The organism is Rhizobacter sp. Root1238 (genome assembly GCF_001425825.1).
Lineage (GTDB): Bacteria > Pseudomonadota > Gammaproteobacteria > Burkholderiales > Burkholderiaceae_C > Rhizobacter.
This window is the reverse complement of sequence record NZ_LMDM01000005.1, coordinates 112,073-221,624: the sequence shown is the minus strand read 5'-3', so window position 1 is coordinate 221,624 and position 109,552 is coordinate 112,073. Positions and strand designations below refer to the sequence as shown.

Sequence of the window (109,552 nt, the reverse complement as noted above, 5' to 3'; positions counted from 1 at the left end):
CATCAGCTCCTTGATGTTCCGGCCGTTGAACATCTCCCGCACGCGCTCATCGCGCGCCGACTTGTCCGCCGCGGGCACATAGACATCGTCGCCACCAAACCGCGCGCGCATGCCCTGCACGATCTCGTGTGCGATGGCACTCGCCCACGGCTCCTGGAACGCCAGGTCATCGCGCAGGATCTCGGTCATGTCGAACACCCACTGCGTGGCCGCATCTGCCTTGATCTCGTGGGCATCGGGACGGGGTTGCTGCTGGGGCTGGAAGGTCGATTGGCTCACAGGCGGCTGCTCCAAGAATCGCTGACGATGAAAGAGTTCGGGACGATGGGACGGACGGCGGGTGGTCGAGCCGCAGGTGGTGGAGCTGGTGAAGGCGGCGCCGCGGCCACTGCGCTCGGTTGTGCAGACGTCTGCACTGGCGCCGGATCGCTCTCCGCATTCGGCACGGGCACCCCGCCGCCCGCGAACAGGTCCGGCTCCAAGCCGGCTTCGAGCCGCGCCCAAAGCTTGTCGCTGAGCGTGTGCAGCCCGAGCATCTGCACGCAGAACAGCGCGTACACCGTGCAGTCCAATTTCTCGTTGCGCTTGCCCGCCGGCTTCAGCCAGCGGTGCTCCTCGCCGCGGCCGGTCTTCACCAGCATCCGGCTCTCGGCCGTCAGCTGGTCGTAGAACTCCGCCGTGAGCTCGCGCGCGAAGTGCACGTAGCCCGGCCCGGGCTGGCTGACCTGCAGGCGGCCGTAGAGCAAGTCCTTCGCCGTGTCGGTGCCCACGTGCCACAGCCGCACGCCCTTGCGGATCGTCTTGCCGCGCTCGTTCACGTCGACCAGCACGCTCGCGCTCTTGATCGGCCGGCCCAGCCGCGTCTCGCCCTTCACCGCGTACAGGTTCTGGTTCGGCCGGTTGCGCACGAAGACGTAGCACTGGTGGGTGAAGTGGCCGCCCGTGTCGATCGCGACCGCGTCGGCCGACATCTCGACGCCGCACACGTGCCGATAGGTCGCCTTGATCGCCGGATCCACCGGCGCCGAGGTGTCGCTCAAGCACCCTCTTCCCGGCAACATCGATCTGCGAACGATCGCGCACCACCTCAGCCTCCTCAATCGCTTCACCGGCGCCACCTGCAGGCCCTACAGCCTGGCCGAGCACTCGCTGCTCATCTGCAGGATCGCCGAGCGCGAACTCGACCTCGATGTGCACGGCCAGTTCGCGGCCCTCATGCTGGCCGCACACAAGGCCTACGTCGGCGACCTGTCCGCCGCCGCTGAGGACGAGATCGGCGCCCCCTGGATCACCCTGGAGAACCGATTCGTCCGCTTGATCCGCAACAGCTTCGCGCTGAACGTTGCTCACGCCGCGCACGCCCAAGGGCTGCTCAAGGCGGCACTGATCGCGGAGGCCACCGCACGTGCACAGCTCCTGCCGAACCCCGGCACAACGCCTCCTCCTCTCCCCGCCGTCAAGCCGGTGACCTGGGTAAACCTGATGTCGCCCGCTTGCCGAGACACCACGTGGTCCGGCTGGCGCAATGCGTTCATCGAGCGCGCCGACTCGCTCGATTTCCAACGCCAGCAGTTCGCAAGCCGCTTGGTCCACTGAACGCAACCTCGGACGAACCATGGAAACCATCCGCGAGATCACTCTCGACCAGTTGCACGAGAGCCCCTTCAATCCCCGGCGCACCTTCACCGGCATCGATGAGCTGGCGACGAATATCGTTGCTGAGGGCCGCATCCACCAGCCGATCCTGGTTCGCCCTCGATCCGGCGGCGCCGGCTTCGAGATCGTCTTCGGGCACAGACGCGTCCGGGCCGCTCGCTTCGTCAACCTCGCCAGTGCGCCGTGCATGGTGCGAGACATGACCGACGCCCAGTCCCGCAGCGCCCAGGTGGCGGAGAACCTGCAGCGCACGGACGTGCACCCGCTCGAAGAGGCCGAAGGGTTCATGTCGATGATGCAGGACGATGGCTTGTCCATCGAAGATCTTGTCTCGAGGTTCGGCAAGAGCCGCACCTACTTCTACAACCGGTTCAAGCTGCTCGACGCATGCCCGGCGCTGCGTGAGGCGTACCTCGCCAACGAACTCGGCACCGAGGCGACGCAGCGCATCGCGCGCCTGCCGTCGGCCGCACTTCAGGAGAAGGCGCTGGAGTGCATCAGGCAAGACGCCCACGCTCGGCTCGCGGCGGGCGGCAATGCAAGCTACCGCAGCATCCAGGCCCTGCTCGCCGAGAAGTTCTCGCTGGAGCTGCGCGAGGCCATCTTCGATATCGCCGATGCGGACCTGCTGCCAGACGTGGGCAGCTGCACCGACTGCTGGAAACGCTCGGGCAACGCGCCCGACTTCGCGGACATGACCGAAGCCGACAGCCGCAAATCGGATTCGGCGCGGGGCAGTGCAGACGTCTGCACTGATCCGGACTGCTTCGCGGAGAAGAAGAAAGTCCACCTGCTGCGCGTCGCGCCGCGTGCGGCCGAACGCGCTGCTGCGGCCACGCCGCACCCCATCGAACACGAACCGGCCGCTCAGCATGCCGAGCCAACCGCCCCAACCGGCGACGCATCAGACAACGATGCGCAGGACGCGGCGGCACCGAATGTGGCTTCGGCGCCCAGCAACATGGACGCAGACCAGACGGAACCGGCTGGGGTGCCACCGGCAAAGCCCGTCCGTGTGCAAAGGCGAAAGGCGATCGACGAGGACGCCACTCCGTCCACCCTCGCCTGCCGCAGCCGACTCGACCTGCTCAAGCGCGTTCGCGAGCGCGCCATTGCCAACGAGCGCAGCGCATTCGACCTGCGACTCGTTGCCAAGTTCGTCTGCGAATCCATCGCATGGCGCCACCGCGCGACCCTCGAAGGTCTGTACGAATGCGGCATCGGAAATCTGGCGTTGCGTATCGACACGCTGCATCCCTCCGAGGTTGCGCTCTTCCTTCTCGACTGCGCGCTCGCGGCCAACGTGATGGTCGGGGAGGACGACGAAGGCACTCAGCCGTCATACCTCATCGCGGCTGCGGAGCACTATCAAGTCGGATCACCTCCGCTCCAGTCCAGCATCACCCAAAAGACACACATCCGGGCAATCAAGGAGGTCGACTGAAGTGGAGGGCAGCATCGAACAAATCACGGACATTCTCAAGCGCCTCATGGATGTGCGAACACTGGACGCGCGCCTTTGGGACACGGCGGACGTAGCCACCTATTTGAAGTTGAACGTCGCACACGTCCGGCGCTCGCTCCTCACGCGTTCCGACTTTCCTCGTGCCGTAGATCTACCGGGAGCAGGCAACGAGCCCATCCGACGATTTAGACCAGACGACGTCCGCGACTGGGCAGAGAAATTCCGGAGGTAGACAGCAACATTGCATAGCCATCTTCAAAGGCGACTACTTAAATAATGCGATCGCTCAATCCGCCGGCGCCAGCTTTTACACGCGCAAGCCCCGACAACACCACTGACACAGACAATGATCCACGAGAAAATCACCGGCCTTATTGGAAACGCAGAATTCTTCGACGAAAGGGCACACCAAGTATCTCCCGGCTGCATGGAGGCCTTCGGCATCACGATCAGTAGTCGCTATGGTCGGTTTGATGAACTCATCGAGCTGCTGCTCTTTGCTCAGGCAGCCGCAGAAGCAGCGGTTGCGCACTACGTCAAGGAAGCCTTCTATGACTCGCAGTCGTGCACATGCAGCTTTGAACTCGATAGGACTGTAATTCTCGGTTCCGAGATCGAAATGACACTCCGCTCATGTGCACACAATACCGTGAGCCAGTTTGTGTGGTTCGATCAGTGCTGCGGAGTAGCCATTGAGGAAGACGGCTGAGCACCTTATGGAACAAAGTATTGACAAGCTTTCGGTGGCATCGGATGTCAGCTCTGCAGCGGTTGCGGTCGGTCGCTTCGAGCTATCGATCGGCCGCTTGCTGCCTCAATGCGGACGCTGCAGCGCTCCGGAGGTGGCCGAACGATCGGCCAAGCGACGCGGCACCCACGGACGCTCGTCAACGCGCCGCACCGCCAGCGGACCGCGGTGGGTTGAACGTCCGCTGTGCGCCGGCGCTAACTGGAGCTATCGACCCGTTGCTGTCACTCGCCACCCCGGAAAGCTGACGTCAAGACAACGCAGTTCATGATGACCAGGATCGCTGAATGCGGTTACGCCGAGACATCGAACTGACGACGGAAGTCGCCCGGCGTGCATCCTTCGATGCCGCGAAAGAACTTGGTGAAGTTGGTCGCCTCGTCGAAGCCGAGCCGGTGCGCGATGGCGGAAATCGGCATCTCCGTGTGCACGAGCAGGCGCTTGGCTTCCAGCGCAAGGCGCGTGGCGATGAAGGCCTTCGCACCGACGCCGGCCACCCCACTGCAGATGCGAGTGAGGGTCTTCTCGGAACATCCCATGGCCTGTGCGTAGCGCGACACGTGATGCCACTGATGCACCTTCGCGTCCAGAAGCCGTTTGAAAAGACGAAAGCGCTCCGGCGCGTCGGACGATGTTCCGGCGGACGGCTGTTGCGCCGCGTGAAAGATGTGCAGCCGCGTCACGAGCGTTGCCAGTTCACTCTGGAGCAGCCAGTTCAGCAGCGGTTGCCGGGCCTCGAGCGCGCACGCCTCCTCCAGCCGCGCGAGCGTGTCGGCCAAGAACCGACCCGTCGACCGGTCGAGGCGCAGATGGCCAGGAAGCGCGTCGACCAGTTCAGGCATCTGAAGGCGCTCCACGTCTTGCGAAGCCTGCAGCAGCTCGGGTCGGAACAGCAGGAGGTTTGCGTCCCAACGGCTTCCCGGGCCGAAGCGGTGAACCTGTCCAGGCCGAATGGTCAGCAGCGATCCGGCGCCACACTCGATGTGACTGAAGTCCACCACGGCGCGGCACATTCCGCGTCTGACGTGCACGAGCAAGTGAAAGTCGTAGCGGTGGTGACGCTCCAGGTGGGCTCGGGGCACCCTTCGTCTCAGGTCCGACATCGAGAAGACCTCGAGATCCAGCGCGCGCTCGGCCGAGGGCCGATAGGGGACCTGCTCGATATCGATCGGTCTCGTTGCGCGCGGCATCGATCCATTGTCCGATATTCATCATTTGGCAACCGACTTTGATCGTGTCGAACACGCAGACAGATCGAACAATCGGGGATCGCGGGCACCGGGCGGCCACCATGCCCGGGCCCCATCCTGATACACAGTCCAAGGCGACCGATGCAAAACACCCGACGCGTGCTCTTCTTGTCAGCGGCCACGGCTGCCGCCTTTCTCTTCGGCTGTGCCGTGCCTGGCAGGGAAGCGTCTTCGGCCAGCGCAAACCGACAGTTCATGGCTCGCTTCGTGGAGTTCATCAACACGGCCGACCCGCGGCTCGCCACGGAGTTGGTTTCTCCGGCCGCCGTGTTTCACGTTCCGGGACGCGCCGAGCCCGTGCACGGGCCACAGGGCTACCTGGAGATCATCGGAATGATGCGCGGCGGATTCCCCGACATTCGGTGGACTCTTGAAGAAACCGTCATCGAAGGCGATGTCATCGCGGCGCGATTCACCATGCGTGGGACGCACCGCGGACCCTTCTTCGGCGTGCCCCCCACCGGCAAGACGATTGCCGTGCAAGCGCTGAACATCTATCGCCTGTCGACCGGGAAGATCGTCTCCGAAGTGGGGCAACCGGACCTGCTCGGACTGATGCAGCAGATCGGCGCGTTGCCGCGCTCCTGAGGTACCCATGCAAGCGACCTGGTACGAAAAGCAGGGACCGGCACACGATGTACTCGTTGTCGGCACGATGGCCGACCCCGAGCCTGGCTTAGGCGAAGTACGAATTCGAGTTCATGCGTCCGGTATCAACCCGGGCGACGTGAAGAAGCGCCAGGATGCCTTCGGGGTCGGGATGCCGTTTCCCCGCGTCATCCCGCACAGCGATGGCGCTGGAGTCGTCGATCGCGTTGGCCCCGGGGTCCCGTCGTCTCGGATGGGGCAATCGGTGTGGTGCTATGGCGCGCAGAGCTACCGGCCTTTCGGCACGGCGGCAGAGTTCACCGTGGTTCCGCAAGGCCAGGCCGTCTCGTTGCCGGAGGGCGTGTCGTTCGAGCAGGGGGCGTGTGTCGGCATTCCCGGGATCACGGCTCACCGTGCGGTTCACGCCGGCGGCCCGGTCGCAAATCGCACGGTGCTCGTGCAGGGCGGTGCAGGTGCGGTGGGGTTGTGTGCGGTGGGGTTGGCGCGGCTGGCCGGGGCTGGCGTCATTGCCACCGTCCGGTCACAAGATGACGTGGCTGCAGTGACAGCAGCGGGTGCCCACGACGTTCTGTGCACCGACGGCCTGTCCGCGCAGGACATCGTCGCGGCATTGCGCAAGGTGGCGGGGCATGGCATCGACCATATCGTCGAGGTTGCATTCGACGCCAATGTTGGCATCGATGTCGAGGTCCTGTCTTCGGGCGGTTCGATCGGAACCTATGCCACCGGCCGCTCGACACCGAGCATTCCATTTTGGCCACTCCTGTTTCAGAACACCCGCGTTTACTTTCTCGGCAGTGACGATTTCCCGAGCGAGGCGAAGGCGGCTGCCGCGCGCGATATCAACGCACTCCTCGGCTCGGGATGGCCAGGCTTCCTCATCGACCGCGCGTTCACACTCGCGGAGATCGCCGAAGCCCATGTGCAAGTCGAATCCAGGGGGAGGCGTGGTCGGGTGGTTGTGCTCGTGCCGCGGTAGTTCGTCTGCGGCATTGCGCACCGCGCGGCTACAGAACGGGTCGGACGGCGTGCCGGTCCGAGCGACTGCTTGCCGGTGAGCCTCGGTCAGTTCCTGGCCGACAGTAGGCGTACGTTTTCCGACACCGTCGAGCGAGGCCGATCCCAAGCCGTTCGTCAGCGAGTCAAGGCGAGCGAACGAAATCTGGCACTCGACCAACGCTAGCGCTCAACGCTGCCCGCAACGGCCCGAACGCCCTTTCCCAGCACGGTGCTCAAGTGCGCCGCAACAATCGACGCCTGAACTTCGTCTGCTGTCCTGCCGATCCGCAGCCGACGTCCGCTGAGAAGGTGAAGGCTGACAACCCACCATTCGGGCCTCTTGCCGTTGCGGCAGTGCTGTACCTCAATGGATTGAATGGCCTCGAAGCTCGCAACTGTTCGCCCAGCTGCAGAGACAAGGCGACTGACCTTGTCGGCAATCACATGACGTGTATTCACGCTCAGGACGAGGCGATCCTGCTTCTCCTCGACGATTTCGATCCAAGAGTAGGCCGCGAACAACTGCCCGAGCGCTGCGATGAGCGCTTGCCAGATTTGTTTGAGGATACTCATTCACGGATTCTCCAACACGTCCATGACTTCACCGAAAGCGGGCATAGGCGAGCTGCAGCTCCTGGCCGACCGTGCATGTTCACCGCGTTGCTCGAAAGCAGTCGGTCGCAGGTGGCTGCTGGACGACCGCTTGCAGGCCGACGGACGAAGAAGCACAGTCGGCCAGGAGCCGTCCTCGGACAACGTCAGCTTTCCGGCTTCATAGAATTCGCCCCGTGCCACTCTTCACCTACATCGTCAGCTACGCCGGCGCCAACCATGTCGCGCAGGGCACTCACAGCAACTTCACCGGATTTGCCATGACCTGGGCTTCAAACATCCCAACGACCGCGTTGCCGTCGCTCACCCCAGTCTTGCGCAAGGAGCTCCTTCAGAAGGCGTACCGAGGTGCGTTCTTGGAGGTATCTGGCGTGAAGCACGTCTGGCGAAATTCTCTCGAGCTGGGCGGGCGCGAGTTGACAGTCCTCGCCGTGCAGACTGAACGGTAGGTTGGCCGCTCGACTGGCAACAGTCGGCCAGAAGCAGTCCTTCGTAGGTGTCCGCTTTCCGGTAGGCTGGGTTCACATCGTCAGGTGATGATTCAACCATGCAAGCATTGTTCGTCCACGGCCTCGGCCGAACGCCGTTTTCGGGCCTCCCGTTGATGGCACGTCTGCGGCGTGCGGGTATCCGCGCCCAAGGATTTGGCTACTTGGCGGCCTGTGAGGATGTCGAGACCATCTGCGCACGGCTCACGCGCCGGTTGATCGGGATGGCGCAATCGTCCGAGACAACGTCGGGCTATGCGGTGGTCGGGCATTCGTTGGGCGGCGTGCTGCTTCGCGATGCGCTGGCCGCACTCCCTGACGGCGTGCTGCGGCCTCGCCACGTCTTCCTGCTGGGGTCGCCACAGAAGGCCTCGCGGCTCGCGCAGGCGTTGCGCGAGCGCTGGATCTTTCGCATCTGGTCCGGCGACTGCGGTCGTCTGCTTGGATCGTCACGGCGCATGGCAGGGATTGCCGCGCTGTCCGAGCGCACGACCGCTATCGTCGGTACGGGCAGCCTGCCCGTGTTGAGGCGCTGGTTCGGGGACGAGGCCAATGACGGTGTGGTGTCGGAATCTGAGGTCAGCGCCGCGTGGATCTCCGATTGGGTTCGGTTGCCGCAGACCCACACCTGGCTGCCATCGAGCCGAGAGGTGAGTCAGGTGATACTCGATCGCCTCCGTCGAACGGCAGCGTGACAAGCGGGCATGGCGTGCGGCTTCCAGAAGGGCTGCAGCCGGCCAGAAGCGGAGATCCGCGCAAGTTCGCTTCACGATCACGAGCTTGAGGTCAACCATGCAAGAACCGGCGGAGTCCAACAGCTTGAATGCACTTGCCATGCGCCTGCGCCGATTGACGTCGGTGCCGCCACTGATGTGCGTTGAGTTCCTCCGGCCGCTGTCGGAGCACGAGCGCATTCGATACGTGGAGTACGCCGAAAGCTCTGGCTTGTCGCTGTTCATCGATCCGATTGAGCTCGATCCTGAAATCATGCCCGTTGTGGCGGCAGTGCGCGAACGCGCGGGCCGTCTCCGTGATGACGGGCAGTTTGGCCGGGGCATGGGCACTGGGGGGCGCTTGCACGCATGGATGAAAGGTGAGTTGGCGCAACAACACGGAATCCAGTGGCGCACGCCCCCAGAAATGAACCCTGGTGTTGCTTTCGATTGAAGCACCCAGATTCATGGCGAACGTCGACTGTCCGATAGCTAAAGCGCGGACGCAACCGGCCGCTTCCAGCCTACGGTCAACGGCGTCGGCGGACGAACGCCCACAGACGGCCACTTGCTGACGGCCGCGAGCGGCGGCTTTCGGCCAGGCTCCCCGCACGAATTCGGAACCCCAAAGAGCGCTGGACGGCGGTCAACGACAAATTTCGCGTGCGTTGGCAGGCGAGCGAAGCTGAACTCACGGGGCGAATGACGGGTGGTAGGCTTCGTCAGCATCGGAGCCCATCATGACCTTCCACCGAGCTGCCGGCGAGCACTCGATGAGTACGACGAAGCGGAGCATCTTTACGCTCGTCCGCGGCGTCATCCAGCGAAATCCGCTCCTGCTTCTGCTCGCCTTCGTCGCGACCTTGTCCATCGTGCTGATCGGCGAGAGTTCGTACTGGCAATCGACGGGTGTGTTGGAACAGCTCAGTGCGCTGCGATCGGGCAAGACGACCTTGCAAGAATTGCGAGCGACGGCACCAGATAGCCAGTCAAACATTCATCGCACGCTGCTGGTCAATCGCCTTGGCGCGGGGGCTTTAAGCGCTGCCGGGCTCGTGGTGCTGTTCCTGTACCTGCGCCAGGGCTTGGCACTTGAGCAAAAGAAGGAAGATGTCAAGGAAGAGCTTGAGCGCGTGGTGCAGATCGAGCGCGAGCGTCTGGAGGTTGAGGTGGCATCGCGCACCGCGCAGCTCGTCAAGCTGACGCACCACATCGAAACGGCGCGGGAAGAAGAACGCGCCCGGTTGGCGCGTGACCTGCATGACGAGCTGGGCGCTTTGCTCATCTCGGCCAAGCTTGATGCCGCCCGGATCAAGGCCCGTGTGACCGAGGGTGCGCCCGAGGTGGTGGAGCGCTTGGCACACCTGGTCGACATGCTCAACAAGGGCATCGCGCTCAAACACAACATCATCGAAAACCTGCGTCCATCGACCCTTGACAGCTTGGGACTAGCCATCACGCTCGAGATCCTCTCGCGCGAGTTCGCTGAGCGTTCCGGCGTCAAGGTGAACTGTGCGCTCTCGGTTGTGATGCTGGAGCCGACTGCGGAACTGGTGGTGTACCGAGTAGTTCAGGAAGCCGTCACGAACATCAGCAAGTACGCCAAGGCTACGACCCTCTGGCTCGACTTGGTGTCCAGCGATGGGGTGGCGGAATTGACGGTGCGAGACGACGGTGTTGGATTCGACACCAGTTCGCCGTCGACCTCGGCCTACGGCCTACTCGGCATGAGGTTTCGTGTGGAAGCCGAGCACGGAACGCTTGTCGTCACGGCCGCACCGGGTCAGGGGACGACGATCCAGGTGCGGCTGCCGGAGCGCATTGTCGAGGGCTGATCCTTCGGCGAGCTTCACGTCGATCGGGTGTCTCGGGCCGTTCCGGGTGGCACGGCCCGCCGCGTCTGGTTGCTCTGGGTCGTAGTGCCGTACCGCCCGCCGGCGCTGCCTCCAAGCGAACGGGAGAATTCAATGCTTTGGCCAGGGGCATCGCTCGACTACGTGCGGCAACGTACAGAGAGACGCTTGTTCTGGAGGCATCATCACATCATGGCTACCACAACCATGATCACGCGCCTCGCCTAGGGGAGGCGCGAACCGCTTGGCTGAACGCCATCAATGCGCTGGCGAAGTATGCGTATAGGGTCGCCGAGGGCGCAGAGGATGACCCGAGCGTTTTGCTCTATCTAAAGTCGAAGACAGAGCGTGCGCGCCTGCAGTACGAGGCTGCTGCCTCCCGAGACGGTTACCTCGGTGCCTCCTGCGAGCGAACGGAAGCAATGGCCGATGGCGCAAGGCGCAACGCACCGCCGTGGCCAATCAAGTAGCAATCCGTTGACATGTAGCGGCGAGCGACTGCTTTGGGGCTTCGAATTCGACTCGTGCGAAGACAGCTTTGGGCCGATAGCTCTGATTCGCGGCTCGCAGTAGCAGCCGTTCGACCTGGTCAGCGCCGGCGTGCAGCCCCGTCCATTCGGGCGTGACCGAGCAAACCCAACGCGTTGCGCGACGAAGGACTCCTCTCCGTCAGAGCGGTCGCTCGAGCGACGGGCTCTGACCGACCGCAACCAGTCTGAAGCCGACAGACGGCGCCAGAGACGAAGGCACTGCAGGCGCTCTAGTCGAGCTTCGCCGCAATGTCTGCAGCGGTTGCGTTGAAGTATCGAAGGGCCATCTTCATGTCGGTCCAGCCAAACATTCGGCAAAGCTCGAAGGGCGTCAGCTTTCCGGAGCTGCCGAGCCGAGTCGCTGCCGTGTGCCGCGACGCATGAAATGTGATGTCCGCAAGTTCCTTGGGACGGTATTTCCGATACAGCGCATCCGCGCTGCTCGCCGAGGGACCGAACGCCAGATCACCGCCGGCCGACAGTTCTAGGATCTCGATTGCCCGACGACTCAGTGGAACGTTGCGTGCCTGACCATTCTTCGTCAACGGGAGGTGTGCGACCCGATTCTTGGAGTCAACGTTGCTCGCGCGCAGACCGAAGATCTCGCCGGCACGCATACCAGTCTCCAACGCAAAGAGCAGCCCCAGCGCCACACGCTGTGATTGCGTCGTCGGCGTGCCATCGGTATACCCAAGCGCCGCACACAAGGCCTTCACCTCCTTCGGCGACATCACGCGCTCCTTGCCCGGCGGCGGCGTAGGACTCTTGACGCGGGTCAACACGTTGACCTTGAGCCAGCTCCATTCGTCGAGCGCGATGCGGCACATCGCCCGGATCACGTTGAAGTCACGCGCGATCGAACCTGGCGCGAGAGGCTTGCGATCGACACTTCCTGCCGCGAGCGAATCGCGCCAGGTCGACCAGTCGTCCGACGTGATTTCCGTGAGCGGCTTGTCGATGAACGGGATCGTCGCCTTGAACTTCGCGATCCGAATGCTTTCGGCACGCCACCCGCGCTTCTTGCTGGTCTCGGTTTCCTCGTAGCGTTCGAAGGCCTCGCGCAAGGTCTTGCGCGGCACTTTGCCGACGCGACCGTCTTCGATGTCGGCCTCTCTCTCGGCCATCCAGCGAACGGCCTCAGCCTTCGTCCTGAACATCTCCGAGTCGTACACGCCGCGCCGCCGCACCTCTGCTCGCCAGCGATCGCCGGCCTTGCGAACTGCCCCCATGACTCCCTCCACATCAGCGTAAATTCAGCGTAATGCGGCGTAATTCAGGCTGCTTTCTGATCTCGTTCGATCCAGCCCTAGGCACCCGCACCGCGAGGTTTGACGCGGATTATCGGGGAGTTCAGCGTATTTTCGCGTAGGCGAAAATGGGGTGGTGGTGCCTCGGGTCGGAATCGAACCGACACTCCTTGCGGAACGGGATTTTGAGTCCCGCGCGTCTACCAATTTCGCCACCGAGGCCGGTGCAGGGGGTGAGAGTTTGCCACAGCCTTTGGGGACAAGCCCAAACCGGGTACGCTTGGCGCCCCTTCCCTTGTAGCGGACCTTGCATGCCTTCGTTGCCTCCCGTCACCCAGGCCCTGCTGCTGATCAACGTGGGCATGTTCTGCCTGCAGTACGTGCTCGGCTTCATCGTCGACCGCTTCCTGGCCCTGTGGCCGATCGGCGCCGGGTTCCTGCCCTGGCAGATCGTGACCTACGGCTTCCTGCACGGCAGCTTCAACCACCTGCTGTTCAACATGCTCGGCTTGTGGATGTTCGGCGCCGAACTCGAACGCCTGTGGGGCGCGAAGCGCTTTCTGCAGTTCTTCATGGCCAGCGTGGTCGCAGCGGCCGGCTTCCAGCTGATCGTCTGCGCGCTGATGGGCGCCACCTTCCCGACCGTCGGTGCCTCCGGTGGCCTGTTCGGGCTGCTGCTCGGCTTCGCGATGATGTTCCCGAACCGCACCATCGTGCCGCTGATCCCGCCGATCCCGATGAAGGCCAAGACCTTCGTCGCGATCTATGGCGGCCTGGAGCTGCTGTTCGGCGTCACCGGCACGATGGCCGGCGTGGCCCACTTCGCCCACCTCGGCGGCATCTTCGGCGGCTGGCTGATGATCCGCTACTGGCGCGGCCAGCCGCCGTTCGGCCGGCGCTGATCTGCTGACGCGGCGCTGATTTCACGCCGCGGAAAGCCCCCGCCTCGCCAAGGGCGCGCCGAAGCGCTCATGCTCGTCCGCACGACTGGTCTCGTACGGAGGGCCTCATGAACGTCATCGACGCACGGCTTCATGCGATGCGCGGTGCCATGCACCGATGGACCGTGGGTTGCCTGCTTGCAGCCTGCGGCGCGGCCCTCGCGGCCACACCCTCCGATGACGCCGAGGCCACGCTGAAGGAACAGGGCGAGCTGCTGGCCCGCGCCGCGGCCGCCGTGGTCGGCGTGCAGGTGCAGGCGCTCGGCCACGCCACGTCGGCCGAGACCCTCGGCAAGCTGCGCCTCGGCTCCGGTGTCGTGATCGGCACCGACGGGCTGGTGCTGACCATCGGCTACCTGATCCTCGAGGCCGACCAGGTCGACCTGCAACTCGATTCGGCACGCGTCGTGCCGGCGCGCGTCGTGGCCTATGACCAGGCGACCGGCTTCGGGTTGCTGCAACCCGTCACGCCGCTGCGCCTGCCGCCGGTACCGCTCGGCGACACCAGCCAGCTCGCGCCCGACGAGCCGGTGATGATCGTCAGCGGCGGCACGCCGGTCGCCCAGGGCGAGCTGAGCCTCGCGCGCGTGGTGTCGCGGCGCCCGTTCTCCGGCTACTGGGAATATCACATCGATGGCGCGCTGTTCACCGCGCCGCCGCGGGCCGACCACAGCGGCGCGGCGCTCTTCAATGCCAACGGCGAGTTGCTCGGCATCGGTTCGCTGATCGTCGCCGACGCCGGCGGCGACGACGCGCCGCGCCTGCCCGGCAACATGTTCGTGCCGATCGACCTGCTGAAGCCGATCCTGAAGGAGATGCGCGACAGCGGCAGCACCGCGCTGAGCCATCGGCCGTGGCTGGGGCTGAACTGCGTCGAATCCGGCGGGCAGGTGCGCGTCGTCAAGGTCAGCCGCGGCAGCCCGGCCGAGGCTGCCGGGCTGCAGGCCGGCGACCTGATCCTGCGCATCGACGGCGTCGCGGTCGCCGGGCTGGAGCGCTTCTACAAGACGCTGTGGGGCGGCGGCGCGGCGGAGCGCGAGGTGACGCTGGAGGTGAAGCGCGGCGACGAGACGCAGACGTTGAAGGCGCGTGCGACGGATCGAATGAAGACCTTGACCCAGTCCCTCGGCGTGTAGCCTACAGCCCGTCGCGCACCGTGGGGTAGCGCAGCCGCACGCGCAGCTCTTCGCGCAGCCGGCGGTTGTCGAGGCGCCGCGATTCCGACAGGAACGACATCTGCATCGCCGGCAGCTGCTGCCGGGCTTCGTCGCGCGTGATGCGCGGCGGGCGCGGCAGCCCGCACAGGTCGGCCGCCAGGTCGAAGTAGTCGCCCATCTTCAGCTCGGTGTCGTCGCTCGCATGCACGATGCGCTGCGGCAGCCCGCGGTGCAGCGCCGCGATGCAGGCACGCGCCAGGTCGTCGGCATGGATGTGGTTGGTGTACACGTCGTCCTCCGCGCGCAGCACCGGCGTGCCGCGCGCGACGCGTTCGCGTGGGTGCCCGCCCGGCCGGTCGGGTGCGTAGATGCCGGGGATGCGAAGGATCGTCACCGCGACGCCGAAGCGCCTGCCGTGCAGCCGCAGTCGCGCCTCGGCATCGACGCGCCGCCGCGCGCGGTCGCTGGCCGGCGCGGCAGCACGCGTCTCGTCGAAGCGCGCACCGCCGGCATCGCCGTACACGCCGCTGGTGCTGCCGTAGACGATGCGCCGCACACGCGGCGAGCGGGCCAGCGCCGCCAGCAGCGCCGCGGTGCGCGGATCGTCGGCGCCCTGGCCGGGCGGCGGTGCCAGGTGCAGCACCGCATCGGCCAGGCCGGCCAGCCGGCCGAGCGTCGAGGCATCGTCGAGGTTGCCCACCAGCGGCCGCACGCCGAGCGCGCGCAGCACCGGCACGCGCGCCGATGACGACGTGAGGGCCAGCACCCGCCAGCGCCCTTGCAACAGCCGCACGACACGCTCGCCCACATCGCCGCAGCCGACGATCAACACGGTGGGGCGCTTGAAGCGGGTCGGCAGGTCGGGGTGGAAGGGCATTGGATCGCGGGCAGAATCGAGGGCTGGTTTCCAGGGCCTGTTGACAGGTTACCCCATGACTTTCACCGCGACCGTGCAGCCCAGCGGCACGAGTTTCCAGGTCGATCGCGACGAGCCGATCCTCGCAGCGGCGATCCGCCAGGGCGTCGGCCTGCCGTATGGCTGCAAGGACGGCGCCTGCGGCTCCTGCAAGTGCCGGCTCCTCGAAGGCCGCGTGATCCACGGCGCGCACCAGGCCAAGGCGCTGAGCGACGCCGAAGAAGAGGCCGGCTTCGTGCTGACCTGCTGCGCCGCGCCGCAGACCGACGTGGTGCTGGAAGCCCGCACCGTCGCCGGCGCCGGCGAGTTCCCGGTGCGCAAGATGCCGTGTCGCGTCAACCGCATCGAGCGGCCGGCCGGCGACGTGGCCGTGCTGCATCTGCAGCTGCCGGCCAACGACCGCCTGCGCTACCACGCCGGCCAGTACGTCGAATTCGTGCTGCGCGACGGCAGCCGCCGCAGCTACAGCATGGCCAACGCGCCGCACACGCAGGAGCAGCACCCCGGCATCGAGCTGCACATCCGCCACATGCCGGGCGGCAAGTTCACCGATCATGTGTTCGGTGCGATGAAGGAGAAAGAGATCCTGCGCCTCGAAGGCCCGTTCGGCAGCTTCTTCCTGCGCGAGGATTCGGCCAAGCCGATGGTGCTGCTGGCCAGCGGCACCGGCTTCGCGCCGATCAAGGCGATCGTCGAGCACCTGCGCTTCAAGGACAATGCGCGTCCCGCCGTCGTCTACTGGGGCTGCCGCAGCCGCGCCGACCTGTACCTGCACGACTGGATGCTGCAGGCCGCGAGCGAACTGCCGTGGCTGCGCTACGTGCCGGTGCTGTCCGAGCCGAAGCCCGACGACGACTGGACCGGCCGCGCCGGCTTCGTCCATCTCGAATTGATGGCCGACCTGCCCGACCTGTCCGGCCACCAGGTGTATGCCTGCGGCGCGCCGGTGATGGTGGAATCGGCGCAGCGCGACCTGGTCGCCCGCTGCGCCCTGCCCGCCGACGAGTTCTACGCCGATTCATTCACGTCCGAAGCCGACAAGCACCCTGCCTGAGACCCCCTTCGATGCAACGCAGACACCTCCTCTCCCTGGCCGGCGCCGCCGCGCTGCCCGCTCTCTCGACCCTGGCTTCGGCCCAGGGCAGCAAGCCGATCCGGCTGGTCGTCCCCTACTCGCCCGGCGGCCCGCTGGACGTGATCGCCCGCGCGCTGGCCGACAAGGTCAAGGACAGCCTCGGCCTGGTGATCGTCGACAACAAGGCCGGTGCCGGCGGCAACATCGGCGCCGATGCGGTCGCCAAGTCGGCCCCCGACGGCCTGACGATCGTGATGGGCGCGGTCGCGACGCATGCGATCAACCCGTGGCTGTACGCCCGCATCCCGTACGACCCGATCCGCGACTTCACGCCGATCACCGGCGTCGCGCAGGTCCCCAACGTGCTGGTGATGAACACCGAGACCGCCGCTCGGCTCGGCATCCGCAACGTGGCCGACCTGGTCGCGTACGCGAAGAAGAACCCCGGCAAGCTGAACTACGGCTCGGGCGGCAACGGCAGTGCCGGCCACCTGGCCGGCGAGATGTTCAAGGCGCAGGCCGGCGTGTTCATGGTCCACATCCCGTACTCGGGCGGCAACCCGGCGCAGCTGGCGCTGCTGTCCGGTCAGGTCGACCTGAACTTCGACAACCTGGCGACCGCGTCGACCAACATCAAGGCCGGCAAGCTGCGCGCGCTGGCCGTCACGACCACGACGCGTTCGAGCGCGATGCCCGAGGTGCCGACCATCGCCGAAGCCGGCGGCGGGCTCGCACGCTTCGACGTCAACACCTGGTTCGGCCTGTTCGGCCCGGCCGGCCTGTCGGCCGACGTGACGCGCAAGCTGAACAAGGCGTTCACCGACGCGCTCGCGACGCCCGACATCAAGGCACGCTTCGCGACGCTGATGGCCGAGCCGATCCCGAGCACGCCGGAGCAGTTCGCCGCGTTCGTCAAGCGCGAACGCGCGAAGTACGAAACGGTGGTGAAGCAGTCCGGCGCGAAGGTGGACTAGGGCCGAGCGCCGGGCCGCCAAGGGCCACGAAGAGGGCCACTTCGTGGCCCAAGCCGGCCCGCATCCCCTCGGGGGATCGGTCGACGTACTCGTCGACCGAGGGGTCGACATTACTTTTTCTTGGCCGGCGCCTGCGGCTGAGACGCCGGCGTCGTGCCGCCGTCGACACCCAGGCGGCCGCCGGTGCCCAGGCCGCCCTTGACGGTCTGCGCCTTGTAGTTGCGCAGCGACTTCACCATCTGGTTGAACGAGTCGGCGAACGCGGTGACGACCACCTTGCCCTGCGGCGTGTTGGCATAGCCGCCGCCGCCGCCGACCAGCCCGCCGGTGAAGGCGGCGCCGAACATGCCGAAGTCGAAGTTCTTCGCGGTGCCTTCGGCGGCCGAGATCTGCACGCCCGAGCGGTTGTCGATCAACAGCAGCGTCGTCGACGCTTCATTGCGGCTGACGTTGCCGGCCACCGCGCCCAGCAGGCCCAGCCCGCCGCCGCCGAGGAAGCCGCCACCGCCGCCGGTCTTGCCCGAGAACTGGATCGCCGGGCTCATCGTGTAGTCGGCCGAGACCATCTGGCCCTTGCCGAAGTTGCTGTTGGCGCGCATCTCGCCGCTCTGCTCGAGCGAACGCTCCTTCATCATGTTGTTCATCGCGCCGCCGCGCTCGACGATCACGAAGCAGTTGCTCTGCTGCACCATCAGGCGCAGCACCGGGATGGTCGAGCCGAGCTGGTGCTGGCGCAGCTGGTAGTACCAGGGCGCGGTGGTGTCTTCCTGCACCGCCAGCGTGCCCAGCGACTCGCTGCATTTCTCGAGCTGGCTGTTGTTGTTCTCGGCGGTGCTGCCACCGGCGGCGCCCGACACGGTGCCCTTGTTGTCGCCCATCGTCGGCATGGTGGAACCGCAGGCGGCGAGCAGCACGGCAGAGGCGATGACGGCCAGGCTCAGGCCCGACGTGCGCAGGGAAGCATTCATGGGAACTCCTAGGGGTTGTTCGTCGCGGCCCTGTGTTGAGCCGTCTTCGCGAAGCAGTATAGGAACGCCCCCTGGCGCGCGAAACCACCCAGGCGGGTGGTTTGGCGTGAAAGACGACCCGGATTGGCATCCGGGCTCCAGGTTGCAGCCCGGATGGAGCGCAGCGCCATCCGGGAGCCGCCGAGCCTCACTCGCCGAGATAGGCGGCGCGCACTTTCGGATCGTCCAGCAGCGCCTTGGCGTCGCCGTCCATCGTGACCTCGCCGGACTCCATCACGTAGCCGCGGTTGGCCAGCTGCAGCGCGCGGCTCGCGTTCTGCTCGACCAGCAGCACCGTGGTGCCGCGGCTGTGGATGTCGGCGACGACCTCGAAGATCTTGTCGACCATGATCGGCGACAGCCCCATCGACGGCTCGTCGAGCAGCAGCACCTTGGGCTTGGCCATCAGCGCGCGGCCCATCGCGAGCATCTGCTGCTCGCCGCCCGACATCGTGCCGGCGAGCTGGTTGCGGCGCTCCTTCAGGCGCGGAAAGATCGCGAACACCTTCTCGATGTCGGCATCGATCTCCTTGTCGTTGCGCACGAAGGCGCCCATCTGCAGGTTCTCGGTGATCGTCATCCGCGTGAACGTGCCGCGGCCCTCGGGCACCATCACCAGCCCCTGCTTGACCAGGTCCCACGGCCCCTGCCCCTTGATCGGCTTGCCGAGGAACTCGATCTCGCCGGCGGCCACCGGCTGCAGGCCGGTCACGGCCTTCAGCGTGGTGGTCTTGCCCGCGCCGTTGGCACCGATCAGGCTGACCAGCTCGCCTTCGTGCACTTCGAACGACACGCCCTTCACGGCCTGGATGCCGCCATACGCGACCCGCAGGCCGCCGACCTTCAACAACGTTGCTGCCATGTGGGGCGTCCTCAGTGAGTCTTGTGTCCGGCGCCGAGGTAGGCCTCGATCACCTTTTCGTTGCGTTGCACGTCGGCCGGCGTGCCTTCGGCGATCTGCTTGCCGTAGTCGAGCACGGTGACGCGGTCGCACAGGCCCATCACCAGCTTCACGTCGTGCTCGATCAGCAGGATCGTGCGGCCGTCGTTGCGGATGCGGTCGATCAGCTCGCGCAGCACGACCTTCTCGGTCGCGTTCATGCCGGCGGCCGGCTCGTCGAGCGCGATCAGCTTCGGGTCGGTGGCGAGCGCGCGCGCGATCTCCAGCCGGCGCTGGTCGCCGTAGCTCAGCGTGCGGGCCTTGAACTCGGCGTACTTGCCGATGCCGACGTAGTCGAGCAGCTCCTGCGCGCGCTTCGCGATCGCGGCCTCCTCGGCCTTGAAGCCGCTGGTGCGGAACACCGCGCCGATCAGGCCCGAGCCGGTGCGCACGTGGCGGCCCACCATCACGTTCTCGAGCGCCGTCATCTCGGCGAACAGCCGGATGTTCTGGAAGGTGCGCGCGATGCCGGCCTTGGCCACCTCGTGCACCGCGGTCGGCTGGTAGGGCTTGCCGCCCAGTTCGAAGCTGCCGGCGTCGGGCGTGTACAGCCCGGTCAGCACGTTGAAGAAGGTCGTCTTGCCGGCGCCGTTCGGGCCGATCAGGCCATACACCTGGCCGGCCTCGATCGCGATGCCGACATCGGAGAGGGCTTGCAGGCCGCCGAAGCGCTTGGAGACGCCACTGACCTTGAGAACAGTTTCTGCCATGCGGGGCTCCTTGTTGTTATTTGGTCGGGATGGGAGCCGCCTTGCCGTGCTCCGGCGAAGGCCAGAGGCCCCGCGGGCGCGACAACATGATGGCGATCATCGCCAGCGCGATCAGCAGCTGGCGCAGGATGGCGGCGTCGAGCCGGCCATCGGTCATGTTCTGCAGCGGGCCGGCCACGTAGCGCAGCACCTCGGGCAGGGCCGACAGCAGCAGCGCGCCGAGGATCACGCCGGGGATGTGGCCGATGCCGCCCAGCACCACCATCGCGACGATCATCACCGACTCCTGCAGGCTGAACGATTCCGGCGAGATGAAGCCCTGGAAGGTCGAGAACAGCACGCCCGACACGCCGCCGAAGGTGGCACCCATGCCGAAGGCCAGCAGCTTCAGGTTGCGGGTGTTGATGCCCATCGCCTTGGCCGCGATCTCGTCCTCGCGGATCGCCATCCACGCGCGGCCGATGCGCGAGCGCTCGAGCCGGTAGCAGATCAGCACGCTGAGGACCACCAGCGCCAGGAAGAAGAAGTAGTAGCTGGTGACCGGCGGCAGGTCGATGATGCCGAACAGGCTGTGGCGCTTGCCGAGGTCGTAGCCGAGGAAGTTGAACGAATCGATCTGCGCGAGGCCCTTCGGGCCGTTGGTGATGTTGACCGGCGCATCCAGGTTGTTCATGAACACCCGGATGATTTCACCGAAGCCAAGCGTGACGATCGCGAGGTAGTCGCCGCGCAGCTTCAGCGTCGGCGCGCCGAGCACCACGCCGAAGATGCCGGCCACCAGCGCGCCGATCGGGATCGCGAGCCACCACGGCGTGTGCAGGCCGCCCGGGAACATCTCGGCGATGCGCGGAAAGGTCTCGGCCAGCTGCGGCGACGCCAGCAGGCCGAACAGGTAGGCGCCGACGGCATAGAACGCGACGTAGCCCAGGTCGAGCAGGCCGGCGTAGCCGACCACGATGTTCAGGCCGAGCGCGAGCAGCACGTACAGCAGCGCGATGTCGAGGATGCGCACCCAGGCGTTGCCGAAGTACTGCGCGATGAAGGGCACGATCGCCAGCACGATGGCCGCGGCGATCCAGGTCCCGATCTTGTTGTCTCTGAGGTTCATGGTGGGTTCCCTTGTGCGTCAGGCGCGGTCTGCGACACGCTCGCCCAGCAGGCCCTTCGGGCGCAGCGTCAGCACGAGGATCAGCACGATGAAGGCGAAGATGTCCTGGTAGTGGCTGCCGAGCACGTCGCCGGTCAGGTCGCCGATGTAGCCGGCGCCGAGCGACTCGATCACGCCGAGCGCCACGCCGCCGACCATCGCGCCGGCCAGGTTGCCGATGCCGCCGAACACCGCGGCGGTAAAGGCCTTCAGCCCCGGCAGGAAGCCCATCGAGTGCTGCACCGAGCCGTAGTTGGCGGCATACATCACGCCGGCCAGCGCCGCGAGCGCCGCGCCGATGATGAAGGTGGCCGAGATCACCGTGTCGGGCTTGACGCCCATCAGGCTCGCCACGCGCGGGTTCTCGGCGGTGGCGCGCATCGCGCGGCCCAGCTTGGTGCGGTTCACCAGGTACATCAGCCCCGCCAGCGTGATCGCGGTGACGACCAGGATCAGGATCTGCACGGTGTTGATGACCGCGCCGCCGATGAAGAAGGGCTCGCTCGGCAGCAGGATCGGGTACGACTTGTAGTTCGGCTTCCAGATGATCATCGCGAGCGTCTGCAGCAGCAGCGACATGCCCATCGCGGTGATCAGCGGCGCGAGCCGCGGCGCCGTGCGCAGCGGCCGGTAGGCGATCTTCTCGATCGTGTAGTTGAGGGCCGAGCACACCACGATCGCGGCGATCAGCGAGATCAGCATCAGCAGCCAGCCCGGCAGGCCGGTGCCGGCGAGCGCGGTGACGACCGTCCAACTGGTGAGCGCACCCACCATCAGCACCTCACCGTGCGCGAAATTGATCAGGTTGATGATGCCGTAGACCATCGTGTAGCCCAGTGCGACCAGCGCATACACGCTGCCCAGCACCAGACCGTTGATGATCTGCTGGATGAAGGTATCCATGTGAAAAGTCTCCTGCGGAAATCCAAGGCGGCAGCCTTGTCGAATCAAGGAACAGCTGCCGCGCGAAGCCAGCCACCGTTCCTGTAGCAAAAAGCCCGCCGTCGTTATCTGGCGGGCTGCGCTGCACCCTGCTGCACCCAAATGAGGCGGTGGGGGCGGATTCTAGAGGGCGGCCACCGCGAAAACAGGCCTCGGTTACCCGGGCGGAACAGAACAAGTCTCGGCGTTTACCCGGATCGTCAGCGTTTCCTGCTGGACTCCTCGTTCAGCCGACGCAGTTCCTGCAGGCGCTCGCCGATACGCAGTTCCAGCCCGCGCGGCACGGGCTGGTAGAAGCGAGGCGTTTCCATATCGTCGGGCCAGTAGCGCTCGCCGGCCGCGAAACCGCCCTCTTCGTCGTGGGCGTAGCGGTACTCGCGGCCGTAGTCGAGGTCCTTCATGAGCTTTGTCGGTGCGTTGCGCAGGTGCAGCGGCACCGGGCGGGTGCCGTCCTGCTGGATGAAGCTGCGCACCGCCTTGTACGCGCTGTAGACGGCGTTCGACTTCGGCGCCATCGCGAGGAACACCACCGCCTGCGCCAGCGCCAGCTCGCCTTCGGGCGAGCCCAGGCGCTCGTAGGTCTCGGCGGCGTCGAGCGTCATGCGCAGCGCGCGCGGGTCGGCCAGGCCGATGTCCTCGCTGGCCATGCGCACCAGGCGGCGTGCCGCATAGCGCGGGTCGACGCCGCCGTCGAGCATGCGCACGAACCAGTAGAGCGCTGCATCGGGATCGCTGCCGCGCACGGACTTGTGCAGCGCCGAGATCGTGTCGTAGAACTGCTCGCCGCCCTTGTCGTAGCGGCGCAGCTGCTCGCCGAGCGATTTCTCGAGCTGCGCCTCGTCGATCTCGGCCGCGCTGCCGACCATGCGCACCAGGTTCTCGTAGGCGTTCAGCAGGCGCCGGGCATCGCCGTCGGCATAGCCGATCAGGCGCTTCGCGGCCGGCTCGCTCATCGGCGGCGCGGCCAGCAGCGCGCGGGCCCGCTCCAGCAGCGTCGTCATGTCGGCATCGTCCAGGCTCTTCAGCACGTGCACCGTCGCGCGCGACAGCAGCGCCGAGTTGACCTCGAACGACGGGTTCTCGGTGGTCGCGCCGATGAAGGTGAACAGGCCCGATTCGACGTGCGGCAGGAAGGCGTCCTGCTGCGCCTTGTTGAAGCGGTGCACCTCGTCGACGAACACGACGGTCTTGCGCCCGGAGGTGCGGGCCGCGTTGGCGCGTTCGACCGCCTCGCGGATGTCCTTCACGCCGCCGAGCACCGCCGAGATCGCGATGAACTGCGCGTCGAACGCATCGGACATCAGCCGCGCCAGCGTCGTCTTGCCGACGCCCGGCGGGCCCCACAGGATCATCGAATGCAGCCGGCCCGATTCGAACGCAACGCGCAGCGGCTTGCCCTCGCCCAACAGCTGCTGCTGGCCGATCACCTCGTTCAGCGTGCGCGGGCGAAGCCGCTCGGCGAGCGGCGCCTGGCGGTCGACCTCGGCTTCATCGAAGAAGGGAAGTTGCTGATCGGCCATCGTGAATGATCACTGCTCGATCAGGTCCGCGCCCTTCGGCACCGTGAACACGAAGCTGTCCGGCGCGATCGCCGCGTTCGCCGCAAAGCCGCTGAACAGCAGCAGCGAGCGCTGGCCGAAGCCGTCGGTGATCTCGATGGCCGCCAGCTCCTTCGCCTTGAAGCCGACGCGCACCGCCTGGAACGCGCTGTCCTTGGCCTTCGGCGTCGCCTGCACCCACGACAGGCCGTCCTTGTCGGGCAGCGGTGCGAGTTCGAAATCCTTCTCGAGCGATCCGCCGGCCAGCAGCGCAGCCGGCGTCGCGCCGAGCGCCTGCGTCAGCTTGCGCGAGCTGGCCTGGTTCAGGTCGGCGTCGTAGATCCAGACCTTCTGGCCGTCGGCGACGATCAGCTGGTTGACCGGCTTCGCGTAGGCGAAGCGGAAGCGGTTCGGCCGGGAGAACTCGAAGGTGCCGCTGGAGTTCTTCTTCTTGACGCCGTCGGGGGCCGTGACGGTCTGCGTGAACGCGGCCTTGCCGCTCTTCACGTCGCGCACGAACTCGCGCAGCGTGTCGACCGCATCGGCGTGGGCCGCGGCGCCGCAGAACAGCAGCAGCGCTGCAAGCCATCGGGATATTTTCATGCGGTGGATCCGGTCATTCATCGCGGTTCGGCACGACGATGTCGCGGTTGCCGTTGGTGGACATGGCTGTTACGAGCCCGGATTTCTCCATTTGTTCCAGCAGACGGGCCGCGCGGTTGTAGCCGATGCGCAGGTGGCGCTGCACCAGCGAGATCGACGCGCGCCGGTGCTGCAGCACGATGCCCACGGCCTGGTCGTACATCGGGTCGGCCTCGCCGCCGCCCTCGCCCGCGGCACCCGGTGCGGCATCGCCGCCTTCGGTGTCGAGCGTGCCGCCCTCGAGGATGCCCTCGATGTAGTTCGGCTCGCCCTGCTCCTTCAGGTACTTGACGACGCGGTGCACCTCTTCGTCGCTGACGTAGGCGCCGTGCACGCGGATCGGCAGCCCGGTGCCGGAGGGCATGTACAGCATGTCGCCCATGCCCAGCAATGCTTCGGCGCCCATCTGGTCGAGGATGGTGCGGCTGTCGATCTTGCTGCTGACCTGGAACGACAGGCGGGTCGGGATGTTGGCCTTGATCAGGCCGGTGATCACGTCGACGCTCGGCCGCTGCGTTGCGAGGATCAGGTGGATGCCGGCCGCGCGCGCCTTCTGCGCCAGGCGGGCGATCAGTTCCTCGATCTTCTTGCCGACCACCATCATCAGGTCGGCCAGCTCGTCGATCACGACGACGACGAAGGGCAGGCGCTCCAGCGGCTCGGGCTGCTCAGGCGTCAGGCTGAACGGGTTGCCGAGGATCTCGCCGCGCTCGGCGGCATCGGCGATCTTCTTGTTGTAGCCGCTCAGGTTGCGCACGCCGAGCTTGCTCATCAGCTTGTAGCGCCGCTCCATCTCGCCGACGCACCAGTTCAATGCGTTGGCCGCGTGCTTCATGTCGGTGACGACCGGCGCCAGCAGGTGCGGGATGCCTTCGTAGACGCTCATTTCGAGCATCTTCGGATCGATCAGGATCAGCCGCACGTCGCGCGCCTCGGCCTTGTACAGCAGGCTCAGGATCATCGCGTTGATGCCGACCGACTTGCCCGAGCCGGTGGTGCCGGCGACGAGGCAGTGCGGCATCTTCGCGAGGTCGGCCACCACCGGGCCGCCGACGATGTCCTTGCCCAGGCCCATCGTCAGCTGCGACGACGCGTCGTTGTAGACCTGCGAGCCGAGGATCTCCGACAGCCGGATCGTCTGCCGCTTCGCGTTCGGCAGCTCGAGCGCCATGTAGTTCTTGCCGGGGATCGTCTCGACGACCCGGATGCTGACGAGGCTCAGCGAGCGCGCCAGGTCCTTCGCGAGGTTGACGACCTGCGAGCCCTTCACGCCGGTGGCCGGTTCGATCTCGTAGCGCGTGATCACCGGTCCCGGCGACGCGGCCACCACGCGCACCTCGACGCCGAAGTCCTTCAGCTTCTTCTCGATCAGCCGCGAGGTCATCTCCAGCGTCTCGGGCGTCACCGTCTCCATGCGGCCGGGCGCGGCGTCGAGCAGGTCGACCTGCGGCAGCTTCGTGTCGGTGAGCTCGGTGAAGAGCGGCTTCTGGCGCTCCTTGACGATCCGCTCCGACTTCGGCACCTCGACCACCGGCGTCTCGATGACGATCGGCGCATGGTCCTCGGCCAGTTGGTGCTCGACCTCGACGACATGCTCGCGCTCGCGCAGCGCCTGTTCGCCCAGGCGGTGGTCTTCGGCGCGCTCGATGCGCTCGACGCGGCGCTCGCGCAGCGAATCGACCCAGGCGCCGATGCGCTCGGCCAGGCGCACCCAAGAGAAACCAAATGCAAGTGCGCTGCCGGCCACCAGCATCGCGATCCACAGCACGCCGGAGCCGGCGAAGCCGAGCAGTTTCATGCTGGCCGGACCGAGCAGGTAGCCGATCACGCCGCCGGCATGGCCGCCGGCGACGAAGCTTTCCCATTGGTAGAGCCGCGTCCATTCGAGCGCGGTGCTCGCCACCATCAGCAGCAGCACGCCGACCCAGAAGGCCCACAGCGGGCGGCGCTTGTCGCGCGGGCCTGCATGCTCTTCGCCATGGCGCAGCAGCCGGGCAAGCGCCGAGAGCCAGGCGCGCGCGGCGATCGCCACCAGCCACCAGGCCGAGTAGCCGAACACGACGAACGCGATGTCGGAGAACCAGGCCCCCAGCGTGCCGGCCTTGTTCAACGCGGTCGCGGCGGATCCGGAGGTGGAGAACGCGCTGTCGGCGGCCTGGTGCGTGGCCAGCGCCAGCACCGCCAGCAGCCACAGCACACCGCCGATCAGCACCGCGAGCTGCGTGCGCAGGCCGGCGCGGTCGACGTCGGCGTCACCGCCGCCGGTGGCGGAGCGGGTGTAGGTGCCGCCGGCGTGGGCTGGGGCGGCATGGTTCGGTGCGGCAGCGCCGCCGTCGGCACGAAGCGATCCGAGCGGAAAAGTCATCGGCCGATTGTGGCCGATCGCGCCGGAGTCACCCAGCGGCCGCCGCGGAACCGGCTCCGCCGGGCCGCTGGCGGCGCCCCTTGAGGGGAAGGCGCGCAGCGCCCTCGGGGTGGTCCATCAACCACTCGTCAGGCGCTCCTTGATGATCACCGAGCCGTTCTCCTGCGTCTCGACGATGCCGCGGTCTTCGAGGTCCTTCATCACGCGGCTGACCATCTCGCGCGAGGCGCCGACGATCTTCGCCAGGTCCTGGCGCGACACCTTGTTTCGGATGATCTTCACCTCGCCGTCCATCTCGGACATGTCGAGCAGCGAGCGCGCGACGCGGCCGTAGACGTCGAGCAGCGCGAGCGATTCGATCTGGCGGTCGGCGCTGCGCAGCCGCGACACCAGGCCGCGCATGATCGCGTACGACAGGCTCGAATTCTCAGGCAGGCAACGCGCGAACTCGGCGCGACCGAGGATCAGCATGTCGGTCTGCACCTCGGCGCGGACGGTGGCCGAATGCGGCTCGTTGTCGATCAGGCTCATCTCGCCGACATAGTCGCCCGGCTGCAGCACCGCGAGGATGACCTCGCGGCCGCGCGAATCGGAGGTCAGCACGCGGGCCCGGCCGGTCAGCAGGATGAAAAGGGCATTCGACTTCTTGCCATGCTCCACGACGATTTCACCGCGACGGAAGCGGCGCTTGACCACGCTGTCGGCGATCGCCGTCGCCTGCTCGTTGGTGAGCATCGAGAACAGCGGTACGCGCCGAATGAGGTCAAGATTGGACAACATGGCCATCGAACTTCCTCCTGTTTGGGGTGGTTGCCGGCAAACGTGAAAAACTCACAGTTCCTACAATTTCGCTATTGTCACCATTACGCAGATTGACACCAGCCGGAGTCAACCCCATGTCAGACTCGGCGGCGTTTTTCTCTGTCGATCGCCGCATTTCGCTGCCTTTGCGCCACGCGCGCCCACCAGAATCCGTCGAGCTTCTTCATGAACAGCACCCCCAAGCATGCCCAGGTCCTCATCCTCGGATCCGGCCCGGCCGGCTACACGGCCGCCATCTACGCGGCCCGCGCCAACCTGAAGCCGATGCTGGTGACCGGCATCGCGCAGGGCGGGCAGCTGATGACGACGACCGAGGTCGACAACTGGCCGGCCGACGTGATGGGCGTGCAGGGACCGGAGCTGATGCAGCGCTTCCTGGAACATGCCCAGCGGTTCAACACCGAGATCGTGTTCGACCACATCAACCAGGTCGACTTCTCGAAGCGCCCGTTCACGCTGAAGGGCGACTCCAACACCTACACCTGTGACGCGCTGATCATCTGCACCGGCGCGTCGGCCAAGTACATCGGCCTGCCGTCGGAAGAGGCCTTCATGGGCCGCGGCGTCAGCGGCTGCGCCACCTGCGACGGCTTCTTCTACCGCGACCAGGACGTGTGCGTGGTCGGCGGCGGCAACACCGCGGTCGAGGAAGCGCTGTACCTGTCGAACATCGCCCGCAAGGTCCACCTGATCCACCGTCGCGACAAGTTCCGCGCCGAGGCGATCCTGATCGACAAGGTGGCCGAGAAGGTCAAGGCCGGCAAGATGGAACTGCACCTGTGGCAGACGCTCGATGAAGTGCTGGGCGACGCGTCCGGCGTGACCGGCGTGCGGCTGAAGAGCACGCAGGACGGCGCTACCCACGACCTGACGCTGAAGGGCTGCTTCATCGCGATCGGCCACCAACCCAACACCGACATCTTCAAGGGCCAGGTCGAGATGAAGGACGGCTACATCGTGACGCGCAGCGGCCTGGGCGGCTTCGCGACGATGACCACCGTGCCGGGCGTGTTTGCCGCCGGCGACGTGCAGGACCACGTGTACCGCCAAGCCATCACCAGCGCCGGCACCGGCTGCATGGCGGCCCTGGATGCGCAGCGCTTCCTGGAGCAAGGCATCGCCTGAATTGGCGCCGGCCCGAAAAGCTGGCTATAATCGCGGTCTTTGCCGAAAGCGGCAGGTGTCTCATGGAGGCATCTGGCCTGAGCTTTCGAAGAGGCGCCCACCAAGCCCCGAAGATCGCGCTGACTGACCCCATCGGCCAGTCAGCCGACCCGAAGCCTGCTCTGGGTGCCACTCCTGAAACGAGATTCAAGTGGAGAAGCGTCATGGCACGCGTCTGTCAAGTAACGGGTAAGGGCCCGATGGTGGGAAACAATGTCTCCCACGCCAACAACCGGACCAAGCGTCGTTTCCTGCCGAACCTGCAGTACCGTCGCTTCTGGCTGGAAACCGAAAACCGCTGGGTCCGCCTGCGCATCACGAACGCAGCACTGCGTCTGATCGACAAGGTCGGCATCGAGCAAGTGGTCGCGGACCTGCGCGCCCGCAACGCACTCTGATTTAGGAGCCGATCATGGCAAAAGGTGGACGCGAAAAGATCAAGCTGGAATCGTCAGCCGGCACCGGTCACTTCTACACGACCGACAAGAACAAGAAGACGACGCCCGAGAAGATCGAGATCATGAAGTTCGATCCGAAGGCTCGCAAGCACGTGATGTACAAGGAAACGAAGCTGAAGTAATTCGGCTGCGCTTCACCAGAAACCCGCCCGGCGCATCGCCCGGCGGGTTTTTTGTTGCCCGAAGTCGGTCGAGCCAGGCTCGTGGCGCGGATCCCGATCCGGGACACCTCTGACCGAAGCCACCCTGCCCGACCCGCACCCCCGACCAGACGCCGCCCGACAGGCGTAAAAAAGCCCGCTCGAAGCGGGCCTTCCGACGAGAGGCAGAGGCCTCAGGCGTGTGCAGCGCGGAGCTTGACGGCAAACTCCTGCAGCGCGGCGATCCCGCTCTCTTCAGCCTTCTTGCACCAGGCCTGCAGATCCACCACCAACTGCTCGGCCGACACGTTGGTGCGGGTCCAGAGCTGGCGCAGTTCTTCGCGCATCGTCACCAGCTTCGACAGCGCCGGGCTGTCGGCACAGACGCTCACCACCTGGGCCTTCACGTGCGCCGGGATCTTGTCTTCGTCGCGGTGCAGCCAGCGGCGCGCCAGGCGCATGTTGGCCAGCTTGGCGTTGCCGGCGGCGACGCCTTCAGCCTTCAGGCGCTTGACCTCGGCGCGGCATGTGTCGCGCAGCCCACCGGCGTACTTGGCCATCACTTCGTAGCGGTTGGCGATGATCGCCTCGAGCGTCTTCGAATCGGCCACCGGCTTCACGTCACCCAGGCGCAGCATCGGCGGCGTCTTGCGGACCTTGGCCAAGCCGAGCATCTCCAGGCCGCGGATGTAGGCCCAGCCGATGTCGAACTCGTATTTCTTGACCGACAGCTTGGCCGAGGTCGGGTAGGTGTGGTGGTTGTTGTGCAACTCCTCGCCGCCGATGATGATGCCCCACGGCGAGATGTTGGTGCTGGCGTCGACCGCCTCGAAATTGCGGTAACCCCACCAGTGGCCCAGGCCGTTGATGATGCCGGCAGCGGTGATCGGGATCCACGCCATCTGGATCGCCCAGATGGTGGCGCCGATCGCACCGAACAGCGTCAGGTTGATGATCAGCATCACGCCGACGCCCTGCCAGCTGTAGCGGGTGTAGAGGTTGCGCTCGATCCAGTCGTCCGGCGTGTTGTGGCCGTACTTGGAAAGCGTCTCCTGGTTCTTGGCTTCAGCACGGTAGAGCTCGCTGCCGGTGAACAGCACGGTCTTGATGCCGTGCGCGACCGGGCTGTGCGGGTCTTCCTGCGTTTCGCACTTCGCATGGTGCTTGCGGTGGATCGCGACCCACTCCTTGGTCACCATGCCGGTCGTCAGCCACAGCCACAGCCGGAAGAAATGCGACGGCACCGCGTGCAGGTCGAGCGAGCGGTGCGCTTGCGAGCGGTGAAGAAAGATCGTGACCGATGCAATCGTGATGTGGGTCAGAACCAGCGCAATGATGACAATTTGCCACCACGTGGTTTCGACCAGGCCGTTCGCCAGCCAGTTCACCAGAGCATCCCAGACCGTCATCAACAGGTTCATCAATTCGCCTTTGCACCGTCACACAAGAAACGGGTCCCGCATTGTAGGGGACCCCCTCTACGAACAACCCGCTGAAAGAGCGGGGTTTGCACCATTCAGTTCCGTAGATCGCGCTGTACTGATCGAAATCAAGCGCCTTATGTTTGCACTCACTGACAAATTCACGTCAGACAACTCAGCGGCGCTCCCAGACAGCGGCGAAGAATCCGTCGGTCGCATGCCGGTTCGGCCAGAGACGGACGAAACCGTTGGTGACGAGTTCGGCCGGCGTGCCGGCATGGGCCTTCTCCAGCGCTGCCGCGGCGTCCAGCGGGGCGAACTCCCGGGCGTGCGATTCGGTGAACGCCTGGGCGATGTCCTCGTTCTCGGCCGCCAGCAGGCTGCAGGTCGCGTAGACGAGCCGGCCGCCGGGCTTCAGCAGCCGTGCGGCGCTGTCGAGGATCGCCGTCTGCTTGACCCGCAGCTCCTCGACCGATTCCGGCGACTGGCGCCATTTCAGGTCGGGATTGCGGCGCAGCGTGCCCAGGCCGGAACAGGGCGCGTCGACCAGCACGCGGTCGATCTTGCCGGCCAGCCGCTTGATGCGGTCGTCGCGCTCGTGCGCGATCTGCACCGGGTAGACGTTCGACAACCCGCTGCGCGCCAGCCGCGGCTTCAACGCCGCCAGTCGGTGCCCCGAGGTGTCGAAGGCGTAGAGCCGCCCGGTGTTGCGCATCGAGGCGCCGAGCGCCAGCGTCTTGCCGCCCGCGCCGGCGCAGAAGTCCACCACCATCTCGCCGCGCTTCGCATCGGTGATCAGCGCGAGCAACTGGCTGCCCTCGTCCTGCACCTCCACGTCGCCCGCGGTGAAGACCTCGAGCTTGTTGACCGCCGGCTTGCCCTGGGCGCGCAACCCCCACGGCGAGAACGGCGTCGGCTGCGCGTCGATGCCCTTGGCGGCCAGCGCGGCCTGCACGTCCTCGCGCTTGGCCTTGAAGGTGTTGACGCGCAGATCGAGCGGCGCGCCCTCGTTCAGGCTGTTCACCAGCGGCCAGAATTCCTCGCCGAGCGCGGCCTGCAGCCGCTCGGCCAGCCAGTCGGGCAGGTTGTGGCGCAGCTTGTCGGGCAGTGCCGCGGTGTCGACCGCCTGCACCTTGGGCAGCCAGTGCTGCTCGAAATCGTTCATCGCGGCGCGCAGGAAGCCGTCGTTGCCCTGCCAGCCCAGCAGCGCCAGCCGCCGTTCCATCTCGCCCTTGCCCGACTGGGCCAGATGCTGGAACAGCAGCCGCTTGCGCAGCACGGTGTAGGTGGTCTCGGCCAGCGAGTGGCGCTCGCGGGCACCGAGTTCGCGGTGCTCCTTGAAGAAGGCCGATACGACGCTGTCGGCAGGGGTATCGAATCGAAGCACGCGGTGCAACAGTTCGGTGGCGTGTTCGAGCAAGGCGTTGGGGTGCATCCCCCGATTATCCTTGCCGCCATGACCGAGCCCGACCTGCCGCCCCTTCCCACCGTGCCCACCGGCCTCTACCGCCACTACAAGGGCGGCGAGTACGAGGTGATCGGCGTCGCGCGGCACAGCGAATCGCTGGCGCCGGTGGTGGTCTACCGCCCGCTGTACAACGACACCGGCTGGTGGGTGCGGCCGTTCGAGATGTTCGTCGGCACGGTCGAGATCGACGGCATCGTCCGCCCCCGCTTCGAGCGCTTGCCCGTGCGATGAGGACGCTGCTCGCGCAGATGCGCGCCCGCCCGCACCTGCTGCTGTCGGCCGGCGCCGGCGCGATCGTCGCGTGGCTCGCCCCGCTGCCCGCCCAGGCGCCGCCCTCGCTGCTGCTTGGCTGGAACGTCGCCGTGTGGCTGTACCTCGCGCAGGCGTTCTGGATCATGTCGCGCGCCGACCACCACCACCTGCGGCGCACCGCGGTCGCGCAGGCCGAAGGGCACGGCGTGGTGCTGCTGGCGGTGATCGCGGCCGCGGTGGCGAGCCTCGCGGCGATCGGCGTCGAACTGTCGAGCGCCAAGGGCGCCGCACCGCAGCAGGCGCTGCCGCGCATCGCATTCGCGCTCGTCACGGTGATCGGCGCCTGGCTGCTGCTGCCCACGCTGTTCGCACTGAGCTATGCCAGCACCTATTTCGCGCGCGACGCCGGGCCGGCCGACTGCGGGCTGGTGTTCCCCGGCGACCCGAAGGCGCCGCGCCGCTACTGGGATTTCCTGTACTTCTCGTTCACGATCGCGGTCGCATCGCAGACCGCCGACGTCGCGATCACGCACAGCACGATGCGCCGCACGGTGCTGATTCAATCGCTGCTGTCGTTCGCGTTCAACACCGCGATCCTCGCGCTGACGATCAACATCGCCGCCGGCCTGATCTGACGCCGCATCTCGAAGCGCGGCCTACAGCAGCTGCGACTCGCCCGCCGTGTGCGTGACGACATCGCCGTCGACCCGCAGCAGGCCCTGCACCAGCCAGCGCACCGCGCGCGGGTACATCACGTGTTCGCGCGCCAGCACGCGGGCCGACAGGCTGGCCTCGGTGTCGCCCGGCAGCACCGGCACGGCCGCCTGCGCGATGATCGGCCCGTGGTCCAGCGCCGGCGTCACGAAATGCACCGTCGCACCGGCCAGCTTGCAGCCCGCTTCGATGGCACGGCGATGCGTGTGCAGCCCCGGGAATGCCGGCAGCAGCGACGGGTGCACGTTGATCATCCGGCCGGCGAAGCGCGCGACGAAGCCGTCGCCGAGGATGCGCATGAAGCCGGCCAGCACCAGCACGTCGGGCGCGAAACCGTCGATCGCCGCGGCCAGCTCGGCATCGAAGGCCTCGCGGTCGTCGAAGCGCTTGTGGTCCACCGCCACCGCGGCGATGCCGCGCTCGCGCGCGAACGCGAGCCCCGCCGCATCGGGCCGGTTGCTGATCACCGCCGCCACCTGCGCCGGCCAGCCTTCGGCGGCGCAGGCCTGCACGATGGCTTCCATGTTGGAGCCCCGGCCGGAGATCAGGATCACGATGCGTTTCATCGGCCGGCAGTGTAGTGCCCACCTACAATGCGCCCCACCATGACGCAACGCGTGCTCACCGGCATCACGACGACCGGCACCCCCCACCTCGGCAACTACGTCGGCGCGATCCGCCCCGCGATCGCGGCCAGCCGCGAACCCGGCGTCGAGAGTTTCTTCTTCCTGGCCGACTACCACGCGCTGATCAAGTGCGACGAGCCCGACCGCATCGAGCGCTCGCGCCTGGAGATCGCCGCCACCTGGCTGGCCGCCGGGCTCGACCCCGAGCGCGTCACGTTCTACCGCCAGAGCGACATCCCCGAGACGCCCGAGCTCACCTGGCTGCTCACCTGCGTGACCGCCAAGGGCCAGATGAACCGCGCCCACGCCTACAAGGCCGCAACCGATGCCAATGAGGCACAGGGCAGGGACGCCGATGACGGCATCACGATGGGCCTGTTCAGCTACCCGATCCTGATGGCCGCCGACATCCTGCTGTTCAACGCCCACCGCGTACCGGTCGGGCGCGACCAGGTGCAGCACATCGAGATGGCGCGCGACGTCGCGCAGCGCTTCAACCACCTGTTCGGCAAGGGGCGCGAGCTGTTCGTGCTGCCGCAGGCGCAGGTCGACGAAGCCGTCGCGACGCTTCCGGGCCTCGACGGCCGCAAGATGTCGAAGAGCTACGACAACGCGATCCCGCTGTTCGAAGGCGGCCCGAAGGCGCTGAAAGAGGCGATCGCGCTGATCGTCACCGACTCGAAGCTGCCTGGCGAACCGAAGGACCCGGACTCCTCGCACCTGGTGACCATCCACGATGCCTTCGCCTCCACGGAGCAGCGCGCCACCTTCCGCGCCGAGCTGCGCGACGGCCTGGGCTGGGGCGATGCCAAGCAGCGGCTGTTCGAACGGATCGAGGCCCACGTCGGGCCGATGCGCGCGCACTACGCCGACCTGATGGCGCACCCCGAGCGCATCGAAGAGGCGTTGCTGGTCGGCGCCCGCAAGGCGCGCGCGGTGGCAACGCCGTTCCTGCAGGAGCTGCGCGGCGCGGTCGGGCTGCGGTCGATGAAGGCGGTCGCGCGCACCGGCGCGCCGACAGTCGCCGTCGAAGCGCCGAAGCTGGCCGTCTTCAAGCAATACCGCGAGGCCGACGGCCAGTTCTATTTCAAGCTCACCGCATCCGACAACCTCGTGCTGCTGCAAAGCCGCGGCTTCGCCGAAGGCCGCGAGGCCGGCGGCTGGGTCAAGCGGCTGAAGACCGAGGGCGCAGCTGCATTGACCGATGCGCCGGTCGAGCTGGGCGCCGAGCGCCAGGTGGTCGAACAGGCGCTCGCCCTGCTCGCCGCAGCGCAGGAATAACCCGCGCTGCCGGGGTCTTCGGCGCGCGCTATGCTCTGCCCCCCGCAGGGTTTCCGCATGGCCGCCATCCACATCACCGACATCGAATCCGCCATCAACTGGTGGCGCGATCGCAGCCCGTCGCCGGACGGCATCACCGCCTGCCCGCAGGTGCTGGCGCTGGCCGAGGTGTATGCGCTGCTCGTCTACTACCACGAGAGCGAGTGCGACGAGGCCTCGATGCCGGACAAGGCCCGCGACGCCTGGCTGCAGTGGTACGCCAGCACGCCCGATGCGCCGTGCATCGCGATCTGCTCGACCAGCCAGGGCGACGACGTCTGCAAGGGCTGCGGTCGCACCTTCGACGAAGTGCAGCTGTGGACCGAGATGACGCCGGCCGAGAAGCGCGTCACCTGGCGGCGCATCACGATGGAAGGCACCGCCTGGCGTTTCAACCGCTACGCCGAACGCGCGCAACCCTCCGGCGAAAGCCCGGCCGCGTGACGGCGGCGGCCCTCACGAGCGAGCACGGCCTGCTCGACAGCGCGCGCCGCATCGCGCGCCTGGCCTGGCCGGTGTTCATCGGCCAGCTCGCGGTGCTCGCGTTCAGCACCGCCGACACCGTGATGGTGGCGCGCCACACCGCGCTCGACCTGGCCGCGCTCGCGATCGGCGCCGCCACCTACATCACGATCTTCGTCGGGCTGATGGGCGTCGTGCTCGCGATCGGCCCGATCGCCGGCCAGCTGTTCGGCGCCCGCGACCTGCCCGGCGCCGGCCGGCAGTTCCAGCAGTCGGTGTGGCTCGCGCTGCTGCTGGCGGTGCCGGGCTGCGCGCTGCTGCTGATGCCGCAGCCCTTCCTCGCGCTCGCGCAGGCCTCGCCCGAGGTCGCCGAGCGCGTGCGCGGCTACCTCGGCGCGCTCGCGTTCGCGTTGCCGCCGGCGCTGGTGTTCACCGCGTTCCGCGGCTTCAACACCGCGGTGTCTCGTCCGACCACCGTGATGCTGCTGCAGCTGGGCGCACTGGCGCTGAAGGTGCCGCTGAACGCGGTGCTGGTGTTCGGCGCCACGCTCGGCCCGCTGCAGATCCCCGCGCTCGGCGCCGCGGGCTGCGGGGTGGCCACCGCCATCGTGATGTGGCTGCAGCTCGCGCTCGCGTGGCAGGTGCTGCGGCGCGACAGCTTCTACAACGCGTTCGGCCTGCGCGGCCATCCGTTCCCGAAACCCGATCGCGCGAGCCTCGCGGCACTGCTGCGGCTGGGCGTGCCGATGGGCGGCTCGATCTTGATCGAGGTGACCGGCTTCACCTTCATGGCGTTCTTCATCTCGCGCATCGGCAGCACCGCGGTGGCCGGGCACCAGCTCGCCGCCAACCTGATCTCGCTGATGTTCATGCTGCCGCTGGCGCTGGCCAACGCGAGCGGCACGCTGGTGGCGCAGAGCATCGGTGCCCACGACGCGGCCGATGCGCGGCGCATCGGCCGGCACAGCCTCCTGATCGGCACCGCACTGGCGGCGGTGCTCGGCTCGGCGGTGTACCTCGCGCGCGAGACGGTGCTGGGCGCCTACACGCGCGACGCGACCATCGTCGCCGCCGCGATGCCGCTGCTGGCCTGGGTCGCGGTGTTCCACATCGCCGATTCGGTGCAGACGATCGCGTCGTTCGTGCTGCGCGCCTACCGGCTCGCGACGGTGCCGATGCTCATCTACGCGTTCGCGATCTGGGGCGTCGGGCTCGGCGGCGGCTACATGGTGGCGTTCGACACCACCGGGCGCATGCCGGCCGTGCTGCAGGGCGCGGTGGGCTTCTGGTCGGCGTGTACCGCCGGCCTGGTGTCGGCGGCGCTCGGGCTCGGCGGTTTCCTGGTCTGGCTGTGGCGCCAGAAGTCGATCGACTGAAGGCCGTCGCCTGATCAGGCCAGCGGCAGGCTCAGCTCGAAACAGCTGCCGCCACCATCGCGCGACTCGCAGCGCACGCTGCCGCCATGCCGTTCGGCGATCTGCTTGACCAGGCTCAGCCCCAGCCCGACGCCGCCGGCCTGCTCGGCATGGCCGGGCAACCGGTAGAACGGCTCGAAGATCCGCTCGCGCAGCGTCTCGGGCACACCCGGCCCGCGGTCGCAGACCTGCACCAGCGCGCGGCCCGAACCGTTGCGCACCTCGATCGTGATGTCGCCGCCGCCGTAGCGACGGGCGTTCTCGAGCAGGTTGCGCAGCGCGCGGCGGATCAGCCGCTCGTCGCCCTGCACGGTGGCCGTGCTGCCATCGGCGTCGGCGCCGACGCGCGAGCCTTCTTCGGCGGCCAGCGCCAGCAGCTCGACCGGCTCGTGGTGGTCGACATGCTGCAGCGCGTCGAGGCGGCTCGCGAGCAGCACCTCTTCGACCAGCGCATCGAGCTCGCCGACATTGGTGTCGATCTCGCGGCGCAGCCGATGGCGCTGCTCGGGCGTCGCGTCTTCCATCATCGACACCGCCATGCGCAGCCGCGCGAGCGGCGAGCGCAACTCGTGGCTGGCGTTCGCGAGCAGCGACTGGTGCGAGCGCACCAGCGCCTCGATGCGCTCGGCCGCGAAGTTGAAGCTGGCCGCCACCGCCGCGACCTCGTCGCGCCCCGACACCTCGACGCGGTGGTGCAGTTCACCGGCGCCGAACTGCTCGACGCCGCGCTTCAGCGCCTGCAGCCGCCGCGTCAACCGCCGCACCACCGGCCACGCGCCGGCGGCCACCGCGACGAACAGCAGCACCAGCACGACGATCGTGCCGACGCCGCGCTGCCAGGTGGGCGGCACGAACGGCAGGTTGGGCGGCAACGGACCGAACTCGCCTCGGCCTTCGGGCGGCGGGCGCCGCAGGCCGGGCCGCAGCACCCACAGCGTGCGGCCGTCCTCGAGGTGGATCTGGAAGCTGCGCGTCTGGCCTTCGCCCTGGCGCAGCACGAACGAATCGGACGCCGAGATGCGGTCGCCGTTCGGATCGTCGAGCGCGAGCGGCAGCCGCAGCCGCTGCGACCACTCGCGCAGCGCCTGGGCCTGGTCCTCGTGCGGCGCTTCGGCGCCCGGCAGCGAGCGCTGGATCAGGTCGCCCCACGCGGCCATGCGTTCGGACAGCACGGAGTCGGCGCGGATGCGTTCGTCTTCCATGTGGCGCTGGAACAGCCAGGCCGAACCGGACGCGAACAGCAGCAGCACCGCCACGACGGTGAGGTAGATCCGAAGGGTCAGCGTGCGCATCGCGGCCTCAGCGCGCGGAGATCGTCGGCATCATCAGTCGGCACCCTCCGCGTCCTGCTTCTTCGCGAACACGTAGCCGGCGCCCCGCACCGTGAGCACGCGGCGCGGGTTTTTCGGGTCGTCCTCGATCACCGCGCGGATGCGCGAGATGTGCACGTCGATCGAGCGGTCGAAGGCCTCGAGCGGATGGCCCTTCAGCAGGTCCATGATCTGGTCGCGCGACAGCACGCGGCCGGAACTCTGCGCCAGCACGACCAGCAGGTCGAACTGGTGGCTGGTGAGGTCGCAGGCCACGCCGCCGAGGCGGGCGACGCGCTCGCCGAGGTCGATCTCGAGGCGGCCGAAGCGCAGCACCTCGTCGGGCGAGGTTGGCGGGGTCGCGCGGCGCAGCAGCGCCTTCACGCGCGCCAGCAGCTCGCGCGGCTCGAAGGGCTTGGGCAGGTAGTCGTCGGCACCGAGTTCGAGGCCGACGATGCGGTCCATCGGCTCGCCGCGGGCGGTCAGCATCAGCAGCGGCAACTGGCGGGTGCGCGGGTTGGCGCGCAGCTCGCGGCACAGGTCGAGCCCGTCGCCGTCGGGCAGCATCAGGTCGAGCACCAGCGCGTCGTAGCCGGCACCGGCCAGGCGCTCGCGGCCGGCGGCCAGCGAGCCGGCGGTTTCCACCTCGAAGCCGGAGCCGCGCAGGTAGTCGCCCACCATCGCGGACAGGCGGGCATCGTCATCGATCAGCAACACGCGGGATGTCATGGGTCGGTCAGCCTCCAAGGCCGAAAGGCCCGCGGCATCGGGCCGCGGGCCACTGGAAGTGGCAGGTCGCAATGAGATCACAACTTGCGGCTCGTGATGGCCCGGAGAATCACTTCGGGGGCTGTGCGGGCTTGTCGCGCTGCGCGCGCTGCATGCGGTCGCGCATCTGGTCTTCGCGCATCTTCATGCGCTGGGCCAGCTTGGTCCGCTGCTCGGGCGTCAGCACCTTGGCCACGTCGACCAGGCCTTGCGTGACGCGGCGGCTGGCCTGGTCATGCTGGGCTTCGGCCTGCTGGCGCAGCGACTCGACGGCGGCGGTGTCGATGGTCGGCGCGGCGAGCAACTGCAGGCCCTTGTCGTGCAGCCCCCTGGCGGCATCGTGCTGGGTCTTCAGGTCGGCGGCCGCGGCCTGCACGATCTGCTTGATCTGGGCGCGCTGAGCATCGCTGGCGCCGACGCCGTCGAGCATCCGGTCGACCATGCGGTTCAGTTGCTCGGGCCGGCCCATGAACATGCCGGGGCCGCCCATGCCGGTGTGGTGCATGCGGGGGCCATGGCCGAAGCCGGGAGCCGGCGGTTCGTTCTGGGCCCAGGCCGAGAGGGCCAGCGTGCCGGCCACGGCCAGCAGCATGCCGCCCAGCAGGCGCTTGATGCCGCGCGGTTTGTCGTGCGGCAGCGCGTCGAAAGTGCTCACGTCGCTCATCGTCTTTCTCCAACAAGACCCGGGGAGGCGGGTCGATGGATGAATGCTCGCGGGCAGCAGTGAAGCGGGATTGGCTGGGGGGTAAAGATCTGTGAATGGCAGGGGCTGTTTTTTTATACAGTATGATGGCGCAGCAGTTGCCACTGCCAACTTGATCTCGCCAGCGGTCCCCTCCAGGGCCGCTGGCTTTTTTTTGGTCAGCTGGCTGCGGACTTCGAGGCCACCAGCACCGGCTCGGCACGCCAGGCCTGCGGGAACAGGCGCTTCAGGTCGTCGAGCTTGGGCAGGTCGTTGAAGACGATGTAGGGCTGCCGCGGGTTGCGGGCGAGGTAATCCTGGTGGTAGGCCTCGGCCGGGAAGAAACGGCGACCGGTTTCGATGCGGGTGGCGATCGGCGACTTGAAGGCATGCGCCTTGTCGAGCTGCTCCACGTAGGCGCGCGCGATGCGGGCTTGCTCGTCATCGGCCGGGAAGATCGCCGAGCGGTACTGCGTGCCGGTGTCCGGCCCCTGGCGGTTGAGCTGCGTCGGGTCGTGCGCGACCGAGAAATGGATCTGCAGCAGTTGCGCATAGCTCACTTGCCGGGGGTCGTAGGTGACCTGCACCGCTTCGGCATGGCCGGTGGAGCCGCTGCCGACCGATTCGTAGACCGCAGTGGCGGCCTCGCCGCCCGCGTAGCCGGAGACGGCGTTGGTGACGCCCTTGACGTGCTGGAAGACGGCCTGCACGCCCCAGAAGCAACCGCCGGCGAAGACAGCCGTTTCAGTGGTGGCGGTGGGGCTGGGCCGGGCGGCGCCTGCGGTGAATGCCGGGACCACGCGCGCCTCGCTGCCCATGCCGCCGGCCATCGCGGAAAGGGTCATCACCGCGCCGGTGCCGACCAGCAAGGCGGCCGCGGCGAGCAGGCGGCGGCGGGGTGAGCGGGTGGGGGTGATCATCGAAACGCTCCTGAGGGTCGTGTCGGCCTCTGTCGCATCGAGCCGGGCGGACCTTACACGCGGGTTGCGCCGGGATGGCGGCGGACCGGCTTCGGCGGGAATCGCCACCAGACGGCCACCACCGCCAGACCGAACGCAGAGTACGCCACGGTGAACACCCATGGCGGCGCATCCCAGAACAGCGCGGACTGCAGCCAGTGCTCAATGAAGCCGCCGGAATAAGTCGAAACCTGGGCGCGGGCGCGAAGCCACATCTCGAGCGTCGTCAACGGGCACTCGATGCCGAGCCAGGCTTCCGCGACGACGATGCCGATCGTGGCGAGGTGCAGCAGCCGGAACCAGAGCGAATTCACCGTGCGCCAGCCACGCAGGTTGCCGACGACGATCAGCACCAGTCCGCCGACCACGAACAGCACGATGGCGATGTGCAGGATCAGGACGGCGTTGGCGAGCAGTTGATAGGGCAGATCGAGCATCACTGCCAGTTTGCCCTCAAGGCGCCAGGCCGCTCAAGTGCGCAAGCCGCGTTCGTCACGAAGAGCGGGTGGTGAGCAGGTCTGCCTCGCCCGACCTTCGCCGCAGACCGATCAGCCCCGCCCCCAGCAGCATGGCCATCCAGACCGACGGCTCCGGAACAGCGGAGATCGGCAGGCTGCTGATGCTGCTGCCGATGTCGAAGCTGCCGAACAGGACCTTGCTGGAGTGGTTGAAGATCGTCATCGACAGATGCCCGAAGGAATCGACGCTGTACGCGATGTCGTTTGCCGTGAACTGCCCGCCGTGCCCGCGCGTGCCGTTGCGTGGGTCGTCATAGTGGATGGTGCCGAGCAGATCGAAGTCGAACATGCTGTGGTTGTCACCCGGCGTTTCGTCGGTCTCTCGCCGGTCGAAGTGCAGCGATGCGACGCCCAGCTCGTTGCCCCACATCACCGGAGTGAGGTGGCTTTCGTAGCGGGCTTCCAGTGGTCCCCCACTGTAGGTGTAGCTCAGGGTACCGGCGAGCGTCACCGACGAATGCGGATTGAGAGCGAAGGAGCGCCCCCAGTTCAGGCTGGCGAGGCTCAGGTCGCTGGTGGATACCCCCTGCCACGACATGCCGAGACTGCCTTCGTGGAAGTGCGAGCCCGCGGACATCTCCAGGTCTGGCGCCCATGCAAGCCGGCCCTGGGCCTCACCGAACGGGGCGCCGGCCAGGCCCGCGGCGCCGGCGTCCGTCGATTGGTAGGACGCGACGAGCGCGGGCGCCGAACCTTGCCAGTCGCGGATCAGGGCCATCCTGCTGGAATAGCGGTTGTCGGTGATCCAGTAGCCAGCGGCACCCGAGGCGTCGGCTGCGGCGGCATCGCTTGCGAGCGACGGAAGACCATCGAGCGTGAATTCGACCGATCCGGTGGCCGCGTGCGCAGTCCCGTGAACGGCCACCGCGGCCAGCATTGCGAGAGTTGCGAGCCAGCGCTTCATGTCGTTCATCGTCGCTCCCTTCGGACCTCCGTGGCCCGTCGGGTATTCAAGCGCAACGGCCTGCGCCGCGCAATGAAAGGGCCCTGCCGCGTTGCGGTCTCGCGGCACCGTCACGCTGGCAGTGCTCCGCACGACGTGATCGCCCGCGGACCCGGCAGCGACGCCGGCAATCCGAACCACGGCAACACGCTGCCGTCGAACCGGCTCATCGCGCTGATGCGTTCGCCGTGGAGCGTGAGCACCACCAATCCCACCCCGGGGAACGGACCGTCGCTCGTGCGCAGGTAGGCGCCAAAAGCCGGCTGGCCATTGGCGCGCGTGGGCACCAGCGCGAAGCGGCGGTTCGCACGGAAGACCAGCAGGAAGAAGCGCGCGACGATCTCGCGGCCGCGGTATTCGAGTGGCATCGGCGGCATCGACATGAAGACGTCGTCGGTGAGCAGCGCGACCAGCGCATCGAGGTCGCCGGCCCCATACGCCTCGGCGAACTTCGCGACGATGGCGGCCTCGGCGCGTGATACCTCGCCGACAGGCGCCGCGTGCTCCGCATTCGGCACCCACCGCCGCTGCAAACCGGCACGCGCCCGCTTCAATGCGCTGTTGGCCGATTCGACAGTCGACTCCAGCATGCTCGCCACTTCACTCGCATGGAAGCCGAGCACGTCGCGCAGGATCAATACCGCGAGCTGGCGCGGCGGCAACACCTGCAGCGCCGCGACGAAGGCCAGCGAGATCGACTGCGCCTGCTCGTAGCGCGCCTCGGGGCCGATCGGCACGGCGATGGCCGCATCGAGCATCGCATCGGGATAGGGCTCCAGCCAGGCGACCTCGTCCAGCTGCGTCGGCTCGGGGAGGTGGCGGACATGGCCACACTGATGGCGTCTGACCGCGCCAGCGGCATGACGGGCACCACCGTGAACCTGACGATGGGCAGCCTGGACGACTAGCCGGCGGTGCGGCGGGCGCCGCTGCTGCGCCAGCGCCTGGCATACGGCAGCGCGAACATGTAGAGGCCGCTGAACAGCAGCAGGAACAGCGGGAGCAGCGGCGAGTAGGTCAGCCACGCGGGGGGCTCGCCACGAGCTCGCACGACGAAGTTGGCGACGACGGTCAGCGTGAAGACCATCGACAGCCAGCGGTGCGACTGGCGGATCCAGTGGCTCCACCTTGAAGCGAGCTCTGCACGGCGATTCGTGAGTTCGATACCTTGGCACATGGGATCTCCTTGGGTTGGGATCCGCCTTTGTATCGTTCACCGTCAGCCGGCGCTTCTCCGAAACTGCGGAAGGGGCTCACTCCGGCAAGCCCCAGTCGAACCGATACGAGTGCGCCCCGCCCTCGCCGATCACGACCTCCATGCGCCCCGTGAGCCCGGCCAGCGCACCGGTGCCCGAACCCGGCACGACGGTGATGGACTGCTGCGGCACGCCGGCGGCCATCGTCGAGCTGTGCTGCAGCACGAAGCTGCCCTCGCGGCCGGCGAGTGTGCCGCGCACGAGTTCCAGCGCGACGTAGCCGCCCGAGGTCTTGGCGGCGTCGCGCCATGAAAGCATCTCTCCCTGGCTCATGGCCTCCAGCTCGCCATGGAATCGCTTGTCGAGCGACATGCGGCCGAGGCCCGCAGGCGCGGCCACGTCGCTGAGCGGCTGCGGTGCGAGGGCCACGTCGAAGGGGCCGGTGGAATGGCGTGAACTCATGGTGATCTCCTGTCGATGGGGGCGAAGACGCGTTGGAGGGACATGGCATCATCGTCCGCACTTGGCGATACCCGCATTGGAATGCCCTCTCCCGCGCTGCCGATTGGAAAAACGCGACGACCGGTCGCGCCGCAGGCGCGCGGCGTGCTGCACCGTGTCGCCGAAGGCGCCTTCACGCACGAGCGGGCCGCGCCGTCGCCGGGGCTCGCAGACACCATCGAGCACTTCTGGCGCGTGCGCTGGCGCCTGGCCGGCCGGCCTGCGCAGGTGCAGGAGACACTGCCGCACCCCAACGTGCACATCGTCATCGAGCCCGGCCGCATGGCCGCGCACGGCGTTCACACCGGGCGCTGGTCGACCTCGATGGAGGGCGACTCGCAAGCCTTCGGCATCAAGTTCCGACCCGGCGCGTTTCGCGGCATCCTGCGCCGCCCGGTGTCCGAGCTCGCCGACCGCCACCTGCCGCTCGCGGAGCTGTTCGGCGACGCTGCGCGGATGCTGGTCGACGTGCTCGGGCACGAGGACATGGGCGACGCCATCGAGGTGGCGGAGCGCTTCCTCGCACCGCGCGTGCCTGCGCCCGATCCGCAGGCGCTGCTGGCGGCACGGATCGTCGACTCGATCGTCGACGACCGCGAGCTCGTCGCGGCAGCCGAGCTCGCCAGACGGCACGGCCTGACGTTGCGCGCGCTGCAGCGGCTGTTCGCCGAGTATGTGGGGGTCGGCCCCAAATGGGTGATCCAGCGCTACCGGTTGCACGAGGCCGTTGCCCGGGTGCAGGCCGGCGAGCCGGTCTCGTGGGCCGCGCTGGCACAGGACCTCGGCTACTTCGACCAGGCGCATTTCATTGCGGATTTCCGCAGGCTCGTCGGGCGGACGCCTGGGGACTACGCGGCGGCGGCAAAGAGGTAGTGCTCGCCGCGCGACAAGGCGTTCAATGACGGCCTGTCAGCGACTGGCCCACACGTGGTGGTGGCGCGCAAAGCGTTCGGCTTCGTCGAGGGACCACAACCGCCCCTCGCTCCACGCGAGGTCGAACGCCAGGTCATCCTTCAAGGCATCGCGCGCCCCGCTCAGCCTGCGCTGGTAACGCGTCGAGTCCGGCCGTTCAAGACGTCGCTCCTCCCGGTGGCGCGCAACGCAACCCCAGACGCGCCCGGCGTCGGCTGCGCCGTCGTGAGCGACCAGCAGGGCCGCAAAGGCATCCAGCCAGTACAGCAATTCGTTGTCGTGTGCCCCTGGCAGACAGTCCAACGCTTCACGCAGGTGGGAGGTGGCGACCACGACCTCCCCCAGTTCCTGCGAGATCATGGCAATGCTCATCAGTGCCGCACAGGTCCCTTGGCGATCTCCGAACTCGCGATAGCCCGGGAGACTCTTGCGCCAGGTCGCGCGGGAGCGCTCATGATCGCCGCGCGAGTACATCAACGCGGCCGTGTAGGCATGCGCGGCCGCCGTGACCCACCCGCCGATGTCGCGGCCGAGCGCCAGACATTCCTGCAGCGACTTCTCTGCCGCGTCGTAGTCGCCCGCGATCCTCGCCATCTCCGCGGAATAGAGAAGAGCCTCCGCGGCGTTGCGCCAGTCGCACAGCTCTCGCGAGATCGGCAACGCCTCCGCGCAGGCCTGGCGCGCCGCTTCCGCGTTCCCGCCGTACCACTCGACCTCGGCCAGGCATACCAGTGATCGGGCAGCTCGCCGACGATCGCCCAGCTGTTTCCAGAGTTGCACCGCCTCGCGCAGTCGAGCGGCCGCCGTGGCCTGGTCGCTGTAGACGCCGAGCAGCGTGCCCGTGGTGTGCAATGCCAACGCGCGGATCTCGCCCTGTTGGCCGTCGAACGACGGCGGCTGCAATCGCGACAGCCACGCCAGCCCTTCGCCGCAGAGACCGCGGACCCGCCAGAAATTCTCGAGCAGTGCAGCCAGCCGCAGCCCGTCCATCGACCGTGCGGGCTCGCTCTCGCACCATGCCAGCGCGACACGCAGATTGCCGTGTTCGGCATCGAGGCGGCGCAGCACGTCCTGGAGCACGGAGTCCTGCGCGGCATCCAGGCCCATCGCGAGGTCGAGGACACACGCCGTGAGACGGCCGTGGACGGCATCCACTTCTCCACGGAGGCGCAGGTGATGCTTCGCATACTCGCGCACCGTCTCGAGCATCCGGAAGCGGGTGCTCTCGCTCGTCACGTCGGCGACGATCAGGTTCTTGTCCACCAGCGAACCCAGCAGGCCGGGGACGTCATCGACGTCGATGCCCGACCCGCCACACACCCGCTCGGCGCCTTCCAGCGTCCAGCCGCCGGCAAACACCGATGCCCGGCGCAGCACGACCCGCTCGGGTTCGCTCAGCAGGTCGTGGCTCCAGTCGATCAGCGCGCGAAGCGTGCGGTGGCGCGGCAGCGCCGTGCGCAGCCCTCCCGTGAGCAGCGTGAAACGACTGGCAAGGCGCGCATCGAGCGCATCGAGCGACATGATGCGCAGCTGAGGTGCCGCCAGCTCCAGCGCCAACGCGATGCCGTCCAGTTGCCGGCAGATCGACGCCAGCGCCTGTGCATGCATCTGCGTCGGATTGAAGTCCTGGCGCAGCAGGCGTGCGCGATCGATGAACAGCCGCACGGCCTCGCAGGCCAGGATGTCTCGAACGTCGTCGCTGGCGGGAAGCGACAGCGACGGCACGAGGTAGGTCAGCTCGCCGTCGACCCGCAACCGCTCCCGGCTGGTTGCCACCACCACCAGGCTCGGGCAGCGGCGCAGCAGCGCGTCCACGAGCGTCGCGCACGTTTCCAGCACGTGTTCTGCGTTGTCGAGCACGAGAACGACCCGCCGCGGCTTCAGCCACTCGATGATCGTCTCGACGATGCTCTGGCCCGGCACCACCGCGATGTCGAGGGCCTTGGCCACCGCCTGCTCGACCAGCGTCGGATCGCCGAGCGGCGCCAGTTCGACGAGCCGCACGCCGCCCGGATACGCGTCGAACGCCGTGCCGGCCACCTGCAGCGCAAGCCGCGACTTGCCGCAGCCCCCGGGACCCGTCAACGTCAGCAGGCGCGTGGTCTCCAGGTGCAGCCGGATCTCCGAGATCTCCTTCTCGCGGCCGATGAAGGTCGTCAAGGCCTGCGGCAGCAGGTTGTCCGGCGGCGCACTCGCCGCCGCGGGCTCGCCGACCGTGCGCACGGGAACTGCAAACCGGTAGCCCTGGCCGCTGACGGTCTCGATGGCCTCCCGGCCGACGATCTTTCGCAGCGACGAGATCTGCGCCTGCAGGGAGTTCTCTTCAACGACCACGCCGTCCCACACGCGGGCCAGCAAATCGCGCTTGGTGACCAGGTGCCCGGCGCGCTCGAGCATCACGACGAGGACATCGAACGCCTGCCCGCCGAGGTGGACAGGCACCCCGTCCGCTCGCAGGCACCGCTCGGCGGGCTGCACATCGAAGCGGCCGAAGCGATAGCGGATCGATGCAGTCGCACTGCCCATCGGAGCGAAGCGGAGGGTGCCGGATGCCGCAGTGTATGCGGGCCACCGCACCGGGCCGACCGGATCCTGGTCGATCGAATCAGGAAACCTTCAGGATGGTTTCAGCCCGGGGTTCGCCGCGCGCCAAAACAATCCTCACACGCTCATCGAGAGCGATCCACAGGACTGACGATGCCGCTGCAGCTCTCCCACCGTTCGCGCGAACTCGAAGCGATGGCGCCGTTCCGTCGTTCGCCCGATGTCCACGAGCCGCAGGACGCCGTCGTCACCGGCACGGTGCCCGCCTGGCTGCAGGGCGACCTGCTGCGCACCTGCCCGGCCGTGTTCGCCCAGGGCAGCTGGCAGGCGCGCCACTGGTTCGACGGCCTCGGCCAGATCTACGCATTCCGCATCGGCGCCTCGGCGGTGCAGTTCCAGTCGCGCCTGCTCGACAGCGAGGCCGCCCGCGAGATCGCCGCCGGCCGGGCACAGCTGTCGTCGTTCGGCACGCCGACGGGTCGCACGCCCTGGCAACGGCTGCTGCAGCCGGTGCAACGCAGCACCGACAACACCAACGTCAACATCGTGCAGATGGGCGACGAGCTCGTCGCCCTCACCGAGGGGGCACGGCAACTGCGCATCGACGCCGCATCGCTGCGCTCGCTGGGCGTTCGGCCGTATGCGCGCGACGGACTCGACGGCTGCGTGATGGGCGCCCACCCGCACCGCGACTTCGCGCGCGGGCAGGTCGTCAACCTGGCGACCACCTTCGGCGCCGGCGGCGGCGTCGTCTCGGTCTACCAGCACGACGACCGTGAGCGCGTGCGCCGAGTGGTCGGATCGTGGCAGACCGACCGCGTGCCCTACATGCACTCGTTCGGGCTCACGCCGTCGCGCGTGGTGCTGGTCGCGCACCCGTTCGCGGTGCGGCCGCGGTCCATGCTGTGGTCCAACCGAGGCTACATCGACCACTTCGAGTGGCGCCCGCAGGACGGCACGCGGTTGATCGTGATGGACCGCGCGAGCGGGAAGGCGACGGAGCATGAGGCCGACGCGATGTTCGTGTTCCACACCGTCAACGCCTTCGAGCGAGGCGGCGACACGGTGCTCGACGCGCTGGCCTACCCGAACGCCACGATCATGGACGACCTGCGTGTCGCGCGCATGGCCGAACGGCTGCCGGACCTCAGGCCGCGGCTGGTGCGGATCACGATGCGCAGCGGCCGACCGCGTGCCGATGTCCAGGCGCTCGGCGACGCGGGTTTCGAGTTCCCCAGCATCCACTACCGCATGTCCAGTGGCAGCGACTACCGCTACGCCTGGGGGGCGGCCGACGGCCCGCAGGCCGAAGGCGGCTACGCGTCGTCCATCGTCAAGGTGGACGTGCGCAGCGGCAAGAGCCGGGCCTTCAGCGATGGCGAACGCATCTACGGCGAGCCGGTCTTCGTCGCCCGTCCGGGCGGCGTTGACGAGGACGACGGCGTGCTGCTCGCGGTGGGCTGCAGCCAGCGGACACCGGCGTCGGCGCTGGCGATCCTGGATGCCCGCGACATGACGCTGCGGGCCCGCGTCGACGTGCCGGCTGCGATCCCGCTGGGCTTCCACGGCTCCTTCATCCGCGGATCCGAACAAGGAGGCAGGCCATGAGGCGCCTGCCGACGGCCCGCATGCTGGCAGCCGCGGTGGCAGTGATCGCCACGGCCGCCGTGGCCTATCTCTGCCTGTGGCCGGTGCCCGCCGAGCCGGTGGCCTGGGCTGCGCCCCGACCGCCCGGCTACGTGGGGCCGCACGCCGCGAACACGCGCCTGGCGCAGCTGCACAGAATCGACATCGGCAGCGAGTTCGGCCCCGAGCACATCGCCTTCGGCCCCGACGGCAAGCTCTACGCCGCGATGACCAGCGGCACGCTGCTGCGCATGGACGCCGACGGCAGCCGGCGCGAGGTGCTGGCCAGCACCGGCGGACGGGTGCTGGGCTTCGACTTCGATGCGCAGGGCCGCATGCTGGCCGCCGATGCGATGAAGGGACTGCTCGCCATCGGCGTCGACGGCAAGGTGGAGCTGCTCGCCGACAGCGTGGGCCCGGGCGACCCGATCCGCTATGCCAACTCGGTGGTCGTGGCGCCGGACGGCACGGTGTACTTCACCGACGCCTCGGCGCGCTTCGCACCATCGCGCTGGGGTGGCACCTACGAGGCCAGCGTGCTCGACATCATCGAGCAGGCCGCCACCGGCCGCGTGCTGGCGCACGACCCGGTCGCGCACGGTACCCGCGTGGTGGCACAGGGCTTCTCGTTCGCCAACGGCATCGCGCTGTCGGCCGACGGGCACTCGCTGTTCGTCGCCGAGACCGGCCGCTACCGGGTCTGGAAGCTCGATGCGGCGGCGCGCGGCATCGACGTGCGGCACGCCACGCCACAGGCCCGCGTGCTGCTGGACAACCTGCCGGGCTATCCCGACAACCTGATGCGCGGCCGCGGCGGCCGCATCTGGGTGGGCTTGTTCAAACCGCGCAACCCGGCCGCCGACAGCCTGGCCGAGCGGCCGTTCCTGCGCAAGGTGCTGCTGCGACTGCCGCGCGCGTGGCTGCCGCTCGGCAAGCCCCATGGCCATGTCTTCGCGATCGACGAGGACGGGCGCGTCGTCGAAGACCTGCAGGACCCCGACGGAACCTATCCGGAAACCACCGGCGCCACCGAGACCGCGCAGCGTCTCTACATCCACAGCCTGCACGCGCCGGCCATCGGCTGGCTCGCGCGCTGACGCAGGTTTCACCACCACGAGGGAGCCTTGACTTGAAGAACCCCATCCATCTGCTGCGCCTGCTGGCACTGCTCGGTGCCGCACTGCTGGCGGGAGCCTGCGCTCCTGCCGCCGCTCAACAACCCCTGGAGAAAGCCAAAGTGAAAAACGTCGTCCTCGTTCATGGTGCCTGGGCCGATGGCTCGGGCTGGCAACGCGTGCACGAATTGCTGCAGGCCAAGGGCTATGCCGTCAGCATCGTGCAGAACCCGCTCACCTCGCTGGCGGCGGACGTGGCCGCGGTGCAGCGCGTGCTGGCGCGGCAGAACGGGCCCGCGCTGCTGGTGGGTCATTCCTACGCCGGCGCGGTGATCACCGAAGCCGGCAACGCGCCGAACGTGGCGGGGCTCGTCTACGTGGCGGCCTTCGTGCCGGATGCGGGAGAGTCGGTGTCATCGCTGCTCGAAGGCGGCGCCTCGCCCCCGGTGCAGCCCTCGGCAGACGGCTACCTCTTCTTCGACGCCGCCATCTTCCCGCAGGCTTTTGCGCAAGACCTGCCGCCGGCGCACGGTGCCTTCCTGGCAGCGGCCCAGATACCTCCGGCGGCGGCCGCGTTCGAGGCCAAGGTGTCGCAACCCGCCTGGAAGACGCACCGCAGCTGGTACGTGCTGGCCACCGAAGACCGCATCATCCCGCCGCCCGCGCAACGCAAGATGGCCGGCCGCGCGAAAGCCTCGATCAAGGAGGTGCGGGCCAGCCACGCCGCCTACATCTCGCAGCCCGATGCGGTGGCCCAGGCCATCGACGAGGCGGCACGGGCATCGGCTCAATGAGGCCGAACCCGCCACCAGGAGGTCAACATGAAGAGACTCGGACGCTCTGAGCGCAAGCGCGGCTTGCGCATTCATTCGGTCGTCTTCGTGCTGAGCATGGCACTGATGCTCGGCATCAACCTCTGGACCGGCGCGCCCTACTGGGTGGCGTACGTGCTGGCGGGCTGGGGCATCGGCGTGCTGGCGCATGGGTGGTTCGTCATCGGGCCCGGCGCCCGCGATGCCGGCGCCGGCTGATCAACCGCCCAGGAGAACCATCATGTTCAACGAAGCCTACGAACCGCAGTGCCGGCTGGCGAAGGCGCATTGCACCGATGCGCGCCAACTCAAGCGAAGGAGGCTGACGCTGCTGGCGCTGGCGCTCGGAACGTTCTGCATCGGGACCTCCGAATTTGCCAGCATGGGCATGCTTCAGCTGTTTGCAGCCAGCCTGGGCCTGGATCTCTCGACCGCGACGCATGCCGTCGAGGCCTATGCCCTCGGTGTCGTGCTCGGTGGCCCTGCGGTGACGATCCTGGCCGCGAAGCTGAACCGCAAGAGCCTGCTGCTGGCCTTGATGGCGGTGTTCGTTCTCGGCAACGTGCTGTCGGCCGTGGCGACCGGGTTGGGCAGCTTCACGCTCGCGCGCTTCGTGAGCGGGATCCCGCAAGGCGCGTACTTCGGTGCGGGAGCGGTGGTCGCCTCGTACATCGTCGGGCCCGGCCAGGGCGGGCGGGCGTTTGCGCTGGTGATGACGGGGCTGACGGTGGCCACCATCGTCGGCTCGCCGCTGGCCACGCTGCTGGGGCAGTCGCTCGGCTGGCGCAATGCCTACCTGGCAGTCTCGGCGCTGGGCGTGCTGTCATTCATCGCCCTGTGGCTGTGCGTGCCACGCTCCGCCGCGCTCGACGGCGGGCCGGTGCTGCAGGAACTGCGAGCCTTGAACCGCGCATCCGTCTGGGCGATGGTGGCCGTGGCGGCCCTCGGCGTGGCCAGCATCTTTGCCGTCTATACCTTCATCGGGCCATTGGTGACGGACGGTGCTGGGTTGAGCGCGACATGGATCCCGATCGCCCTGGGCCTCTTCGGCATCGGCATGACGATGGGCAACGTGATCGGCGGTTGGCTCGCCGACCGCCATCCTTCGCAAGGGTTGGTGGCCGGCTTCGGCAGCGCGCTGGTCGCCCTGGCGCTCCTGGCGGTGGGTGGCCGCACCACCTGGGTCCTGATGGTGGGCCTGCTGGCCGTGGGCGCCACGATGATGGTGGCGATCCCCACCATCCAGGTCCGGCTCACGCGGGCGGCGCCAGATGCGCCGACGCTGATGGGCGCGATGAACCTGGCGGCGCTGAATGTGGCGAACGCGATCGGCGCATGGGCAGGCGGTCAGGCCATCGCGCAAGGGTATGGCTTGCTCTCCGCGGCGTGGGCAGGATTCGCGCTGACCCTGGCGGGGCTCGCGCTGTTCCTGCTGGTGTCGCGCAAGCCGCTCGATGGCCGCCGTGCACGCGAGCTTTCTCCACTCTAGGCCGTGGTGCGGTGGGCGCCGGTGCGGCGCGAGTAGAGTGCTGCCCCACACACGTCAGGAGAATCCATGTTTGACCACGTCAAGTTCGGAGCCAGCGACTACGCGGCGAGCAAAGCGTTCTTCGTCAAGGCACTCGAACCGCTCGGCGTCACCATTGCCTCGGAGGGCACGCCGGCCTACGGCGTCGAACTCTGCGCAAAGGGCAGCAACGCGTCGTTGTGCATCTGCCAGACCGACGAGAAGCCGGCGCATCTCCACCTGGCGTTCGTGGCCGAGACTCGCCAGCAGGTCGACGCCTTCTATCGCGCGGCGCTGGAGGCGGGTGGCACCGACAATGGTCCGCCCGGGCTGCGCCCGAAGTACCACGCGAACTACTACGCCGCTTTCGTCCTGGGTCCGGACGGGCACAACATCGAAGCGGTGTGCCACGCCCCCGGGGCCTGAACCTTGCCTGCCAACGACATGACTTCGATCTTTCTGATTCGCCATGCCGCCTACGACGAAGGCCAGGTCGATGGCGTGGGCCCACGCGTCGACCTCGGGCTGTCGGACAAAGGGAAGCTGCAGGCGCAAGCGCTGGCCGACAGGCTCCGGGTGAGCCAGGAAATCAAGGCCGACGTGCTCTATGCCAGCACCCTGCCCAGGGCTCGGCAGACTGCGGCGTTGCTGGCCCCGGCGCTCGGCCTGTCGGCGACGTTGGAAGAAGACCTGGCGGAATGGCGAAGCGGTGATGGGGACATGGATGAAGCCGAGTTCATCGCCACATGGCAGGGCCTGGGAGATCGAGACCGGCTGTTCCACCGCTTCGTTGATGGCTGCGAAACGGCCATCGAGTTCAGTGCTCGCGTGCAGTCGGCATTGCATGCCATCGTCAAGAAACACGTGGGGCAAACCGCCGTGCTGGTGGTGCACGGTGGCGTGATGCAGGTGGCCTTCCAGTACTTCTTCGGGTACGGAGACGCCGCCTTTCGGCGCGCCTACCCGGCTGCCGGCTACACCTCGATCACCCACTGGAACCTGCCGATGAACACGAGCAAGTGGGTCCTCGAATCGTCGAACGACACGCATCATCTGAAGGGTGCTTGAAGGCACGCCATGCCGAACCGTCTTGCCTCTTGCAGTTGCGGCCAGCTGACCGCCCAGGTCGATGGCGATCCGGTTCGCATCTCGATTTGTCATTGCCTGGCTTGTCAACGCCGAACCGGCAGCGTGTTCGGGCAGCAAGCCCGGTTCCATCGCGAGCATGTCTCACTTGCCGGCGTGTCCACCGAATTCGTCCGCGTGGGAGACGAAGGCTCACGCGTCAGGTTTCACTTCTGCCCGCACTGCGGATCGACGGTCTATTACGAGCTCGAAGGGTTGGAAGCGTTCCTGGCCATTCCTGTCGGGGCATTCGCTGATCCAGGCTTTCCGCCGCCGAGTGTGTCGGTTTACGAGGAGCGGATGCACGGCTGGGTGGTTCCGCCGGTGGATGCTGAGCACTATCCCTGAGCCGTCTGCGCGGAGCCCTTCAGGCGAAGGACGAGACGTCCCGCCATCACCACGTGAATTTGCAGGCCTTCATGCCGACGAGGAGTGCTTTCGTGTCCTCGATGAGCTGCTCTTGCGAGCATCTTCCCCCGCCGTACTTCGTGCACAACCGGACGGCCGTCGCGAGAAGCTCTGACGAGTAACTCGTCAGTCCCTGGTGTCTGGCGACCGAAGAAAGCATCGCGTACGACGACCCGATGATGTTGCCGGTCGTGGACGGGAAGTGAGGCGTCAGGCTTGCCGCGTTGACCTCAGCCAATGCGATCGTGCGCCACAGCGACTCTTCGACCGTCTTGTCGTTGCCAGTGGCGCATGCGGCGCCGAGCGGATGGCCTTGGTCGGTCATTGCCTGCACGTGGCGTTCGCGAACTCGCTGAAGCTGCCACTGTTGGCCGAGGAGAAAACTCGTGACAGCCACCAAGGCGATGGCGGCGAGGAACAGGATTGTCGATGTCGATCGAGTCATGAAAACCGAGTGTGGAGCTGGTCGGCGGCACGGTGGCTGGTACTTGAAGGATTCAGCGCTAGATTGGTTGGAGCCGCGGCTTTCGGGAGGGTGTCTTCCGAATTTTCTTCGGAAGTGCTCTCCAATGCTTGCTCTCCGAACTGTCCATGTCGCCCGCTACCCCCATCCATTCCCCCAGATGCCGAGCGCAGCAGGTGGAAGGCCGGGCCTGAGCACAGCGACTGGGCGAGGGTTACGTGCCACTGGCCTCGATTGCGAGGCTCCCGCCATTGAGCCGAAGTTCGCAACCGTCGAGATTGGGTCCGTCTGGCACCAGGGCGAGCTGGAAAGTCAGGCCATCAAGTTCAATGGTCGGAACGCCGTGTGAACCAATCACCGCGAGATCGGCGACGGCCACGACCCACCCTTTCGGTCCCCTCTCCCATATGGCCTCCCCACTAGGGCCGCGAGAGAGCTCCGCAGAGCCTTTGTCCCAAGCCACGAGGACAACGGGCTCGGCCATTGCTTCTGCCTCAATCATCTGGCGAATGTGAGCGAGCGCTTGTGGTGCGACTGTCAGTGTGGTCATGCGATCTTTATACAACCCCCCTAGGGATGCCTCATAACTAGAAAGCGAACGGGGTTCGAATTACCCTTGATCGAGGTTCCCCAGGGAGGACCCAACAGGGGGGTGGGGGCCGTCGGGAAATTGCCCGCTCTACTCTCTTGGCTGCGGACACTGAGGACAGGCATCGAATCGGCCGCCAGCCCGCATGGATGCTTGGTTTGCGCGTCCTCATAGTGCCTGCGGACATCTGCCTTACGGCTGAGGACGGGGAGGACAGGCAGCGGATGAGATCGGTGCACGTGTGCTTTGGTCTACCGCTCGTTGTCTACGTTTCATTTTCTTCTGCGGACACTGAGGACAAGGGGCCGGATCGCCCGCAAACCCGCATGAATGCTTGGCTTCCACGTCCTCAGAGCGTCTGCGGACAATCGGCCGGCGACTGAGGACAACGAGGACAGCAGCCATCGCAGAGGACTCCATGAATCGGTTCATAGCTTTTCACTGGAGCCCTGCAACCCGTCCAAAATCAAGCACGTAGAGCAATCCGCAGCGCGAAAGGAGCTGCCGCCCCGCCCTTCTGCGGCCGGGTAGAACGTGGCTTACAAATGCGGGCGGCTGCGACAGAATGGCTCGACAAACAGCGACCACGCGCGGTCCACCTCGACCAGTCCATCTGCGTGTGCGCCCCAATCATCCACGAGGCCCACATGACGCTCCCAGATCTGTATCAGCATCAGCTATTCAAAGAAGTGGTGGCGGACAGCGTTGCCATTCATTCCTCGCTCGGCATGAAGCTTACGGATGAGATCGACGAGAGCAGAACGCTTGACGAGCTGCAGTTCTATGTCTTGCGAGTTGGTTTTTCCCTCTCTCACGCTGCTTCGTGGATCGAACAGCTCCATCACGCAGTGCACTTCATGACGGACTTTCGATACGGCAAGAAGGCATCCAGCGCAGGGGTAACGAGATCCCATCACCTTCTCTACAACATCGAGAACTACTTGATTCGGATGGTCTCGGTGTATGACAGGTGTTTGCAACTTGCGAATGCTGTCTTCCACCTATGCATTTCGGATGAACACGTGAATCACTCCGCCATCGTTAGCAACTTGCACGTCTCACGGACCGACGTGCCGAAGCTGTTGAAGGCGGTTAGAAAGCCCATCAAAGACCAGGAGCAGGAACGACACAAGCTCATTCACCGCCATTCGCAGGACGATCCAGAACTTCGCCGAATACAGCTGCTCTACATGCACACGAAGGAAACCTGGGGAGACGACCGAAAGCTTCCATACGAGGGGCTCGTGCATGTACGAGGTCAACTGGTGAAAAAATTCACTGCCCAACGCACGAAAGAGTATGCAGAGATCAATCGCGAATTGCTTAGCGCGATCGGCCCATACCTGGATGGGCTGCTGACCGAGTACCGACGGCAGAAGGCACGGCTGGAGAAGCTCGTGTAAGGTGGTCACAGCCGAGCATGAAACAGGGAGCCGCTTCTTTCGAAGTCGGCTCCCTGCGGAGATCGATGCGCGCCTCACTGCATTTGCGTGGCGTCCCTGGCGCGCGTTCTGAGGGATGCTTCCGGTCACCGTCTCAGAGGATGTCAGCCATGTTCCCTGGAGTCCGCGTTCGTCCCACCGAACGCTCAGGCCGCGGGCTATGGCCAACTTCTCGCCCGCCGCCTGTCTTGCCTCTTTACTTGCCCGGGTTCTTGTACAGCCCGCGGTAGTCGATCACGCCCACACCGAAGTCCAGCCGGCACTTNCCGAACGCTCAGGCCGCGGGCTATGGCCAACTTCTCGCCCGCCGCCTGTCTTGCCTCTTTACTTGCCCGGGTTCTTGTACAGCCCGCGGTAGTCGATCACGCCCACACCGAAGTCCAGCCGGCACTTGTGCGCCACGGCGTCGCGCTCGAATTCCTCGTTCTCTTCGAGGTACGGACGCGGCTCGCCGGCCAGGTAGGCGCGCACGATGGTGTCGTGCTGGGTCGGGTCGGCGGCGAGATACCACGCCGTCTCGGAGACCTCATCCAGACGCGGATCGGAGACCAGCAGGAGGCGGCGAATCCACTCCGGGTTGCCGGTGTTGTTCGACATGCCCGGGTCGACCAGGCTGGCCAGCAGCTGCTCGGCCTTCGTCTCCAGCGAAACCGGCACGATCAAGAAGCGCGGTTGCGGATCGAAGTAGCCCAGGCCCTTCAGCCCCTTCTGCTTGCGCATGGCGGCCCGTGCAGCGCCCAGCGTTTCGGCGGACAACGCAGCACCGACGGCCGCCAGGTTGCCGTGCTTCTCGTGGAAGAGCGGCATGTCATCACGCAGCCGCGTGCTGCCCGTCAGCTTGGCATACACGCTGTCGGCTTCGAGGCGGCGTGCCGAGGCACCGTAGGCCTGCGGGATGCGCGTGAAGGCGTCCAGGTCGTCATTGATCAGGGCCTGACGCGAGATCTTGACGATCTTGCCGAAGGTCTCGATGCGGAACGATTCGGCCGACTCGGCGAAGCTACCGTAGGTGTAGTCGGCCAGCTCCAGAACCTTGTCCAGGCCCGGCGCCTCGGACAGCGACACCAAGCTCTGCGGCTTGAAGTCCGGCACCTCGCGCTCGGCGGTCCACACCGCGTGCGTGGCCTGCGCATTCTCGTAGCCGGCACGCAGCGCGCGGCCGGTTGTGTTCGCCAGCAGTTCGGGGAAATCCGACGTGCTCATGGCCGCCTTGATGATCTCGTTCTGGCTCTTGCGGTACGTCGGCAGACCTGCCATCGAGAGCACCTTCTCCGCCATCGCGAGCACCGACAGGCGCTGCAGGTCGCGCGAGGCCGGGTGCGGGTTCTCCACCGGCACACCAGCGCGTGCCAGCAGCACGTCCGAGGCAGCAGCCTTGAATTCGTGCATGGTGCTGGGGCCGCTGCTGCTGGAGCCCGCCCACACTTGTTGGCCGCGGTCGTCGACGTACATGGCACCGCCGATCGGGAAGGCACCGGCACCCATGTGGTTCAAGATGCGCTCCCCCGCATCGGCCGGGGTCAGCTTCTTGTTGGATAGGCACTGGATCAACAACTTGCCCATGTCGCCGGCGCTGTCCGGCGCCCGGCGAATTTCTCGCTCGAACATCTCGATGATGCGGCCGGTGTCCGCTTCGTTGCGGATGGAGCCAGCAGCAGCGGGGGCGGCGGCCGAGGCCAGCGGTACCGAATCGGGTGCCCTGGTGACATCGTGTCGGCTTTGGGGAGGCAAGTGCAGATTGACCAGCGCGGGCCTACGCAGCTTGTACTTCTCCGGGATGGAGAAGGCACAGGCACGCGCGTTGGAAGGCCGCTCGTCATAGGAGTCGTCGGCGACCTCGTCGACCAGGCCTGCAGCCTTGGCTTGCTCGGCATCGAACCAGGTTTCCGCATCGAGCCAGGCGCGCAGCTTGTCTTCGGATTGCCCGGTGCGTTGATAGGCCGTGATGAGCGTACCCCGCACCACGTCGAGCGTGTCAGCCGCGCGGCGCAGATCGGCCGCGTTGCCGCTGGTGGTGCTCCACGGGTTGTGGACCATCATCAGGCCGGACGGCGCGATCACGACCTTGCGACCGCCCATGGCGATGACGCTGGCGATGGACAGTGCCCAGCCGGTGATCTCGACCGTCACGTGCGCGGGATGGGCCCGCAGCAGCTCGTAGATCGCGATGCCGTCGTACACGGAGCCGCCTTCCGAGTTGATGCGCACCAGCACCGGCTTGTCGCCGATGAGTTGCAGTTCCTGGCGGATGAAATCCGCAGTCACTTCGGTACCGATTTCGCCAAAGATATGGATCGTTTGCATTGAATTTTTCAGAGGTAGTGTGAGAGCAGTCTCGCGCCCGATCGCCGCGCGGAACAGGCCTGTGCTCGCTGCACAACGTCGTACACACCGCGCGGCGATCGCGGCAATGCAAGGTCGGTCTGCATGGCGCGAAAGAGGTGCACCTTCCAAGCCGGCCAGTCTTCCGGGGGATCCGCTTCCGTGCGCACAGCTCGCCATTCGCGATCAACGAACGTGCGGATCAGCGGCACCAGGCGCAAGCATCGCGACCAGGTCGACAGCGCCGGGTCGAGCGACAACGCAGCAGCCGCTTCCTTCAGATGGTCGTCGCGACGCAAGTGAAGCAACCGCGTCTGCAGCGTGCGCCGGCCCGACGCTGACAAACCCAATGAGGTGTCGAGCGATTCGCCGCGCCGCACGGACGCGACGATGCCATCGGCCCAGGCTCTCGCCGTGTCCGGATCAAGTGGCGCGCCGCCCGTCAGGTGCGCCAGCATGTTGCCGACGAGCTCGGCACCGTCTGCACTCCCCTGTCCCGCATAAGAGGTGGTGTGCATGTCAGTCTCCGAAGATCGATGCTTTGATGCGGTAGCAAGTGCTCGGGCCGATGCCGGGCAGACGTTCCTTGCGATCGAAGCGGCCATGCGGTCCGGTTTCGAGGTGCCCGCGCTGCGCCAGCGTCCGACATACGGCCCGGTAGTCGTACCCGGCGCACATCTCGCTGCGGAACACCTCAGGCAGCACGAAATATTCAATGGACGTGCTTTCCCCATCGGCCGGTTGCATGCGCTCGCCGAACTCGCGTTGATGGTCCGAGTTCGTTCGGATCGCTTTGCCTTCCGCGTCGACCATGCGCCGGAAGCCCGCACGCATCAGGGTGTTCGGCGAATGGTCGTCGGCCCCTCGGTGCCACCACGTGAAGCGGCCCGCACCATGCAGCTCGAGGAATTTGCGTACCTGGCGATGCATCGCGTAGTCCTCGCCATTGCCCGAATGACCACGCGACTCGATCCAGGCATTGAAGCAACGGCTCAACGCGGCGCGGGCCTCGCCCTTGACCCATCCGGTGATGCCCGCCTCCGTGGCCAACTCGCCAGCCGCCGCGACGAGGGCGAAGCGCGCACCGGCGCGTCGCACCTGCTCTGCCGCGCCCTCGGGCACGAAGTCATCCCGATAGGTTCGGATCATGTCCGCCAGGCGAGCAGGCAACTCGGCGTGATGCTTGCACGCCCACTCCAGCCAGGCGTGGCCGGCCTGGCCGTAGGTCTTCGCCGCAGCCGTCACGATGTCGTCAGCCAGTGCAGCCGGCCCGCCATGGCCGTGCAGTTCTTCCAGGCCGCCCATCCCCGCCCCCGCATCGAGCGGGATGTCGAGCATGCGCACTTCCTGCCCGGCACGCGGCGTCTTCGAGGCCGCTTCCATGTGTTGCGCCAAGGACAACTCGCCCGACGACAGGAACAACAGCCGCCACGTGCGCCGCTTGCGTGCCAGGCCGTTGCGCGTGGCGCGCCCCTTCTCCTGGTCGTTGGCGAGCATGTATGCGCATTCCCCGGCGACCTTCGGGTCGAGCTGGCCGAATTCGTCGAGGATCAGCAGGCTGTCGCAGTGCTGGACTGCCGTCGCCTCCAGCGCGTTGTCGGTCGTGCGCCAGCGCTGCATGTAGTTCGGTCGGCCCCACACGCTGGCCGCAATGCGCAGCGCCGTCGTCTTGCCCATGCTGGAGTCGCCGCGCAGGTGGAAGCCACCGCTCTCCATCTCGGCCAGGCGCGTCATCGGGCCGGCGAACGCGCACGACAGCGCGAAGACCAGGCGCGAATTGCCGACGCACTTGGCCGCGATGTTCTCTCGCCATTGCTGCAGCGTGCCCTCGCGCCGGTAGGTGTCCTCCATGCCAGCTTCGCTCTGAAACACGAAGCGCCGGCCATCGGTCTCGCCGACGCAGTCGCTGGGCAGCACGTAGACCCCGCCATGCCAGCCGACGCGGTCCGTACAGGTCACGCGGTCTACGGGCTTGCGCGAGTCGATGTACTGCGCAACCATCGCCCGCGCCTTGTTGCCCGCGGCCATCTGCAAGCCCATGTCCCGTAGCCGGCACGCCCACTCGGTGCTGTCGCCGCCGAGCATGCTGGACGGCATGGCCCATGACTTCGGGTTGCCGTCCGGGTCTGCGAACTGCAGCAAGTAACCCCAGCCGTTCGCATCGTCCGAGCGCGTGCGCGCCGTCACGACCAGGCGCGAGCACAGCCACACCGGCCGCTTCTCGTTGCCTTCCTCGTCGCGCATGAGGAGCCACACGCCGTTGTCGGTGACGCTGAACCGCTCGTTGGCCTCGGGCTCTGCCGGCGGTTTCGCGGCCGCCTTTGTGGCGGGCCTCTCCTCGCTGGACCTGGTCAGGGTGCTTGCCTTCTCGATTGCCGGCGTGGCGGCCTTGCTGGCGCGCTTCCTGGCGGGTTTGTCGGCTGGCACCTCCTGCCGCAACGCGGCATCGATGATGGCCGCCACGGCCGGCAGTCCGGCGTGCACGGCCAGGTCATTGAAGTCGGACCCACCTTCCGGCAAGCCTTCAGGAAACGCCGTCAACGGCGGCAAACCTTCAGCAGCGGCGGAGCGGGCGGCGGCCAAGGCCTTTTCGCGCCCGGGATTCGTGCCAGTGCGAGCAGCCGTCGCCGCATCGTCGTCACCGCACACCAGGATGCGCGCCTTCGGGAAGACCGAGCGCAGCACGCCCGCCACCTGGCCCAGGTTGCCGGCATCGAAGGCAACGGCCACCGGGTGACCCGTCGCCTCGTGCAGGGTCGCCGCGGTCGCGTAGCCCTCGGCCACCAGCAGTGCAGACGCCTGCACACCCGGCTGGCCGATCCAGTGAAGCAGCCCGGACTTGCGCCCGCCTGGCAGATAGCGCTTCTCCGTCTTGCCCTGGCGTTCTTCTTCCTTCGACGGCTTGGCCGGCGCGATGCGCTGCACGTTCATCAGCTCGCCGACCGCATTGCGCATGGGCACCAGCAGCGTGCCGTCGGCCAGGTAGCGCAGACCATGTCCCTGCACGCCCTTGCGCAACAGGTAGGGGCTGTTGCCCTCGGAGCCGGCTTCGCTCCACAAGCGCTGCGCTTCCCGCGCGGCCTGGTCGGCGCGGCGCCGGTACTCCTCCTCCTGCACCGCGCGGGCCTGTGCCCGCTCCTGCGCTTGCGCGTCGACCTGGTCGGGCGTCAGCGCCGGTGCAGCAGCCGCGTCATTCGGGAACGTGAAGCCGCGTTCCTTCGCCAGGCCGAACAGCGTCGCCACCGTGACCTTGCCGGGCTTCTTGGCGCTGCGCCAGGTCGCTTTGTCTTCGGCCTGGTCGGGCTTCGGCCGTTGCTCGGCCCAGGCGAACCAGGCATCAGCGCCGGCATCGCCCAGCCCCTCGTACACCGCGAACGCGATGCGCGCCCGCTCGTCGTGGCCGATGTCGGCCGGGATGCATGCCAGGGCGTCGCGAACCAGGTTCACGTCGACCGCGCGCCTGGTCGTTTGTCGTTGAATCGGGCGTCCAGTCATTGACGTTCGGCCCTCCGGTGCTCGCCGAGCTGGCCGCGCGATGCCGCGATGCGCTCGGCGATCCATCCATCGATCTCGGTGGCGCGCCAGGCCACAGCGCGACCGCCGAGAGACACCGGCGCCGGGAAGGTGCCAGCCTTGATGTTTGCGTACAGCGTCGTATTGCCCAGCCCGATCCGGGCCAGCACCTCGGGCTTCCTCATCAGGCGCTCGCCTGCGGTGCTGGAGAAATGAATTGCTTGGTTGTTCATGTTGCGAATGCGTTGGAGTGATGGCATGGGCGCGCAGTGCTGCGGGCCCGCTTTGGCTCGAACGACTGGTGAATCCGTCGACGCAGTGCCTCATCTGATTTGTGATGGGCTGGCGTGGTCGCACCGGATTGACCGGAATTCATCGAGGTACAGGTGGCATTCGACCGACTTCTCTGTCTCATTTCCAGACTACAAAACGGGAATATTTGCGTGGCAGCAGATGTCACTAGCGGGATGCCGCGAAGTCCGTCGAGATGCAGAGCCATTCGACCAATTCGGCCGTCCAATTTGTAGGGGCGGGAGTAGACAAGTTGCTTTGCCAGGAACAGCAAGCCCAAGAGCAAGAGAGAAGAGAAGAGAGAGTTGTCCTCAATGTCCTCACTTTGTCCTCTCTGATGTCCTCAGTCCCTTCCGGCTCGCAGGCCCAGCATTCATGCGGCTTGCCGCCGTAGTGCCCTGCTTGTCCTCAGTGTCCGCAGCGGATGTGCACGCCGCAGCCTTCGCCCTATAGGCAGGCCTTGTACTGCCTGCGCCGCTCCAGGCCCTCGGTGGTGTGGAAGTCGTAGGCCCAGTCCATGATCCGGCCGCTCTCGCGCTCCAGCATCTCCAGGGAGGCCCGCTCGAAGCGGTTCAACGACTGAAGGTCGGTGTCCGTCATCAATGGCTCCTCGACGGTGTCGGGATTCGCCTCGCGCAGGTGCTGGGTCTCTCGCAGCGAATGCAGCACCTGCAGGCCGGCCGTCATGTCGCCCACCAGCTCGGCGAAGCGCATCACGTCGATGCCAGGGAGCCGCGCCTTCTCCGCTGCGGCCATGTACATCTTTTGGGTTTGAACAACCGGATCCATCAGCACGCCTCCATTGCAGAGGCGCTGTGGCGCAATGCCACCAGGTCGCGGGTCTCGGCCGAGGTCCGGCCGGTTCGGCGCAGGGCTGCGCCGCTATGATTCTCGATAGCCATGGTTCACCTCTGATGTAGGTGGGTTGTGGTCAGGAAGGGCCGGGTGTTACTAGCACCTGGCCTTTCCGCTTTCTATGCCGCCTTGAAGGGCAGCACCTTCGCTCCTCGTCTGAGGAAATCCAGATGGTCGGCGTACCACTGCATCATCTTGCGACGCTGCGGCAGGTACTTCGCGTGGTTGTAGGCGGCCGAGACTTCGTCGCGCTCCTGGTGCGCGAGCTGCAGCTCGATGTGTGCATGCTCAAACTCGTTCTCGTGCAGGATCGTCGACGCGATGCCGCGGAACCCGTGGCCCGTCATCTTCCCCGCGTAGCCCATGCGCTTCAGCGCGACCAGAATGGTGTTGTTGCTCATCGGCTTCTCATGGTCGCGCTCGCCTTGGAACACCAGGCCGCTCAGCCCGCGCAGCTCGTGAAGCACCTTCAGGATCTCGATGGCCTGGGTTGACAGCGGAACGACGTGCAGCGTCCGCATCTTCATGCGCGCCGCCGGAATCCGCCACTCAGCAGCCTCCAGGTCGAACTCCTCCCAGCGCGCGCCGATCAGTTCTGACGTGCGAACGAAGGTGAGCGCCATGAGGCTCATCGCCAGGCGGGTCAGCGCCATGCCCTGATACGCATCGATCTTGCGCAGCAGCTCGGGCACGTCCTTGGCATCGAGCCGGGCGTAGTTCTCTTTCTTGCGCGGCTTCAGTGCATCGGAGGGGCGGACATCCGCTGCCGGGTTGCGCTCCACGATGCCGTGCGCGACGGCGTAGCGGAACACCTGGCCGCAGGTCTGCAGCGCCCGCTTCGCGATGTCGACGGCGCCACGGGCCTCGATCTTCTTCGCCATCGCGAGCAACTGCGGCGCCGTGATCTCCGCGGCCGGCTTCGCGCCCAGCACTGGGAACACGTCCATCTCCAGGCGACGCAGGACGTACTCCGCATGCCGGCCGGACCGCGGCCCCTTCCAGTGATCAAACCAGCTCCGCCCGACGGCCTCGAAGGTCGTGCCGATAGCGACCCGCTTGGCCACCTTCTCATCCTTGCGCAGTTGCACCGGATCGGACCCATCCTTCAGGACGGCACGCGCCTTGTCGCGATCCGCCCGGGCCTGGGCCAGCGGCACGTCCGGGTAGGCGCCGAGCGCCAGGCGCTTCTCTTTCCCGCCAAAGCGGTACTTCCAGCGCCACAGCTTGGCGCCTGAGGGCATCACTTCCAGGTAGAGGCCACCGGAGTCGGTGTAGCGCTCACGCGCCTTGGTGTCGGGGCAGGTGGCTTTCTTGCAGGCCAGGTCGGTCAGAGGCATGGAGAGGGGAATGGGGGAATTTGGTGTTTTTGAGGGGGAAGCCTTGCTCCCTTGCCCCCAATCATTCCCCCTCTTGCGACCGGCTGTCAACGAACGACGGCGAACGTCCACGAATGAAAAAAGCCCCGAAACACAAGGGTTTGCGGGGCTTTCTCGGACTTCGGCGAACTTTGCCGGATCTATCACTGGCGGAGAGGGTGGGATTCGAACCCACGGTACCTTGCGGTACGCCTGATTTCGAGTCAGGTACATTCGACCACTCTGCCACCTCTCCTGAAACTGGGGCTTCGGCGGGTCTTCTGGGCCGAGTCGCGGATTCTAGCCCAGGAAATGGGCGCTTCCGCCCTCCCCTCAGCCTTTCAGCACGGTCTGCCCGCCCAGATACGGCCGCAAAGCCTCGGGAACCGTGACGGATCCGTCGGCGTTCTGGTGGTTCTCCAGCACCGCCACCAGCGTGCGGCCCACCGCCAGGCCCGAGCCGTTCAGCGTGTGCACCAGCTCGTTCTTGCCCTGCGCGTTCTTGAAGCGCGCCGGCATGCGCCGCGCCTGGAAGGCCTCGCAATTCGAGCACGAGCTGATCTCGCGGTAGGTGTTCTGCGCCGGCAGCCACACCTCCAGGTCGTAGGTCTTCGTCGAGCCGAAGCCCAGGTCGCCGCCGCACAGCGCCACCACGCGGTACGGCAGGTCCAGCAGCTTCAGCACCGCCTCGGCGTGGCCCACCATCTCTTCGAGCGCCTCGTAGCTCTTCTCGGGATGCGTGATCTGCACCATCTCGACCTTGTCGAACTGGTGCTGGCGGATCATGCCGCGCGTGTCGCGCCCGGCACTGCCCGCCTCGGACCGGAAGCACGGGCTGTGCGCCGTCAGCTTGATCGGCAGCACGCTCTCGGCCAGCACCTGCTCGCGCACGCTGTTGGTCAGCGAGATCTCCGACGTGGAGATCAGGTACTGCTCGGCCTGCGTCTCGTCGCCGCCACGGCTCACCCAGAACATGTCGTCCTTGAACTTCGGCAGCTGCCCGGTGCCCTCGAGCACCTCGCGGTTGACGATGTACGGCGTGTAGCACTCGGTGTAGCCGTGCTTCTGCGTCTGCACGTCGAGCATGAACTGCGCGAGCGCCCGGTGCAGCCGCGCAATCGGCCCGCGCAAGAAGGTGAAGCGCGAGCCCGACAGCTTCGCGCCGGTGTCGAAGTCCAGCCCCAGCGGCGCGCCCACGTCGACGTGGTCCTTCACCGTGAAGTCGAAGCTGCGCGGCACGCCCCAGCGCCGCACCTCCAGGTTGCCGGATTCGTCGGCGCCCTCGGGCACGCTCGCATGCGGCAGGTTGGGCACGCTCATCAGCATCACCGACAGCTCCGCCTGGATCGCCTCCAGGCGCTCGCCGGAAGCCTTCAGCTCATCGGCCAGGCCGGCCACCTCGGCCATCAGCGCCGAGGTGTCTTCGCCCTTGCCTTTCAGCATGCCGATCTGCTTCGACAGGCTGTTGCGTCGCGCCTGCAGTTCTTCGGTGCGGGTCTGCAGCGTCTTGCGTTCGCTCTCGAGCGACTGGAACTGCGCAACGTCGAGGTACGGTTGCGGCGACTTGCGCTTCTCGAGCAAGGCGACGACGCTGGACAGGTCTTTGCGCAGCAGGGTGATGTCGAGCATGGGTCTCTCTAGGTAAGTGAAATCAGGCTTCGGCCATGGACTTGTCGCCCAGGCCCTTGGGCAGCGGAAAGTGCGTGGTCTCGATCACGCCCGGCATCTTGCGCACCGACACCGCACCCAGCGTGCGCAGCCGCTCGATCACCTGCTGCACCAGGATGTCGGGGGCCGATGCGCCGGCCGTCAGCCCGACGCGCCGCTTGCCTTCGAACCACTGCGGCTTCAGGTCTTCGGGCTGGTCGACCATGTAGGCGTCGGCACCGAGCCGCTCGCCGAGTTCGCGCAGGCGGTTGCTGTTCGAGCTGGTCGGGCTGCCGACGACGATCAGCACGTCGACCTGCGGCGCCAGCACCTTGATCGCATCCTGCCGGTTCTGCGTCGCGTAGCAGATGTCCTGCTGCTTGGGCTCGCGCACCAGCGGAAAACGCCGCTTCACCGCCAGCAGGATCTCGGCCGCGTCGTCCACCGACAGCGTCGTCTGCGTCACCACCGCGAGCTTCTCGCTCTGCGCCACCTGCACGCGCTCGACATCGGCCACGTCCTCGACCAGGTAGATGCCTTCGTTGAGCTGGCCCATCGTGCCCTCGACCTCGGGGTGCCCCTTGTGGCCGATCATGATGAAGTCGTAGCCTTCCTTGTGCAGCTTGGCCACCTCGACGTGCACCTTGGTGACCAGCGGGCAGGTCGCGTCGAACACGCTGAAGCCGCGCTGCGCCGCTTCCTGCCGCACCGCCTGCGACACGCCGTGCGCGCTGAACACCAGCGTGGCGCCGGGTGGCACGTCGGCCAGGTCTTCGATGAAGATCGCGCCCTTGGCCTTCAGGTCGTTGACGACGTAGGTGTTGTGCACGATCTCGTGGCGCACGTAGATCGGCGAACCGAACTTCTTGATGGCGCGCTCGACGATCTCGATCGCGCGGTCGACCCCGGCGCAGAAGCCGCGCGGCTCCGCCAGCAGCACTTCGTCCAGCGTGTGGTTCTCATCCATCACAGCACCCCGATCAGTTGCACTTCGAAGGTCACCGGCTGGCCGGCCAGCGGGTGGTTGAAGTCGAACAGCAGCCAGTCGCTGCCCACCTCGCGCACGACGCCGGCGTACGAGGCCTGGCCGTCGGGCGTCGGGAACTGCACCACGTCGCCGGGGTGGTACTGCTCGTCGGGATCCCCCAGCTCGTGCAGCAGCGCGAGCTTCACGCGCTGCAGCATCTCGGGGTTGCGCTCGCCGAAGGCCTCGCCGGCGGGCAGGTCGAACGAGGTCCGCGTGCCTTCGGCCAGCCCCATCAACCGCGATTCCATCGCCGGCGACAACTCGCCGCTGCCCAGCGACAGCGTGGCCGGCTTGTCGGCGAAAGTGTTGATGATGTCGACCCCATCGGGGCCGGCGAGCCGGTAGTGCAGGGTCAGGAACGATCCCTGTTGAACGTGGGTCAAGGCAAATCCTGGTTCGGTAGACTGGACTCAATTTTAGGTGCGGCGCCCGGCCGTGCCGCCGGATCATGCCCATGCTGCTCAAAGACCTGCCCGCCGACGCCCGCCCGCGTGAAAAACTGCTGGCCCGCGGCCCGCAGGCCCTGGCCGATGCCGAGCTGGTCGCGCTGCTGCTGCGCACCGGCGTCAAGGGCGATTCGGTGCTGAACCTCGCACAGCGCCTGCTCGACGATTTCGGTGGGCTCAGCGGGCTGCTGCAGGCCGATCCGCAGGCGCTGCAACGCATCAAGGGCCTCGGCCCCGCGAAGCGGGCGCTGGTCAGCGCGGTGCTCGAGCTGGCCCGCCGCTCGCTCGGCCAGCAGATGGCCGAGCGGCCGCTGCTCGACAACATCGTCAACGTCAAGAACTACTTGCGGCTGCAGTTCGGCGGGCGCGGCCACGAGGTGTTCTCGGTGCTGTTCCTCGACGCGCAGAACCGGCTGATCCAGATGGAAGAGATGTTCCGCGGCTCGCTGACGCAGGCCAGCGTCTACCCGCGCGAGGTGCTGAAGCGCGCGCTGCAGCTGCACGCCGCCGCGGTGATCCTCGCGCACAACCACCCGTCGGGCTCGGCGCAGCCCTCGCGTTCCGACGAAGCGCTGACGCAGACGCTGAAGTCGGCGCTCGCGATGATCGACGTGCGCGTGCTCGACCACCTGGTGGTCGGCGACACCGAGGTCGTCTCGTTCGTGGAGCGGGGCCTGCTGTGACCCTGCGCAGCCTGCAGGACCTGGCCGACATCCGCGAGGCACTGAAGCGCGCGCAGCGCGAAGCGGCCGAGCGCGAGGCCCGCGCCCGCGAGGAAGAAGCCCGCCGGCTGCGCGAGAAGAACCTGTTCTCCACCAGCGTCGGCCGCGTGCAGCCGGTGGCGCCGAGCGGCCGCCGCCATGCGCGGCCGACACCGCCGTCGCCCGAACCGCGCCAGCGCGAACGCGACGAAGAAAACGCGCTGCGCGAATCGCTGTCCGACGAGTTCGACCCGGTCACGCTGCTCGAGACCGACGACCAGCTGTCCTACCGCCGACCCGAGATCGGCATCGACGTGCTGCGCAAGCTGCGCCGCGGCGGCTGGGCCATCCAGGGCGAGGTCGACCTGCACGGGCTGCGGCGCGACGCCGCGCGCGAGCGGCTCACCGCCTTCGTCCATGACGCGGTGCACAGCGGCCTGCGCTGCGTGCGCGTGGTGCACGGCAAGGGCAACGGCTCGCCGGGCCGCGAACCGGTGCTGAAGGGCAAGGTGCGCAGCTGGCTGATCCAGAAGGCCGACGTGCTCGCCTTCGTGCAGGCGCGCGGCGACGAAGGCGGCCATGGTGCCGTGATCGTGCTGCTTCGCGCGCTGCGCTGAGGTCATACCGCGTCACGATCTGGCGCGCTTCGTCGCATGCGCGTCGGGTCGTAAGCAAGGCAACAAATGCCACGCGGCCGTTCTTCCCCCTAACCCGTGGGAGGCACGTTACAGCGAGGAAGACTAGGGCCTCACCGTCCTCCTCGACAGCGCACGGGGAAGGCGTCCGAGTATTTCTGAAAGCGCTGTCAAGAATCGGCTTGTCAACCCGGTTTCACCGATGGTTTCAAGTCGATCGGTATGAACTTTGCACGGTTTTGACCACAACGCGCATTCGTGATCGCGATAGGCGCACCCTACAAGGAGGTCAGACCGTGTCCCGACAATCCCGAGCATTCGATTCGTCCACCCATCGCCTGCTGCTGCCGCTGGCATCGGTGGTCGTGCTGCTGGCCGCGTGCGGCGGCGGCAACCAGCAGAACGCCGACGCGCAGGCAGCCGACCAGCAGTCCGAGGCCGCGACGGCCGCCGCGGTCGACACCTCCGCGATCTGCTTCTACGAACACATCAACTACCAGGGCGCGAGCTTCTGCGCCGGTGCCGATTCGACCTGGATCGGCTCGGCCTGGAACGACCGCGTCTCGTCGGTGAAGGTCAAGGCGGGCTACAAGGTCCAGCTGTTCCAGCACATCAACTACGGCGGCAGCTCGATCACGCTGACCGGCGACACAGCGAACCTGGTGTCGCTGGGCTTCAACGACGCCGCGTCGTCGCTGAAGGTCACCGCGCCGACCACCACCACCCCGCCGACGGGCAACTCGCCGGTGTCGGGCATCCAGGTCGCGCAGTCGCTGCTGTTCAACAGCGACGACAGCGCCCTGGTGCTGGTCTCGGGCAAGGCCGCGCTGGTCAAGGTCAACGTCACCAGCGGCGCCACCGGCGGCACCAAGCCGAGCGGCACGCTGCGCGTGACGAGCGCCAACGGCGCCACCCGCGACATCCTGCTGACCGCGCCCACCGGCGCGCTGCCGGCCAACGTGCCGGCCGTGCCGAGCTTCACCGATTCGTACACCGCCACCGTGCCGGCCGACCTCGTGAAGACGGGCGTCAAGTTCACCGCGCTGATCGGCAGCAGCGCCGGCACGACGATCACGCCGCGCGTCGGCGGCGGCACGCCGATGAAGTTCGTGCCCATCGCGATCCAGATCGCCGGCACCGTCGGCAAGCTGCCGGTGAGCCAGGGCGCCCACCTGCAGGCGCTGTTCCCGGTCTCGTCGGTCACCGTGCAGTCGCACCCGACCTATGTGTCGAGCCGCGTGACCACGCTGCCCACCACCGATGCCGGCTGGGACGATGCGTTCGGCAAGATCCTCGGCGAACTCGCCGACCTGCATTCGCTGGAAGGCGCCGCCAAGCACGACCACTACTTCGGCTTCATCCCGAAGCGCACCTGGGGCCTCGCCGGCCTGGCCTACCTGAGCAGCCACTCCGGCGTCGGCTTCGACATGCCCGACCAGCCGACCACCGTGCGCGACGTGGTGGCGCACGAGATGGGCCACAACTTCTCGCTGCCCCACGCGGCCTGCGGCGGTGCCGGCAGCCCGGACCCGGCCTACCCGTATCCGGATGCGAACCTCGGCAAGTCGGGTCGCTATGTGTGGCCGTACCTGGCGGACAGCAACACCTTCTACGACCCGCGCCCGACCGATCGCCACGACATCATGAGCTACTGCGGTGGCCAGGTCTTCTCCGACTACAACTACCGGAAGATGCAGACCTACCTGACGCCGGCCGACAAGTCGATGGTCAACGAGGCGGCTGCCGCCGCGGTGACCGCCACGCAGGACCTGCTGCTGATCAGCGGCGAGATCGGCGCAGCCGGCACCGCCGAGCTGAACCCGGTGAAGTCGCTGGTGGGCCGTACGGAAGCACCCGAGGCTGGCGAGTACACGCTGCGCATCGTGTCGGCCAGCGGCACCACGGACATTCCGTTTGCGCCGCGCACGCTGGACCACAACAGCACGCTGAAGCACTTCGGCTTCACGGTCCCGAACCCGGGCGCGATCCAGAGCATCACGGTGCTGCAAGGCGCCAAGACGCTGCTGAACTCGCAGGCCAAGGCCGCAAGCGTCACCGAACGTGCGCAGGCTGCGACCACGCAGGTTCAGGTGCAGGAGAGCGGTGGTGCGTTGAAGCTGACCTGGGACGCCGCGCGTCACCCGTACCTGACCGTGACCTGGGTCGGCACGGAGCAGCGCCGCAACCTGGCGCAAGACCTGCGCGGCGGCAGCGCCTCGCTGTCGAGCGCCGACCTGCCGGCCGGTGGCAGCTTCGAGCTGGCGCTGTCTGACGGTCTGAACGCGGTGCGCGTCTCGCACACCCGTTGAGTTCGGTGACGGTCCCGTCGTGATGACGGGACCCTCGCGACAGATCACGACAAGGGCGCTCAGGCGCCCTTGTTTCGCATCCAGTCGGCCGTTTGAAAGAAGGATTCGCGCAGGCGTTTGATCAACGCCGGATCCAGCTCGGTCTCCTGCATCGCCTGGTGCATGCAGGCGAGCCACTGGTCGCGCTCCAGGATGCCGATCGAGAACGGCAGGTGGCGCGCCCGCAGCATCGGGTGGCCGAAGCGCTCCGTGTAGTGCTGCGGCCCGCCCAGCCAGCCGCACAGGAACCAGAACAGCTTGTCGCGCGCGGTTTCCAGGCTCGCGCCATGCGCGGCGCGCAGCGCGGCATAACCGGGCTCCAGGTCCATCAGGTCGTAGAAGCGGTCGACCAGCGAGCGCACGACGGCCTCGCCACCGACCCATTCGAAGGGCGTGGCGGGCTTGGAAGCGGGTGCGGACTCGCTCACGGTGCGGCCAGCTTCGCGGCCACCGCAACGATCGCCTTGGCCGCCTCGCAGCCCGGCAGCGCTTCGAGCAGCAGCTGCCGCTTCTGCACCGCCTCGCGCACCGACGGATCGATCGGCACCTCGCCCAGCAGTTCGAGCTTCAGCGACGGGTCGGGTCCTGCCAACTGCGGCGCGACGAACTTGTCGACCACCTGCTGCAGCTGCCCGCGGATCACGCGGCCTTCGCCGCTGCGGTTGACCTGGTTCACCACCAGCGAGATCTTCGTGCGCTGCTGCTGCGTCGCGAGCACCTTGATGGTCGCGTAGGCATCGGTCAGCGATGTCGGTTCGGGGGTCGCGACGACGAGCACGTCATCGGCCAGCGAGACGGCGTACAGCACCACGTCGGAGATGCCGGCGCCGGTGTCGAGCAGGATGCGGTCGTAGCGCGGCGCCACGGTCTCGATGATCTTCAGCAGCTGCTCGCGGATCTCGGCGGTCAGCCGCGAGTACTCGACGAGGCCGGAGCCCGCCAGCAGCACCGAGAAGCCGCCCGGCGCCGGCAGGATCGCGTCTTCCAGCTTCGACTTGCCGGTGAACACGTCGTGCAGCGTGATCTTCGGGAACAGGTTCAGCACCACGTCGAGGTTCGCGAGGCCCAGGTCGGCATCGAGCACCAGCACGCGTTCGCCGCGGCGCGCCAACGCGGCCGCGAGGTTGGCCGACACGAAGGTCTTGCCGACGCCGCCCTTGCCGCTGGTCACGGCCAGCGTGCGCGCACGGTGCCCCGACGGCGTGCGCGGGGCGGCAGCGGCTGTTTCTGTGGTGCTCATCGCCTACTCAATGTCCTGATACTGCGAAGTGCCGAACAGCATGCCTTTTTCCTCGGCGCTCACCAGCGACACCGGCGGCTGCTCGAGGCAGGCGCGGTTGCGGCCTTCGCGCTTGGCGCGGTAGAGCTGCTGGTCGGCGCGTTCGATCCACAGTGTCGCCGACGAGCGCACCCATTGCGGCGCAAAGGCCCCGCCCAGGCTGATCGTGACCGACAGCGACTGCCGCCGTGCCACCGTCACCGGCGTGCTTTCGACCTTGCTGCGGATGCGCTCGGCCACGATGTGACCGAAGGTCGGCGGGCAGTTGGGCAGGATGATCGCGAATTCTTCGCCGCCGAAGCGGGCCACGGTGTCCATCGGCCGCACGCAGCTCATCAGCGACGCGGCCACGGCCTTCAGCACCAGGTCGCCGGCCGCATGGCCGTGGGTGTCGTTGACCATCTTGAAGCGGTCGATGTCGACCATCAGCACCAGCGCCGGTTCGCCGGCCCGCGCGACGCGGTCGATCTCGCGCGCGATCGCCAGCTCGAACTGGCGGCGGTTCGACAAACCGGTCAGCGCGTCGCGGCTGGACAGATCGCACAGCGCGTCGATCACCGACTGCAGCCACACCGTCTGTCCCACCTGTGCGAAGTCGGGCAGCGTGTGCCCCGACTGGCCGAGCAGCTGCAACGCCGCGGCGAGCCGCAGCTGGGGCGCTGCAGGCAGGTCTGGCGTTGGGGTTACTGCTGGAGATGTGGACACGTCGGACCCGGATCTGTGTGGTTTCAGTCTAGCAGCGGCGATTTTCGCGCCGCCCGGGAAATATGCGGTGATTCGCACTCATCTCCGCCCTTGGGGGCACCTCAAGGTCCGCAGACTGGCAACCGATAAGGCGAGGAGGTGGTCCGCATCGGAATCCGCTTGTCCCGTCTCGAACAAACATCCGAACGATTGCCTGGAGACTTCATGAGTGCAGCGTCCCCCGCCGAACTCGCCGCGTTGCGCAACGCGTCCGATCAGGAGTTCAGCTTCGGCAACGCCGATTTCGAGCGCGTGCGCCAGCTGATCTACCAGCGTGCCGGCATCAGCCTGCATGCGGGCAAGCAAGCCATGGTCTACAGCCGCCTGTCGCGCCGCCTGCGCGAGACCGGCCAGCGCAGCTTCGCGAGCTACCTGCAGTGGCTCGAAGCCGCCAGCGGCCCGTCGGCCGACCGCGAATGGCAGGAGTTCGTGAACTGCCTGACGACCAACCTGACCTCTTTCTTCCGCGAGGAACACCATTTCCATGCGCTCGCCTCCGACCTGAAGGCGCGCGCCGGCCAGTCGCTGCGCGTGTGGTGCAACGCCGCCTCCACCGGCGAGGAGCCGTACTCGATCGCGATGACCTGTGCCGAGGCGCTCGGCCACAGCGCGGTGCGCATCGTCGCGAGCGACATCGACACCAACGTGCTCGCCACCGCCGGCCGCGGCGTCTACCCGGCCGATGCGCGCGGGCTGACGGCGACCCACCACCGCGCGCACTTCCTGCGCGGCAAGGGCGACAACAGCGGCTTCATCCGCGTGAAGCCGGAGCTGGCGCGCATGATCGAGTTCCGCGTGCACAACCTGATGGACTCGCGCTGGTCGCTCGGCGACCCGTTCGACATCGTGTTCTGCCGCAACGTGATGATCTATTTCGACGGGCCGACGCAGCGCCGCGTGCTGGAACGCATCCACGGCGTGATGAAGCCCGGCGGCCTGCTGTTCGTCGGCCACTCGGAGAACTTCACGGATTCCAAGGATATCTTCCGCCTGCGCGGCAAGACGGTCTACGAACGGGTTTGAGCCTGCTCAAGCACCCCCTCCAGACCGCCGATATGGATAGACCATGGCCTTGATCAGCTCGAACACCCCCGTGCCCGGCTCCCGGCTCGAACGCCTGAAGGGCGCGCCGCGCAAGCCGGGGGAGGCCTCGTTCTTCTTCTACGACGCGCACTTCAAGAACGACGCGGTCAAGATCCTGCCCGGCGAGTACTTCGTGCACGACGAAGACATGCTGATCATGACCACGCTCGGCTCGTGCATCGCCGCTTGCCTGTGGGACCGCAATGCCAAGGTCGGCGGCATGAACCACTTCATGCTGCCCGACGGCGCCGGCGATTCGGGCCGCTACGGCTCGTACGCGATGGAACTGCTGATCAACGAGATGATGAAGCGCGGTGCCAACCGCACGACGATGGAAGCCAAGGTGTTCGGCGGCGGCCAGGTCATCAGCGGCATGAACACGATGAACGTCGGCGAGCGCAACACCAGCTTCGTGATCGAGTACCTGAAGACCGAGCGCATCCCGATCGTGTCGAAAGACGTGCTCGACATCTATCCCCGCAAAGTCTGCTTCCTGCCGGGCAGCGGCAAGGCGATGGTCAAGCGCCTCGCGCCGGCTCACACCGACGCGCTGGTGCAGCAGGACCGCGTCGCCGCGCAGAAGGCCGTGCCCGCCGCGACCGGCGGCGGCTCGGTGGACCTGTTCTGACGACACAACGACAACGAGACAACCCGCAAGGCACGAACATGGCAAAGACACGCGTGGTGGTGGTGGACGATTCGGCGCTGGTGCGCAGCCTGCTCACCGAGATCATCAACCGGCAGCCGGACATGGAATGCATCGGCGCGGCCAGCGACCCGCTGGTGGCGCGCGAGATGATCCGCAACCTGAACCCGGACGTGATCACGCTCGACGTCGAGATGCCGCGCATGGACGGCATCGACTTCCTCAGCAAGCTGATGCGGCTGCGCCCGATGCCGGTGGTGATGGTGTCGACGCTGACCGAGCGCGGCGCCGACGTCACGCTGCGCGCGCTCGAACTCGGCGCGATCGACTTCGTCGCGAAGCCGAAGATCGGCGTCGCCGACGGCCTGAAGCTGCTGGCCGAGGACATCACCGACAAGGTGCGCGTCGCGTCGAAGGCCCACATCCGCAAGCTGCACGTGCCGGCGAGCGCGCCGGCCGACGGCACCGCGCCTGCGCGCCCGGCCGCCCCGGTCGCCTCGCTCGGCCGCCTGTCGACCGAGAAGATCATCTTCATCGGCGCCTCCACCGGCGGCACCGAAGCGACCAAGGAAGTGCTGGTCAACCTGCCGCCGGACTGCCCGGCGGTGATGATCACGCAGCACATGCCGCCCGGCTTCACGCGCAGCTATGCGGCGCGGCTGGACGGCCTGTGCCGCATCCGCGTGAAGGAAGCGCAGGACGGCGAACGCGTGCTGCCCGGCCATGCCTACATCGCCCCGGGCGGCCTGCACCTGAGCGTGGAGCGCAGCGGTGCGAACTACATCGCCCGCGTGCAGGACGGCGAGCCGGTCAACCGGCACAAGCCGTCGGTCGAGGTGCTGTTCAAGTCGGCCGCGCGCGTCGTCGGGCCGAACGCGCTGGGCATCATGCTGACCGGCATGGGGGCCGACGGCGCGAAGGCGATGCGCGAACTGCGCGACGCCGGCAGCTACAACATGGTGCAGGACGAAGCCAGCTGCGTGGTGTTCGGCATGCCGCGCGAGGCGATCAATGCCGGCGCGGCGCACGAGGTGCTGCCGCTGACGCAGATCGCGACGCACCTGATCGAGCGGCTGCGCAGCACGTCGGGCCTGTCGATGAACCGGGTGTGACGTAGCCCGGTTGCCAGTCCGGGACCCACGGCCGGTTCGACGAACGCTCCCGGATTCGCATCCGGGCTACCAGCGCGACGGCAACTCGCGTCCGCCGAGGTGGAATTCGTCGACGCGGTGGGCTTCGACTTCGCGCCGGCTCTGCGCATGCGAGACCGTCCACTCGGGGGCGCCGATGTCCCGCAAGGTGCGCGGGCTCAGGTCGAGCATCGCATCGTAGCGATGTTCGCGCTGTCGGCGTTCCATCCACCGCTGCCAGGCCCCGACGGGTGCCTGCAGCACTGACCACCAACGATCCGTCCAACGCAGGGCGAGGGGACGGCACAGCGGCACGCTGGGCTGGAACGGTTGCGGCGTTGACATGGCGGTCTCCTTCAGGCATCGAGTGCTGGTAAGCATAGGAGGCTGACCGCACCGATGGAATCGATTTGTTCAACGCCAATTGGTCAGCTATGCTTACCAGCATGCCGAACCACCGCTTGCCGCTGAACACGCTTCCGGCGTTCCGCGCCGTCGCCCGGCTCGAGAACCTGCGGGCCGCCGCCGAGGAGCTGAACCTGACCCACAGCGCGGTCAGCCAGCAACTCAAGCTGCTCGAGGAACAGCTCGGCTTCGCGCTGTTCGACCGCCGCGGCCGGCGCATCGCGCTGAACGCGGCCGGTGCGGCGCTGTTGCGCGCGGTGGAGCCGGCGCTGGCCCTGCTCGACGACGGCATGCGCGCCGCGGCTGCCGCGGCCTCGGGCGCCGAGCACCGCATCCGCGTCACGCTGCTGCCGTCGTTCGCGCAGCGCTGGCTGCTGCCGCGCATGGCGCGCTGGCGCGAGCGCAATCCGCACATCGGCATCGAGCTGTTCGCGTCGCAACAGGTGCTCGACCTGAAGCGCGAGGGCTTCCATGCCGCGCTGCGCCAGGGCGGCGGCGAGTGGAAGGGGCTGGCCAGCGAGCGGCTGATCGATTCGCCGCTGATCGCGATCGGCTCGCCGAATGCCGCGCACCGGCTGCTCGGCCGCGACGCGAAGGCGCTCGCCGACGAGCCGCTGCTCGGCAGCGCGAGCCTGTGGGCGCGCTGGTTCGAGCTGGCCGGCCTGCGGGTGCGCGTGAACCCGGTGGCCGCCTTCAACGATGCCGGGCTGATGCTGCAGGCGGCCGAGCAGGGCCTGGGCCTCGCGCTGGCCCGCGAGCTGCTCGCGGCCGATGCCATCTGCGACGGCAAGCTGGTGCGCCTGTCGCCGCTGTCGCTGCCGGACGACGAGGCCTACGCCTACTGGCTGGTCTACCCGCCGGACCTGCGGGACTGGCCGCCGCTGGTCGCGCTTCGCGACTGGCTGCGCGAAGAACTCACGCAATCCCAAGACTTGGTGAAGACACCGCCGATGCCGCTGCGATAGCATCGATCGGCGCGTGAGGGCGCGCTCGACCAACAACTCCACCGCATCACCCGGGAGGATCCATGAAGTTCATCAAGTTCGCCGCCAGCGCGGCGTTGGCTGCCGCATTCACGCTGGCCCAGGCCGGCACCGCCGAAGACCGCCAGAAGGAGGGCGAGGCCGCCGTCGCGGCCGCGCGCGCCGCCACCGTGAAGGGGCCGAGCGACGTCAGGCTGCGCGACCAGGCGGTGCTGAAGCTGCCCGCCGGCATGGAATACATCCCGCAGCCGCAGGCCGGCCGCCTGATGCAGGCGATGGGCAACAGCAGCGACGACCGCTTGATCGGCCTGGTGCAATCCAGCGGCGAATCGCAATGGCTGGTGGTCGCGCGCTACGAGAACGCCGGCTACATCAAGGACGACGACGCGAAGGACTGGAACGTCGACGACCTGTTCAAGAGCCTGAAGGAAGGCACCGAAGAAGGCAACAAGCGCCGCCGCGACCAGGGCTTCCCCGAGCTCGAGATCGTCGGCTGGGTGCAGAAGCCGAGCTACGACGCGGCAAGCCACCGCCTGGTGTGGTCGATGGCCGCGCGCACGCCCGGCGAGAACGAGGCGCAGCAGAGCATCAACTACAACACCTACGCGCTCGGCCGCGAGGGCTACATCACGCTGAACCTGATCACCTCGCGCGCGTCGATCGAGGCCGACAAGCCGGTGGCCGGCCAGTTGCTGTCGGCGCTGAACTTCAACGGCGGCAAGGGGTACGCCGATTTCAACAGCAGCACCGACAAGGTCGCCGAATACGGGCTGGCCGCGCTGGTGGCCGGCGTGGCGGTCAAGAAGCTCGGGCTGTTCGCGGTGATCGCCGCGTTCTTCCTGAAGTTCGCGAAGGTCGCGCTGCTGGCCGGCGCCGGGCTGCTGGCGGTGATCGGCAAGTTCTTCTCGCGCAAGAAGTCGGACACCTGAGCGCCGACGCATGATCAAGCTGTTGTTGCTGCTGTTCAGCGGCCTGAAGTTCGGCAAGCTGTTCACGACCGGCGGCACGATGCTGCTGTCGGTCGTCGTGTATGCGTTCATCTGGGGCTGGCGCTACGCGGCCGGCTTCGTCGCGCTGCTGTTCGTGCACGAGATGGGGCACTTCATCGCGGCGCGCCAGCGCGGGCTGGCGGTCGGCGCGCCGACCTTCATCCCGTTCGTCGGTGCGTGGATCCAGCTGAAGGAACAGCCGCACGATGCCGAGACCGAGGCCTATGTCGGCATGGCCGGCCCGCTGATCGGCTCGCTCGGCGCATTGGCCTGCTACTTCGTCGCGCGCGACCAGCACATCGACTGGCTGCTCGCGGTCGCGTACTCGGGCTTCTTCCTGAACCTGTTCAACCTGATCCCGCTGAGCCCGCTCGACGGCGGGCGCATCACGCAGGTGATCTCGCCGTGGCTGTGGCTGGCCGGCGTGCCGGTGCTGCTGGCGATGCTGATGTGGCGGCCGAGCCCGATGCTGATCCTGGTGGCCGTGCTGGCCGGCTCGCAGCTGTGGACCGCGTGGAAGCAGCGCGGCGATCCGGCGGCGCAGGCCTACCGCGTCGCGTCGTTCGAGACGCGGGCGGGGTATGCGGTGTGCTACCTCGCACTGGTGGGTTTTCTGGCGGTCATGACGTATGACCTGCACGAGATGCTGGAGTTGATTCGGCGCGGGGGCGGTGACCCGGTGTGACGCGGTCCCGGATTGGCATCCGGGGATCACTCCGCCAGAAAAAGCGACTGCAGGTCGTTGAGGAAGTCCATCCCGCGCGGGGTCGGCCGCACCCAGACGCCGTCCTGCTCGACGAGGCCCTGCGCCAGCGCCTGGCCGAGCGGGGCACGGATCGCGCTCTGCGGCATGCCGGTGCGCTCGGTGAAGCGCGGCAGCTCGAAGCCGTCGACCAGCCGCAGCGCATTCAGCATGAACTCGAATGGCAGCTGCTTGCGCGCGACCTCTTCGTCCTGCGCGATCGCGGCCCCGGCCAGCGCCTGCGCCATGTACTTCGCCGGGTCGCGGAAGCGGATCTGCCGCACGACGCGGTGCGGAAAGCTCAGCTTGCTGTGCGCGCCGGCGCCGATGCCGAGGTAGTCGCCGAACTGCCAGTAGTTCTGGTTGTGCAGGCAGCGGTGGCCCGGCTGCGCGAAGGCCGACACCTCGTAGCGCGCCAGGCCGCTCGCGGCCGTGCGTTCGACGATGCGGTCGAGCATGTCGAACGCCAGGTCGTCGTCGGGGATGGCCGGCGGGTGCTTCGCGAAGAAGGTGTTCGGCTCGATCGTCAGGTGGTAGATCGACAGGTGCGGCGGCTTGAAGTCGAGCGCCTGCGCCAGGTCGGCGTCGAACTGCGCGAGCGTCTGCCCCGGCAGCGCATACATCAGGTCGAGGTTGAAGGTGTCGAAGGCCTCGCGCGCCTCGGCCACCGCGGCGCGCGCCTGCGCGGCGTCGTGCACCCGGCCCAGCGCGCGCAGCTTCTCGTCGTCGAAGCTCTGCACGCCGATCGACAGCCGCGTGACGCCGGCCGCGCGGTAGCCGCGGAAGCGGTCGCGCTCGAAGGTGCCGGGGTTGGCCTCGAGCGTGATCTCGCAGCCGGCCTCCAGCGGCAGCCGGGCGCGGATGTCGGTGATCAGCTGGTCGATGGCCGCCGGCGCGAACAGGCTGGGCGTGCCGCCGCCGATGAAGATGCTGTGCACCCGGCGGCCCCAGACGAAGGGCAGCGCCGCTTCGAGGTCGGCCCGCAGCGCGTCGAGGTAGCGCGCCTCGGGCAGCTCGCCGGCCTTCTCGTGCGAGTTGAAATCGCAGTACGGGCACTTGCGCAGGCACCACGGCAGGTGCACGTACAGCGACAGCGGCGGCAGCGCCGCGAGCTGCAGCGTGCCGGGGCGCATGTAGCGCGCGACCATGTCGGCGGGCGATCCGGACGGCGCGGACGATGTGCCTGGCGCCTGGCCGATGGGGATCACGTCAGCCAAGCTGCCATACCTCGCGCATCAGCGCCAGCATCTGCTGCGATGCGATCGCCCGGTGGCTGACGCGGTTCTTCTCGTCGGCGCCGAGCTGCGCCACCGAGCGGCCGAGCGACGGGATGAACATCAACGGGTCGTAGCCGAAGCCCCCCTCGCCCGCGCGCTCGCGCAGCAGCTCGCCGTTCCAGCGGCCGAACGCGATCAGCGGCTCGGGGTCGTCGGCTTCGCGCACCGCGACCAGCGCGCTGACGAAACGCGCGCGGCGGTCGTCGCGCCCCTGCATCTGCGCGAGCAGCACGCGGTTGTTGTCGTCGTCGCTCTTCGGCTGTCCGAACAGCGTCGCATAGCGCGCCGACAGCACGCCGGGCGCGCCTTTCAGCGCATCGACGCACAGGCCGGAGTCATCGGCGATGGCCGCGGTCCCGGCCGCGCGCGCGGCATGCCGGGCCTTCGTCAGCGCGTTCTCGACGAAGGTCAGGTACGGCTCCTCGGCCTCCGGGATGCCGAGCGAGCCCTGCGTGACCAGCTCGATGGCCAGCGGCGCGAACAGCGCCTGCAGCTCGCCGAGCTTCTTCGCGTTGTTCGACGCGAGGACCAGCTTCATCCTGCTCAACCTGCGAGCGCGGCCCGCTGCGCGGCCACCAGCTCGCGAATGCCCTTGTCGGCCAGGCCCAGCAGCGCGTTCATCTCGTCGCGCGAGAAGGCCGCGCCCTCGGCCGTGCCCTGCACCTCGACGAAGCCCCCGGCGGCGGTCATCACGACGTTCATGTCGGTGTCGCAGGCCGAGTCCTCGATGTACTCCAGGTCGAGCAGCGGCGTGCCGTCGACGATGCCGACCGAGATCGCCGCCACCGCATCGCGGATCGGCGATTCGACGACCAGGCCCTTGCGCTGCAGCCAGCTGACGGCATCGTGCGCCGCCACCCAGGCGCCGGTGATCGCCGCGGTGCGCGTGCCGCCATCGGCCTGGATCACGTCGCAGTCGAGGTGGATGCTGCGTTCGCCAAGCTTCTTCAGGTCGAACACGCAGCGCAGCGAACGGCCGATCAGGCGCTGGATCTCCTGGGTGCGCCCGCTCTGCTTGCCGCGGGCGGCCTCGCGGTCGCTGCGGGTGTGCGTGGCGCGCGGCAGCATGCCGTATTCGGCCGTCACCCAGCCTTCGCCGCTGCCGCGCTTGTGCGGCGGCACCTTCTCTTCGACCGATGCGGTGCACAGCACCTGGGTGTCGCCGAACGACACCAGCACCGAGCCTTCGGCGTGCTTCGTGAAATGACGGCGGATGCTGACGGGACGCAGCGCATCGGCGGCGCGGCCTTGGGTTCGGATGAAGCTCATGGGTTGCTGCGGTGAAGGTGGTGTCGTGAAAGACAAAGTCCGCATCGCGGCGGGCGCGAGCGGACTCGGGAGGCAATGAGGGCGAAGCTTACGCCGGGATGGCCCCGGCGTGCCGTCAGGGCTTTTTCTGCGACGAACGGCGGATCGCCTCGTTGATTTCCTTGATCGAGCGTTCGATTTCTGCATCGTCGAGCTCGTCGGGCGCTTCCTGGCCCAGCACGCTCGCCTGGATGGTCGATGCGAAGACCTCTTCGCCCAGCGTGTCGGTGGAGATGCCGCCGTTGCTGTCGTTGTCTTCGGCCGATTCCCATTCGACGGCGAGCACCGTCACGTTGTCGCTCTTCGCGCCGCCGTTGCGCAGCGCCTGCTCGACCAGCTCGGGCACCGCATCGGCCAGCGTGTTCTGCGCCAGTTGCTCGGTGATCGTCGCGTCGCTGACGGTGCCCCACAGGCCGTCGGAGCACAGCAGCAGCCTGTCGCCGCTTTGCAGCACCAGCGGGCCGACGGTGTCGACCACCGGCTTGCCCGGGCTGCCGAGGCAGGTGAACAGCACGTTGCGGTTGAAGCGCTCGCCCATCGGCACGACGTGGCTCAGCGTTTCCTGCAGTTCGGAGTACGAGTGGTCGCGGGTGCGGGCCACGAGCTTGTCGCCGCGCACCAGGTACAGGCGCGAATCGCCGCAGTGCGCCCAGTAGGCGTTGTTGCCTTGCAGCACGCAGGCGACGACGGTGGTGCGAGGCGTGTCGATCAGCGCCTTCTGCGTGGCATAGCGCAGCAGCTGGTGGTGGCCGGCGATGATGGCTTCGTGCAGGAAGCGCATCGGCTCCTTCAGCGTGGGCTTGGCATCGCGCTGGTACATCGCGGCGAGCGTCTGCAGCGCGAGCTGCGACGCGACTTCGCCTTCCGGATGGCCGCCCATGCCGTCGGCAAGGGCGAACAGCCCCGAATCCCGCGTGTAGCAATAGCCCATGCGGTCTTCGTTTTTCTCGCGGCCGCCCTTGCGGCTGACCTGGTACACGGTGAATCGCATGACCTCAGCCCTTCGCGCCGGTCGTGAGGTTCTCGAGCTGCAGCTTCAGCCGTTCACTGAAGCTGAGCTTGGTATAGCGCCGCTCGGTCTCGCGCGCCAGTTCCTTCTGCAGGGCAAAAACGCTTTGCGGGCGCGACAAGGGATCCAGCGACATGCACCACTCGGTTACTTCAATGAGGTTGTCGGAATAGACGTTGCGCAGCCGCGAGAGCGACAGCGCGAGGCGGTCTTTCTCGATGCGTTGCGGGGAGTCGTTCGGCGGATAGCCCTGCATGCAGGCGTAGATGCAGGCGCCGATCGCGTAGATGTCGGTCCAGGGGCCGAGCGTGCCGTCGCGGCGGTACATCTCGGGCGCGGCGAAGCCGGGCGTGTACATCGGGCGGATGAAGTTGCCTTCCTTGCTCAGCACTTCGCGCGCCGCGCCGAAGTCGAGCAACACCGCCTTGTTCTCGTTCGTGATGAAGATGTTGGCCGGCTTGATGTCCAGGTGCAGCATCTTGTGCTGGTGCACGATGCGCAGGCCGCGCAGGATCTCGTCGAACAGACTGCGGATGGTGGACTCGCGAAACACCTTGTCACGCTTGAGGTCGCGCGCGGTGACGATGAAATCCTGCAGCGTGTCGCCCTGCAGGTAGTTCATCACCATGTAGACGGTTTCGTTCTCGCGGAAGAAGTTCAGCACGCTGACCACGCTCGGGTGGCTGATCTGCGCGAGCGAACGGCCTTCTTCGAAGAAGCTCTTCAGCCCCAGGCGGTACAGCGGCTGCTTCTCGGGCTTGACGCGCGGCGTCAGTTCACCGGGCGCGCGTTCGGCCAGCGAAGAAGGCAGGTATTCCTTGACGGCGACCAGGTGCCGGTCGGAGTCTTCGGCGAGGTAGACGACGCCAAAGCCACCCGCTGCCAGCTTCTTGATGACCTGGTAGCCACCGACGACCGTGCCCGATGGCAACGGAGCAGGTTTTGGCTTTGACATAATCGGATTTTGCAATGCGATAAATTGAATGCCAGTCTACAGCATGACCGGGTACGCAAGCGCCACCTCCGGGGCGCAAACCGCCACAGATAGCACGGTGGCGGCAGATGCTTCCGCCCCCCGGTCGCCGGCCGCCTCGCTGACCAGCGTGATGGTGGAACTGCGGTCCGTCAACAACCGCTTCCTCGACCTGAGCCTGCGGCTGCCGGATGAATTCCGCTCGCTGGAACCGGTGTTGCGCGACCTGATCACCAAGCGCTTCCGGCGCGGCAAGGTCGAACTGCGGCTGAACACCCATCGGGAAACCGAATCGGCCTGGCCGACGCCGCAGCCGGATCAGTTGAACCGCCTGAGCCGCATCGAGAGCACGGTGCAGAGCTGGCTGCCGAAGGCGCAGCCGCTGTCGGTGCACGAGGTCTTGCAGTGGTGCAAGACCGGCTCGGCGGCCGAGCACCTGGACGAAGCGGCGCTCGACGCCGCGCGCCGCTGCATCGACGGCCTGGCCGAGGCGCGCGAGCGCGAAGGCGAGAAGCTGGTGGCGGTGCTGATGGACCGCGTGAAGCGCCTGCGCGAACTGGCGACGCAAGCCGAGCCGCTGGTGCCGGCCGCGGTGCAGCGCCAGCAGCAGCGCTTCGTCGAACGTTGGCAGGAGGCGCTCGAGGTGACCGGCGCGGCGCAGAGCATCGCCCGCGAGGCCTTGCAGGATCGCGCCCTCAACGAAGCCGCTGCCTACGCGATCCGCATCGACGTGGCCGAAGAGCTGGCCCGCCTGCGCGCCCACCTGGAAGAGATCGCCCGCCTGCTGAAGGCCGGCGGCGAGGTCGGCAAGCGGCTCGATTTCCTGATCCAGGAACTGCTGCGCGAAGCCAACACGCTGGGCTCGAAGGCGTCGACGCTGGAGCTGACCAACATCTCGGTGGAGATGAAGGTTGCGATCGAGCAGCTGCGGGAGCAGGTGCAGAACCTCGAATAAGGTTCACTGTGCTGATGCCAAGCCCGGCGACAAGCGAAGCCCCTCGCGGCAGATGCATCGCGGACACGCCTTCAAGACAAAGAGGTCGACATGCCCCATACCGTTTGCATTCGCCGTGTGGTGCTGCGCAACTACAAGAGCATCGGTCACTGCGATGTTCGCCTGCTTCCCTTGACCTACCTGGTCGGGCACAACGGCGCAGGCAAGAGCAATTTTCTGGATGCGCTCCATTTCGTTCGAGACGCGTTGACCGGGTCGCTGGACAGTGCCATCAACGAACGGGGCGGCCTGAACGAAGTGCGCCGCCGCTCCAGTGGTCACCCGACGAATTTCGGCATTCGGCTCGAATTTCGCTTGCGGGATGGTCGCGAGGGCAGGTATGCCTTCGAGATCGGCGCGATGGCGAGTGGCGGCTATGAAGTCCAGCATGAAGAATGCGTCATCACCGGAATCGGGAAAGGACCGTTCTTCCGCATTGCCAAGGGCCAGCTGCGCGACAGCAGCGAAACCACCTTCCCGGCGGTGACCGCGGACCGGCTTGCGTTGGTGGCCGCATCGGGCTTCACGGCATTCAGGCCGGTCTTCGATGCGTTGACGGCCATGGGGTTCTACAACCTGAATCCCAAGTTGATGCGCGAACTTCAAAAACCGCAGGACGGCCGCCTGCTCAAGCCGGTTGGTGAGAACATCGCCAGCGTGATCGGCCATCTGGAGCGGGTGGCGCCCGATCGCGTCAAGACCATCGAGGAGTACCTTCAGTCGGTCGTCCCGATGGTGCACGGGATGGAGCGCAAGTCCATCGGCCCGATGGAAACATTGGAGTTCCGCCAGGAAATGGCGGGCGCCAAGCACCCCTGGAAGTTCCTCGCGCAGAACATGTCTGATGGCACCCTGCGGGCGCTGGGCGTGATGACGGCACTGCTGCAAGGCAATGTCGACTACTCACCCACGTTGATCGGCATCGAAGAGCCGGAAACCGCGCTGCATCCGGCCGCCAGCGCCGCGCTGCGTGAAGTGCTCGTTCACGCGGCCAATGACACGCAGGTGCTGGTCACCAGTCACAGCCCCGACTTGCTGGACGATCGCGGCATCGACGCCGATTCGATCATCTCGGTGGTTTCGGAAGGCGGAGAAACAAAAATCGCGCCATTGGACGAAGCGTCGCGCCAAGTATTGCGCAACCACCTGTTTTCAGCCGGAGAGCTTCTGCGGATGAACCAGCTCGCACCGGACCGAGACATTCTCGCCAGGCAGAGCGCCAGCCAGGCCGATCTGTTCGGAGAGGTCCGGTCGTGATCTCGATCGCATCGATCGTGGAGGGAGACGGCGAGGTCTCCGCCTTGCCGATCCTGTTGCGAAGACTGGCCAGCGAACGCGAGCCATCCGCGCTGGTCAACCTGCTGCAACCCATCCGGGTTCGGCGCGACAAATTCCTGAACAAGGATGATGAGTTCCGCCGGCAGCTGTTGCTGGCCGCAGCCAAGAGCGGCCCTGACGGATGGGTTCTGGTCGTGCTCGATGCCGATGACGATTGCCCCGCCACGTTGGGCCGAGACATTCACGAACGGGCGCAACAGCACATCCCGCATCAGCGCTTGTCTGTCGTGCTGGCAAATCGCGAATTCGAAGCCTGGTTCATCGCTGCCGCGCATTCCCTGCAAGGGGTGCGTGGGTTTTCGTCGGGACCCGAAGAGCCGCTCCGCGCCGAAACTCCACGCAACGCCAAAGGCTGGATGAGGGAGCGCATGCGAAGTGGCACGTACAGCGAAATTCTCGATCAGCCTGCGTTCGCCGCCCGAATCGACTTGCAGCAAGCATTCGACAACAGCCGTTCTTTTCGCAAGTTGTGCAAAGAGTGGCAAACCCATGTGGCCGCGCGAATCTGAGCCGCCACGCCGATACAGCGATGCAGTTCTTCACCCCGCCTCGCGAGCACTTCTTCCGCCCGCTCACGCATGACAACCGCGAACTCTGCACATCGGTGCTGCGTTCTCTGCACGAGCGGGTGCATGGCGCCAATGCCGACCATGCAGAGGCGCTGACCCGCCGGCACGGCCGGTCCGTGGACCAAGAGGCTTTCGATGTCGGACGCAGCACCGACAAGGGGTAGGCCGCTCAGCCGAAGTTCCAGTGCCGCTGGTGGTCCACCACCTCGACAACTTGTCGGACGCTGGTTCGACGTGCCCGACGCGGCTCAAACGCAGGATCGATGACCGCTACGCCATCGAAGAACGATGGCTGAACCTTGGCCTTGATCCCGCACACGCGCAGGCGCTTTCGCAGGGTCTGGACAGAGACCCGCAGATCCGCGGCGAGTGCACCGACATCCCAGTCGAACCTGATCAGCAGATGCACGTAGGCCGACGCTTCGGAGTAGCTGTGTCTGACGATCTGCGCGTAGTCAATCTCGTCCTCGGCCTGCTGCAGGCGAACCAGGGGATCCGAGTCCAACGGGGAGGTCAGCAAGCGCGCCAAGGCGCTGGCGGCGACCTCGGCATCCTCCTGGTCCCAGTTCTTGTCGATGCGGATGGCGTGGCGCATCTGCTTCTCGGCGAACTTCACGAGCTTGCAGTAGAGCCACTTGAGGACGGACTGCTGATCGTCAGGGTCGTCGAAATCGACCGGGTAGCCTCTTTTCTGTTCCATGTCGGCGGCAACGAGCCAAGCCTCTTGCTTGACGTCGTCGACACTCATCTCGCCACGCGTCGCACCGGCGATTCGTCGCAGTGCTGTTGCCTGTGCCCGCAGGAACTCGCCGATGGTTCGCATGCGGCAAGCCGTCAGCCCAGGCGCGATCCCTTCGGCAGCCGCGCCGACAACCAATCGTGCACGTCGGCCCGGATGTGCCGGCCCTCGAGCAGGAAGTCCTCGAAGCGGCTCGGCACGTACGGCAGGTACACCAGCGGCATGCGGGCCTCCTCGGGCGTGCGGGCGGCCTTGCGGCCGTTGCACGCCCCACAGGCGGTGACCAGGTTCATCCAGGTCCAGCGGCCGCCGCGCGACTCCGGCACGATGTGTTCGCACTGCAGGTCGCGCTCTGCAAAACGCTGGGCGCAGTACGCGCAGGTCAGCCGGTCACGGCGAAACAGCTTGTTCTTGCTGAACGCAGGCGCCACATCGAACAGGTTGACGCGCGCCGCGCCGCGCATGGCAATGATCGGGTGCACCTCGATCACCGACTGCCGCCCGCGCGCGACATTGAAGCCGCCGCGCAGCGTGGCCAGCGGACCGTCACCTTCCACCCAGGCCACCGCATCCGCCGCCACATGAGAGGCCGCATGCTCGAGCGAGATCCACGCCTGCGGCGTTCCCTGGATGTCGAGCTGCAGCACATGATTGTGGGAGTGAGGGTGCATCGGTGGCCTCCTTTCGCGGGCCGTGGGCGTCGAATGAATGAGTGGCGCTGCCGGGTGGAACGTTCCACCGGCCTTCGCCCCCTGAGAGGCCGGCGCTGCGCACGCGCTGGCCTGCATTGGTACCTCGTGCACGACTCGAACGTGCGACCTCCGGCTTCGTAGACCGGCGCTCTTGATCCCACTGAGCTAACGAGGTGTCTTCTGGCGCCCCGTGCGGGAGTCGAACCCGCGGCTTCCGGCTAGACAGGCCGGCACTCTGGCCACTGAGTTAACGGAGCATTCAATCCATCCGGTCACGGGTTCCGGCGCCGCCCAATCGTTGCGGCCGATTTCCGCCCTCGAAGCCGAAGCCTCACAAGGGTTCTTGTTCTGGTGTCGCGTGCGAAGACGAACGCGACGCTTGGTTGAGGCGAAATGAAAAAAAGGCCCGGATCCTCATCAGATCCGGGCCTCTGCGAACAGAGCTTGGAAGGGCGAGGCTCAAGCGCACCCTTCTCCCGGTTGACCCCGATCCTCGTGGCGATCAAGCCAGCACTGGCACAGCAGCGCGACCTGCCCCTGCAGGGGTCGGTGGGCGATGGCGTGGAGCGGCTTGTTCACGATGCAGGGTCCTGAAAAACGTCGTTCAATCAATCGAGGAGGCGGACTGTAAATAGTCTTTACTTTGTCGTCAACACCTTTTTTCGCGACGACGATTCATCGGTCTCGACGCCCACCGCATGCAGGTAGCGGTCGAAGGATTCATCGACCGCCGAGCGCCCTCCGCCGCGGATGTTGCGGCCCCAGGTGTAGCCGAACACATCGTCGAACGAGCGCCCCTCCATCACGTGCCGCATGCGCAGGACGTCGGCCGGCTTCATCGGCACCAGGTTCGGGTAGCTGTACATGAACGACACATGCCGGCGGTCCGCCACCACCTGCAGCGCGTCGCCCGGAAACAGCGCGCCGCCGGGCCGCGGGCTGTGCTGCCAGTGCAAGGCCGTGCTGCCCGCGAAGTGGCCGCCGCAGCGCAACAGCGCGACGCCCTCGGACAGCCGCAGTTCGTCGCCCTGCCAGAAGCGGATGCGGCTCGACGGCCTCATCACCCACTCGCGGTCGGCCTCGTGCAGCAGAATCGGCACGCCGCCCAGCGCGTCGCTCCAGTCGACCATCGACGCGTAGAAATGCGGGTGCGAGATCGCGATCAGGTCGACGCCGCCGCGCGCCTTCAACGCGGCCACCGCATCGTCGGTCACCAGGCTGACGCACTCCCACAGGATGTTCCCCGCGTCGGTGGGCAGCCACATCGCGCGCTGGTCGATCGCGAAGCCCGGCGCGAGGCCGATGCCCAGCACGCCGCCGTCGTCCTCCAGCCGCAGGGTGTGGCGGGCGGCCAGTTCGGCCATCGTGGTCCAGCGCTGGCCCTGCCAGCCGACGTACTGCCGGTCGTCCTCGCAGATCGGGCAACGCCCCGGATCCGTGGTCGCTTCGGCGAACTGGGTTCCGCAGGTGGCGCAGATCGGGTGACGCATGGCTTGCTCCTCGCAGTGGCTTGTCGATGGCGGCAGGATGCCGTCCAATGTGGTCCGCTCCCAGGGCCACTTTGCATGACTTCGAGCAGTCCACTTTTCGACATCGACATCGACTTGCCCGCGCCAGGATCCGGCACCCTTTTGCAGGCGCTGCACCGGCAGCTCCGGGCCGCGATCGTCGAAGGCCGCCTCGCGCCCGGCCTGCGGCTGCCGGCGTCGCGCGTGCTGGCCACGATGGTCGGCGTGTCGCGCAGCACGGCGACCGGTGTTTACGACCTGCTGCTGTCCGAAGGCCATGTCGAGGCCCGCCAGGGGTCGGGCACCTTCGTCGCGGCGCGGGCGGCAACGACGACATCCACGCCGCACACCCACGACAGCGTGCCCAGCCACAAGCTCGCCGCAGCGTGGCGCGACGCCGGCTCGGCCTCGGCTGCGCCCGCCACGGCACCGCGCTTCGACTTCCGCACCGGCTACCCCGACCAGCGGCGCTTTCCGTTCGACGTGTGGCGGCGCCTCGCATCGCGCGCACTGCGGGCCGCCGCGCGGACCAGCGGCGCCGGCAGCGATCCGCAAGGCGGCCCGCGATTGCGTGAGGCCATCGCGCACCATGTGTCGCATACCCGCGCCGTGGCCTGCGATGCCGATGCCGTCGTCGTGACGGCCGGTGCGCAGCAGGCCTTCGACCTGCTGGTGCGCATCCTCGTCACGTCGGGTCGTACCGCGGTCGCGCTGGAGAACCCCGGCTACCCGCCGCTGCATGCCGCCTTCGAGCGGGCCGGCGCACGACTGCACGACATCGGCATCGACGCGCACGGACTGTGCGTCGACCAACTGCCGCCGCGCGTCGACGTGATCGCGGTGTCGCCGTCGCACCAGTCGCCGCTCGGCGTCGCGATGTCGGCGGCGCGGCGCCACGCCTTGCTGGCCCACGCTCGCACCCACGACGCGCTGGTGATCGAGGACGACTACGACGGCGAGTTCCGCCTCGGCGGCCGCCCGCTTGACGCGTTGCAGACGCTCGACCGCGGGCAGCGCGTGTTCTACGTCGGCACTTTCGCGAAGAGCATGTTCATGGCGCTGCGCATCGGCTTCGCCGTCGCGCCGCCGTGGGCCGTGCCGGCGCTGGTCGCGGCGCGGCTTCGGCACAACTGGCATGTGCCGGCGGTCAACCAGGCCACGCTGGCCAGCTTCATCGCCGAAGGCCACCTGGCCCGCCATGTGCGCAAGATGCGCGCGCTGTACGCCGAGCGGCACGCCACCCTTCTGGAGGCGTTGCAACAGCACCTCCCGGACCGGCTCGCGCCGGTGCCGTCGCTGGCCGGCCTGCACCTGAGCGCCGCCGTGCGCGCGCCCGACCGCGCGGCGCGATGGCAGGCCGCGGCCGCCCGGGCCGACATCCGCATCGCGACGCTGGCGCCCAGCGCGCGACCACCGCTGGTGCTGAACGGCCTCGTCTTCGGCTACGGGCTGATCGAATCCGCCGACATCGAGCCCGGCATCCGCGCGCTGGCGCAGGCCGTGCGCCGGCCCTGACGACTCAGGACGCCGAAGCGACGCAAGCCGGCAGTTGCACGCGATCGGCGCCGTTGCCGTTCTTCGTCGCCACCACCGGCCTCTCGGCCGCGCTGCGCCACGCCTGCTGCGGCCACCAGCGCCCCGGCGCCGCGACGCGCCCGGGTTCGACGCTCTGCCCCGGCCGCGGCGTCAGCACGCTGACCCCCTGGCAGGCCGCGGCCGCCAGCACGCGTTCGACCGGCTCGGTCCAGCCATGGTGCGCGAGCGCGAACAGGCCCCAGTGCACCGGCATCATCAGCTTGCCGTGCACGCGCTGGTGCACCAGCACCGCCTGCTCCGGGCCGAGGTGCCAGTCGGGCCAGTCGGCGTCGTACTGCCCCGACTCGATCAGCGTCAGGTCGAACGGGCCCAGGCGCTTGCCGATGTCGTTCATCTCCTCGAACAGGCCGGTGTCGCCGGAGTAGTAGACGCGGTGCGCCGTGCCGACCAGCGCGAAGCCGGTCCACAGCGTGCGATCGCTCTGCGGGTTGAGGCGGCCGGAGGCATGGCGCGCCGGCGTCGACGTGACCTGCAGCGTGCCGACCTGCGTCGACTGCCACCAGTCGAGCTCGACGATGCGGTCGGCCGGCACGCCCCAGCCGCGCAGGTGCCCGCCGATGCCCAGCGGCACGACGAAGCGCGCGCCTCGCGCCTGCAGCGCTCGGACGGTGCCGGCATCGAGGTGGTCGTAGTGGTCGTGCGAGACCAGCACCACGTCCACCGGCGGCAGCTTGTCGAGCGCGATCGGCGGCGCGAACCAGCGCTTCGGGCCGATCCAGCCGACCGGCGACGCGCGCTCGCTCCAGATCGGGTCGAGCAGCACGCGCGTGCCGTCGATCTCGAGCAGCGTCGACGAATGGCCGAACCAGGTCACCCGCAGTCCGCTGGCCGGCAGCGTCGCGAGTGCTTCGCCCTGGCTCGCCAGCACCGGCACCGCGGACTGGGGCGCGCCATCGGGCGTGCTCTCGAAAGCGCGCAGCAGCGCCTCCTTCATGTTGCTCCACATCGGCTGCGGGTTGTTGAACTGGCCGTCATGCCATTGCGGCGAGGCTTCGAGCGGCCGCTGTTCGGCCTGGCCGCGGTGCAGCTCGCCGAAGCCGGTGCACGCGCTGGCCAGCAGCAGCCCGACGCCCGCCGCGATCGCCAGCAGGCCCCAGCCCAGCCGGCGCCAGCCGGATTTTTTCTCAGCGCCCATCGGCGGTCTCCTGGCTCAATGCGTAGATGTCGGCCGGCTCAAGCACCCGCCGCGCCGCCGGCGCGCGCGCCGCGGCCAGCATCGCCCGGCCGATCACCACGGTGCTCAGCAGGCTGCGCGGGAACAGGGCCCGCAGGCCGCTCAGCACCGGCCCAAGCACCACGTAGAAGGCGTGGATCCAGCCCACCTTGGAGCGCGCGCCGTTGAGCGGCTGAATCACGCCAGGGCGGAACATGAACGCGGAGCGGAACGGCAGCCGCATCAGTTCGTTCTCGGTGCGGCCCTTGACGCGGGCCCACATCGAGCGGCCCTGCTCGCTGCTGTCGGTGCCGGTGCCGGACACGTAGACGAAGCACGCCTGCGGGCTCGTACGCGCCAGCGTCTGCGCGATCGACAGCGTCAGGTCGAGCGTCTGGCGGCGGTAGTCGGCCTCGCTCATGCCGACCGACGACACACCGAGGCAGAAGAAGCAGGCGTCGACATCGCGCAACTGCGCCTCGGCGGCCGCCAGGTCGAACAGGTCGGGCTGCACCACGCTCGCGAGCTTCGGGTGCTGCTGCGCAAGCGGGCTGCGGCCGACGCTGAGCACCTGCGTCACGTCGTCGGCGAGCAGGCATTCGCGCAGCACGCCGTGGCCCACCATGCCGGTGGCGCCGAAGATCAGGACCTTCATGGAGTTTCCTTTTTCATCGCCGGGCGCGCGATGCCGCGCCAGAACACATCGAAGCCGGCCGCGGCGTAGTCGGTGCCGCTGCCGTCGGGCTCGGCCAGCGCGGCCATCGTGGCCTCGGCCAGGCCGTTGAACATCGCGCCGATGAACTGCACCGGCTGGTCGACGAAGACCTTGCGCCGCACGCACGCCTCGCCTTCACGCAGCAGCTCGGCAAACGGCGCGCTCCCGGCCTCGCGGGTCTCGGGCGTGATGCGGTCGGACACCCGCAGCTGGCCCATCACCTTGCACTTCAGCGGGTGGGCCATCGCCCACCGCAGGTACTGCATCCACACATGCTCGAACTTCTCGCGCGACGTGGCCTGCGCCGGGTAGGTGCTCATCAGCGCCTCGGCCAGCTCGACCTTCAGCGTGCGGTACAGCTCGTTGACCAGCACGTCCTTGGTCGCGAAGTAGGTGAACAGCGTGCCCTCGGCGACACCCGCCGTGCGCGAGATCGCCGAGGTCGGCGTCGACCACACGCCGCGGGCGGCGAATTCTTCGATCGCGGCGTCGAGGATCGCGTTGCGCTTGTCCTCGCTGCGGGGTCGGGCCATGGGGTTCTGCGCCGGGTTTAATTGAGCAAGCACTCAATCATAAAAAGCACGAAGCCGGTCGTCAAGCGACTTTCCACCTGGGAAGGCAGGCGGCGCTGGTGCAAAATCCCGCGCGATGGATTACCCCGGCAATCTCTTCGTGGTGGCCGCCCCCAGCGGCGCCGGCAAATCGAGCCTCGTGAAGGCCTTGCTGGAACTCGATTCGCACCTGGTCGTCTCGGTCTCGCACACCACCCGCGCGCCGCGCGGCCAGGAGCAGGACGGGCGCGAGTACTTCTTCATCAGCGAACCCGCATTCCGCGCCAAGATCGCTGCCGGCGACTTCTTCGAATGGGCCGAGGTGCACGGCAACCTCTACGGCACCTCGCGCCAGGCGATCGAGGAGCGCATTGCCGGCGGCCACGACGTGGTGCTCGAGATCGACTGGCAGGGCGCGCTGCAGATCAAGAAGCTGTTCCCGAACGCGATCCTGATCTTCATCCTGCCGCCCAGCTGGGAAGAACTCGCGCAACGCCTGAACCGGCGCGGCGAAGACCACCCGGACGTGATCGACCAGCGGCTGACGAACGCCCGCGTCGAGGTGGCGCAAGCCCGGCATTTCGACTTTGTTATCATCAACGCCTTGTTCGAAACGGCGCTCTTCGACCTGAAGGCGATCGTTCATTCGCAGCGGCTCAAGTACGCTGCGCTGCAAAGAAGCAAACCTGCTGTCTTTGCCAACCTCAATCTCAACTGAGCAGGAGTTCTTCACCATGGCCCGCATCACCGTCGAAGACTGCCTGACCAAGATCCCGAACCGCTTCCAGCTCGTGCTGGCCGCCACCTACCGCGCCCGCATGCTGAGCCAGGGCCACGCCCCGAAGATCGACACCAAGAACAAGCCGGTCGTGACCGCGCTGCGCGAGATCGCCGCCGGCGAAATCGGCATCGAGATGCTGCGCAAGGTGCCGATCTGAATTTCTGCTCCGAACATCGCCCGGACGGCCCCTCGCGGGCCGTTCGCGTTTTCCCTTGCTGCGTCCCCACGACGGCGTCTGCGTCGAATCCGCGATAAATTCGGGCCATGAACGCCCGTTCTCCGGCCACTGCCTTGCGTGAAGCGCCGCCCGCCCCGTCGGGCCGCGGCAGCACGCCGGTGCCGGCAGCCACGAAAGACGCCGCAGCCGCGTCGTTCGCGGCGCTGACCCACAAGCTCGACTACCTCGACGCCGCCGACATCAAGCGCGTGCGCGAGGCCTACCGCTTCGCCGACGAGGCCCACCTGGGCCAGTTCCGCGCGAGCGGCGAGCCCTACATCACGCACCCGATCGCGGTCGCCGGCCTGTGCGCCGACTGGAAGCTCGACGCGCAGGCCATCATGGCGGCGCTGATGCACGACGCGATGGAAGACTGCGGCGTCACCAAGGTCGAGCTGATCGAGCGCTTCGGCTCGTCCACCGCCGACCTGGTCGACGGCCTGACCAAGCTCGACAAGCTGCAGTTTTCCACGCGCGAGGAATCGCAGGCCGAATCCTTCCGCAAGATGCTGCTCGCGATGGCGCGCGACGTGCGCGTGATCCTGATCAAGCTCGCCGACCGCCTGCACAACATGCGCACGATGGACGCGATGGCGCCGGCCAAGCGCATGCGCATCGCGCGCGAGACGCTCGACATCTACGCGCCGATCGCCCACCGGCTCGGCCTGAACCAGACCTACCGCGAGCTGCAGGAGCTGTCGTTCCAGCACACCCGGCCGTGGCGCCATGCGGCGCTGTCGAAGGCGGTGCTGCGCGCGCGCGGCTACCGGCGCGACATCGTCGAGCGCATCCAGCGCGAGGTCGAGAAGGCCTTCGCCGACGCGCAACCGCAGGCCCAGCAGAACGTGCAGGTGTTCGGCCGCGAGAAGACGCTCTATTCCATCTACAGCAAGATGCGCGAGAAGCACTTCAGCTTCGCGCAGGTCAACGACATCTTCGGCTTCCGCATCGTCGTCGGCACGCTGCCGGAGTGCTACCTGGCGCTCGGCGTGCTGCACCAGCTGTACAAGCCGCTGCCCGGGCGCTTCAAGGACTACATCGCGATTCCGAAGGCGAACGGCTACCAGTCGCTGCACACCACGCTGGTGAGCCCGTTGGGCACCGCGGTCGAGTTCCAGATCCGCACCGAGCCGATGCATGCGGTGGCCGAAAAAGGCATTGCCGCGCACTGGATGTACAAGGCCGGCGGTAACACCCAGCTGCACGACGCGCAGCGCCTGGGCACGCTGTGGCTGCAGTCGCTGATCGACATCCAGGACGAGACGCGCGACGCCAACGAATTCCTCGAGCACGTCAAGATCGACCTGTTCCCCGATGCGGTCTACGTGTTCACGCCGAAGTCGCGCATCATGGCGCTGCCGCGCGGCGCGACGCCGGTCGACTTCGCGTACGCGATCCACTCCGACGTCGGCGACCACTGCGTCGCGGCCAAGGTCAACGGCGACCCGGTCGCACTGCGCACCGAGCTGCGCAGCGGCGACGTGGTCGAGGTCGTCACCGCGCCCGGCGCGCGGCCGAACCCGGCCTGGCTGAACTTCGTGCGCACCGGCCGGGCGCGCTCGAAGATCCGCCACTACCTGAAGAACATGGAGCAGGAAGAGTCGCAGCAGCTGGGCGAGAAGCTGCTCGCGCAGGCGCTGCGCGCCGAAGGCCTGAACATGCCGGCCAACGACCCGGCCGATGCCGCGGCCGGCGCGCTGTGGCAGCAGCTCGCGCGCTGGAGCGGCACCCGCTCGCGCGCCGAGCTGCTGATCGACATCGGCCTGGGCCGCAAGATCGCGACCATCGTCGCGAAGCGGCTGGCACAGATGATGGGCGAGCGCGGCGAACGCCCCGATGCGCTGACGCTGACGATGGGCCGCTACGCCGCCGACGACAACGCGCCGTCGCAGGGCCTGGTGGTGATCGACGGCAGCGAGGGCGCGTCGGTGCAGATGGCGCCCTGCTGCCGGCCGATCCCCGGCGACGCGATCGTCGGCTACCTGGGCCGCGGCGAAGGGCTGCTGGTGCACACCGTCGACTGCTCGACCGCCAAGCGGCTGTTCGAGCGCGACAGCGAGCGCTGGATGACGGTCGAATGGGCCGAAGAACCGATGCGGGCGTTCGAGACCGGCGTCACGCTGCTGCTGAAGAACGGCAAGGGCGTGCTGGCGCAGGTGGCGGCGGCCGTCAGCGAGGCCGAGGCCGACATCACCCACATCGACATGGACGACGAACCGGCCGCGCAGACGATCGAGCTGCGGCTGCTGCTGAGCGTGCGCGACCGGCTGCACCTGGCCGACGTGATGCGCACGCTGCGCCGCGCGGCGCCTGTCTTGAAGGTTGTCCGCGTGAAGCCGTGATCCCGGATTGGCATCCGGGCATTCCTACGGCTTCGGATACGAGACGTCCACCACCTCGATCCGCTCCAGCCCGCCCGGCGTCATCAGCTGCACCTCGTCCCCCACGCGCGCCTTCAGCAGCGCCCGCGCGATCGGCGCGATCCAGCTGATCTCGCCCTTGCTGCTGTCCGACTCGTCGACGCCCTTGATCGTGACGGTGCGCTCCTCGCCACGCTCGTTCGCATAGGTCACGGTCGCGCCGAAGAACACCTGGTCGTTGCCGTGGTGCAGCGACGGATCGGCCACCTCGGCGATGTCGAGCCGCTTGGTCAGGAAGCGGATGCGCCGGTCGATCTCGCGCAGCCGCTTCTTGCCGTACAGGTAGTCGCCGTTCTCGGAGCGGTCGCCGTTCTTCGCGGCCCACGACACCACCTCGACCACCTTCGGCCGCTCGTCGTCCAGCAGCGTCAGCAGCTCGTGGCGCAGCGCCTGGTAGCCGGCCGGCGTCACGTAGTTGCGCGTGCCCTGCGGCAACGCCGGCAGGCCGATGTCGTCATCGTCGTCGCCGTCGGAATCGCTCTCTTTGGTGAAGGCCTTGCTCATGGGCGCGATTTGAACCCAACTGCGGCCCGCCGGCGCCGTTGCGCTGCGACCAGGGTGATTGACTTGCCTAACCGGTTAGGCAGAATGAGCCGGATTCACGCACCAGGAATCCAGCATGTACACGCTTTTCGCCACCCCCGGATCGGTCGGCTGCGCCGCCGTCGATGCCGCGCTGCGCCTGTGCGGCGTGCCGTTCGAGACCGTCGAAGCCGCCCCGTGGACCGAATCGCCCGGCCGCGACCGGCTGAAGGCGGTCAACCCGCTGGTGCAGATCCCGACGCTGCAGGGCGCCAGCGGCGAGCTGCTGACCGAAACGGCCGCGATCCTGATCCACCTCGGCCTGACGCACCCCGAGGCACGGTTGCTGCCTGCCGACGCCGCCCGCCGCGCCAGCCACCTGCGCGGCCTCGTCTATCTGGCGGCCAACGTCTACCCGGCCATCACGGTGATCGATTTCCCCGAGCGCTTCTGCGAGGCCTGCAGCGATGACGAGGCCCGGCGCATCCGCGCGCAGACGCGTCGCCACCTGCACGGGCTGTGGGAGGTGTTCGCCGACAGCTTTCTTGCGCCATCGACCGGCTTCCTCGCCGGCGACGCCCCGGGCGCGCTCGACCTGATGGCCGCCGCGCTGTCGAAGTGCTTCGGCACCCGCCCGCACCTTGCCGCATCCCGCCCCGCGTTCGCCGCGCTGCTGTCGCGCATCGACACGCACCCACGCTTCGCCGAGACCGAACGGCGCTACTGGCCCGCGGCGTCCTGATGGCCGGCATCTCGGCCGGCGTCGGCGGCGCGCTGGCGCTGGAGTTCGCGAACACCGCTGGCGATCACCTGGCCGACGTACCGTCCGAGCGCCTGGGCAGCTGGGCGCGCTTCGCCCAGTGGTGCGTCGAGCAAGACCTGGTCGATGCGCGCGGCGCGGCGGCCCTGAAGGCCTCGGCCGACGATTTCGCGCCAGTGGTCGCCGCGCGCGAGGCGGTGTTCCGCACCGGCCTCGCGATCGCGCAGGGCGGCAAGCCGCCGGCCGCGGCGCTCGCGCTGCTGAACGAGCTCGCCGCCGGCGACGGTCCGCGCGTCAGCCACACGCAGGCCGGCCTGCGCTGGCGCGGCAGCGCCGACGACAGCGCGCTCTCGCTGCGCACGCTGCTGGCGCGCGAGGGCCTGTCGCTGTTCTGCTCGCCGCGGGCCGCGCGCATGCGGCTGTGCGCCGGTCCGCTGTGCGGCTGGCTGTTCCTCGACGACAGCCGCGGCGCGCCGCGCCGCTGGTGCTCGATGGGCGACTGCGGCAACCGCGCCAAGGTGCAGCGCCACCACGCCCGCCGCTCGGCCGGCGCGGGGGACGCCTGAGGTGCAACAGCGGTTCCCCTCGCGCGGCGCAGCGTGTACCCTTGCCGCTGCTTCCCCCTCCCACCTCCCACGTCGTCGTCCCATGCGCCTGATCCGGTCCCTGCCCTTTCTGATCCTGCTGTCCACGGCCCGTGCGGTGCTGGCGGCCCCGGCGCCCGCGCCGGCGGCGGCCGAGGCGAAACCCGCCGAACGCTGCGAGGCCGCGGTGGCCGACACCATTCGCGAGATGCGCGGCAAGGAAGCGCGCGACATCGAGTTCATCGCCGCGCAGCGCTCGCTGCTGCCGGCCACCGGCGACGAGACCACCGTGAAGGGCGCCGGCCGCTACAAGACCGCCGCGACCGGCGTGCACGGCTTCACCTACCGCTGCGCGTACAACGCCGAATCGAACGAGACATCGGGCGTCGTGTTCCGCGAGACCGGCAGTTCCCGCCCACTGGCCGAAAAAGCGTGGGAGCCCGACCTCAGCAAGGTCTCGCCCGATGCCTGCGAAACCGCGATCGCCGCGACGCTGAAAGACAAGTACCCGCGCGTCGGCCGCATCGCGTTCGATGCCGAGACGCGCCGGTTGCAGCCCGCGCCGAACGAAGACACCTGGCTTGACGGCCAGGGCGCGGTCGAACGCGCGCCCGGCATGAACTCGATCCCGTTCACCTACCGCTGCGCGTTCCAGGCGCGCACCGGCCGGCTGGTCGGCGCGCAAGCCACGCCCTGAAGCGGCGGGTGCCGGCCCGCGCTGCGCAGGCCGCAGCGCAACGGTGTCCCGTCACGCGACGTCGCGCGTGGGGTGGTCACAAACGGATGCGCTCGCATGGCACGCCGTGCCGTAAGCTCGAAGCGCTTCGGTTTCGGCAACGGATGTCGGAGGATGCGTGGTCGATCGACCCTCGAACGATGCGGTGTTGGGCGGCGAGGTGACGCAGTTGCTGCGGCGCTGGACCGACGGGGATGCGCACGCGCTGCACCGGGTGCTGCCGCTGGTGTACGACGAGCTGCGCCGCCTCGCCGGCCGCCACCTGCGCCATGAGCGCGCGCAGCACACGCTGCAGAACACCGGCCTGGTGCACGAGGCCTACCTCCGTCTGACAGACGACCGCCCGGTGCAGTGGGCGTCGCGCTCGCAGTTCTTCGCGCTCGCCTCCAAAGTGATGCGTCACATCCTGGTCGATCACGCCCGCGCGCGCGGGGCCGACAAGCGCGGCGGCGGCCAGGCCCACGTGCCGCTCGACGAGCTGTCGGAAGCCGCCATCGCACAACTCTCGCCGCGCGACACGCCGGTGCTCGACATGCTGGCGCTCGACCAGGCGCTGACCCGGCTGCAGCAGCTCGATGCACAGCAGAGCCGCGTCGTCGAGCTGCGCTTCTTCGGCGGGTTGAGCGTCGACGAGACCGCGGCGACGCTCGAGATCTCGCCGGCCACCGTGAAGCGCGAATGGTCCAGCGCCCGCGCCTGGCTGCTGCGCGAGCTGGCCAGCCGCTGAGCGCGCCGGGCGCGCGGCGCGGATACGCTTCGTCACACATTGCATGAGCCGCCGCCGCCCGAGCTTGCGCCCTACGGGGAACGAGAACTTCGGGAGAGTTGCGATGAACGCCACGATCCATGCCGACATCGACAGCGGCTTCGGCCACCTGCCGGGCGTCGAACACGGCCCGCCGGTGCTGCGGCCGCCGCCGCTGCTGCTGCACACCGAACCGCCGCGCATCGAGTCGCATCCGCTCGGCAGCCCGCGCCGGCCGTCGCTGCTGACCGCGCTGCTGGCCGCCGAGAGCCCGTGCGAACGCCACCGCACGGTGCGCGGCCTGATGCAGACGCTCGGCTTCGACTGGCTCGCCTGCGGCAGCCTGGTGCGCGACGAAGCCGGCTGGCGCCCGGCCGCGTTCTGCACCACGCTGATCGACATCGACTGGCTGCAGCGCTATTTCGGGCAGAAGCACCACGAGGTCGATCCGCGCTGGCGCGAGGCGCTGCAATCGTCGCTGCCCTGCATCTGGTCGCTGGACCAATGGGACGACGCCGGTGCGGCGGCGGACGCGGCAGGCACCCACTTCGGCCGCTTCGTCGCCGACCTGCGCGCCACCGGCATGCACAGCGGTGCCCTGCTCGCGCTGCCGGGCCGCCGCACCGACGAACGCTGGCTGCTGAGCCTGCTGTCGCGCACGCCGGGGACGGCCTGGATCGGCGACGCGGTGCTCGGCCAGTTGCTGAACCTGAGCCTGTGCCTGCACGAGTTCTACCTGCAGCACACCCGCTGGCCGCAGTCCGGTCCCGTCACGCCCCCGGAAGAAGTGCTGAACCCGGTGCAGCGCGACATCCTGCTGCAGCTCGCGCACGGTGCGAGCGACAAGCAGATCGCGCGCGAGCTGCAGCTGTCCTCGCATGCCGTCGACTACCACATGCGCCAGCTGCGGCGCCGCTTCGCGGCACGCAACCGCGTGCAGCTGACCCAGGCCGCGCAGCGCCTGGCGCGCCGCTGAAGGGAGCCCGATGAGCTTGACGAGGGATGCGCAGCGCTGGCAGCGGCTCAAGACCCTGGTGGCCGACGCGCTGGCGCTGCCCCTCGCCCAGCGGCCCGGGTTCGTGCAGCGCAGCTGCGCCGGCGAGCCGGACCTGCAAGTCGAGCTCGAATCGCTGCTCGCCGCCGCCGAGCCCGACGACACGCCGCTCGACCAGCAGCCGGCCGCGCAGCTGCTGCAGGCGATCGACGAGCATGCGTCGCGCCACTGGATCGGCCGCCGCCTCGGGCCATATCGGCTGGTCTCGCTGATCGCGCGCGGCGGCATGGGCGAGGTCTACCGCGGCGAACGCGACGACGGCCAGTTCGAGCAGCGCGTCGCGGTCAAGCTGATGCGCGCCGACGGCGACCAGCAGATGCTGCTCGCGCGCTTCAATGCCGAGCGCCGCATCCTGGCGTCGCTCGACCACCCGAACCTCGCGAAGCTGCTCGACGCCGGCCTGACGCCCGACGGCGAGCCGTATTTCGTGATGGAGCTGGTCGACGGCATCGCGCTCGATTTCCACTGCGAGCAACAGGCGCTGCCGGTGGCGCAGCGGCTGCAGCTCTTTCGCAGCGTCTGCCTGGTGGTCGACTATGCGCACAGGCAGGGCGTGATCCACCGCGACCTGAAGCCGGCCAACATCCTGGTCACGCCGCAGGGCGTCGTCAAGCTGGTCGACTTCGGCATCGCGAAGCGCGTCGGCCCGCTCGACGGGGCCGACGGCAGCGAGCCCACGCTGACGCTGCAGCGCGTGCTGACGCCCGACTACGCCAGCCCCGAGCAGGTGCGCGGCGAGCCGCTGACGCCGGCCAGCGACATCTATGCGCTCGGCGTCGTGCTGTACCGGCTGCTGGCGCGCGCCAGCCCGTACGGCGCGGCCACCGACAGCTACGCGCTGACGCGCGCGATCTGCGAGACCGAGCCGCCGCGCCCGAGCCGCGCGGTGCCGCACGGCGGCCGGCTGCGCCGCCAGCTGCGCGGCGACCTCGACGCGATGGTGCTGATGGCGCTGCGCAAGGAACCGGCGCACCGCTATGCGTCGGCCGAGGCGCTGGCCGACGACGTGTTCCGCCACCTCGAAGGCCTGCCGGTGCATGCGCGCCGCGGCGCCTGGAGCTACCGCGCCGGCCGCTTCGTGCTGCGGCATCGCGCGATGGTCGGCACCGCGCTGGTCGCCAACCTCGCGCTGTCGGCCGGCATCGGCATCGCCGCCTACGAAGCCTGGCAGGCCAACGTGCAGCGCGAGCGCGCCGAGCGCCACTTCGCGAGCGTGCGCAAGCTGACCAACACGCTGATCCTGGACGTCAACAACGCGATCCGCGACCTGCCCGGCTCGACGCAGGCGCGCCAGCTGGTGGTGCAGACCGCGCTGAACTACCTGCAGCAGCTCAGCGCCGAACTGCAGGGCGATGCCGCGCTGCAGCTGGAGCTGGCCGGCGGCTACCGGCAGATCGCCGACCTGCAAGGCCGCAATGCCGAGGCCAGCCTGGGCGACCCGGTGGCCGCGCTCGCGAGCTACGAGCGCGGCCTCGCGCTGGCCGAACCGCTCGGGCTGCCGGCGAGGCGGCGCGACCCGAACTTCCGCGCCGCGCAACGCGAGCTGGCGCTGCTGTACACCAGCCGCGGTGCGCTGCTGTCGTCGATGGGCCGCACCGACGCCGGCATCGAGTCGCTGCGCCAAGGCATCGCGACCACCGACGAGCTGCTCGCCGGCGAGCCCGACAACCTGCGGCTCGCCCGGCTGCGCGCGACGCTGTACACCGAGCTCGGCAGCGCGCAGCAGCAGGGAGGCCAGCACGAGGCCTTCCTCGCATCGACCGCGACGGCCACGCAGCAGCTCGAGGCGCTGCTGGTGCGCGAGCCCGGCGATGCGATCGCCGCCAACACGCTGGCCACCACCTACGGGCTGCGCGGCATGACGCTGCTCGGCCACGACCTGAAGCCCGAAAGCGCGCGGCTCGCGCTGGAGTCGTACGGCAAGGGCGCGGCGCTGCTGCAGCGCCTGGCCGATGCCAACCCGAACGACACCAAGCTGATGCGCACGCTCGCGATCCAGTACCACGGCATGGGCCGCTCGCTGCTGCGGCTGAAACAGCCGGCGAAAGCGCTGGAGCTGCACCGCCGCGCGATCGCGATGCTGGAGCGGCTGGCGCAGCAGGAGCCGAACAGCCCGCAGTTCAACGCCGACCGCGCCGGCGCGGCGGTGCGGCTCAGCGAGGCGCAGCTCGCCGCCGGCGACGCGGCGGCCAGCCGCAGCACCGCGGCCGCCGCGGTGGCCACCTTCGAGGCGCTGCCCGACGGCATCCGGCGCGACATCGTCACGCACTACCTGCACGGCCTCGCGTACTACCAGCTCGGCCAGGCGCTGCACGCGCAGGGCGACGCGGCCGGCGCCTGTGCGCGCTACCGGCAGAGCCTGCCGATGTTCGACGACGTCGCGCGCCTGCTCGACCCGACCGACATCGGCCCCGACGCGGCGCGCGCCGCGCTGCAGCGCTGCACCTGATGGAACGCGCGCCGACCGCCGTCACCGGCCAGCGTTTCGGCCCGTACCGGCTGGTCGCGCCGCTCGGGCGCGGCGGCATGGGCGAGGTCTGGCGCGCCGCGCGGGCCGACGGCCAGTACGAGCAGCAGGTGGCGATCAAGCTGGCGACGACCGCCGGCGACGCCGCGTCGCCCGACGCGCTGGAACGCTTCCGGCGCGAGCAGCGCATCGTCGCCGGCCTCGACCATCCGCAGCTCGCGAAGCTGCTCGACGCCGGCGTCGCGGACACCGGCCAGCCCTACTTCGCGATGGCGCTGGTCGACGGCGAGCCGATCACGCGCCACTGCGAGCACGCGGGCCTGGCCCTGCCGGCCCGGCTGCGGCTGGTGCGCGAGGCCTGCGCGGTCGTGCATTACCTGCACCAGCAAGGCATCGTGCATGCCGACCTGAAGCCGGAGAACCTGCTGGTCGGCGCCGCCGGCGAGCTGCACCTGGTCGACTTCGGCATCGCGCGCCACATCGGCGAGCCGGCCGCGGCCGCGATGACGCTGTCGTGCGCCAGCCCGGAGCAGGTGCGCGGGCTGCCACTGACGCCGGCCAGCGACGTCTACGCGCTCGGGCTGCTGCTGTACCGGCTGCTGGCCGGCCGCAGCCCGTACCGCGAGCAGGCGGCGCATGCGCTGGCGCACGAGGTCTGCGAGCGCGAGCCGCCGCCCACCGGCGCGCGCGTCGACCGCGACCTGGAGGCGGTGCTGCGCCGGGCGCTGCACAAGGAACCCGCGCAGCGCTATGCATCGGCGCAGGCGCTGTCGGACGAGCTGTTCCGCTGCCTCGAAGGCCTGCCGGTGCAGGCGCGCAGCGGCGGGCTGCGCGGCCGCGTGCGCCGCTTCGTGCTGCGCCACCGCAGCGCGGTCGGGGCGGCGCTGCTGGCCAACCTGGCGCTCGCGGCCGGGCTCGCGCTGATGGTGCACGAGACGCAGCGCGCACAGCACCAGCGGGCCCGCGCCGAGCAGCATTTCGCGAACGTGCGCGCGCTCGGCCGCGTGCTGATCTTCGACGTGCACGACGCGATCCAGAACCTGCCCGGCGCGACGCCGGCCCGCAAGCTGGTGGTCGAGCATGCGCTGAGCTACCTGAACGAGCTGAGCAACGACCCGTCGACCGATCCGTCGGAAGACGCCGGCCTGCGCACCGAGATCGCCGCCGGCTACCGCAAGGTCGGCGACATCCAGGGCCAGCCGTTCGGCGCCAACCTGGGCGATCCGGAAGGCGCGCGCCGCAGCTACCTGCGGGCGCGCGAGCTGCTGACGGCGGTGCTGGCCGCGGCCGTGCCGGGCAGCGCCCGCGACACCGCGCAGCGCGAGCTGGTGGTGGTGCACAAGCGGCTGGGCGCGTTGTCGGATTCGCTCGGCGAGCTGGCGGCGGCCGACGCGGCGCTGCGCGCCGGCATCGCGCTCGCGCAGGCGCTGGTCGACGCGCAGCCGGCGAATGGGGATTTCGCATTGCTGCTGGCGGCGATGCACGGCCAGCTGAGCCAGCTGAAGTTCTACGCCGGCGATTTCCCGGCCTACCTGCAGGCCGCCGACATCGAGTTCCGCGCGCTCAGCGAGATCGTCCGGCGCCAGCCGGACGACCGCGACGCGGTGATGAGCCTGTCGGTCTGGCACGACCTGCGCGGCCAGTACCTGGCGCAGCGCGACGACACGCTGGACAGCGGCCTGCAGGCGCTGCAGTCGTTCGAGGCCTCGATGCGGCTGAAGCAGCAGTTGCTCGACCGCGAGCCGCACAACAGCAGCTACCTGCGCTATGCCGCGAGCGAGCACCTGAACCTGGGCGTCACGCTGCTGCGCGTCAAGCGGCCGGCGCAGGCGATCGCCGCGTACCGGCGCGGCGCGGCACTGCTGGCCGAGCTGTCGCGCCAGGACCCCGACAACATGGACGCCCGCCAGGCGCTCGCGCTGGCCAGCAACAACCTGAGCGGCGCGCTGTACGACAGCGGCGACCTGCCGGGCAGTGCGCACGCGGCGCGCGAGTCGATCGCGGTGTTCGAGTCGCTGTCGGAAGGCGCGCGGGCCGATGTCGCGGCGCAGCGCATCCAGGGTCGCAGCCACTTCCAGCTCGGCCGTGCGCTCGCGCGCAGCGCGCCGCGCGAGAGCTGCGTGCACCACCGCCGCTCGCTGGCGATCCTGGTCGACCTGCAGGCGCGTGTCGGCCTCGCGCCGGGCCAGCTCGACCCGGCCGAGGTGCGCGCCGCGCTGGCGCGCTGCCCGTAGCCCGGCGTGCGGGCGTCCGCACGCGCCGGGCGAGGCAATGCGAAGTACTGCACGCCCGGCCCCTGCCTCTGCGATCGCTCCCACCCCCTGCCCTTCGCGATTCACGAGGCAAATCAACGGCTTGCCGCGCATCGCCGTGCGCCGCCCCGATCACGGTCCGCCATGGCATGCCTCTCGCGATAAGCCAGGTGGCCTGACCCACGGAGCACGACGCGATGGCAGAAACGAAGAAGGACCGCAGCCTGCAGGAAGTGAAGATCTTCGCGCGGGAGAACACGATCTGGGGCATCCCCAGCAAGCAGTTCATCGGCGCGGCGGTGCTGACGGTCGCGATGCTCACGCAGATCCCGTTCGTCTTCGCGTTCGCGATGGGCGGCCTGCTGTTCGGCGTGCTGTTCGCGATCTACAACGACGACCCGCGCGCGCTGCTGGCCTGGCAGCGCTCGGTGGGCCGCCCGGTCCGCTGGTCGGCCTGTCCGCGCACCCCGCGCCGCGTCGTCATCGTCCCCTTCCACAAGTGAAAACCACAGGAGTGCCTTCCATGCGTGTCAATTCTTTCGTGCGGCCCATCGTCCGTCGCAGTGCTGCCCCGCTGTCCGGCCTCGTCCTGGCCCTGCTCAGCGCCTCCGCCCATGCGCAGGCCACCGCCGCCAATTTCGACAGCCTGCGCACCTTCCTGCAGGCCTTCGCGAACTTCATGACCGGGCCGTTCGGCAAGGCGGTGGTGGTGGTCTCGATCGTCGCGGCCTTCTGCACCTGGGTGTTCGCGCCCAAGGACGGCATCTTCGGCCCGGTGCTGCGGGTGGTGGTCGCCGGCATCGCGATCATGAACGCCGCGCTGTGGATCGCCCAGTTCGGCGGTGCCGGCAACATCACGCTGTAAGCGCGACGGACGCGAGCGGCCATGGGTGCCAGGGACAAGATCGGCTCGGTGCTGGACCTGCACACCGCCTACGGTGTGTACAACGGCTTCGTGCTCACCAAGACCGGCTCGCTGATCGGGGCCATCGAGCTGTCGGGGCGCGACCCCGACGGCATGGCCGCCATCGACCACCAGGGCATGACGCACATCGCCCGCGTGATCTACGGGGCGCTTCCGAAGGCGGTCGCGGTCACGCAGTACTTCGCGCACTTCGAGGGCGCCCGGGTCTCGCTGCTGCGCCGCGAGCACCCGATCAGCGACCTGATGTCGAAGCAGCGCGAGGCCTTCCTGAACGGCCGCGACCTGTGCAACTCGCGGCTGGTGCACTACTTCGAGGTGCAGGCCGGCGAGAACTCGAACAAGCTCGACGTCGCCGGCCTCGTCAAGCACCTGGCGATGTCGCCGGTCAGCGGCGCGAGCCGGCGCATGGTCAAGCAGACGCTCGGCAAGGACGGCGCGCTGCTGTACCTCGCCGAGCAGCTGGAGCGCCAGTCGTGGATGCTGAAGGACGCGCTCGCGGTGCTGGTGGCCAAGTGGTCCGGCATCATGGGCGTCGAGCAGCTCGGCATCGACGAGTTGTGGGCGCACATGCGCTTCCTGGCCACGCTGCAGCCGCGCCGCCTCGACACCGCGCGCCACGAGACGCCGCCCGAGAGCAACTGGGACCACTTCCTGTCCAGCGGCGACGTGCGCCACCTGCGCGTGCACAACATGGACGTGCTGAAGATCGACGACGCCGAGCACCAGTACGTGAAGATCGGCGCCGTCAGCCGCCTCGGCAGCCCGGTGCGCGAGGGGCTGTGGGGCCACGGCGACGATTCGCCGGCGCGGCTGCGCGGCAACTACCTGCTGATGCACCGCTTCACGCCGTTCAGCGAGTTCAAGCGCTCGATGCTGTTCCGCAACAAGCAGACCGAGCTGGAGCGCAGCGCGATCAGCCCGTGGGACGTGCTGCAGGGCCGCGAGCGCTCGCTGTACGAGAAGCAGGCGACGATGAAGCCGGTGATCGCCGACAAGATCGCCGAGCTCGGCGAGGCCGAGGCGCTGGACGAGACCTGGGGCCAGGGCCACAGCTTCGTCGCCGCGTTCAATCCCGACCCGGTGCAGTTGCGCGAGACCGTGCTGTCGCTGGACCGCGCCTGCTCCAACGTCGGCCTGTCGCTGGTGTGGGAGGGCGTCGACCTGCCCTACGCCTACCAGACGATGCAGCCCGGCGGCCAGCACAAGAGCATGCGCGACATGGTGCTCAACGGCACGCAGAGCGCCGCCGCGGCGCTGCTGTACCAGAGCGCGCTCGGCCAGCCCTGCGTCGAGGACCTCGGCGGCGAGGAGGCGCAGTACGTGCTCGAGAGCCGCGACGGCCGGCCGTTCTTCTTCAGCAACTTCATCGGCGGGCGGGCGATGCTGGTCGGGATCGGCCCGATCCGCAGCGGCAAGACCTTCCTGAAGAACACGCTGGCGACGCACTTCCTGAAGTACGGCGGCGTGATCCGCGCGATCGACATCGACCCCGGCACCGAGACGCTGGCGCAGGCCTTCGGCGCGGACGGCGGCATCTTCCGCGTCACCGCCGACGGCCGCCACGGGCTGAACCCGTTCGTCAACTACCAGGGCGCGAACGACCTCGGCTTCGTCGTGCACATGACCGAGCTGCTGGTCGAGATGATGCGGGCCAACGACGACCCGCTGCTGCAGCAGCTCGCGCACAACGAGCAGGAGTACCTGGACGGCGCGATCCGCAAGACGCTGCTGCTGCCGACCTCGATGCGCACGCTCGATTCGCTGGTGGCCCACATGCCGATGCAGCTGGCGCAGAAGTTCACCCGTTGGACGCGCGGCACCGACCCGCAGATGGCCGGCCGCTACGCGCCGCTGTTCGGCGCCACCGTCGACTCGGCCGGCGGGCTGGACAAGCGCGTCGGCGTCTACAACCTGCAGGCGGTGCGCGACGACGAGAACGCGATGCGCCCGCTGCTGCTGGAGCTGTTCTACCGCATCACCCGCACCTTCGAGGACCCGGCGAAGCGCGGCGTGCCGAAGGAGCTGCACGTCGACGAATGCCACCACGCGCTGCGGCTGAAGTCGTTCGCCGAATACCTGGTGGCCAAGGTGCGCACCTGGGGCAAGTGGGGCGCCGGCGTGCAGCTGTGGACGCAGTCGCCCGAGGAACTGCTGCGCAGCGACAGCTGGGCCGCGGTGCGCAGCGCGGCCAGCACCTTCGTCTTCATGTCCGACCCGAAGATGGACGACGCGCTGTACCGCGAGACCTTCCCGTTCCTGCAGGCGGGCGAGTGCGAGGCGATCCGCTCGCTGGTCCCGAAGCGCCAGGCCTTCCTGGTGC

113 protein-coding genes and 4 tRNA genes (2 of these 117 cut by a window edge) are annotated in these 109,552 nt (G+C 67.9%); 58 read left to right on the top strand and 59 right to left on the bottom strand.

Translation table 11 applies throughout. The features are described 5' to 3' along the window. Window positions 1-279, bottom strand: the 5' portion of a protein-coding gene (locus tag ASC98_RS06575; RefSeq protein ID WP_056810423.1) for a Mor transcription activator family protein. Its footprint begins 69 nt before the window's first position; 279 of the gene's 348 nt are visible here — the first part of the coding sequence; the start codon lies at window positions 277-279; its stop codon lies beyond the left edge, outside the window. Then, window positions 276-1,040, bottom strand: a complete 765-nt coding sequence (locus ASC98_RS06570; protein WP_056819798.1) for a terminase gpA endonuclease subunit — start codon at window positions 1,038-1,040, stop codon at window positions 276-278. Before ASC98_RS06570 ends, ASC98_RS06575 begins: the two co-directional genes overlap by 4 nt. Here ASC98_RS06570 and ASC98_RS06565 point away from each other — a divergent pair. The 3 genes from ASC98_RS06565 to ASC98_RS06555 all read left to right on the top strand — a co-directional run bounded on the left by ASC98_RS06565 (window position 1,003) and on the right by ASC98_RS06555 (window position 3,830). After that, window positions 1,003-1,596, top strand: a complete 594-nt coding sequence (locus tag ASC98_RS06565) for a hypothetical protein (RefSeq protein ID WP_057480025.1) — start codon at window positions 1,003-1,005, stop codon at window positions 1,594-1,596. The genes ASC98_RS06570 and ASC98_RS06565 overlap by 38 nt on opposite strands. Window positions 1,597-1,615: 19 nt before the next feature. Then, window positions 1,616-3,100 carry a ParB/RepB/Spo0J family partition protein gene (locus ASC98_RS06560; protein WP_056819794.1) on the top strand — a complete coding sequence of 495 codons (1,485 nt, stop codon included), beginning with the start codon at window positions 1,616-1,618 and terminating at the stop codon, window positions 3,098-3,100. 367 nt (window positions 3,101-3,467) lie between these two features. Then, entirely contained in the window at window positions 3,468-3,830 is a 363-nt protein-coding gene (locus tag ASC98_RS06555) for a hypothetical protein (RefSeq protein ID WP_157597793.1), read from the top strand. A gap of 332 nt (window positions 3,831-4,162) precedes the next feature. Here ASC98_RS06555 and ASC98_RS06550 read toward each other — a convergent pair whose 3' ends face one another. Continuing rightward, a complete protein-coding gene (locus ASC98_RS06550) occupies window positions 4,163-5,059 on the bottom strand; it encodes a helix-turn-helix transcriptional regulator (protein WP_056819788.1) in 897 nt (298 codons plus the stop codon). Window positions 5,060-5,200: 141 nt separating this feature from the next. Here ASC98_RS06550 and ASC98_RS06545 point away from each other — a divergent pair, with 141 nt between their 5' ends. Then, window positions 5,201-5,707 carry an ester cyclase gene (locus tag ASC98_RS06545; RefSeq protein ID WP_235581188.1) on the top strand — a complete coding sequence of 169 codons (507 nt, stop codon included), beginning with the start codon at window positions 5,201-5,203 and terminating at the stop codon, window positions 5,705-5,707. A 7-nt stretch (window positions 5,708-5,714) separates the two neighbouring features. Then, window positions 5,715-6,707 (top strand): NADPH:quinone reductase, encoded by a 993-nt coding sequence (locus ASC98_RS06540; protein ID WP_056819786.1) that lies wholly within the window; start codon window positions 5,715-5,717, stop codon window positions 6,705-6,707. A 200-nt stretch (window positions 6,708-6,907) separates the two neighbouring features. On the opposite strand, the gene ASC98_RS06535 is transcribed toward ASC98_RS06540, so the two are convergent. Then, window positions 6,908-7,300, bottom strand: coding sequence for a hypothetical protein (locus ASC98_RS06535; RefSeq protein WP_056819783.1), 393 nt, complete (start codon window positions 7,298-7,300; stop codon window positions 6,908-6,910). Window positions 7,301-7,515: 215 nt separating this feature from the next. Here ASC98_RS06535 and ASC98_RS06530 point away from each other — a divergent pair, with 215 nt between their 5' ends. The 4 genes from ASC98_RS06530 (at window position 7,516) to ASC98_RS06515 (ending at window position 10,375) form a co-directional block, all read left to right on the top strand. Beyond that, window positions 7,516-7,788, top strand: coding sequence for a hypothetical protein (locus tag ASC98_RS06530; protein ID WP_056819782.1), 273 nt, complete (start codon window positions 7,516-7,518; stop codon window positions 7,786-7,788). 98 nt (window positions 7,789-7,886) lie between these two features. After that, on the top strand, window positions 7,887-8,522 hold the full coding sequence (locus tag ASC98_RS06525) for a triacylglycerol lipase (RefSeq protein WP_056819778.1): 636 nt from the start codon (window positions 7,887-7,889) through the stop codon (window positions 8,520-8,522). 97 nt (window positions 8,523-8,619) lie between these two features. Then, window positions 8,620-8,994, top strand: a complete 375-nt coding sequence (locus tag ASC98_RS06520) for a hypothetical protein (protein WP_056819776.1) — start codon at window positions 8,620-8,622, stop codon at window positions 8,992-8,994. A gap of 286 nt (window positions 8,995-9,280) precedes the next feature. Further along, on the top strand, window positions 9,281-10,375 hold the full coding sequence (locus tag ASC98_RS06515) for a sensor histidine kinase (RefSeq protein WP_056819773.1): 1,095 nt from the start codon (window positions 9,281-9,283) through the stop codon (window positions 10,373-10,375). Window positions 10,376-11,153: 778 nt separating this feature from the next. On the opposite strand, the gene ASC98_RS06510 is transcribed toward ASC98_RS06515, so the two are convergent. Further along, window positions 11,154-12,152: a site-specific integrase gene (locus ASC98_RS06510; RefSeq protein WP_082541723.1), complete on the bottom strand. Its 999-nt coding sequence runs from the start codon at window positions 12,150-12,152 to the stop codon at window positions 11,154-11,156. A 155-nt stretch (window positions 12,153-12,307) separates the two neighbouring features. After that, window positions 12,308-12,392 (bottom strand) — tRNA-Leu (locus ASC98_RS06505). Window positions 12,393-12,481: 89 nt separating this feature from the next. On the opposite strand from ASC98_RS06505, the gene ASC98_RS06500 reads away from it, so the two are divergent. After that, window positions 12,482-13,072, top strand: a complete 591-nt coding sequence (locus ASC98_RS06500) for a rhomboid family intramembrane serine protease (protein WP_056810386.1) — start codon at window positions 12,482-12,484, stop codon at window positions 13,070-13,072. Between the two features lie 107 nt (window positions 13,073-13,179). Next, window positions 13,180-14,247, top strand: coding sequence for a S1C family serine protease (locus ASC98_RS06495; protein ID WP_235581187.1), 1,068 nt, complete (start codon window positions 13,180-13,182; stop codon window positions 14,245-14,247). 1 nt (window position 14,248) lies between these two features. Here the strand turns inward: ASC98_RS06495 and ASC98_RS06490 are convergent, their stop codons facing one another. Then, window positions 14,249-15,145, bottom strand: coding sequence for an NAD-dependent epimerase/dehydratase family protein (locus tag ASC98_RS06490; protein ID WP_056810384.1), 897 nt, complete (start codon window positions 15,143-15,145; stop codon window positions 14,249-14,251). 55 nt (window positions 15,146-15,200) lie between these two features. Between ASC98_RS06490 and ASC98_RS06485 the strand changes: the two genes are divergently transcribed. Together ASC98_RS06485 and ASC98_RS06480 are read left to right on the top strand one after the other, a co-directional pair. After that, window positions 15,201-16,238 carry a CDP-6-deoxy-delta-3,4-glucoseen reductase gene (locus tag ASC98_RS06485; protein WP_056810382.1) on the top strand — a complete coding sequence of 346 codons (1,038 nt, stop codon included), beginning with the start codon at window positions 15,201-15,203 and terminating at the stop codon, window positions 16,236-16,238. 11 nt (window positions 16,239-16,249) lie between these two features. Beyond that, complete coding sequence (locus ASC98_RS06480; protein ID WP_056810379.1) at window positions 16,250-17,233, top strand: tripartite tricarboxylate transporter substrate binding protein; 984 nt, start codon at window positions 16,250-16,252, stop codon at window positions 17,231-17,233. A gap of 110 nt (window positions 17,234-17,343) precedes the next feature. On the opposite strand, the gene ASC98_RS06475 is transcribed toward ASC98_RS06480, so the two are convergent. From ASC98_RS06475 to ASC98_RS06435, 9 genes are all read right to left on the bottom strand, one after another. Continuing rightward, window positions 17,344-18,201: a CsgG/HfaB family protein gene (locus ASC98_RS06475; protein ID WP_056819768.1), complete on the bottom strand. Its 858-nt coding sequence runs from the start codon at window positions 18,199-18,201 to the stop codon at window positions 17,344-17,346. 187 nt (window positions 18,202-18,388) lie between these two features. After that, window positions 18,389-19,102: an ABC transporter ATP-binding protein gene (locus tag ASC98_RS06470; RefSeq protein WP_056810375.1), complete on the bottom strand. Its 714-nt coding sequence runs from the start codon at window positions 19,100-19,102 to the stop codon at window positions 18,389-18,391. A gap of 11 nt (window positions 19,103-19,113) precedes the next feature. Then, window positions 19,114-19,890 carry an ABC transporter ATP-binding protein gene (locus tag ASC98_RS06465; RefSeq protein WP_056810374.1) on the bottom strand — a complete coding sequence of 259 codons (777 nt, stop codon included), beginning with the start codon at window positions 19,888-19,890 and terminating at the stop codon, window positions 19,114-19,116. Between the two features lie 16 nt (window positions 19,891-19,906). Further along, entirely contained in the window at window positions 19,907-20,998 is a 1,092-nt protein-coding gene (locus ASC98_RS06460; RefSeq protein WP_056810373.1) for a branched-chain amino acid ABC transporter permease, read from the bottom strand. An 18-nt stretch (window positions 20,999-21,016) separates the two neighbouring features. After that, a complete protein-coding gene (locus tag ASC98_RS06455) occupies window positions 21,017-21,940 on the bottom strand; it encodes a branched-chain amino acid ABC transporter permease (protein ID WP_056810370.1) in 924 nt (307 codons plus the stop codon). A gap of 239 nt (window positions 21,941-22,179) precedes the next feature. Then, window positions 22,180-23,499, bottom strand: coding sequence for a replication-associated recombination protein A (locus tag ASC98_RS06450; protein WP_056810368.1), 1,320 nt, complete (start codon window positions 23,497-23,499; stop codon window positions 22,180-22,182). Between the two features lie 9 nt (window positions 23,500-23,508). Next, complete coding sequence (lolA, locus tag ASC98_RS06445; protein WP_056810365.1) at window positions 23,509-24,120, bottom strand: outer membrane lipoprotein chaperone LolA; 612 nt, start codon at window positions 24,118-24,120, stop codon at window positions 23,509-23,511. A gap of 13 nt (window positions 24,121-24,133) precedes the next feature. Further along, entirely contained in the window at window positions 24,134-26,524 is a 2,391-nt protein-coding gene (locus ASC98_RS06440; RefSeq protein ID WP_056810362.1) for a DNA translocase FtsK, read from the bottom strand. 117 nt (window positions 26,525-26,641) lie between these two features. Then, a complete protein-coding gene (locus ASC98_RS06435; RefSeq protein WP_056810359.1) occupies window positions 26,642-27,310 on the bottom strand; it encodes a Crp/Fnr family transcriptional regulator in 669 nt (222 codons plus the stop codon). A gap of 201 nt (window positions 27,311-27,511) precedes the next feature. Here ASC98_RS06435 and trxB point away from each other — a divergent pair, with 201 nt between their 5' ends. The 3 genes from trxB to rpmG all read left to right on the top strand — a co-directional run bounded on the left by trxB (window position 27,512) and on the right by rpmG (window position 29,090). Continuing rightward, the gene (trxB, locus tag ASC98_RS06430) at window positions 27,512-28,471 is read left to right on the top strand and encodes a thioredoxin-disulfide reductase (protein WP_056810356.1); all 960 of its coding nucleotides are present in this window, start codon (window positions 27,512-27,514) and stop codon (window positions 28,469-28,471) included. Between the two features lie 203 nt (window positions 28,472-28,674). Then, a complete protein-coding gene (gene rpmB / locus ASC98_RS06425) occupies window positions 28,675-28,908 on the top strand; it encodes a 50S ribosomal protein L28 (RefSeq protein WP_056810352.1) in 234 nt (77 codons plus the stop codon). A gap of 14 nt (window positions 28,909-28,922) precedes the next feature. Continuing rightward, window positions 28,923-29,090, top strand: a complete 168-nt coding sequence (gene rpmG / locus ASC98_RS06420) for a 50S ribosomal protein L33 (RefSeq protein ID WP_047498832.1) — start codon at window positions 28,923-28,925, stop codon at window positions 29,088-29,090. 212 nt (window positions 29,091-29,302) lie between these two features. Here rpmG and ASC98_RS06415 read toward each other — a convergent pair whose 3' ends face one another. Both ASC98_RS06415 and ASC98_RS06410 read right to left on the bottom strand, forming a co-directional pair. Continuing rightward, window positions 29,303-30,529, bottom strand: a complete 1,227-nt coding sequence (locus tag ASC98_RS06415; RefSeq protein WP_056819766.1) for a fatty acid desaturase — start codon at window positions 30,527-30,529, stop codon at window positions 29,303-29,305. A gap of 175 nt (window positions 30,530-30,704) precedes the next feature. Continuing rightward, window positions 30,705-31,964, bottom strand: a complete 1,260-nt coding sequence (locus tag ASC98_RS06410; RefSeq protein ID WP_056810348.1) for an RsmB/NOP family class I SAM-dependent RNA methyltransferase — start codon at window positions 31,962-31,964, stop codon at window positions 30,705-30,707. A 21-nt stretch (window positions 31,965-31,985) separates the two neighbouring features. Here ASC98_RS06410 and ASC98_RS06405 point away from each other — a divergent pair, with 21 nt between their 5' ends. Together ASC98_RS06405 and ASC98_RS06400 are read left to right on the top strand one after the other, a co-directional pair. Further along, window positions 31,986-32,228 (top strand): DUF1653 domain-containing protein, encoded by a 243-nt coding sequence (locus ASC98_RS06405; protein ID WP_056810345.1) that lies wholly within the window; start codon window positions 31,986-31,988, stop codon window positions 32,226-32,228. Continuing rightward, the gene (locus ASC98_RS06400) at window positions 32,225-32,884 is read left to right on the top strand and encodes a DUF1345 domain-containing protein (protein WP_056810342.1); all 660 of its coding nucleotides are present in this window, start codon (window positions 32,225-32,227) and stop codon (window positions 32,882-32,884) included. Before ASC98_RS06405 ends, ASC98_RS06400 begins: the two co-directional genes overlap by 4 nt. A gap of 21 nt (window positions 32,885-32,905) precedes the next feature. On the opposite strand, the gene purN is transcribed toward ASC98_RS06400, so the two are convergent. Further along, window positions 32,906-33,529, bottom strand: a complete 624-nt coding sequence (gene purN / locus ASC98_RS06395; protein WP_056810339.1) for a phosphoribosylglycinamide formyltransferase — start codon at window positions 33,527-33,529, stop codon at window positions 32,906-32,908. A 39-nt stretch (window positions 33,530-33,568) separates the two neighbouring features. On the opposite strand from purN, the gene ASC98_RS06390 reads away from it, so the two are divergent. The 3 genes from ASC98_RS06390 to ASC98_RS06380 are packed head-to-tail and all read left to right on the top strand — an operon-like array spanning window position 33,569 to window position 36,747. After that, window positions 33,569-34,870: a tryptophan--tRNA ligase gene (locus ASC98_RS06390; protein WP_056819805.1), complete on the top strand. Its 1,302-nt coding sequence runs from the start codon at window positions 33,569-33,571 to the stop codon at window positions 34,868-34,870. Between the two features lie 57 nt (window positions 34,871-34,927). Then, the gene (locus ASC98_RS06385) at window positions 34,928-35,353 is read left to right on the top strand and encodes a DUF3717 domain-containing protein (protein WP_056810337.1); all 426 of its coding nucleotides are present in this window, start codon (window positions 34,928-34,930) and stop codon (window positions 35,351-35,353) included. Then, window positions 35,350-36,747: an MATE family efflux transporter gene (locus tag ASC98_RS06380; protein ID WP_157597792.1), complete on the top strand. Its 1,398-nt coding sequence runs from the start codon at window positions 35,350-35,352 to the stop codon at window positions 36,745-36,747. Before ASC98_RS06385 ends, ASC98_RS06380 begins: the two co-directional genes overlap by 4 nt. Before the next feature lie 14 nt (window positions 36,748-36,761). On the opposite strand, the gene ASC98_RS06375 is transcribed toward ASC98_RS06380, so the two are convergent. The 9 genes from ASC98_RS06375 to ASC98_RS06335 form a co-directional block, all read right to left on the bottom strand. Next, the gene (locus ASC98_RS06375) at window positions 36,762-38,078 is read right to left on the bottom strand and encodes a HAMP domain-containing sensor histidine kinase (RefSeq protein WP_056810335.1); all 1,317 of its coding nucleotides are present in this window, start codon (window positions 38,076-38,078) and stop codon (window positions 36,762-36,764) included. Between the two features lie 33 nt (window positions 38,079-38,111). Then, window positions 38,112-38,825 (bottom strand): response regulator, encoded by a 714-nt coding sequence (locus ASC98_RS06370; protein ID WP_056810332.1) that lies wholly within the window; start codon window positions 38,823-38,825, stop codon window positions 38,112-38,114. 109 nt (window positions 38,826-38,934) lie between these two features. Then, window positions 38,935-39,528 (bottom strand): Spy/CpxP family protein refolding chaperone, encoded by a 594-nt coding sequence (locus tag ASC98_RS06365; protein ID WP_056810324.1) that lies wholly within the window; start codon window positions 39,526-39,528, stop codon window positions 38,935-38,937. Between the two features lie 197 nt (window positions 39,529-39,725). Next, window positions 39,726-40,466 carry a peptide-methionine (S)-S-oxide reductase MsrA gene (gene msrA, locus ASC98_RS06360; protein ID WP_200952977.1) on the bottom strand — a complete coding sequence of 247 codons (741 nt, stop codon included), beginning with the start codon at window positions 40,464-40,466 and terminating at the stop codon, window positions 39,726-39,728. 53 nt (window positions 40,467-40,519) lie between these two features. Continuing rightward, window positions 40,520-40,942: a DUF2784 domain-containing protein gene (locus ASC98_RS06355; RefSeq protein WP_056810321.1), complete on the bottom strand. Its 423-nt coding sequence runs from the start codon at window positions 40,940-40,942 to the stop codon at window positions 40,520-40,522. A gap of 55 nt (window positions 40,943-40,997) precedes the next feature. Continuing rightward, window positions 40,998-41,936 (bottom strand): PEP-CTERM sorting domain-containing protein, encoded by a 939-nt coding sequence (locus tag ASC98_RS06350; RefSeq protein WP_082541722.1) that lies wholly within the window; start codon window positions 41,934-41,936, stop codon window positions 40,998-41,000. A 101-nt stretch (window positions 41,937-42,037) separates the two neighbouring features. Next, the gene (locus ASC98_RS06345) at window positions 42,038-42,763 is read right to left on the bottom strand and encodes an RNA polymerase subunit sigma-70 (RefSeq protein ID WP_255358631.1); all 726 of its coding nucleotides are present in this window, start codon (window positions 42,761-42,763) and stop codon (window positions 42,038-42,040) included. 107 nt (window positions 42,764-42,870) lie between these two features. After that, window positions 42,871-43,143: a hypothetical protein gene (locus tag ASC98_RS06340; protein WP_056810310.1), complete on the bottom strand. Its 273-nt coding sequence runs from the start codon at window positions 43,141-43,143 to the stop codon at window positions 42,871-42,873. A 76-nt stretch (window positions 43,144-43,219) separates the two neighbouring features. After that, window positions 43,220-43,624, bottom strand: a complete 405-nt coding sequence (locus ASC98_RS06335) for a DUF3224 domain-containing protein (RefSeq protein ID WP_082541721.1) — start codon at window positions 43,622-43,624, stop codon at window positions 43,220-43,222. Window positions 43,625-43,705: 81 nt separating this feature from the next. Between ASC98_RS06335 and ASC98_RS06330 the strand changes: the two genes are divergently transcribed. Next, window positions 43,706-44,536, top strand: coding sequence for an AraC family transcriptional regulator (locus ASC98_RS06330; RefSeq protein ID WP_056810304.1), 831 nt, complete (start codon window positions 43,706-43,708; stop codon window positions 44,534-44,536). Between the two features lie 36 nt (window positions 44,537-44,572). Here the strand turns inward: ASC98_RS06330 and ASC98_RS06325 are convergent, their stop codons facing one another. Next, the gene (locus tag ASC98_RS06325) at window positions 44,573-47,101 is read right to left on the bottom strand and encodes a winged helix-turn-helix domain-containing protein (RefSeq protein WP_056810301.1); all 2,529 of its coding nucleotides are present in this window, start codon (window positions 47,099-47,101) and stop codon (window positions 44,573-44,575) included. 171 nt (window positions 47,102-47,272) lie between these two features. Here ASC98_RS06325 and ASC98_RS06320 point away from each other — a divergent pair, with 171 nt between their 5' ends. The 8 genes from ASC98_RS06320 to ASC98_RS29295 all read left to right on the top strand — a co-directional run bounded on the left by ASC98_RS06320 (window position 47,273) and on the right by ASC98_RS29295 (window position 53,652). Next, window positions 47,273-48,727, top strand: coding sequence for a carotenoid oxygenase family protein (locus tag ASC98_RS06320; RefSeq protein ID WP_056810298.1), 1,455 nt, complete (start codon window positions 47,273-47,275; stop codon window positions 48,725-48,727). After that, window positions 48,724-49,842: an SMP-30/gluconolactonase/LRE family protein gene (locus tag ASC98_RS06315; RefSeq protein WP_369820423.1), complete on the top strand. Its 1,119-nt coding sequence runs from the start codon at window positions 48,724-48,726 to the stop codon at window positions 49,840-49,842. The genes ASC98_RS06320 and ASC98_RS06315 overlap by 4 nt, the downstream gene beginning before the upstream one ends. Window positions 49,843-49,874: 32 nt before the next feature. Then, window positions 49,875-50,654, top strand: a complete 780-nt coding sequence (locus ASC98_RS06310) for an alpha/beta hydrolase (RefSeq protein ID WP_200952976.1) — start codon at window positions 49,875-49,877, stop codon at window positions 50,652-50,654. 27 nt (window positions 50,655-50,681) lie between these two features. Beyond that, a complete protein-coding gene (locus ASC98_RS29300; RefSeq protein ID WP_082541720.1) occupies window positions 50,682-50,891 on the top strand; it encodes a 2TM domain-containing protein in 210 nt (69 codons plus the stop codon). Window positions 50,892-50,913: 22 nt separating this feature from the next. After that, window positions 50,914-52,161, top strand: a complete 1,248-nt coding sequence (locus ASC98_RS06305) for an MFS transporter (protein WP_056810295.1) — start codon at window positions 50,914-50,916, stop codon at window positions 52,159-52,161. Between the two features lie 66 nt (window positions 52,162-52,227). Beyond that, window positions 52,228-52,605 (top strand): VOC family protein, encoded by a 378-nt coding sequence (locus tag ASC98_RS06300; protein WP_056810292.1) that lies wholly within the window; start codon window positions 52,228-52,230, stop codon window positions 52,603-52,605. Window positions 52,606-52,623: 18 nt separating this feature from the next. Then, window positions 52,624-53,247: a histidine phosphatase family protein gene (locus ASC98_RS06295; protein ID WP_157597790.1), complete on the top strand. Its 624-nt coding sequence runs from the start codon at window positions 52,624-52,626 to the stop codon at window positions 53,245-53,247. 9 nt (window positions 53,248-53,256) lie between these two features. Continuing rightward, window positions 53,257-53,652: a GFA family protein gene (locus tag ASC98_RS29295; protein ID WP_082541719.1), complete on the top strand. Its 396-nt coding sequence runs from the start codon at window positions 53,257-53,259 to the stop codon at window positions 53,650-53,652. Window positions 53,653-53,698: 46 nt separating this feature from the next. On the opposite strand, the gene ASC98_RS06290 is transcribed toward ASC98_RS29295, so the two are convergent. Next, a complete protein-coding gene (locus ASC98_RS06290; RefSeq protein ID WP_056810286.1) occupies window positions 53,699-54,157 on the bottom strand; it encodes a hypothetical protein in 459 nt (152 codons plus the stop codon). A 232-nt stretch (window positions 54,158-54,389) separates the two neighbouring features. Continuing rightward, complete coding sequence (locus ASC98_RS06285) at window positions 54,390-54,725, bottom strand: hypothetical protein (RefSeq protein ID WP_157597789.1); 336 nt, start codon at window positions 54,723-54,725, stop codon at window positions 54,390-54,392. A gap of 686 nt (window positions 54,726-55,411) precedes the next feature. Between ASC98_RS06285 and ASC98_RS06280 the strand changes: the two genes are divergently transcribed. Continuing rightward, window positions 55,412-56,167, top strand: coding sequence for a Cthe_2314 family HEPN domain-containing protein (locus ASC98_RS06280; RefSeq protein ID WP_157597788.1), 756 nt, complete (start codon window positions 55,412-55,414; stop codon window positions 56,165-56,167). Between the two features lie 363 nt (window positions 56,168-56,530). Here the strand turns inward: ASC98_RS06280 and ASC98_RS06275 are convergent, their stop codons facing one another. The 10 genes from ASC98_RS06275 to ASC98_RS06230 all read right to left on the bottom strand — a co-directional run bounded on the left by ASC98_RS06275 (window position 56,531) and on the right by ASC98_RS06230 (window position 67,599). Further along, window positions 56,531-58,510, bottom strand: a complete 1,980-nt coding sequence (locus ASC98_RS06275) for a ClpP-like prohead protease/major capsid protein fusion protein (RefSeq protein WP_056819760.1) — start codon at window positions 58,508-58,510, stop codon at window positions 56,531-56,533. 8 nt (window positions 58,511-58,518) lie between these two features. Continuing rightward, on the bottom strand, window positions 58,519-59,046 hold the full coding sequence (locus tag ASC98_RS06270) for a hypothetical protein (protein WP_056819756.1): 528 nt from the start codon (window positions 59,044-59,046) through the stop codon (window positions 58,519-58,521). Between the two features lies 1 nt (window position 59,047). Then, the gene (locus tag ASC98_RS06265) at window positions 59,048-61,975 is read right to left on the bottom strand and encodes a DUF927 domain-containing protein (protein ID WP_056819753.1); all 2,928 of its coding nucleotides are present in this window, start codon (window positions 61,973-61,975) and stop codon (window positions 59,048-59,050) included. Between the two features lie 44 nt (window positions 61,976-62,019). Then, window positions 62,020-62,274, bottom strand: a complete 255-nt coding sequence (locus ASC98_RS06260; RefSeq protein WP_056819751.1) for an AlpA family transcriptional regulator — start codon at window positions 62,272-62,274, stop codon at window positions 62,020-62,022. Window positions 62,275-62,779: 505 nt separating this feature from the next. Next, window positions 62,780-63,088 (bottom strand): hypothetical protein, encoded by a 309-nt coding sequence (locus ASC98_RS06255; RefSeq protein WP_157604795.1) that lies wholly within the window; start codon window positions 63,086-63,088, stop codon window positions 62,780-62,782. A 218-nt stretch (window positions 63,089-63,306) separates the two neighbouring features. Further along, a complete protein-coding gene (locus ASC98_RS06250; protein WP_056819744.1) occupies window positions 63,307-64,524 on the bottom strand; it encodes an integrase arm-type DNA-binding domain-containing protein in 1,218 nt (405 codons plus the stop codon). A 186-nt stretch (window positions 64,525-64,710) separates the two neighbouring features. Beyond that, window positions 64,711-64,798 (bottom strand) — tRNA-Ser (locus ASC98_RS06245). A 77-nt stretch (window positions 64,799-64,875) separates the two neighbouring features. After that, on the bottom strand, window positions 64,876-66,171 hold the full coding sequence (serS, locus tag ASC98_RS06240) for a serine--tRNA ligase (RefSeq protein ID WP_056807632.1): 1,296 nt from the start codon (window positions 66,169-66,171) through the stop codon (window positions 64,876-64,878). 22 nt (window positions 66,172-66,193) lie between these two features. Further along, the gene (ispH, locus tag ASC98_RS06235) at window positions 66,194-67,156 is read right to left on the bottom strand and encodes a 4-hydroxy-3-methylbut-2-enyl diphosphate reductase (RefSeq protein ID WP_056807630.1); all 963 of its coding nucleotides are present in this window, start codon (window positions 67,154-67,156) and stop codon (window positions 66,194-66,196) included. Beyond that, complete coding sequence (locus tag ASC98_RS06230; RefSeq protein WP_056807628.1) at window positions 67,156-67,599, bottom strand: peptidylprolyl isomerase; 444 nt, start codon at window positions 67,597-67,599, stop codon at window positions 67,156-67,158. The genes ispH and ASC98_RS06230 overlap by 1 nt, the downstream gene beginning before the upstream one ends. A gap of 71 nt (window positions 67,600-67,670) precedes the next feature. On the opposite strand from ASC98_RS06230, the gene radC reads away from it, so the two are divergent. The 3 genes from radC (at window position 67,671) to ASC98_RS31250 (ending at window position 71,307) form a co-directional block, all read left to right on the top strand. Continuing rightward, a complete protein-coding gene (gene radC / locus ASC98_RS06225) occupies window positions 67,671-68,345 on the top strand; it encodes a DNA repair protein RadC (RefSeq protein WP_056807626.1) in 675 nt (224 codons plus the stop codon). After that, window positions 68,342-68,980, top strand: a complete 639-nt coding sequence (locus tag ASC98_RS06220) for a Smr/MutS family protein (protein WP_056807624.1) — start codon at window positions 68,342-68,344, stop codon at window positions 68,978-68,980. The genes radC and ASC98_RS06220 overlap by 4 nt, the downstream gene beginning before the upstream one ends. Window positions 68,981-69,294: 314 nt before the next feature. Further along, window positions 69,295-71,307, top strand: coding sequence for a peptidase inhibitor family I36 protein (locus ASC98_RS31250; protein WP_157597786.1), 2,013 nt, complete (start codon window positions 69,295-69,297; stop codon window positions 71,305-71,307). A 59-nt stretch (window positions 71,308-71,366) separates the two neighbouring features. Here the strand turns inward: ASC98_RS31250 and ASC98_RS06210 are convergent, their stop codons facing one another. From ASC98_RS06210 to ASC98_RS06200, 3 genes are read right to left on the bottom strand one after another with little or no spacing between them, the layout of a single operon-like run. Continuing rightward, window positions 71,367-71,774: a group II truncated hemoglobin gene (locus tag ASC98_RS06210; protein ID WP_056807620.1), complete on the bottom strand. Its 408-nt coding sequence runs from the start codon at window positions 71,772-71,774 to the stop codon at window positions 71,367-71,369. Beyond that, entirely contained in the window at window positions 71,771-72,586 is an 816-nt protein-coding gene (locus tag ASC98_RS06205; protein ID WP_056807618.1) for a MinD/ParA family protein, read from the bottom strand. The genes ASC98_RS06210 and ASC98_RS06205 overlap by 4 nt, the downstream gene beginning before the upstream one ends. Before the next feature lie 3 nt (window positions 72,587-72,589). Then, window positions 72,590-73,330, bottom strand: coding sequence for a GGDEF domain-containing protein (locus ASC98_RS06200; protein ID WP_235581186.1), 741 nt, complete (start codon window positions 73,328-73,330; stop codon window positions 72,590-72,592). 204 nt (window positions 73,331-73,534) lie between these two features. Between ASC98_RS06200 and ASC98_RS06195 the strand changes: the two genes are divergently transcribed. The 3 genes from ASC98_RS06195 to ASC98_RS06185 are packed head-to-tail and all read left to right on the top strand — an operon-like array spanning window position 73,535 to window position 76,210. After that, entirely contained in the window at window positions 73,535-74,392 is an 858-nt protein-coding gene (locus tag ASC98_RS06195; protein WP_056807616.1) for a CheR family methyltransferase, read from the top strand. Between the two features lie 43 nt (window positions 74,393-74,435). Continuing rightward, complete coding sequence (cheD, locus tag ASC98_RS06190; RefSeq protein WP_056807615.1) at window positions 74,436-75,080, top strand: chemoreceptor glutamine deamidase CheD; 645 nt, start codon at window positions 74,436-74,438, stop codon at window positions 75,078-75,080. Between the two features lie 38 nt (window positions 75,081-75,118). Next, window positions 75,119-76,210: a chemotaxis response regulator protein-glutamate methylesterase gene (locus ASC98_RS06185; protein ID WP_056807612.1), complete on the top strand. Its 1,092-nt coding sequence runs from the start codon at window positions 75,119-75,121 to the stop codon at window positions 76,208-76,210. Window positions 76,211-76,276: 66 nt separating this feature from the next. Here the strand turns inward: ASC98_RS06185 and ASC98_RS30130 are convergent, their stop codons facing one another. Continuing rightward, window positions 76,277-76,573: a hypothetical protein gene (locus ASC98_RS30130; protein ID WP_162249243.1), complete on the bottom strand. Its 297-nt coding sequence runs from the start codon at window positions 76,571-76,573 to the stop codon at window positions 76,277-76,279. Window positions 76,574-76,662: 89 nt separating this feature from the next. On the opposite strand from ASC98_RS30130, the gene ASC98_RS06175 reads away from it, so the two are divergent. The 3 genes from ASC98_RS06175 to ASC98_RS06165 all read left to right on the top strand — a co-directional run bounded on the left by ASC98_RS06175 (window position 76,663) and on the right by ASC98_RS06165 (window position 79,290). After that, a complete protein-coding gene (locus ASC98_RS06175; RefSeq protein WP_056807607.1) occupies window positions 76,663-77,598 on the top strand; it encodes a LysR substrate-binding domain-containing protein in 936 nt (311 codons plus the stop codon). 62 nt (window positions 77,599-77,660) lie between these two features. Continuing rightward, window positions 77,661-78,545, top strand: coding sequence for a DUF2167 domain-containing protein (locus tag ASC98_RS06170; protein ID WP_056807605.1), 885 nt, complete (start codon window positions 77,661-77,663; stop codon window positions 78,543-78,545). A gap of 10 nt (window positions 78,546-78,555) precedes the next feature. Next, entirely contained in the window at window positions 78,556-79,290 is a 735-nt protein-coding gene (locus tag ASC98_RS06165) for a site-2 protease family protein (RefSeq protein WP_056807603.1), read from the top strand. A gap of 26 nt (window positions 79,291-79,316) precedes the next feature. Here ASC98_RS06165 and hemW read toward each other — a convergent pair whose 3' ends face one another. The 5 genes from hemW to ASC98_RS06140 all read right to left on the bottom strand — a co-directional run bounded on the left by hemW (window position 79,317) and on the right by ASC98_RS06140 (window position 83,896). After that, a complete protein-coding gene (gene hemW / locus ASC98_RS06160) occupies window positions 79,317-80,495 on the bottom strand; it encodes a radical SAM family heme chaperone HemW (RefSeq protein WP_056807601.1) in 1,179 nt (392 codons plus the stop codon). A 61-nt stretch (window positions 80,496-80,556) separates the two neighbouring features. Further along, entirely contained in the window at window positions 80,557-81,162 is a 606-nt protein-coding gene (rdgB, locus tag ASC98_RS06155) for an RdgB/HAM1 family non-canonical purine NTP pyrophosphatase (RefSeq protein WP_056807599.1), read from the bottom strand. A 5-nt stretch (window positions 81,163-81,167) separates the two neighbouring features. After that, window positions 81,168-81,893, bottom strand: coding sequence for a ribonuclease PH (rph, locus tag ASC98_RS06150; protein ID WP_056807597.1), 726 nt, complete (start codon window positions 81,891-81,893; stop codon window positions 81,168-81,170). 115 nt (window positions 81,894-82,008) lie between these two features. After that, window positions 82,009-82,923, bottom strand: a complete 915-nt coding sequence (locus ASC98_RS06145; protein ID WP_056807595.1) for a PP2C family serine/threonine-protein phosphatase — start codon at window positions 82,921-82,923, stop codon at window positions 82,009-82,011. A gap of 4 nt (window positions 82,924-82,927) precedes the next feature. Beyond that, window positions 82,928-83,896: a serine/threonine-protein kinase gene (locus tag ASC98_RS06140; RefSeq protein WP_047507438.1), complete on the bottom strand. Its 969-nt coding sequence runs from the start codon at window positions 83,894-83,896 to the stop codon at window positions 82,928-82,930. A gap of 28 nt (window positions 83,897-83,924) precedes the next feature. On the opposite strand from ASC98_RS06140, the gene ASC98_RS06135 reads away from it, so the two are divergent. The 4 genes from ASC98_RS06135 (at window position 83,925) to ASC98_RS06120 (ending at window position 86,979) form a co-directional block, all read left to right on the top strand. After that, window positions 83,925-84,869, top strand: a complete 945-nt coding sequence (locus ASC98_RS06135; protein ID WP_056807593.1) for a YicC/YloC family endoribonuclease — start codon at window positions 83,925-83,927, stop codon at window positions 84,867-84,869. Window positions 84,870-84,959: 90 nt separating this feature from the next. After that, window positions 84,960-86,165, top strand: a complete 1,206-nt coding sequence (locus ASC98_RS06130; protein WP_056807592.1) for an AAA family ATPase — start codon at window positions 84,960-84,962, stop codon at window positions 86,163-86,165. After that, the gene (locus ASC98_RS06125; protein ID WP_056807590.1) at window positions 86,162-86,755 is read left to right on the top strand and encodes a DUF4276 family protein; all 594 of its coding nucleotides are present in this window, start codon (window positions 86,162-86,164) and stop codon (window positions 86,753-86,755) included. Before ASC98_RS06130 ends, ASC98_RS06125 begins: the two co-directional genes overlap by 4 nt. 20 nt (window positions 86,756-86,775) lie before the next feature. Then, on the top strand, window positions 86,776-86,979 hold the full coding sequence (locus tag ASC98_RS06120; RefSeq protein ID WP_056807588.1) for a hypothetical protein: 204 nt from the start codon (window positions 86,776-86,778) through the stop codon (window positions 86,977-86,979). A gap of 5 nt (window positions 86,980-86,984) precedes the next feature. Here ASC98_RS06120 and ASC98_RS06115 read toward each other — a convergent pair whose 3' ends face one another. From ASC98_RS06115 to ASC98_RS06095, 5 genes are all read right to left on the bottom strand, one after another. Next, complete coding sequence (locus ASC98_RS06115; RefSeq protein WP_157597784.1) at window positions 86,985-87,638, bottom strand: hypothetical protein; 654 nt, start codon at window positions 87,636-87,638, stop codon at window positions 86,985-86,987. Between the two features lie 11 nt (window positions 87,639-87,649). Continuing rightward, a complete protein-coding gene (locus ASC98_RS06110; protein WP_056807584.1) occupies window positions 87,650-88,225 on the bottom strand; it encodes an HNH endonuclease in 576 nt (191 codons plus the stop codon). 117 nt (window positions 88,226-88,342) lie between these two features. Then, window positions 88,343-88,421 (bottom strand) — tRNA-Arg (locus ASC98_RS06105). Between the two features lie 6 nt (window positions 88,422-88,427). After that, a tRNA-Asp gene (locus tag ASC98_RS06100) sits at window positions 88,428-88,503 on the bottom strand. Between the two features lie 381 nt (window positions 88,504-88,884). Continuing rightward, a complete protein-coding gene (locus tag ASC98_RS06095; RefSeq protein ID WP_056807582.1) occupies window positions 88,885-89,736 on the bottom strand; it encodes a hypothetical protein in 852 nt (283 codons plus the stop codon). A gap of 75 nt (window positions 89,737-89,811) precedes the next feature. Between ASC98_RS06095 and ASC98_RS06090 the strand changes: the two genes are divergently transcribed. Next, window positions 89,812-91,269 (top strand): PLP-dependent aminotransferase family protein, encoded by a 1,458-nt coding sequence (locus ASC98_RS06090; protein WP_056807580.1) that lies wholly within the window; start codon window positions 89,812-89,814, stop codon window positions 91,267-91,269. 4 nt (window positions 91,270-91,273) lie between these two features. Here ASC98_RS06090 and ASC98_RS06085 read toward each other — a convergent pair whose 3' ends face one another. From ASC98_RS06085 to ASC98_RS06075, 3 genes are read right to left on the bottom strand one after another with little or no spacing between them, the layout of a single operon-like run. Continuing rightward, window positions 91,274-92,485: an MBL fold metallo-hydrolase gene (locus ASC98_RS06085; RefSeq protein ID WP_056807578.1), complete on the bottom strand. Its 1,212-nt coding sequence runs from the start codon at window positions 92,483-92,485 to the stop codon at window positions 91,274-91,276. After that, the gene (locus ASC98_RS06080) at window positions 92,475-93,158 is read right to left on the bottom strand and encodes an NAD-dependent epimerase/dehydratase family protein (protein ID WP_056807575.1); all 684 of its coding nucleotides are present in this window, start codon (window positions 93,156-93,158) and stop codon (window positions 92,475-92,477) included. Before ASC98_RS06080 ends, ASC98_RS06085 begins: the two co-directional genes overlap by 11 nt. Continuing rightward, window positions 93,155-93,751 carry a TetR/AcrR family transcriptional regulator gene (locus tag ASC98_RS06075; protein WP_056807573.1) on the bottom strand — a complete coding sequence of 199 codons (597 nt, stop codon included), beginning with the start codon at window positions 93,749-93,751 and terminating at the stop codon, window positions 93,155-93,157. Before ASC98_RS06075 ends, ASC98_RS06080 begins: the two co-directional genes overlap by 4 nt. A 115-nt stretch (window positions 93,752-93,866) precedes the next feature. Here ASC98_RS06075 and gmk point away from each other — a divergent pair, with 115 nt between their 5' ends. From gmk to ASC98_RS06060, 3 genes are all read left to right on the top strand, one after another. Beyond that, window positions 93,867-94,487 (top strand): guanylate kinase, encoded by a 621-nt coding sequence (gene gmk / locus ASC98_RS06070; protein WP_056807571.1) that lies wholly within the window; start codon window positions 93,867-93,869, stop codon window positions 94,485-94,487. Window positions 94,488-94,503: 16 nt separating this feature from the next. Next, window positions 94,504-94,707 carry a DNA-directed RNA polymerase subunit omega gene (gene rpoZ, locus ASC98_RS06065; protein ID WP_056807569.1) on the top strand — a complete coding sequence of 68 codons (204 nt, stop codon included), beginning with the start codon at window positions 94,504-94,506 and terminating at the stop codon, window positions 94,705-94,707. Between the two features lie 107 nt (window positions 94,708-94,814). Continuing rightward, window positions 94,815-97,109 carry a bifunctional (p)ppGpp synthetase/guanosine-3',5'-bis(diphosphate) 3'-pyrophosphohydrolase gene (locus ASC98_RS06060; protein WP_056807566.1) on the top strand — a complete coding sequence of 765 codons (2,295 nt, stop codon included), beginning with the start codon at window positions 94,815-94,817 and terminating at the stop codon, window positions 97,107-97,109. Window positions 97,110-97,133: 24 nt separating this feature from the next. Here ASC98_RS06060 and greB read toward each other — a convergent pair whose 3' ends face one another. Beyond that, entirely contained in the window at window positions 97,134-97,691 is a 558-nt protein-coding gene (greB, locus tag ASC98_RS06055) for a transcription elongation factor GreB (protein ID WP_056807563.1), read from the bottom strand. Window positions 97,692-97,806: 115 nt separating this feature from the next. Between greB and ASC98_RS06050 the strand changes: the two genes are divergently transcribed. The 10 genes from ASC98_RS06050 to ASC98_RS06005 all read left to right on the top strand — a co-directional run. Next, window positions 97,807-98,451: a glutathione S-transferase family protein gene (locus ASC98_RS06050; RefSeq protein ID WP_056807561.1), complete on the top strand. Its 645-nt coding sequence runs from the start codon at window positions 97,807-97,809 to the stop codon at window positions 98,449-98,451. Further along, window positions 98,451-99,035 (top strand): CGNR zinc finger domain-containing protein, encoded by a 585-nt coding sequence (locus ASC98_RS06045; protein ID WP_056807558.1) that lies wholly within the window; start codon window positions 98,451-98,453, stop codon window positions 99,033-99,035. Before ASC98_RS06050 ends, ASC98_RS06045 begins: the two co-directional genes overlap by 1 nt. An 82-nt stretch (window positions 99,036-99,117) precedes the next feature. Beyond that, complete coding sequence (locus ASC98_RS06040; RefSeq protein WP_056807556.1) at window positions 99,118-99,750, top strand: hypothetical protein; 633 nt, start codon at window positions 99,118-99,120, stop codon at window positions 99,748-99,750. Window positions 99,751-99,907: 157 nt separating this feature from the next. Continuing rightward, window positions 99,908-100,516, top strand: a complete 609-nt coding sequence (locus ASC98_RS06035) for a sigma-70 family RNA polymerase sigma factor (RefSeq protein ID WP_235581185.1) — start codon at window positions 99,908-99,910, stop codon at window positions 100,514-100,516. A gap of 103 nt (window positions 100,517-100,619) precedes the next feature. Continuing rightward, window positions 100,620-101,510, top strand: coding sequence for a LuxR family transcriptional regulator (locus ASC98_RS06030; protein WP_056807553.1), 891 nt, complete (start codon window positions 100,620-100,622; stop codon window positions 101,508-101,510). Window positions 101,511-101,520: 10 nt separating this feature from the next. Further along, window positions 101,521-104,037: a serine/threonine-protein kinase gene (locus tag ASC98_RS06025; RefSeq protein WP_056807551.1), complete on the top strand. Its 2,517-nt coding sequence runs from the start codon at window positions 101,521-101,523 to the stop codon at window positions 104,035-104,037. Next, entirely contained in the window at window positions 104,037-106,289 is a 2,253-nt protein-coding gene (locus ASC98_RS06020) for a serine/threonine-protein kinase (protein ID WP_056807547.1), read from the top strand. The genes ASC98_RS06025 and ASC98_RS06020 overlap by 1 nt, the downstream gene beginning before the upstream one ends. 215 nt (window positions 106,290-106,504) lie before the next feature. Then, window positions 106,505-106,810 carry a hypothetical protein gene (locus ASC98_RS31025; RefSeq protein WP_056807544.1) on the top strand — a complete coding sequence of 102 codons (306 nt, stop codon included), beginning with the start codon at window positions 106,505-106,507 and terminating at the stop codon, window positions 106,808-106,810. Window positions 106,811-106,830: 20 nt separating this feature from the next. Continuing rightward, window positions 106,831-107,172 carry a TrbC/VirB2 family protein gene (locus ASC98_RS31020; RefSeq protein WP_056807542.1) on the top strand — a complete coding sequence of 114 codons (342 nt, stop codon included), beginning with the start codon at window positions 106,831-106,833 and terminating at the stop codon, window positions 107,170-107,172. A gap of 21 nt (window positions 107,173-107,193) precedes the next feature. Beyond that, a protein-coding gene (locus ASC98_RS06005) for a VirB4 family type IV secretion system protein (protein WP_056807538.1) crosses the window boundary here: on the top strand, window positions 107,194-109,552 show its 5' portion. It continues 176 nt past the right edge of the window; 2,359 of the gene's 2,535 nt are visible here — the first part of the coding sequence; its start codon is at window positions 107,194-107,196; its stop codon lies beyond the right edge, outside the window.

Bases quoted from the DNA above. Each gene is read 5' to 3' on its own strand.
- ASC98_RS06560 (WP_056819794.1), top strand. From the start codon at position 1,616: ATGGAAACCATCCGCGAGATCACTCTCGACCAGTTGCACGAGAGCCCC.
- ASC98_RS06555 (WP_157597793.1), top strand. From the start codon at position 3,468: ATGATCCACGAGAAAATCACCGGCCTTATTGGAAACGCAGAATTCTTC.
- ASC98_RS06550 (WP_056819788.1), bottom strand. From the start codon at position 5,059: ATGCCGCGCGCAACGAGACCGATCGATATCGAGCAGGTCCCCTATCGG.
- ASC98_RS06545 (WP_235581188.1), top strand. From the start codon at position 5,201: ATGCAAAACACCCGACGCGTGCTCTTCTTGTCAGCGGCCACGGCTGCC.
- ASC98_RS06540 (WP_056819786.1), top strand. From the start codon at position 5,715: ATGCAAGCGACCTGGTACGAAAAGCAGGGACCGGCACACGATGTACTC.
- ASC98_RS06535 (WP_056819783.1), bottom strand. From the start codon at position 7,300: ATGAGTATCCTCAAACAAATCTGGCAAGCGCTCATCGCAGCGCTCGGG.
- ASC98_RS06525 (WP_056819778.1), top strand. From the start codon at position 7,887: ATGCAAGCATTGTTCGTCCACGGCCTCGGCCGAACGCCGTTTTCGGGC.
- ASC98_RS06520 (WP_056819776.1), top strand. From the start codon at position 8,620: ATGCAAGAACCGGCGGAGTCCAACAGCTTGAATGCACTTGCCATGCGC.
- ASC98_RS06515 (WP_056819773.1), top strand. From the start codon at position 9,281: ATGACCTTCCACCGAGCTGCCGGCGAGCACTCGATGAGTACGACGAAG.
- ASC98_RS06510 (WP_082541723.1), bottom strand. From the start codon at position 12,152: ATGGGGGCAGTTCGCAAGGCCGGCGATCGCTGGCGAGCAGAGGTGCGG.
- ASC98_RS06500 (WP_056810386.1), top strand. From the start codon at position 12,482: ATGCCTTCGTTGCCTCCCGTCACCCAGGCCCTGCTGCTGATCAACGTG.
- ASC98_RS06495 (WP_235581187.1), top strand. From the start codon at position 13,180: ATGAACGTCATCGACGCACGGCTTCATGCGATGCGCGGTGCCATGCAC.
- ASC98_RS06490 (WP_056810384.1), bottom strand. From the start codon at position 15,145: ATGCCCTTCCACCCCGACCTGCCGACCCGCTTCAAGCGCCCCACCGTG.
- ASC98_RS06485 (WP_056810382.1), top strand. From the start codon at position 15,201: ATGACTTTCACCGCGACCGTGCAGCCCAGCGGCACGAGTTTCCAGGTC.
- ASC98_RS06480 (WP_056810379.1), top strand. From the start codon at position 16,250: ATGCAACGCAGACACCTCCTCTCCCTGGCCGGCGCCGCCGCGCTGCCC.
- ASC98_RS06475 (WP_056819768.1), bottom strand. From the start codon at position 18,201: ATGAATGCTTCCCTGCGCACGTCGGGCCTGAGCCTGGCCGTCATCGCC.
- ASC98_RS06470 (WP_056810375.1), bottom strand. From the start codon at position 19,102: ATGGCAGCAACGTTGTTGAAGGTCGGCGGCCTGCGGGTCGCGTATGGC.
- ASC98_RS06465 (WP_056810374.1), bottom strand. From the start codon at position 19,890: ATGGCAGAAACTGTTCTCAAGGTCAGTGGCGTCTCCAAGCGCTTCGGC.
- ASC98_RS06460 (WP_056810373.1), bottom strand. From the start codon at position 20,998: ATGAACCTCAGAGACAACAAGATCGGGACCTGGATCGCCGCGGCCATC.
- ASC98_RS06455 (WP_056810370.1), bottom strand. From the start codon at position 21,940: ATGGATACCTTCATCCAGCAGATCATCAACGGTCTGGTGCTGGGCAGC.
- ASC98_RS06450 (WP_056810368.1), bottom strand. From the start codon at position 23,499: ATGGCCGATCAGCAACTTCCCTTCTTCGATGAAGCCGAGGTCGACCGC.
- lolA (WP_056810365.1), bottom strand. From the start codon at position 24,120: ATGAAAATATCCCGATGGCTTGCAGCGCTGCTGCTGTTCTGCGGCGCC.
- ASC98_RS06440 (WP_056810362.1), bottom strand. From the start codon at position 26,524: ATGACTTTTCCGCTCGGATCGCTTCGTGCCGACGGCGGCGCTGCCGCA.
- ASC98_RS06435 (WP_056810359.1), bottom strand. From the start codon at position 27,310: ATGGCCATGTTGTCCAATCTTGACCTCATTCGGCGCGTACCGCTGTTC.
- trxB (WP_056810356.1), top strand. From the start codon at position 27,512: ATGAACAGCACCCCCAAGCATGCCCAGGTCCTCATCCTCGGATCCGGC.
- rpmB (WP_056810352.1), top strand. From the start codon at position 28,675: ATGGCACGCGTCTGTCAAGTAACGGGTAAGGGCCCGATGGTGGGAAAC.
- rpmG (WP_047498832.1), top strand. From the start codon at position 28,923: ATGGCAAAAGGTGGACGCGAAAAGATCAAGCTGGAATCGTCAGCCGGC.
- ASC98_RS06415 (WP_056819766.1), bottom strand. From the start codon at position 30,529: ATGAACCTGTTGATGACGGTCTGGGATGCTCTGGTGAACTGGCTGGCG.
- ASC98_RS06410 (WP_056810348.1), bottom strand. From the start codon at position 31,964: ATGCACCCCAACGCCTTGCTCGAACACGCCACCGAACTGTTGCACCGC.
- ASC98_RS06405 (WP_056810345.1), top strand. From the start codon at position 31,986: ATGACCGAGCCCGACCTGCCGCCCCTTCCCACCGTGCCCACCGGCCTC.
- ASC98_RS06400 (WP_056810342.1), top strand. From the start codon at position 32,225: ATGAGGACGCTGCTCGCGCAGATGCGCGCCCGCCCGCACCTGCTGCTG.
- purN (WP_056810339.1), bottom strand. From the start codon at position 33,529: ATGAAACGCATCGTGATCCTGATCTCCGGCCGGGGCTCCAACATGGAA.
- ASC98_RS06390 (WP_056819805.1), top strand. From the start codon at position 33,569: ATGACGCAACGCGTGCTCACCGGCATCACGACGACCGGCACCCCCCAC.
- ASC98_RS06385 (WP_056810337.1), top strand. From the start codon at position 34,928: ATGGCCGCCATCCACATCACCGACATCGAATCCGCCATCAACTGGTGG.
- ASC98_RS06375 (WP_056810335.1), bottom strand. From the start codon at position 38,078: ATGCGCACGCTGACCCTTCGGATCTACCTCACCGTCGTGGCGGTGCTG.
- ASC98_RS06370 (WP_056810332.1), bottom strand. From the start codon at position 38,825: ATGACATCCCGCGTGTTGCTGATCGATGACGATGCCCGCCTGTCCGCG.
- ASC98_RS06365 (WP_056810324.1), bottom strand. From the start codon at position 39,528: ATGAGCGACGTGAGCACTTTCGACGCGCTGCCGCACGACAAACCGCGC.
- msrA (WP_200952977.1), bottom strand. From the start codon at position 40,466: ATGATCACCCCCACCCGCTCACCCCGCCGCCGCCTGCTCGCCGCGGCC.
- ASC98_RS06355 (WP_056810321.1), bottom strand. From the start codon at position 40,942: ATGCTCGATCTGCCCTATCAACTGCTCGCCAACGCCGTCCTGATCCTG.
- ASC98_RS06350 (WP_082541722.1), bottom strand. From the start codon at position 41,936: ATGAACGACATGAAGCGCTGGCTCGCAACTCTCGCAATGCTGGCCGCG.
- ASC98_RS06340 (WP_056810310.1), bottom strand. From the start codon at position 43,143: ATGTGCCAAGGTATCGAACTCACGAATCGCCGTGCAGAGCTCGCTTCA.
- ASC98_RS06335 (WP_082541721.1), bottom strand. From the start codon at position 43,624: ATGAGTTCACGCCATTCCACCGGCCCCTTCGACGTGGCCCTCGCACCG.
- ASC98_RS06330 (WP_056810304.1), top strand. From the start codon at position 43,706: ATGCCCTCTCCCGCGCTGCCGATTGGAAAAACGCGACGACCGGTCGCG.
- ASC98_RS06325 (WP_056810301.1), bottom strand. From the start codon at position 47,101: ATGGGCAGTGCGACTGCATCGATCCGCTATCGCTTCGGCCGCTTCGAT.
- ASC98_RS06320 (WP_056810298.1), top strand. From the start codon at position 47,273: ATGCCGCTGCAGCTCTCCCACCGTTCGCGCGAACTCGAAGCGATGGCG.
- ASC98_RS06315 (WP_369820423.1), top strand. From the start codon at position 48,724: ATGAGGCGCCTGCCGACGGCCCGCATGCTGGCAGCCGCGGTGGCAGTG.
- ASC98_RS29300 (WP_082541720.1), top strand. From the start codon at position 50,682: ATGAAGAGACTCGGACGCTCTGAGCGCAAGCGCGGCTTGCGCATTCAT.
- ASC98_RS06305 (WP_056810295.1), top strand. From the start codon at position 50,914: ATGTTCAACGAAGCCTACGAACCGCAGTGCCGGCTGGCGAAGGCGCAT.
- ASC98_RS06300 (WP_056810292.1), top strand. From the start codon at position 52,228: ATGTTTGACCACGTCAAGTTCGGAGCCAGCGACTACGCGGCGAGCAAA.
- ASC98_RS06295 (WP_157597790.1), top strand. From the start codon at position 52,624: ATGACTTCGATCTTTCTGATTCGCCATGCCGCCTACGACGAAGGCCAG.
- ASC98_RS29295 (WP_082541719.1), top strand. From the start codon at position 53,257: ATGCCGAACCGTCTTGCCTCTTGCAGTTGCGGCCAGCTGACCGCCCAG.
- ASC98_RS06290 (WP_056810286.1), bottom strand. From the start codon at position 54,157: ATGACTCGATCGACATCGACAATCCTGTTCCTCGCCGCCATCGCCTTG.
- ASC98_RS06285 (WP_157597789.1), bottom strand. From the start codon at position 54,725: ATGACCACACTGACAGTCGCACCACAAGCGCTCGCTCACATTCGCCAG.
- ASC98_RS06280 (WP_157597788.1), top strand. From the start codon at position 55,412: ATGACGCTCCCAGATCTGTATCAGCATCAGCTATTCAAAGAAGTGGTG.
- ASC98_RS06275 (WP_056819760.1), bottom strand. From the start codon at position 58,510: ATGCAAACGATCCATATCTTTGGCGAAATCGGTACCGAAGTGACTGCG.
- ASC98_RS06270 (WP_056819756.1), bottom strand. From the start codon at position 59,046: ATGCACACCACCTCTTATGCGGGACAGGGGAGTGCAGACGGTGCCGAG.
- ASC98_RS06260 (WP_056819751.1), bottom strand. From the start codon at position 62,274: ATGAACAACCAAGCAATTCATTTCTCCAGCACCGCAGGCGAGCGCCTG.
- ASC98_RS06255 (WP_157604795.1), bottom strand. From the start codon at position 63,088: ATGGCCGCAGCGGAGAAGGCGCGGCTCCCTGGCATCGACGTGATGCGC.
- ASC98_RS06250 (WP_056819744.1), bottom strand. From the start codon at position 64,524: ATGCCTCTGACCGACCTGGCCTGCAAGAAAGCCACCTGCCCCGACACC.
- serS (WP_056807632.1), bottom strand. From the start codon at position 66,171: ATGCTCGACATCACCCTGCTGCGCAAAGACCTGTCCAGCGTCGTCGCC.
- ispH (WP_056807630.1), bottom strand. From the start codon at position 67,156: ATGGATGAGAACCACACGCTGGACGAAGTGCTGCTGGCGGAGCCGCGC.
- radC (WP_056807626.1), top strand. From the start codon at position 67,671: ATGCTGCTCAAAGACCTGCCCGCCGACGCCCGCCCGCGTGAAAAACTG.
- ASC98_RS06205 (WP_056807618.1), bottom strand. From the start codon at position 72,586: ATGAGCACCACAGAAACAGCCGCTGCCGCCCCGCGCACGCCGTCGGGG.
- ASC98_RS06195 (WP_056807616.1), top strand. From the start codon at position 73,535: ATGAGTGCAGCGTCCCCCGCCGAACTCGCCGCGTTGCGCAACGCGTCC.
- cheD (WP_056807615.1), top strand. From the start codon at position 74,436: ATGGCCTTGATCAGCTCGAACACCCCCGTGCCCGGCTCCCGGCTCGAA.
- ASC98_RS06185 (WP_056807612.1), top strand. From the start codon at position 75,119: ATGGCAAAGACACGCGTGGTGGTGGTGGACGATTCGGCGCTGGTGCGC.
- ASC98_RS30130 (WP_162249243.1), bottom strand. From the start codon at position 76,573: ATGTCAACGCCGCAACCGTTCCAGCCCAGCGTGCCGCTGTGCCGTCCC.
- ASC98_RS06175 (WP_056807607.1), top strand. From the start codon at position 76,663: ATGCTTACCAGCATGCCGAACCACCGCTTGCCGCTGAACACGCTTCCG.
- ASC98_RS06170 (WP_056807605.1), top strand. From the start codon at position 77,661: ATGAAGTTCATCAAGTTCGCCGCCAGCGCGGCGTTGGCTGCCGCATTC.
- ASC98_RS06165 (WP_056807603.1), top strand. From the start codon at position 78,556: ATGATCAAGCTGTTGTTGCTGCTGTTCAGCGGCCTGAAGTTCGGCAAG.
- hemW (WP_056807601.1), bottom strand. From the start codon at position 80,495: ATGGTCGCGCGCTACATGCGCCCCGGCACGCTGCAGCTCGCGGCGCTG.
- rdgB (WP_056807599.1), bottom strand. From the start codon at position 81,162: ATGAAGCTGGTCCTCGCGTCGAACAACGCGAAGAAGCTCGGCGAGCTG.
- rph (WP_056807597.1), bottom strand. From the start codon at position 81,893: ATGAGCTTCATCCGAACCCAAGGCCGCGCCGCCGATGCGCTGCGTCCC.
- ASC98_RS06145 (WP_056807595.1), bottom strand. From the start codon at position 82,923: ATGCGATTCACCGTGTACCAGGTCAGCCGCAAGGGCGGCCGCGAGAAA.
- ASC98_RS06140 (WP_047507438.1), bottom strand. From the start codon at position 83,896: ATGTCAAAGCCAAAACCTGCTCCGTTGCCATCGGGCACGGTCGTCGGT.
- ASC98_RS06135 (WP_056807593.1), top strand. From the start codon at position 83,925: ATGCCAGTCTACAGCATGACCGGGTACGCAAGCGCCACCTCCGGGGCG.
- ASC98_RS06130 (WP_056807592.1), top strand. From the start codon at position 84,960: ATGCCCCATACCGTTTGCATTCGCCGTGTGGTGCTGCGCAACTACAAG.
- ASC98_RS06120 (WP_056807588.1), top strand. From the start codon at position 86,776: ATGCAGTTCTTCACCCCGCCTCGCGAGCACTTCTTCCGCCCGCTCACG.
- ASC98_RS06115 (WP_157597784.1), bottom strand. From the start codon at position 87,638: ATGCGAACCATCGGCGAGTTCCTGCGGGCACAGGCAACAGCACTGCGA.
- ASC98_RS06110 (WP_056807584.1), bottom strand. From the start codon at position 88,225: ATGCACCCTCACTCCCACAATCATGTGCTGCAGCTCGACATCCAGGGA.
- ASC98_RS06095 (WP_056807582.1), bottom strand. From the start codon at position 89,736: ATGCGTCACCCGATCTGCGCCACCTGCGGAACCCAGTTCGCCGAAGCG.
- ASC98_RS06090 (WP_056807580.1), top strand. From the start codon at position 89,812: ATGACTTCGAGCAGTCCACTTTTCGACATCGACATCGACTTGCCCGCG.
- ASC98_RS06085 (WP_056807578.1), bottom strand. From the start codon at position 92,485: ATGGGCGCTGAGAAAAAATCCGGCTGGCGCCGGCTGGGCTGGGGCCTG.
- ASC98_RS06080 (WP_056807575.1), bottom strand. From the start codon at position 93,158: ATGAAGGTCCTGATCTTCGGCGCCACCGGCATGGTGGGCCACGGCGTG.
- ASC98_RS06075 (WP_056807573.1), bottom strand. From the start codon at position 93,751: ATGGCCCGACCCCGCAGCGAGGACAAGCGCAACGCGATCCTCGACGCC.
- gmk (WP_056807571.1), top strand. From the start codon at position 93,867: ATGGATTACCCCGGCAATCTCTTCGTGGTGGCCGCCCCCAGCGGCGCC.
- rpoZ (WP_056807569.1), top strand. From the start codon at position 94,504: ATGGCCCGCATCACCGTCGAAGACTGCCTGACCAAGATCCCGAACCGC.
- ASC98_RS06060 (WP_056807566.1), top strand. From the start codon at position 94,815: ATGAACGCCCGTTCTCCGGCCACTGCCTTGCGTGAAGCGCCGCCCGCC.
- greB (WP_056807563.1), bottom strand. From the start codon at position 97,691: ATGAGCAAGGCCTTCACCAAAGAGAGCGATTCCGACGGCGACGACGAT.
- ASC98_RS06050 (WP_056807561.1), top strand. From the start codon at position 97,807: ATGTACACGCTTTTCGCCACCCCCGGATCGGTCGGCTGCGCCGCCGTC.
- ASC98_RS06045 (WP_056807558.1), top strand. From the start codon at position 98,451: ATGGCCGGCATCTCGGCCGGCGTCGGCGGCGCGCTGGCGCTGGAGTTC.
- ASC98_RS06040 (WP_056807556.1), top strand. From the start codon at position 99,118: ATGCGCCTGATCCGGTCCCTGCCCTTTCTGATCCTGCTGTCCACGGCC.
- ASC98_RS06030 (WP_056807553.1), top strand. From the start codon at position 100,620: ATGAACGCCACGATCCATGCCGACATCGACAGCGGCTTCGGCCACCTG.
- ASC98_RS06025 (WP_056807551.1), top strand. From the start codon at position 101,521: ATGAGCTTGACGAGGGATGCGCAGCGCTGGCAGCGGCTCAAGACCCTG.
- ASC98_RS06020 (WP_056807547.1), top strand. From the start codon at position 104,037: ATGGAACGCGCGCCGACCGCCGTCACCGGCCAGCGTTTCGGCCCGTAC.
- ASC98_RS31025 (WP_056807544.1), top strand. From the start codon at position 106,505: ATGGCAGAAACGAAGAAGGACCGCAGCCTGCAGGAAGTGAAGATCTTC.
- ASC98_RS31020 (WP_056807542.1), top strand. From the start codon at position 106,831: ATGCGTGTCAATTCTTTCGTGCGGCCCATCGTCCGTCGCAGTGCTGCC.